Source organism: Bifidobacterium callimiconis, from assembly GCF_003952005.1.
GTDB lineage: Bacteria > Actinomycetota > Actinomycetes > Actinomycetales > Bifidobacteriaceae > Galliscardovia > Galliscardovia callimiconis.
The window spans coordinates 57672-173014 of record NZ_QXGJ01000002.1 but is presented as its reverse complement, the minus strand read 5'-3'; the positions used below and the strand labels follow the sequence as shown (position 1 = coordinate 173014).

Annotated in this window: 90 protein-coding genes, 1 tRNA gene and 1 riboswitch (2 of these 92 cut by a window edge); of the genes, 55 read left to right on the top strand and 36 right to left on the bottom strand. The window is 63.0% G+C overall.

Features of this window, described 5'->3' with window-relative positions:
* The 4 genes from D2E23_RS02850 to D2E23_RS02835 all read left to right on the top strand — a co-directional run.
* Positions 1–841: the final stretch of a primosomal protein N' family DNA-binding protein gene (locus D2E23_RS02850; protein ID WP_126029489.1), read on the top strand. 1436 nt of this gene lie to the left of the window's left edge; the window shows 841 of its 2277 coding nt (coding positions 1437–2277); its start codon lies beyond the left edge, outside the window; it ends in the stop codon at positions 839–841.
* Between the two features lie 156 nt (positions 842–997).
* On the top strand, positions 998–1702 hold the full coding sequence (locus D2E23_RS02845; protein ID WP_126029488.1) for an HAD family hydrolase: 705 nt from the start codon (positions 998–1000) through the stop codon (positions 1700–1702).
* A gap of 79 nt (positions 1703–1781) precedes the next feature.
* Positions 1782–2756 carry a methionyl-tRNA formyltransferase gene (gene fmt / locus D2E23_RS02840; RefSeq protein ID WP_126029486.1) on the top strand — a complete coding sequence of 325 codons (975 nt, stop codon included), beginning with the start codon at positions 1782–1784 and terminating at the stop codon, positions 2754–2756.
* Positions 2749–4260, top strand: a complete 1512-nt coding sequence (locus tag D2E23_RS02835; protein WP_126029485.1) for an RsmB/NOP family class I SAM-dependent RNA methyltransferase — start codon at positions 2749–2751, stop codon at positions 4258–4260. Before fmt ends, D2E23_RS02835 begins: the two co-directional genes overlap by 8 nt.
* Before the next feature lie 297 nt (positions 4261–4557).
* On the opposite strand, the gene D2E23_RS02830 is transcribed toward D2E23_RS02835, so the two are convergent.
* The 3 genes from D2E23_RS02830 to serB form a co-directional block, all read right to left on the bottom strand.
* Positions 4558–5220, bottom strand: coding sequence for a potassium channel family protein (locus tag D2E23_RS02830; protein WP_093960322.1), 663 nt, complete (start codon positions 5218–5220; stop codon positions 4558–4560).
* A 76-nt stretch (positions 5221–5296) separates the two neighbouring features.
* Entirely contained in the window at positions 5297–6601 is a 1305-nt protein-coding gene (locus tag D2E23_RS02825) for a TrkH family potassium uptake protein (RefSeq protein ID WP_240541554.1), read from the bottom strand.
* 184 nt (positions 6602–6785) lie between these two features.
* Entirely contained in the window at positions 6786–7415 is a 630-nt protein-coding gene (serB, locus tag D2E23_RS02820; protein ID WP_240541578.1) for a phosphoserine phosphatase SerB, read from the bottom strand.
* Between the two features lie 351 nt (positions 7416–7766).
* On the opposite strand from serB, the gene arc reads away from it, so the two are divergent.
* The 5 genes from arc (at position 7767) to pafA (ending at position 13704) form a co-directional block, all read left to right on the top strand.
* Positions 7767–9284, top strand: coding sequence for a proteasome ATPase (gene arc / locus D2E23_RS02815; protein WP_240541579.1), 1518 nt, complete (start codon positions 7767–7769; stop codon positions 9282–9284).
* A 94-nt stretch (positions 9285–9378) separates the two neighbouring features.
* Positions 9379–10950, top strand: a complete 1572-nt coding sequence (gene dop, locus D2E23_RS02810) for a depupylase/deamidase Dop (protein WP_126029482.1) — start codon at positions 9379–9381, stop codon at positions 10948–10950.
* 174 nt (positions 10951–11124) lie between these two features.
* On the top strand, positions 11125–11967 hold the full coding sequence (locus D2E23_RS02805; protein WP_126029481.1) for an inositol monophosphatase family protein: 843 nt from the start codon (positions 11125–11127) through the stop codon (positions 11965–11967).
* A gap of 78 nt (positions 11968–12045) precedes the next feature.
* Positions 12046–12243, top strand: coding sequence for a ubiquitin-like protein Pup (locus tag D2E23_RS02800; protein ID WP_126029479.1), 198 nt, complete (start codon positions 12046–12048; stop codon positions 12241–12243).
* The gene (gene pafA, locus D2E23_RS02795; RefSeq protein ID WP_126029478.1) at positions 12244–13704 is read left to right on the top strand and encodes a Pup--protein ligase; all 1461 of its coding nucleotides are present in this window, start codon (positions 12244–12246) and stop codon (positions 13702–13704) included.
* Between the two features lie 167 nt (positions 13705–13871).
* Here pafA and D2E23_RS02790 read toward each other — a convergent pair whose 3' ends face one another.
* From D2E23_RS02790 to D2E23_RS02740, 12 genes are all read right to left on the bottom strand, one after another.
* A complete protein-coding gene (locus tag D2E23_RS02790) occupies positions 13872–14153 on the bottom strand; it encodes an HU family DNA-binding protein (protein ID WP_093959424.1) in 282 nt (93 codons plus the stop codon).
* A gap of 193 nt (positions 14154–14346) precedes the next feature.
* Complete coding sequence (locus tag D2E23_RS02785; RefSeq protein ID WP_126029614.1) at positions 14347–16680, bottom strand: lysylphosphatidylglycerol synthase transmembrane domain-containing protein; 2334 nt, start codon at positions 16678–16680, stop codon at positions 14347–14349.
* Positions 16681–16828: 148 nt separating this feature from the next.
* Positions 16829–18259, bottom strand: a complete 1431-nt coding sequence (gene purB / locus D2E23_RS02780) for an adenylosuccinate lyase (protein ID WP_126029477.1) — start codon at positions 18257–18259, stop codon at positions 16829–16831.
* Between the two features lie 53 nt (positions 18260–18312).
* Positions 18313–19806: an esterase/lipase family protein gene (locus tag D2E23_RS02775; protein ID WP_164520643.1), complete on the bottom strand. Its 1494-nt coding sequence runs from the start codon at positions 19804–19806 to the stop codon at positions 18313–18315.
* Positions 19807–19880: 74 nt separating this feature from the next.
* Positions 19881–20228: a hypothetical protein gene (locus D2E23_RS11555; protein ID WP_164520642.1), complete on the bottom strand. Its 348-nt coding sequence runs from the start codon at positions 20226–20228 to the stop codon at positions 19881–19883.
* A 107-nt stretch (positions 20229–20335) separates the two neighbouring features.
* Positions 20336–20929 (bottom strand): DUF6466 family protein, encoded by a 594-nt coding sequence (locus tag D2E23_RS02770; RefSeq protein WP_126029474.1) that lies wholly within the window; start codon positions 20927–20929, stop codon positions 20336–20338.
* Complete coding sequence (locus D2E23_RS02765) at positions 20926–21972, bottom strand: vWA domain-containing protein (protein WP_164520641.1); 1047 nt, start codon at positions 21970–21972, stop codon at positions 20926–20928. Before D2E23_RS02765 ends, D2E23_RS02770 begins: the two co-directional genes overlap by 4 nt.
* Positions 21969–23060, bottom strand: coding sequence for a vWA domain-containing protein (locus D2E23_RS02760; protein ID WP_126029472.1), 1092 nt, complete (start codon positions 23058–23060; stop codon positions 21969–21971). Before D2E23_RS02760 ends, D2E23_RS02765 begins: the two co-directional genes overlap by 4 nt.
* A complete protein-coding gene (locus tag D2E23_RS02755; RefSeq protein ID WP_126029470.1) occupies positions 23060–23578 on the bottom strand; it encodes a hypothetical protein in 519 nt (172 codons plus the stop codon). Before D2E23_RS02755 ends, D2E23_RS02760 begins: the two co-directional genes overlap by 1 nt.
* Positions 23575–24531 (bottom strand): DUF58 domain-containing protein, encoded by a 957-nt coding sequence (locus D2E23_RS02750; protein WP_126029468.1) that lies wholly within the window; start codon positions 24529–24531, stop codon positions 23575–23577. The genes D2E23_RS02755 and D2E23_RS02750 overlap by 4 nt, the downstream gene beginning before the upstream one ends.
* Positions 24528–25616, bottom strand: coding sequence for an AAA family ATPase (locus tag D2E23_RS02745; protein ID WP_126029467.1), 1089 nt, complete (start codon positions 25614–25616; stop codon positions 24528–24530). The genes D2E23_RS02750 and D2E23_RS02745 overlap by 4 nt, the downstream gene beginning before the upstream one ends.
* Positions 25617–25645: 29 nt before the next feature.
* Positions 25646–26347 (bottom strand): uracil-DNA glycosylase, encoded by a 702-nt coding sequence (locus D2E23_RS02740; RefSeq protein WP_126029466.1) that lies wholly within the window; start codon positions 26345–26347, stop codon positions 25646–25648.
* Positions 26348–26446: 99 nt separating this feature from the next.
* Between D2E23_RS02740 and D2E23_RS02735 the strand changes: the two genes are divergently transcribed.
* From D2E23_RS02735 to groL, 3 genes are all read left to right on the top strand, one after another.
* On the top strand, positions 26447–27109 hold the full coding sequence (locus D2E23_RS02735) for a LytR C-terminal domain-containing protein (RefSeq protein ID WP_126029465.1): 663 nt from the start codon (positions 26447–26449) through the stop codon (positions 27107–27109).
* Between the two features lie 199 nt (positions 27110–27308).
* Positions 27309–27512, top strand: a complete 204-nt coding sequence (locus D2E23_RS02730; protein ID WP_093959414.1) for a cold-shock protein — start codon at positions 27309–27311, stop codon at positions 27510–27512.
* A gap of 344 nt (positions 27513–27856) precedes the next feature.
* Complete coding sequence (gene groL, locus D2E23_RS02725) at positions 27857–29473, top strand: chaperonin GroEL (RefSeq protein WP_093959413.1); 1617 nt, start codon at positions 27857–27859, stop codon at positions 29471–29473.
* Positions 29474–29600: 127 nt separating this feature from the next.
* Here groL and D2E23_RS02720 read toward each other — a convergent pair whose 3' ends face one another.
* On the bottom strand, positions 29601–29891 hold the full coding sequence (locus tag D2E23_RS02720) for a WXG100 family type VII secretion target (protein WP_126029464.1): 291 nt from the start codon (positions 29889–29891) through the stop codon (positions 29601–29603).
* A gap of 151 nt (positions 29892–30042) precedes the next feature.
* Here D2E23_RS02720 and D2E23_RS02715 point away from each other — a divergent pair, with 151 nt between their 5' ends.
* From D2E23_RS02715 to D2E23_RS02695, 5 genes are all read left to right on the top strand, one after another.
* Positions 30043–31002 (top strand): TPM domain-containing protein, encoded by a 960-nt coding sequence (locus D2E23_RS02715; protein ID WP_206431981.1) that lies wholly within the window; start codon positions 30043–30045, stop codon positions 31000–31002.
* A 52-nt stretch (positions 31003–31054) separates the two neighbouring features.
* Positions 31055–31798: a response regulator transcription factor gene (locus tag D2E23_RS02710; RefSeq protein WP_093959411.1), complete on the top strand. Its 744-nt coding sequence runs from the start codon at positions 31055–31057 to the stop codon at positions 31796–31798.
* A 4-nt stretch (positions 31799–31802) separates the two neighbouring features.
* On the top strand, positions 31803–33620 hold the full coding sequence (locus tag D2E23_RS02705) for a sensor histidine kinase (RefSeq protein ID WP_206431980.1): 1818 nt from the start codon (positions 31803–31805) through the stop codon (positions 33618–33620).
* Positions 33621–33712: 92 nt separating this feature from the next.
* Positions 33713–34102 carry a cold-shock protein gene (locus D2E23_RS02700; RefSeq protein ID WP_126029463.1) on the top strand — a complete coding sequence of 130 codons (390 nt, stop codon included), beginning with the start codon at positions 33713–33715 and terminating at the stop codon, positions 34100–34102.
* Between the two features lie 72 nt (positions 34103–34174).
* A complete protein-coding gene (locus D2E23_RS02695) occupies positions 34175–35185 on the top strand; it encodes a DUF3027 domain-containing protein (protein ID WP_126029611.1) in 1011 nt (336 codons plus the stop codon).
* A gap of 207 nt (positions 35186–35392) precedes the next feature.
* Here the strand turns inward: D2E23_RS02695 and D2E23_RS02690 are convergent, their stop codons facing one another.
* On the bottom strand, positions 35393–36376 hold the full coding sequence (locus D2E23_RS02690) for a universal stress protein (protein ID WP_126029462.1): 984 nt from the start codon (positions 36374–36376) through the stop codon (positions 35393–35395).
* 181 nt (positions 36377–36557) lie between these two features.
* Between D2E23_RS02690 and D2E23_RS02685 the strand changes: the two genes are divergently transcribed.
* Positions 36558–39131, top strand: coding sequence for an ATP-dependent Clp protease ATP-binding subunit (locus tag D2E23_RS02685; RefSeq protein WP_126029461.1), 2574 nt, complete (start codon positions 36558–36560; stop codon positions 39129–39131).
* Positions 39132–39256: 125 nt separating this feature from the next.
* Here the strand turns inward: D2E23_RS02685 and D2E23_RS02680 are convergent, their stop codons facing one another.
* Positions 39257–41596 carry an energy-coupling factor transporter ATPase gene (locus D2E23_RS02680; protein WP_126029460.1) on the bottom strand — a complete coding sequence of 780 codons (2340 nt, stop codon included), beginning with the start codon at positions 41594–41596 and terminating at the stop codon, positions 39257–39259.
* 108 nt (positions 41597–41704) lie between these two features.
* Positions 41705–42280 (bottom strand): ECF transporter S component, encoded by a 576-nt coding sequence (locus D2E23_RS02675; protein WP_126029459.1) that lies wholly within the window; start codon positions 42278–42280, stop codon positions 41705–41707.
* A gap of 6 nt (positions 42281–42286) precedes the next feature.
* Positions 42287–42439: riboswitch (FMN riboswitch) on the bottom strand.
* 122 nt (positions 42440–42561) lie between these two features.
* Here D2E23_RS02675 and D2E23_RS02670 point away from each other — a divergent pair.
* The 9 genes from D2E23_RS02670 (at position 42562) to ppgK (ending at position 53686) form a co-directional block, all read left to right on the top strand.
* A complete protein-coding gene (locus tag D2E23_RS02670; protein ID WP_476534127.1) occupies positions 42562–43629 on the top strand; it encodes a glycosyltransferase family 2 protein in 1068 nt (355 codons plus the stop codon).
* A gap of 38 nt (positions 43630–43667) precedes the next feature.
* The gene (locus tag D2E23_RS02665) at positions 43668–44885 is read left to right on the top strand and encodes a pyridoxal phosphate-dependent aminotransferase (RefSeq protein ID WP_126029610.1); all 1218 of its coding nucleotides are present in this window, start codon (positions 43668–43670) and stop codon (positions 44883–44885) included.
* A 217-nt stretch (positions 44886–45102) separates the two neighbouring features.
* Complete coding sequence (locus D2E23_RS02660; RefSeq protein ID WP_126029457.1) at positions 45103–45591, top strand: MarR family winged helix-turn-helix transcriptional regulator; 489 nt, start codon at positions 45103–45105, stop codon at positions 45589–45591.
* A 114-nt stretch (positions 45592–45705) separates the two neighbouring features.
* Positions 45706–47223: an MDR family MFS transporter gene (locus D2E23_RS02655; protein WP_241227182.1), complete on the top strand. Its 1518-nt coding sequence runs from the start codon at positions 45706–45708 to the stop codon at positions 47221–47223.
* Between the two features lie 836 nt (positions 47224–48059).
* Positions 48060–49100 carry a class II fructose-bisphosphate aldolase gene (locus D2E23_RS02650; protein ID WP_164520640.1) on the top strand — a complete coding sequence of 347 codons (1041 nt, stop codon included), beginning with the start codon at positions 48060–48062 and terminating at the stop codon, positions 49098–49100.
* Between the two features lie 188 nt (positions 49101–49288).
* Positions 49289–49945 carry a histidine phosphatase family protein gene (locus D2E23_RS02645; protein WP_126029455.1) on the top strand — a complete coding sequence of 219 codons (657 nt, stop codon included), beginning with the start codon at positions 49289–49291 and terminating at the stop codon, positions 49943–49945.
* A gap of 6 nt (positions 49946–49951) precedes the next feature.
* Positions 49952–51406, top strand: a complete 1455-nt coding sequence (gene tpiA, locus D2E23_RS02640) for a triose-phosphate isomerase (protein WP_126029454.1) — start codon at positions 49952–49954, stop codon at positions 51404–51406.
* Positions 51407–51623: 217 nt separating this feature from the next.
* Positions 51624–52814, top strand: coding sequence for an MFS transporter (locus tag D2E23_RS02635; protein ID WP_126029453.1), 1191 nt, complete (start codon positions 51624–51626; stop codon positions 52812–52814).
* A gap of 113 nt (positions 52815–52927) precedes the next feature.
* On the top strand, positions 52928–53686 hold the full coding sequence (gene ppgK / locus D2E23_RS02630; protein WP_126029452.1) for a polyphosphate--glucose phosphotransferase: 759 nt from the start codon (positions 52928–52930) through the stop codon (positions 53684–53686).
* Between the two features lie 535 nt (positions 53687–54221).
* On the opposite strand, the gene D2E23_RS02625 is transcribed toward ppgK, so the two are convergent.
* Entirely contained in the window at positions 54222–56555 is a 2334-nt protein-coding gene (locus D2E23_RS02625) for a hypothetical protein (protein WP_126029451.1), read from the bottom strand.
* Positions 56556–56823: 268 nt separating this feature from the next.
* Between D2E23_RS02625 and D2E23_RS02620 the strand changes: the two genes are divergently transcribed.
* The 3 genes from D2E23_RS02620 to D2E23_RS02610 all read left to right on the top strand — a co-directional run bounded on the left by D2E23_RS02620 (position 56824) and on the right by D2E23_RS02610 (position 64281).
* Complete coding sequence (locus tag D2E23_RS02620) at positions 56824–60162, top strand: tetratricopeptide repeat protein (RefSeq protein WP_420897287.1); 3339 nt, start codon at positions 56824–56826, stop codon at positions 60160–60162.
* Between the two features lie 115 nt (positions 60163–60277).
* Positions 60278–62986: an NAD-dependent DNA ligase LigA gene (gene ligA, locus D2E23_RS02615; RefSeq protein ID WP_126029449.1), complete on the top strand. Its 2709-nt coding sequence runs from the start codon at positions 60278–60280 to the stop codon at positions 62984–62986.
* Between the two features lie 53 nt (positions 62987–63039).
* Positions 63040–64281, top strand: a complete 1242-nt coding sequence (locus tag D2E23_RS02610) for an ROK family protein (RefSeq protein ID WP_126029448.1) — start codon at positions 63040–63042, stop codon at positions 64279–64281.
* 98 nt (positions 64282–64379) lie between these two features.
* Here the strand turns inward: D2E23_RS02610 and D2E23_RS02605 are convergent, their stop codons facing one another.
* Positions 64380–66668, bottom strand: coding sequence for an alpha-galactosidase (locus D2E23_RS02605; RefSeq protein ID WP_126029608.1), 2289 nt, complete (start codon positions 66666–66668; stop codon positions 64380–64382).
* 354 nt (positions 66669–67022) lie between these two features.
* Between D2E23_RS02605 and D2E23_RS02600 the strand changes: the two genes are divergently transcribed.
* The 5 genes from D2E23_RS02600 (at position 67023) to D2E23_RS02580 (ending at position 73454) form a co-directional block, all read left to right on the top strand.
* Positions 67023–68141 (top strand): Mrp/NBP35 family ATP-binding protein, encoded by a 1119-nt coding sequence (locus D2E23_RS02600; RefSeq protein ID WP_126029607.1) that lies wholly within the window; start codon positions 67023–67025, stop codon positions 68139–68141.
* 281 nt (positions 68142–68422) lie between these two features.
* Positions 68423–69874, top strand: a complete 1452-nt coding sequence (locus tag D2E23_RS02595; protein WP_126029447.1) for a tagaturonate reductase — start codon at positions 68423–68425, stop codon at positions 69872–69874.
* Between the two features lie 90 nt (positions 69875–69964).
* Positions 69965–71536 carry a UxaA family hydrolase gene (locus D2E23_RS02590; protein WP_126029446.1) on the top strand — a complete coding sequence of 524 codons (1572 nt, stop codon included), beginning with the start codon at positions 69965–69967 and terminating at the stop codon, positions 71534–71536.
* A 328-nt stretch (positions 71537–71864) separates the two neighbouring features.
* Positions 71865–72854: a LacI family DNA-binding transcriptional regulator gene (locus D2E23_RS02585; protein WP_126029445.1), complete on the top strand. Its 990-nt coding sequence runs from the start codon at positions 71865–71867 to the stop codon at positions 72852–72854.
* A gap of 219 nt (positions 72855–73073) precedes the next feature.
* Positions 73074–73454, top strand: a complete 381-nt coding sequence (locus D2E23_RS02580; RefSeq protein ID WP_093961077.1) for a hypothetical protein — start codon at positions 73074–73076, stop codon at positions 73452–73454.
* Between the two features lie 244 nt (positions 73455–73698).
* On the opposite strand, the gene D2E23_RS02575 is transcribed toward D2E23_RS02580, so the two are convergent.
* Positions 73699–73770: transfer RNA gene (locus D2E23_RS02575), tRNA-Thr, on the bottom strand.
* Between the two features lie 227 nt (positions 73771–73997).
* Positions 73998–75281, bottom strand: coding sequence for a glycoside hydrolase family protein (locus D2E23_RS02570; RefSeq protein ID WP_126029444.1), 1284 nt, complete (start codon positions 75279–75281; stop codon positions 73998–74000).
* 260 nt (positions 75282–75541) lie between these two features.
* Between D2E23_RS02570 and D2E23_RS02565 the strand changes: the two genes are divergently transcribed.
* Positions 75542–76540: a LacI family DNA-binding transcriptional regulator gene (locus D2E23_RS02565; RefSeq protein ID WP_164520639.1), complete on the top strand. Its 999-nt coding sequence runs from the start codon at positions 75542–75544 to the stop codon at positions 76538–76540.
* A 2-nt stretch (positions 76541–76542) separates the two neighbouring features.
* On the opposite strand, the gene D2E23_RS02560 is transcribed toward D2E23_RS02565, so the two are convergent.
* A complete protein-coding gene (locus tag D2E23_RS02560) occupies positions 76543–77325 on the bottom strand; it encodes a YesL family protein (protein WP_126029442.1) in 783 nt (260 codons plus the stop codon).
* A gap of 511 nt (positions 77326–77836) precedes the next feature.
* Here D2E23_RS02560 and D2E23_RS02555 point away from each other — a divergent pair.
* From D2E23_RS02555 to D2E23_RS02530, 6 genes are all read left to right on the top strand, one after another.
* Positions 77837–79150 (top strand): ABC transporter substrate-binding protein, encoded by a 1314-nt coding sequence (locus D2E23_RS02555; RefSeq protein WP_126029441.1) that lies wholly within the window; start codon positions 77837–77839, stop codon positions 79148–79150.
* A 240-nt stretch (positions 79151–79390) separates the two neighbouring features.
* Positions 79391–80302 (top strand): carbohydrate ABC transporter permease, encoded by a 912-nt coding sequence (locus tag D2E23_RS02550; RefSeq protein ID WP_126029440.1) that lies wholly within the window; start codon positions 79391–79393, stop codon positions 80300–80302.
* Positions 80292–81200, top strand: a complete 909-nt coding sequence (locus D2E23_RS02545; RefSeq protein ID WP_240541560.1) for a carbohydrate ABC transporter permease — start codon at positions 80292–80294, stop codon at positions 81198–81200. The genes D2E23_RS02550 and D2E23_RS02545 overlap by 11 nt, the downstream gene beginning before the upstream one ends.
* A 163-nt stretch (positions 81201–81363) precedes the next feature.
* Positions 81364–83469 (top strand): glycosyl hydrolase 115 family protein, encoded by a 2106-nt coding sequence (locus D2E23_RS02540; RefSeq protein ID WP_164520638.1) that lies wholly within the window; start codon positions 81364–81366, stop codon positions 83467–83469.
* Between the two features lie 138 nt (positions 83470–83607).
* Positions 83608–85176, top strand: a complete 1569-nt coding sequence (locus D2E23_RS02535; protein WP_164520637.1) for a glycoside hydrolase family 28 protein — start codon at positions 83608–83610, stop codon at positions 85174–85176.
* A gap of 351 nt (positions 85177–85527) precedes the next feature.
* A complete protein-coding gene (locus D2E23_RS02530) occupies positions 85528–87153 on the top strand; it encodes an MFS transporter (RefSeq protein WP_126029437.1) in 1626 nt (541 codons plus the stop codon).
* A 16-nt stretch (positions 87154–87169) separates the two neighbouring features.
* On the opposite strand, the gene rhaM is transcribed toward D2E23_RS02530, so the two are convergent.
* Positions 87170–87484, bottom strand: a complete 315-nt coding sequence (gene rhaM, locus D2E23_RS02525; RefSeq protein ID WP_126029436.1) for an L-rhamnose mutarotase — start codon at positions 87482–87484, stop codon at positions 87170–87172.
* Between the two features lie 258 nt (positions 87485–87742).
* On the opposite strand from rhaM, the gene D2E23_RS02520 reads away from it, so the two are divergent.
* The 5 genes from D2E23_RS02520 to D2E23_RS02500 all read left to right on the top strand — a co-directional run bounded on the left by D2E23_RS02520 (position 87743) and on the right by D2E23_RS02500 (position 94001).
* Positions 87743–88762, top strand: coding sequence for a LacI family DNA-binding transcriptional regulator (locus D2E23_RS02520; RefSeq protein WP_126029435.1), 1020 nt, complete (start codon positions 87743–87745; stop codon positions 88760–88762).
* A 42-nt stretch (positions 88763–88804) separates the two neighbouring features.
* The gene (locus D2E23_RS02515; RefSeq protein ID WP_164520636.1) at positions 88805–89713 is read left to right on the top strand and encodes a substrate-binding domain-containing protein; all 909 of its coding nucleotides are present in this window, start codon (positions 88805–88807) and stop codon (positions 89711–89713) included.
* Positions 89714–90101: 388 nt separating this feature from the next.
* A complete protein-coding gene (locus D2E23_RS02510; RefSeq protein WP_126029433.1) occupies positions 90102–91730 on the top strand; it encodes an MFS transporter in 1629 nt (542 codons plus the stop codon).
* A gap of 192 nt (positions 91731–91922) precedes the next feature.
* Complete coding sequence (locus D2E23_RS02505) at positions 91923–93113, top strand: glycoside hydrolase family 88/105 protein (protein ID WP_126029432.1); 1191 nt, start codon at positions 91923–91925, stop codon at positions 93111–93113.
* A 24-nt stretch (positions 93114–93137) separates the two neighbouring features.
* Entirely contained in the window at positions 93138–94001 is an 864-nt protein-coding gene (locus tag D2E23_RS02500) for a sugar phosphate isomerase/epimerase family protein (protein WP_126029431.1), read from the top strand.
* Between the two features lie 47 nt (positions 94002–94048).
* Here D2E23_RS02500 and D2E23_RS02495 read toward each other — a convergent pair whose 3' ends face one another.
* Positions 94049–94939, bottom strand: a complete 891-nt coding sequence (locus D2E23_RS02495; protein ID WP_126029430.1) for a helix-turn-helix domain-containing protein — start codon at positions 94937–94939, stop codon at positions 94049–94051.
* A gap of 199 nt (positions 94940–95138) precedes the next feature.
* On the opposite strand from D2E23_RS02495, the gene D2E23_RS02490 reads away from it, so the two are divergent.
* Together D2E23_RS02490 and D2E23_RS02485 are read left to right on the top strand one after the other, a co-directional pair.
* On the top strand, positions 95139–95981 hold the full coding sequence (locus tag D2E23_RS02490) for a sugar phosphate isomerase/epimerase family protein (RefSeq protein WP_126029429.1): 843 nt from the start codon (positions 95139–95141) through the stop codon (positions 95979–95981).
* Positions 95982–96208: 227 nt separating this feature from the next.
* A complete protein-coding gene (locus tag D2E23_RS02485) occupies positions 96209–97042 on the top strand; it encodes a PDDEXK family nuclease (protein ID WP_126029428.1) in 834 nt (277 codons plus the stop codon).
* Positions 97043–97198: 156 nt separating this feature from the next.
* Here the strand turns inward: D2E23_RS02485 and D2E23_RS02480 are convergent, their stop codons facing one another.
* The 10 genes from D2E23_RS02480 to bglB form a co-directional block, all read right to left on the bottom strand.
* On the bottom strand, positions 97199–97882 hold the full coding sequence (locus D2E23_RS02480; RefSeq protein ID WP_240541561.1) for an SGNH/GDSL hydrolase family protein: 684 nt from the start codon (positions 97880–97882) through the stop codon (positions 97199–97201).
* Between the two features lie 54 nt (positions 97883–97936).
* Complete coding sequence (locus D2E23_RS02475; protein ID WP_206431979.1) at positions 97937–99127, bottom strand: alpha/beta hydrolase family protein; 1191 nt, start codon at positions 99125–99127, stop codon at positions 97937–97939.
* A complete protein-coding gene (locus D2E23_RS02470) occupies positions 99118–100182 on the bottom strand; it encodes a pectinesterase family protein (protein ID WP_206431978.1) in 1065 nt (354 codons plus the stop codon). Before D2E23_RS02470 ends, D2E23_RS02475 begins: the two co-directional genes overlap by 10 nt.
* Positions 100179–101816: an SGNH/GDSL hydrolase family protein gene (locus D2E23_RS02465; RefSeq protein WP_126029427.1), complete on the bottom strand. Its 1638-nt coding sequence runs from the start codon at positions 101814–101816 to the stop codon at positions 100179–100181. Before D2E23_RS02465 ends, D2E23_RS02470 begins: the two co-directional genes overlap by 4 nt.
* Positions 101813–102766: an alpha/beta hydrolase gene (locus D2E23_RS02460; protein ID WP_126029426.1), complete on the bottom strand. Its 954-nt coding sequence runs from the start codon at positions 102764–102766 to the stop codon at positions 101813–101815. Before D2E23_RS02460 ends, D2E23_RS02465 begins: the two co-directional genes overlap by 4 nt.
* A 271-nt stretch (positions 102767–103037) precedes the next feature.
* Positions 103038–104594, bottom strand: coding sequence for an MFS transporter (locus tag D2E23_RS02455; protein WP_126029425.1), 1557 nt, complete (start codon positions 104592–104594; stop codon positions 103038–103040).
* A gap of 246 nt (positions 104595–104840) precedes the next feature.
* Positions 104841–106490 (bottom strand): glycoside hydrolase family 28 protein, encoded by a 1650-nt coding sequence (locus D2E23_RS02450; protein WP_126029424.1) that lies wholly within the window; start codon positions 106488–106490, stop codon positions 104841–104843.
* 498 nt (positions 106491–106988) lie between these two features.
* Complete coding sequence (locus D2E23_RS02445; protein ID WP_126029423.1) at positions 106989–107627, bottom strand: RpiB/LacA/LacB family sugar-phosphate isomerase; 639 nt, start codon at positions 107625–107627, stop codon at positions 106989–106991.
* Positions 107628–107907: 280 nt separating this feature from the next.
* Positions 107908–108717, bottom strand: coding sequence for a gluconate 5-dehydrogenase (locus D2E23_RS02440; RefSeq protein ID WP_126029422.1), 810 nt, complete (start codon positions 108715–108717; stop codon positions 107908–107910).
* A gap of 196 nt (positions 108718–108913) precedes the next feature.
* A complete protein-coding gene (bglB, locus tag D2E23_RS02435) occupies positions 108914–110020 on the bottom strand; it encodes a beta-galactosidase BglB (RefSeq protein WP_126029421.1) in 1107 nt (368 codons plus the stop codon).
* 375 nt (positions 110021–110395) lie between these two features.
* Between bglB and D2E23_RS02430 the strand changes: the two genes are divergently transcribed.
* The 6 genes from D2E23_RS02430 to D2E23_RS02410 all read left to right on the top strand — a co-directional run.
* A complete protein-coding gene (locus D2E23_RS02430; RefSeq protein WP_206431977.1) occupies positions 110396–111826 on the top strand; it encodes an MFS transporter in 1431 nt (476 codons plus the stop codon).
* A 478-nt stretch (positions 111827–112304) separates the two neighbouring features.
* Positions 112305–112436, top strand: a complete 132-nt coding sequence (locus D2E23_RS11905; protein WP_276313577.1) for a hypothetical protein — start codon at positions 112305–112307, stop codon at positions 112434–112436.
* Between the two features lie 334 nt (positions 112437–112770).
* Positions 112771–112959, top strand: coding sequence for a glycosyl hydrolase family 28-related protein (locus D2E23_RS02425; RefSeq protein ID WP_126029420.1), 189 nt, complete (start codon positions 112771–112773; stop codon positions 112957–112959).
* Between the two features lie 6 nt (positions 112960–112965).
* Positions 112966–114114 carry a glycosyl hydrolase family 28 protein gene (locus tag D2E23_RS02420; protein ID WP_126029419.1) on the top strand — a complete coding sequence of 383 codons (1149 nt, stop codon included), beginning with the start codon at positions 112966–112968 and terminating at the stop codon, positions 114112–114114.
* A 342-nt stretch (positions 114115–114456) separates the two neighbouring features.
* A complete protein-coding gene (locus D2E23_RS02415) occupies positions 114457–115179 on the top strand; it encodes a hypothetical protein (RefSeq protein WP_126029418.1) in 723 nt (240 codons plus the stop codon).
* Positions 115176–115343, top strand: partial view of an SGNH/GDSL hydrolase family protein gene (locus tag D2E23_RS02410; RefSeq protein ID WP_126029417.1) — the beginning only. It continues 504 nt past the right edge of the window; 168 of the gene's 672 nt are visible here — the first part of the coding sequence; its start codon is at positions 115176–115178; its stop codon lies off the right edge, out of view. Before D2E23_RS02415 ends, D2E23_RS02410 begins: the two co-directional genes overlap by 4 nt.

Sequence of the window (115343 nt, the reverse complement as noted above, 5' to 3'; positions counted from 1 at the left end):
CGAGCGCCTGTACGGCGTGCGCGTGGACGCGGAAGGCACCATGCAGGAGCTGCAGGGCCTGTTCCGCGGCGTGCCGGTCATGATCTCCACGCCGAATCAGCCGCGCGGCATCATCGAGGACGTGGCCTACAAGCCGCAGATCGTCATCGCAACGCCCGGTGCCGAACCGCGCGTGGTGCCCATCCGTGGCATGGCGTCGGAGACCAACGGCTATCAGGCCGTGGCGATTCTGGATGCGTGGACCAGTCTGTATGCGCCGGGCATCGACGCGCGCGTGGACGCCCTGACGGCGTGGATGCGCGCCGCGGCGTTGTGCGTGCCGCGAACGCTCGGTGGTCAGGTGATGCTGATCGGCGAGTCCGATCCGGCGCTCGCGCAGTCCCTGGTGGTGTGGGATTCGCGGATTCTCGCCACCAGAGAGGTGGCGGAGCGTACCGAAACCGTGCTGCCGCCCAGTGTGACGGCGGCCGTGGTGTGGGGGGACCGTGCCGCCGTGATGACGTTGCTGGATCGTATCGGCGCGTTGTCCGGAGACTTTTCCGTGATCGGCGTGCCCTCGGCCGGTGGGGGAACGGGCGATGACACGGGTTCCGAAAACGCTGTGGACGCGGCCGATGTGGAGGAGTGGCCGGCCGTGCTCGGCCCGGTGGAGATCCCCGTGGAGCCTGGACTGAACCGGCAGCTCGACGGCGTGACCGATCGTGTTCGTGCGCTGATCCGTGTGCCGAGAGGTCGTGGCGGTGAGCTGGCTGAGCGGCTGCGCGTCGCCACGGCCAAGCATGTGGCATCGCGTGCGCCGGGCGAATTGCGGTTCAGGATCAATCCCAAGGACGTGCTCTGACCGGTTCGGGCGAAGGTGGCCGCGTGCGCTGACATGCGTGCCCCGATGGAATGCGAGGATGGTCGTGTCGTCGTCCGTGCGGCGTGTTTCGATGGATGAGGCAATGACATCCGACATGAACTACGCATGAACTACGACATGGGACAAGGAGCCGTCATGAAGGGTTGGCCTGGAGAACCGCAGATGGAATACGACGTGCTGGTGGGGGAGGGCAATGCCGCCGGCGCAATGGGTAAGCCGATTGAAAACGTGATCTTCGACTTCGGCAACGTGCTGATCTACTGGAAGCCCGAAATGGTGCTGCTGCCGCGCTACAGCCAGCAGACCATCGACGCCTTCCTCGACAATGACGTATCCGGCTTCTATGACGCCAACGACATGATGGACGGCGGCACCGATCCGGACGAGGCGATCGCCTGGATGCGTACCACGCACGGCGACAAGTGGGCCGATATTCTGCGCTACTACATCGACAACTTCCGCGATTCGCTCACCGGCATCGTGCCGGGCGCCCGCGTGCTGATCAACGATCTCAAGGCCGCCGGTCTGGGCGTATGGGGATTGTCCAACTGGGAGGCGGAACTGTTCCATGTGGCCGAAGAGCAGTGCGACATCATCCGCGAGCTCGACGGCAAGCTCGTCTCCGGATTCGTGAAGATGCGCAAGCCGCATCGCGACATCTATGAGAAGGCGCTTGAGGAGTTCGGCATCAGCGCCGAAGGCAGCGTGTTCATCGACGACAAGGCCATGAACATCGTGGGCGCCAACGAGGCCGGCATCCGCGGCGTGCGATTCTCCGATCCGCGCAAGCTGCGCGCGCTGCTCATCGCCAACGGCGTGAACATTCCCGCCGTGCAGTAAGTGCGCGTCGACGTGTGAGCCCATGCGTCGACCGCGGTGATCGTGGCGCATACGTATCGATATCGATGATTACGAAAGGATTAGTGTATTGAGGATTCTGTTCTGTGGCACTCCTGATGTTGCCGTGCCGTCGCTGAAGGCGCTGGCCGAGGCCGATGGCATCGAGGTGGCCTGCGTGCTCACCCGTCCCGACGCCCCGCGCGGGCGTGGACGCCGTCTGATGCCCAGCCCCGTCAAGGTGGCGGCGCAGGAGCTCGGCATTCCGGTCATCGACGGCAATCCGCGTGACGAGGGATTCGTCGGAGAGCTCGCCGCATTGAACGTCGAGGCCGCCGCCGTGGTGGCTTACGGCCGTATTCTGCCGCAGAACGTGCTCGATGCGCTGCCCAAGGGCTGGTACAACCTGCATTTCTCGCTGCTGCCGCAGTGGCGTGGCGCCGCGCCCGCCCAGCGCGCCCTCTGGTCCGGCCAGCCGAGCACCGGCGCCACGGTGTTCCGCATCACGCTGGGCATGGATGAAGGGCCGATCCTGTTGCAGAACCATACCGACATCAGCGATCGTGAAACATCCGGTGAGCTGCTGGACCGTATGGCGGTCAGCGGGGCGCCGCTGCTGGTGGACGCCATGCGATCCGTGGCCGATGGCACCGCGCAGCCGGTTGCACAGCCTGCGGACGGCGTGACCGTCGCCGACAAGATCCGCACCGATGACGCCCATGTGATCTTCGACGCCCCGGTGGAGAGCGTCGACCGTCAGATCCGCGCCTGCACGCCCGAACCGGGTGCTTGGTGCGCGTTCACGGCGAATGCCGAAGCCTTCGACGCCCAGCCGCTGACCCTGCACATTCTTTCGGCCGCTCCGGCCTCCGACGCCCCCAACGTGCCCATGGACCTCGCTCCGGGAGAACTGCGGGCCGGCAAGCGCAACGTGTGGGTGGGCACCGCCACCACGCCGCTGGAACTGCTCGAGGTCAAGGCGCAGGGCAAGAAGGCCATGCGTGCTGCCGACTGGGCCCGTGGCGCACGACTCGGTGCGGAGGCGCGCTGTGCCTGAGTTCGACTTCCGATCCGGCAAACGTGACTCCCGCAGGCCCGGCCGGGCGAAAACCACCCGCGGCCGGCGACCGGCGAACAAGCCGGCGGCCGACCCCCGTGCCATTGCCTACGACGTCACCTCGCGCGTCAGCACTTCCGATAGTTTCACGAACCTGCTGCTGCCGAAGGCCCTGGCCTCGGCCGGCATGGACGCACGAGGCAACGCCTTTGCCACCGAGCTGGTCTATGGCACGCAGCGGTGGCGAGGACTGCTTGACGCGGTGATCGTCTCGGCCGCCAAACGTCCGGCCACCGACATCGACGACACGGTGCTCGACGTGCTGCGCATCGGCACGTTCCAGGCATTGTTCATGAACGTGCCCGACCATGCCGTCGTCTCCAAAAGCGTGGACCTGGCCCGATCCAAGGCCGGTGCCCGCAGTGCGGGATTCGTCAACGCCGTGATGCACCGGGTCGTCGCCCGCAGCCGTCAGGAATGGGAGTCGATCGTCGTCTCCCGCATCGGCAAGGGCAGGCCCGCCGAACGTCTGGGTGTGCGGTACTCGCATCCCGCATGGATCGTGGAGGAACTGGAGAAGGCGTGGAATGCCGCCGGCTACGCGGCGGACGCCGGCTCGCAGGACGTCGTCGATGACCCGATCGGCGCCATGCTGGCCGCCGACAACGAAGCTCCCGACGTCACTCTGGTGGCACGTCCGGGACTGGTGACCCGAGACGAACTCATCGCCCAGCTGCCCGATCGTGCCGAACACGAGTCCGGTCGTTGGAGCCCCTATGCCGTCCGTGTGCACGGCGTGAACCCGGAACGTCTGGCCTACGTGCGTGCCGGCCTGGCCGGCGTGGAGGACGAGGGCAGCCAGCTTGCCGCGCTTGCCCTGGCCTATGCGCCGATCGAAGGCGACAAGGACTCCTCATGGCTTGATATGTGCGCCGGTCCCGGCGGCAAGACCGCGCTGTTGGGTTCGCTCGCCGCGCAGCGACACGCCGTGCTCAACGCCAACGAGCCCAGCGCCCATCGCGCCAGACTGGTGCGCGACAACGTCCGGGCTCTGCCGGACGGTACGATCGGCGAAGTCTGGGAGCGCGACGGTCGTGAACTGGGCGCCGAGCACGCCGGCGAATTCGACCGCGTACTCGTGGACGCTCCCTGCTCCGGATTGGGATCGCTACGACGCCGCCCCGAAGCCCGTTGGCGCAAGAAGCCGGAGGACATCACCGAACTGGCGGAGATCCAGCGTGCGCTGCTGAACTCCGCTCTCGACGCCACCCGTTTCGGTGGCACGGTGGCCTACGTGACCTGTTCGCCGGCGCTCGCCGAGACGCGTGCGATCGTGGACGCGGTGCTGGCGTCCCGCAAGGATGCCGAACGATTGGACGCGGCGGCCGTGCTGCGTGCGGTGAATCCCGCGATCCCGCTGCCGGAGAGGCCCGGCGACGTGCAGCTGTTCGAGCATCTGCATGGCACCGACCAGATGTTCATCAGTCTCATCCGCAAGCACTGAACTCCGGCATGGTATAGAACCGCTCGGCTCCCCTCAGTCTGCTGCGCAGACAGCTCCCCTCGGAGAGGGGAGCCACGGGGGCTGAGGGCTGGTCGGGATATTCGTACCGTAATCGATCAGGGCGTTCGTTGCCCCGAATATAAGCGCCACGGTCCCGTCCTGCCCGTCCTGTGGCTCCCCTCTCCGAGGGGAGCTGTCGGCAACGCCGACTGAGGGGAGCACGGCCCCGACACCAACACGCGTGATGCCCCATCCACTACCATGCCCCGCCCCCGTCACAGGTTGGAACCCGAGCGATCAGCTTTCGATGAAGCGGTCGATCTGTTTCTGCGCGCCGAGGATGATCAGCTCGGCGTTGTGACGGATCACGATGTCGGTGGAACCATACTGGAACTCCTCGCCGGGGTTCTTCACGCCGATCACGCTCACGCCGAACCGTTCGCGGATCAGCGAATCGGCGATGCTCTGCCCGCAGACGGAAGAAGGCGTAAGCACCTTCACCACCGAATACGGTCCTTCGATCTCGATGTAGTCGAGGAATCGGCTGGCCAGCAGATGGCCCACACGCTTGCCGCCATCGGTCTCCGGACGGAACACATGACTGGCGCCGATGCGCTGCAGAATACGCGTATGCTGATGCGACACCGATTTGGCCCACACGTCGGGGATGCCGGCGTCGAGCAGATTGCCGGTGGCGAGGATCGACGCCTCCACACTGTCGCCGATCGCCACGAGCGCCGCGTCGAAATTCGAGGCGTTGATCTGTTCCACGGCGAGCGGATCGGTCAGATCGGCCTCCATCACCGGCACATTGCCGGCCCAACGGGCCACGATCATCGGATCCTTGTCCACGGCGAGCACATCCTCGCCCAATTCGCCCAGCGTACGCGCTGCCGCGGTGCCGAATCGTCCCAGACCAACCACCAGGATCGAACGGCTTTCGCTGTGTATGGCGCCCATCTGTTCCTTCCCTCTCGTAGTGCCATGCGTGAACAGTTGCTGCAATGCGGGAATCATCGTCACCACCTATCGAAAACTAACCGACAATGATACTTTCAGCCGGGTACCGTACCGCCTGTGGCGGCTGCGGTTTGGAGATGGCGTACGCCACCGTCATGGGGCCCAGTCGTCCAATGACCATAAGCGCCGCCAGCACGTACAACGTGCCTGGATTGCCCGGATCCGCCACGCCCAGCGTATAGCCGCCCAGACCGAACGCGGAGCAACATTCGAACACGATGTCGGTGAGCGAACGGTCTGTGATGGTCAGTAGGATCAGCGAGGCGACGTAGATCAGAATGCTGCAGGTGGCCGTGATGGCGACCGACATGATCACGGTCTGCGTGTGCAGACGCTTGCCGAATACGGAATCGTCCTTGCGGCGCAGGAACGCCGCCCGACATACCAGAATCAGCACGGCGAACGTGGTGACGCGAATGCCGCCGGCCGTGGACGCCGAACCGCCGCCGATGAACATGATCCACGACATGAACAACTTCGTCTGCTCGCTCACGTGCGGCATCCACGAAATGTCGAATCCCGCCGAACGCGGCATGACCGCCGCCACCAGTGCGTGCCACAGCTTCGACGACAGGTCGGCGTTGTGAAACAGCGTGGTGTTGTTCCACTCCACAGACAGGAACCACAGCAGCGACGTGGTGACGATCGACATCGTGGTCACCACGGTGAGCTTGGTGTGCAGATTCCAACGTTTGGGCCCCTGCCGACGGTGTGCGCACTGGAACACGTTGAGGATCACGGGGAAGCCGAGCGTACCGACGAACGCGCAGAGCAGGATCGGCAGACCGACCGACCAGCTGTTGATGTACAGGCCGGCCGTGTCCGGTGTGAAGCCGGCGTTGTTGTACGATGCGACGGCGAAGAAGATCGCCTCCCACAGGGATTGCGACACCTGCCCCTCGTTCAGACGCAGCAGGGCGGGAAACAGCAGGCTGAATGCGATGATCTCCACGCTGAACGTACAGATCAACACCACGTTGATCACCGATCGCACCTCGCTGAGCTTCGACGCGCCCAGCTCGTCGGCGGCGAGTAGCTGCTGGGTGACGCGGATACGACGACTGATCGTCATGGTGATCAGTGACGCGAACGTCATGACGCCGAGACCGCCGAACTGGATGCACAGCAGGATCACGGCCTGCCCGAACAGATTCCAGTACTCCGCCGTATCCACGATGACAATGCCGCACGTGGACAACGCCGATACGGTGGTGAAGAAGGCGGTATTGAAGTCGGTGACCTGACCATCCCTCGAGGTCGCCGGAAGGATGAGCAGCACCGTGCCCACCACGATCAGTACCAGAAAGTATGCGAGAGACAAGCGTCCAGGGTGCGAGAGCATGCGTTCGGTAAACGCCCTGCGCACGGACGGAGTCTTGGTTTGCGAGGATGATGAGAACCCACGCCACACGGATCGTCTGTCGTTGTCCACCTCAGCACGCTAACTCCGTAGGCAGACAAGTCGATCACAAGTTGATCACATTGATCGTGCGACCGAGAGTCGGTCAGGCGTGATCGATGATCGTGAACGCGCGCATGAGATCGCGCTCGTCGATCGCATGCGGCGCCGCGTCGCGTGTTCTGGGCTTGGCGCAGAACGCGATGCCCACGCCCGCCGCCTGGATCATGGGAATGTCGTTGGCGCCATCGCCGATCGCCACGGTGTGCGCCATATCGATGCCGTATTCGTCGGCCCAATGACGCAACGCGCTGAGCTTCGTCTCCTTGGTCACGATGTCGCCGATCAGACGGCCGGTGATCCTGCCGTCCACCACCTCCAGCGTGTTCGCCAGACAACGGTCGATACCGGCATCGGCGACCAGACGATCGGCCACTTCATGGAATCCTCCGGAGACCACGCCGACCTTCCAGCCGCGCTCGTGCGCGGTACGCACCAGATCAAGGGCGCCCGTGGTGAAGCTGGTGCGATGGTATACGCGATCGAACACCGACGCGTCCATGCCGGACAGCAGTCCCACGCGTTCGGCGAGCGCCTGGCGGAAGTCGAGTTCGCCGCGCATGGCACGCTCGGTGATGGCCGCCACCTTCTCGCCGATGCCGGCCTCGTCACCCAGCAGGTCGATGACCTCCTCGTTGATCAGCGTGGAGTCGATGTCCATGACGATCAGCCGCATGCCGTCGTCAATGCTGCCAGCGGGTACGTCGGAGCCGGTGACGGCGGGGGAGGAGAACATGGTACGGCGGGAGGGGAAGGAACATGTGCGCATTCCACCCATTGTTTCCATGCGCGGGGACAATCGGTGCGGATCGGCGCGAATCGTTTCCGAACGTGGCATGGCGCGCGGCCGATGGTCGCGTAGGCTAGGAGTGGATATGACGAACGGGGCGTGCCCCGGGAAGGGATCATGCGGACGATGGGTGAGACCGAAACGATGAGTGCGGTGGCCGGGCCGAACGGGCCGGACGAGAGGAACGACGACGTGGCCGACGCCTCCGCGTCCGATCTGCAGGAGCGCTATACGCGCATGGCCGAGCATGCCGATGTGCTCCAGGCGAAGAACCATGCGCTCGCCCAGGCGCTCAACCGTGCGGGCAAGGAGCTGAGGCAGGCCAAGTCCCAGCTCAACTCCCTGGCACAGCCGCCGGAGAACTTCGCGCTGTTCGTCCGCGTCGACTCCAGCCATATCGACGAGGACGGGGTACGCCATGCCGCCGCCGAAGTGGTGATGGGCTCGCGTCGCATGGTGGTGCCCATCTCGTCGCTGGTGAACGTCGATCGTTTGTCCTGCGGCCAGACCGTGCTGCTCAACGAGAATATGGTGATCGTGGCCACGCGCGACCTGCCGATCACCGGGCAGATGCGCACGGTCGAGGAGGTGCTGGCGTCCGGTCGGCTGCTGCTCGCCGACCAGTCGGGACAGTTGTCCGTGGCTGTGCGGGCGAGCGCGCTCGCCAACGCCGAGCTGACGCGCGGCGACCGTGTGGTGGTGGACCAGTCGTGCACGATCGCGATCGAGACGTTGGCCCGTCCCGATGAGGATGATCTGGTGTTGGAGGAGACGCCCGACGTCTCGTTCGACGACATCGGTGGTCTGGACGCGCAGATCGGACAGATCCGCGACGCCGTGGAACTGCCGTTCCTGCATCGCGATCTGTTCGAACGCTACGATCTCAATCCGCCGCGCGGCGTGCTGCTGTACGGCCCTCCGGGCAACGGCAAGACGCTGATCGCCAAGGCCGTGGCCCATTCGCTGGCGCAGGGGTCCGGCGGCGGCGCCGGCGTGTTCCTTTCGGTCAAGGGGCCGGAGATCCTGAGTAAGTTCGTGGGCGAGTCCGAACGCATCATCAGGTCGATCTTCGAGCGTGCACGTCGTCGCGCGACGGGCGGCCGCCCGGTCATCGTGTTCATCGACGAGATGGATTCCCTGCTGCGCACCCGTGGTTCGGGCGTCTCCTCCGACGTGGAGACGACGATCGTGCCGCAGTTCCTGGCCGAGCTTGACGGCATCGAGGAGCTCAACAACGTGATGGTGATCGGCGCGTCGAACCGCGTGGACATGATCGACCCCGCGGTGCTGCGTCCGGGACGTCTCGATGTGAAGATTCGCATCGACCGGCCCAAGGGGCCACAGGCCGCGTCCATCCTGCGTCATTATCTGACCGATGATCTGCCGTTGGCCGACGGCATGACCGCCGACGATCTGATCGCCGTGATGGTGGGAGACATCTTCCGCAGGGACGAAAGCCGTCATGTGTGCGACATCGCCGACGAGCAGGGCAGGTGGACGAGCATATACTTCGGCGATCTGATTTCCGGAGCCATGCTCAAGAACATCGTGGACCGTGCCAAGACGGCGGCAGTCAAGGCGTCGATCGCCGGCGGCAGCCAGGCCAGGCTGGATGCGGAGATGCTCGGCCGCGGCATCGAGGAGGAGTACGGCGAATCCGTGGATTCGATTACCGGGGCCAATCCCGAACAGTGGGCGCGGCTCAACGGTCTCGAATCCGGCCGGGTGACCGCCATGAACCCCGTACGCCGATAGCCGATCTCGACGCGATCCCGACGACGATGGCCTCGACGACGATGGCAATGACGACAGTGACAACAACAGCGACCAGATGGGAGCAGAACAGACCATGACCGTACTTCGCGTGATGGGCACGGAAACCGAATACGCCGTGACCGACAGGGCCAATCCCCGAGCGAACCCCGTGCAGCTGTCGTTCGACGTGGTGGACGGCGCCGCCGACGACGATCGCCGACACATCCGTTGGGACTACCGTGGCGAGGACCCGGTCAACGATGCGCGAGGCTACCGTCTGGAACGTGCATCCGCCCGCCGCGACATGCTCACCGATTCGCCGCAGCTGCAGGTGGTCAACACCATCGCCCCCAACGGCGGCCGCATCTACGTGGACCACGCCCATCCCGAATATTCGGCGCCCGAAACCCTCGATCCGTTCCAGGCGCTGCTCTACGACCGTGCCGGCGACCGACTCATGCTCGTCGCCGCACGCGAGGCGTCCGTCCGTACCGGCAAACGCATCGAACTGTTCCGCAACAACGTGGACGGCAAGGGCGCCAGCTGGGGTTCGCACGAAAGCTACCAGATCCTCAGATCGGTGCCTTTCGATCTGCTCATCGCGATCATGACGCCGCATTTCGTCACCCGACAGATCTACTGCGGCACCGGACGCGTGGGACTGGGCGAACGCTGCGAGACCGCGGGATTCCAGCTGTCGCAGCGCGCCGACTACGTGCATGCCAAGGTGGGACTGCAGACCACGTTCGACCGTCCGATCATCAACACGCGCGACGAATCGCACAGCACCGACCGATACCGTCGACTGCACGTGATCGTCGGCGACGCCAATCGTATGGATACGCCCGAGGCGCTGCGACTGGGCACGACCAGCATGATCGCATGGCTCGCCGAGCATGCCGACGAGGTCGGCTACGATCTGACGGCACTCGCATGCCGACTCACGCCGGCCGACCCGGTCGAGGCCATTCATATGGTCTCCCACGATCTGACATTGCAGCAGCCGTACGCCACCGAGGGCGGCGGCACCATCACGGCATGGCAGACCCAGGTGCTGCTGCGGTCGGCCGTCTACGAAGTGGCCGCAGGCGTGTACGGCACCGACATCGACGGCGAACCGCTCTGGCCGGATGAACCCACCAAGCGCATCATGGCCATGTGGGGCACGGCGCTCGAGGACGTGGCACGCGTGGCCCACGCCGACGACGAGGAGCGCATGGGCATGACCGGTGCCGCCGGTCGGCTCGAATGGCTGCTCAAATGGCAGCTCATGGAACGGCTGCGTACCCGACGCGGTCTGGGCTGGAACGATCCGAAGATCCGTGCCATGGACATCGCCTGGGCCGCACTCGAACCCAGGGCGTCGGTCTTCGAAGCCGTGCGCGCCCACGCGATCTCGCTCATCGACGACGCCGCGCTCGACGGCGCCCGCACCACGGCGCCCGCATCCACCCGTGCATGGCTGCGCGCCGAAGTGGTCCGACGCTTCCCGAACGACGTGGTGGCCGCATCCTGGAGGTCGATCACCGTGCGCGGCGGCGACGGTCAGCTGCACGACATCGATATCGCCGATCCCGGCGAGCACACCGAGGCCGCATGCCGTGCCATGCTGGAACCCGTAGGAACCGTGGACGATCTCATCCGGGCATGTTCAGCCGAACGATAAGACGGTACTATAGTGGCCGACGATCAGGGCCTTCCGGTGCGGGTCCGCGGTCGACGGTCGGCGAAGGATCGACGGACCGATGACGATATCGATAGCAACATTGACGACAGCACCAAAGAAACGGTTGACAAGGGACGGACGGTCGGCGCATCAACGCCGCCGAAAGGAGACACGATGACAGACAGGGATCTTCGGGAACTCACCGTGAAGGTGGCCGAAGTGCTCAAGGACGCCGGCGAACTGGCCCTGCAGGACCAGATCAAGCCGCACGATCTCACCAAGGCCGTGCACACCAAGACCCGCCAGGGCAGCATGTTCTCCTCCGAAGTGGACGAGCGTCTGGTGCGCTACTGCCACGAGCGGATCAACGCGATCGAAGCGCATGAATGCTGGGAGGAGATCGGCTCCGACACCAAGCCGGGCGGACTCTACTGGTGCATCGGCCACGTCGACGGATCCATCAACTACGTGCGCAACATGCCCGAATGGACGGTCACCGTCTCCCTGTTCGAGGTGGACGACGACAACAACGGCATCCCGGTCCTCGGCGTGGTGCATGCCCCGGCGCTCGGCCTGACCTACATGGCCGCCCAGGGCAAGGGCGCGATCCGTGTGCGCGAGACCAAGCAGGGTCCCAAGCGCGAGAAGATCATGCCGTCCACCACCGATACGCTCAAGGACTCGGTGGTGAGCTTCGGCATGTCGTACTTCCCCGAGGAGTCCGCCCGCGCCCTGAAGACCGTGGCCGCCATTGCCGGCAAGCCGGCCGACGTCAAGCGCGTGGGCCCGGTTTCGATGGACCTGTGCAAGGTGGCCGATGGTACGTACGACGCCTACTTCGAACCATCGCTGCACTCCTGGGACGTGGCCGGCGTGTCCGCTGGATCCGTGGTGCTGCGCGAGGCCCAGGGGCACATCGAACGCTGGGACGGCACCGACGTGGTATGGGGCGCGAACAACGACATCGTGGCCTCCAACGGTCCGATCATGGACGAACTGCGTCCCTATCTCAACTAGTCGACTAGAACTGGGGACGGACCTTCCCAACCGTCCCGGGAACACCGGAGACCATACCGGAGAACAAAAGGAGCACATATGCCGCAGGAACAGGAACGTCGTTCGCAGCAGTCCCAGCAGTCGTCGCAGACCGACGGTCAGGAGACCGCCCGCGTGGAATCCGACTTCGCCGAGCAGGCGTCCGGACTCGACGCACTGCTCGACGACATCGAATCGACGTTGGAGACCAACGCCGAGGAATACGTCTCCAGCTTCGTGCAGAAGGGCGGCGAGTGAGTGCCACAGCTTCGTGACAGCCGCGACACCGGCACCGCGGCAATCCATGCGGGCGCCGAACATGCGGCGGGATTCGAACGTATCTTCGGCGTCGAAACCGAATACGGCGTGGCCGTGACCGAGACGGACAAGCCCGCCGACCCCGGTCAGGTGGCGATGACCATGTTCCGTCCCGTGGTGTCGCGCTCGCGCTCCACGAACACGTATCTGGCCAATGGCTCACGCCTGTATCTTGACGTGGGCAGCCACCCGGAATACGCCACCGCCGAGGCATTGGATCCGTTGATGGCATTGGCCCAGGATCTGGCGGGGGAGCGGGTCATGCGTCGTCTTGCGTCGGAGGCGCAGGACGAGCTGCGCAGGACCCATGGCGCGCACGCCCGCATCCACCTGTTCAAGAACAACGTGGATTCCGCAGGGCACTCCTTCGGCTGCCATGAGAACTATCTGCTGCGCCGTCAGGTTCCGCTCAGCGCCATCGAACACGAACTCATCCCGTTTCTAGTCACCAGACAGCTGTATACCGGTGCCGGCAGGTTCACCGCAGATCCCACGATCCCCGACGGATTCGAGATCTCACAGCGTGCGGAATTCCTGGACGACGCGGTCTCCAGCGCCACCACGCGTTCCCGGCCCATGGTCAATACACGCGACGAGCCGCACGCCGACTCCGATCTGTTCCGTCGCCTGCACGTGATCGTCGGCGATTCCAACCGTTCGCAGACCGCCACGTGGATGAAGCTGGCGGCCACGCATCTGGTGCTCTGCGTGATCGAACAGGCATGGCGGGAGGAACGTCCCTCAGGATTCGAACGATTCACGCTGATCGACCCCGGCGAGGCGATCCGTGCCGTGAGCCGTGACCGTACCGGTCGCGCCTCGCTGCGTCTGGCGGACGGAAAGACGATCTGCGCACTGACGATGCAACGCGCCTATCTGGCCATCGTCGAGGACTTCCTCGCCGCGCATGACGAGATCGTCGTGCCGGAGGCCGGCGGCCATGACGTGCTGACGCTATGGCGTCAGGCGCTTGACGCCGTGGAGGCCGATCGTTGGCAGGAGCTGACGTCATGGGTGGATTGGGCGGCCAAGCTGCAGCTCATTCAGGCGATGCGTCGACGTGATCCGAATCTGCCGGATGCGCGCATCGGCCAGATCGATCTTGATTATCACGACATCGTCAACGGATCGATCTTCCCCCGTCTGGAACGCGGCGGCATGATGCGGACGGTGCTCGATGAGACGGCCATCGAACATGCCGTGGGCAATCCCCCCGAAAACACGCGCGCCGCATTGCGCGGACGTTTCGTCAAAGCGGCGCTGACACATGATGTGCAGTTCAGCTGCGACTGGACGCACGTGACGCTGACCAGTCCCGAACGCATCGATGCCGAACTGCTCGATCCGTTCAGTGCCACGCCCACCGAAGCCTACGACAGGGTGCTTGCCGCATTGTCGTAGATTGTCGTGACGGCGGCGTTCGGCGAAGACCAGCCGGCAAACCAAAAACGGCAAACGAAAACCCCCGACCGGAGAATTCCGATCGGGGGTTTCACAAGTCTTTACGAGTCGACCTTCGGATAGTGCGGTTCGCCTTCCGAAACGGTCATGCGCCGTATGGCGTCAGATCACTCGGCGACGGCCTTCTTCAGCAGGGAGCCGGCGGACAGCTTCACGCCGTAGCCTGCGGGGATCTTGATGGTCTCGCCGGTGCGCGGGTTGCGACCCGTGCGGGCGGCGCGCTTGACGCGCTCGGCGGAGAACACGCCGGTGAGCTTGAGGCCTTCGCCGGACTTCAGGGACTCGACGAGCACTTCCTGGAAGGCGTTCACGGCGGCTTCGGACTGGGCCTTGGTCAGATTGGACTTCTGAGCGATCTTGGACACCAGGTCAGACTTGTTGTATGCCATAATCCACATTTCCTTCTATGACGTGGGAGCCCCTTCTTAAGACGGGAATCCCTTGGACCACAACCGATTGTAACGTATCGAATCGGTAAAATCCGCATTAATCGGCAAAATAACGCCCTTTTCGCCAAACAATTCCCCCAAACGATCACCGAATACGGACGGAGTGGGTGACGCCGGCGTGGCAAGGGCGAATTCAGAGCAGACTGTGGGCGTTCATCCACTTCATGGCCGCCGCGCCGATCGGAATACGCAGCCAATAGGTGAGCAGACGGAACAGCAGCGTCGCGGAGAACGCCACCGCATAGGGAACGCCCACCGAGGTGAAGCCAAGCGTCAGCGCCGCTTCGATGGCACCGAGGCCACCGGGCGTGGGCACCGCCGACGCCAACGTATTCGTCAGCACGTAGATGAACGTGATCTCCAACGGATTCGCGGAATGTCCGAGCGCCATAAGCGCCGCCCAGAAGCTCAGTCCGAGCAGCAGGTTCTGCAACAGCCATCCGCATATGGCGGCGGCCAGCTTGCGAGGCTGCGAGAGCAGTTCCACCAGCTGACGGGCGTACGACAGCACGATCGGCACCAGACGGTCGATGACCAGACGCCGCGTGAACGGCACGATCATGGCCGCCGACACCACGAACGCCAGCAGGCCGATGGCGATGACCAGCGTATTCGTGGGGATCATGCCCGACAACGTATTGCGTCCGGTGAAGACGCCGATGACGACCAATAGCCCCACGATGGTGATCGCCTGCACGGCCAGTACGGCGCTCATGATCGCCGTTGCCGTGGCGTTGCGATAGCCGAGCCTGCGCAGGTACTGCAGATTCACGAACGCCGGTCCCACGCCGGCGGGCATGGAGACCGTGGTGAAGCTGCCGGCCGCCTGCGATGCCAGAATGCCCACGGTGGAGCGACGATCGCGGTCGATGAACGCGCCAAGCGCCAGCGCCGAACCGGCCCAGCTGGCCACGCCGAACAGGAAGCTCAGCGCCGCCATCCACGGATTGGCCTGCGACACGGCGTCGAGGAAGTCCTGCGGCTTGAGCTGGGTGAACACCACCACGGCCGCCACGATCAACAGCACCAGCGTGACGAACGACTTCACGTTGAAGCGCGACAGTGTCACCGATTCGATGGCGCCGCTTTCCTCGTCCGGCGACAATTCGCCGAGTGAACGGCGTAGCGCCTTGATCGTCTCTCGGCTCCAGAACTCATCCGTCCGCGTATCACGCGCCACGGCCACGTTCTGCACGAACGGCACCAGTCCGACCAGCGCCGGGCGACCCCAACTGCGTTCGGCGCAGCGGATGATACGGCCAAGGCCGACACGGCAGGACAGGGCGGCAAGCAGCTGCACACGATCGATGGCCACGTTCGCGGGGGAGCTGGCGTCGTCGCCGTTGAGCCAACCGGCCAGCACCAGACGTCCGGTGCCGCTCCTGACAAAGGACTCGGGCGTGATGTTGCGGTGCGTGACGCCACGACGGTTCGCCTCGCCCAGATAATCCATCGCCGCCACCAGATCATCGTCCTGCACGGTGTTCCAATCGCAGGGCGTGAAGGTCGGATCGGCATGGAACACCATGATCGACGATTCGCCGCTCTCCGTGCGCGCATACACGTGCGGTGTCTCCAACCCGATGTTGTTCAACGTCAGCAGCAGGTCGACATGATGATGCGTCGCCTCCGACATCGAACGGTCGCGGCGCAGATCCACGCCGGACGCCATCTTCAGCCACAGCCACAACTGTGAGAGATAGCCGACCGTACGGGTCTGCTCGTCACAGACCGAGGCGATATACGCCTCGCCGTCACGGGTACGTACATCGTAGATGCGCGAGAATGGCGACAGATCGTCGGCGAGCGACGGTCGGCCGATCTCCGCAAGACCGGAGTCACGGCGCCTCAGCTCCGCCACGTCAAGACCGACTCCCGTCAGCGCGGTCACCATCTGCCGGCCCCACACGCCCTTGTTCTGCGTGCCGAGCACGAACCGGCTGAGCAGACCGATCAGACGTCCGATGGCGAACGCCACGGCCACGCCGGCGATGGGGTCCACGGAAATGACCATGAACAGGGCGGCGATGGCGATCAGGGTGTTCCACCCCCATTTGACGCTGCCCCGCACCCGGTGAGGCCCGGCCGCGGTAAGGAACGCCGCCAGGCCGGCGAAGACGTCCGGCAGCAGCGGGCCTCCGATCACGGCGCTGGAATCCAACGCCGTCACCAGCACGGTGGAACCGAACCGACCGATCGCCCAACTGGCGGCGCCGGCCACGGCGAACCCGAGAAACATCGACACCGTGGCGGTGATCGACTGCACCCATTCCCGTCCGATGATCAGCTGGCCAAGTACGGCCACCACGATGAGTACCGTCACCAGCTGCTGCAGCAGCGACAGCGGCAGCTCCACCAGCCATCCGAACAGTAGACCGGCATGATGTACATCGGCCTCCACGCCCGTGGAGATGCCACGCAGATACACCGAGGCCAGCATGATGATCACGGCCGCGATCACTGCCATGGCCGCGCTGACCAGATCGGAGAAGTCGTGGACACGCTTCGGGGGAGTGTCGGAAATGGAGACGCCGCCCTCCACAGGCGCATCCTGTCCCGAAGCGGGCGAGGATGCGGATGCCGGAGTGGCGGCGTCGCCGACGGAGCGGCGGGGATCAGTCGAAGTCGACAAGTCGGCTGGCGATTCCCGTGTAGGTGGCCGGGGTCAGCGCGCTCAGACGCTTGGCGGTCTCCTCGTCGAAGTCGAGCGTGGCGATGAAGTTCTCCACGTCCTCCTTGGAGATGGAATGGCCGCGCATGAGCTCCTTGACCTTCTCGTACGGCTTGTCCATGCCCTTGCGGCCCTCGAGCGCGGCGGCGCGCATGGCGGTCTGGATCGGCTCGCCCAGCACCTCCCAGTTCTCGTCAAGCTCGCGGGAGATCACCGCGTCGTTCGGGTGGATGGACTCGAGGCCGCCCATCAGGTTGTTCAGCGCCAGCAGGCTGTAGCCCAGCGCGGAACCGATGTTGCGCTGCGTGGTGGAATCGGTAAGATCGCGCTGCCAGCGGCTTTCCGTCAGCGTGGCGGCAAGCGTGTCGAGCAGCGAGCAGGAGATCTCCAGGTTCGCCTCGGCGTTCTCGAAACGAATCGGGTTCACCTTGTGCGGCATGGTGGAGGAGCCGGTGGCACCCTTCACCGGCACCTGGGCGAACACGCCGCGCGAGATGTACATCCACACGTCCACGGCCAGGTTGTGCAGGATGCGGTTCGTGTGGCTGATCGCGCCGTACAGTTCGGCCTGCCAGTCGTGGCTTTCGATCTGCGTGGTCAGCGGGTTCCAGGTCAGGCCCATGCGGGTCTCCACGAACTCGCGGGAGACGGCCACCCAGTCCACGTCCGGGTAGGCGGCCAGATGCGCGCCGAACGTGCCGGTGGCGCCGTTGATCTTGCCCAGGTACTCCTGGTCGGCGATGCGGTTGAGCTGGCGGCGCAGACGGTACACGTACACCGAAAGCTCCTTGCCCAGCGTGGTGGGGGTGGCGGGCTGGCCGTGCGTCAGGGACAGCAGGGCCTTGTCCTTGTAGGCGTCAGCCTTCTCTGCCAGGTGGTACACGATCTTCTCTGCGGCCGGGAACCACACGTTCTCCACGGCGTTCTTGATGCAACGCGCGTAGGAGAGGTTGTTGATGTCCTCGGACGTGCAGGCGAAGTGCACCAGCGGCTTGAGACGGGACAGCTCGGTGTCCTCGCCCAGCGTTTCGGCGGCCTTGTCTAGATAGTCGTCGATGTAATATTCCACGGCCTTCACGTCGTGGTGGGTGATGGCCTCATGGGCGGCCAGCTGCTTGATGCCCTCGGCGCCGAACTGCTCCGGAATGGCGCGCAGGTACTCGATCTCGGCGTCGGTGAAGGGCTTGACGCCGCCCACGATCGGGCCGTTGCCCATGCCGTTGGCCAGCAGGATCATCCATTCGACCTCGACGCGCATGCGCTCGCGGTTCAGTGCGGGTTCGCTCATGTATTCGGTCAGGGCCGCGGTCTGCTTATGATAACGGCCGTCCAGGGGGCTCAATGCGATTGCGGGGGAGATATCAGTCAGATTCATGCACACCACAATACGTGAAGCCGTACCCTGAACAGCCCGATGATCAATGATGATCATTTATACGACATACGTCCACGCCAGTAGGTCGTTTCCTGCAGTTCGCCGTTGATGACCTGCCGGAAGTGCTGTTCATGGCCGTATAGTGCCGGTCCTCCCTCGGCTTTGGCATCCTGATAGGCGGCTTTCATGTATTCCATGCCGTGAGTGATGGACTTGTCGTTGCCGCTGCCTTCCACTTCGGTGCCGTTGGTTGAGAATCGTGATTGGCTGGTACCTCGGATGGTCAGCCAGTCCGGATTGCTGGGATTGGGAGCTCCGTCGAGGGCCGACACCAACTCATCGTTCATTTCGATGCTGGTCACGGCGATGCCCTCCTTGATCGGATGGTTCGCCACAGGCGAGCCCGCCGTAACGATGTGCTGAATGTTGTACTTATCGGTGAAGTCCGAGGCCATGACGGCGGCCACAATGCCGCCCTGCGAGTGGCCGACCATCGCCACCGGATCGCCAGGCTGTACGCCTGCCTGCCGCATGGCCTCATCTACCATGCGGGCACTATCGGCGGCCATGCGTTCCTGCTCATCCGAGCTCATAAGCTCTATGTTGACGGGCCAACTGAACGGGGAGTAGGTTTTCCCGTCTGTGCCGGGAATCGTCACCATCCATGCGGTGCTGCCGTCATCACGACGATACTTCTGAATCGCAATGGAGCCCACTTCTACATCATTGAGACGCATATCATGCACGTTGACGAGCGTGTCCTCGATCGATGTCGTCTTGCCGATGCCCTTCTTCGGATGAATCTGCGAGACGGTGAGTTTGTCACCGTGCAGAGCATTGGTGAATGGAGCCGACCTGTCGGCTATCCGGCCGGCCGCGTCGTTGATTATGCCGGAAGAAGCACCGCTGGCGGAATTCGGAAGATGAGGCAACGTTCCGTCATCAGGGATCATATGGTCTCTGATTCCCGTTCCGTCATCGGGCACCATGTGATCTCTGACCGTTTTCTTCTTGTCTTTGCCGCCGGCGATCTTCTGTCCCAAGGCGGATAGGATGCCCTCGTGCAGGGGAGAGCTTCCGGTGGCCAGATACCAGAGGTTGGGCTTACCATCAAGAATGGATCCGATCACCGTGCTGCCGGCCATGAGCAGCGCCAGTCCGCCACCCGCCAATCTTGGATGTTCAAGTGCGAAATTCTTGATTTTCTCATTGAACAGGCCTCTGGCGGTTTCGTCGGCCTCGGAGTACAGCGAATACGCATCGGTGAGCTGCTCGGCCATGGTCTGTGCCTTTTTCATAAGCATCTCCGCTTCTTCGGCGCGCTCATTGGCGTGCTGCAATACCAGTTGGTAGTTCAACGACACATGAACGGTCGTGTCGGAGTCGCTGGTGTTGGCCATGCCCATTGACGCGGTGAGGAGCTTGCCAAACAGTTTGGGGCAGAGCGGTGCCTTGGCTCGAATGGTCCCCAGTTCGAGATTGATGGTTTTCCAGTTGGCACCGGTTCGCGCCACGTAGTCGGCGGCGTCGTTGAGCAGCGTGGCCACGGTGCCGAACTGGTCGAGATTGGCATGGGTGGCGGTTCCCTGACCGCCGTAGACATGGGATTCGACTCGCGCGTTCATAGCAGGGCCTCGGGGCTTTCGATGAATCGTGCGGTGGTCGTGGCCCCATTGCCGGCGGTCTGGGCAATGACGATGGCGCCATCCACATCGGTGTGGAAGGCTTCTCCCGCCTTGCCTTCCCAGATGAGTGCCTTCGCCTGGGACAACACGTCCTCCATGTCCTTGATGGCATTGGCATGGGACGTGCACAGGGAGGCTATCAGATTCTGCGATTCGCGGAGCACGGTCGGGCAGGGGCATCCGTTGTAGAAGTCCAGTCCCGAAACCGCGTTGGAGAGAGTGTCACCCGTTCGGCCGATGGCTTCGAACGTGTTGGATACAGTGTATTGATCAAGCGTAGTCATGCCGCGATTCAATCACGTCGCGGCATGCGGGCGGTAGGGTTCCGTTTCGATGTGGTCGAATGGAGCCCCCGCCCGCATACGTCATGACCGGATCGGGCGGTCATGCATTACCACGGCTTGGCCGAGGCGTTGTCGTCGGACCCGGCGGTCTCGGACGACGTGTCGGGCACGTTCTTCAGATCGATCTTCTGCTTGTTCTGTTCCAGCAGTTTGTTGACCTTGTCCGTGTCCGACGAGTCCCCGGAATTGTTCGAGGACTCTCCCTGCTGCCCGTTGGCGGTCTGCGCCGAATCGGATCCGTTTTTCTCGGACTTGAGATCCGACTCGATCTGCTTGGTCAGCCTGGCCGATTCCGCGGCGTTTGCGGCGATCGTGGCGCGCACCTGGGGCAGCTGCAGCACGGTGAGCCGTTGCGCGTCGGAGAACTGGGCATCGGTCTGCAATTGCGCGGTCCGTAGTTTCTCCAGATCCGGCGAATCCTTGTTGTAGGCACTGATCGTGGCGTTCAGTCCGTTGACCGCGGTGTTGTTCGTGGCCAACGCGGACCAGTTCGCCGCCATGATCCCCGCGGCGAACACGGCGACTACGGCCAGCGCCACTATGGCGATGCGTACCGGAACCGAAGCGATCGACTGCCGGTCGTGCCGTGGCGGACGTGGCTGCCGCGACGCCTTGTGCGACCTATGTGTTGCCCTGCTCATAGCAGCCTCCTTGACGTGCGCATCCATGCCACGGCCTCCCAGAGCAGCAGTACGGCGAATACGATTGCGAACGGCCAGATCGCCGGCACGCTATGTTCGCGCTGCTTGTACGTGCTTTGCATGCGCCAATCGGATGACGTCTGCTGCACGTCGCGTTCGTCGATGGTCCGGCCGGCGTCCACATGCACGTAGGATCCGCTCATCTCGTCGGCGATGGCCTTGAGGGTCTTTTCGTCGAGTTTGGAGATGCCGGGCTGTCCGGTGGACGGGTCGGTGACGAACTGGTCGGTCGACATCGTGCCGTCGTCGGCGATCTGCGGGATCTGGCCGCCGTCGGCGGAGCCCACGCCAACGGTCTGCGCGCCGTTCACATAGGCCCTTAGCGAGGAGAACGTGCGCCGCGATTTGTTGCTGGTCTGCTCGCCGTCGGAGATGTAGTACACGATGATCGTGTCGTCGGGATGCTGGTTGCGGGTGTTCTTGGTGGCCAGCAGCAGCGGGTCCACGGCCTTGTCCAGATTGGATCCGGACGATGCCGACGTGGGCTCCAGCGTCAACGTGCTGGCCCAGTTCTCAATGGCCCGCGAATCGGGGGTGAGCGGCACTTCGAGCGTGCCCGAGGCGCCGAACGAGATCGCGGCGAAACTGGCGTCGGGGTACAGCTTGACGATGCCGTCGACCGCCTGCTGGGCGGCATCGATGCGACTCATCGTCTCGTCGGACCCGTACTGCGCATCGGCGACACCCATCGAACCGGTCACGTCGACGGCGATGAACACGTCGGTGGCGTTCACCGCACGGCTTTCCGTCTTCAGCGTCGTGCTCGGGGTCAGCAGCATGACCGCCAGCATCACGGACGCCAGAACGCGGCGGACCCAATCCACCGTGGTGGCATCCGTATAGGGGCGCTGCCGATGCGAGCGTACGGCCATCACCACGGTCAGCACCACGACGGCCACGGCCAGTATGGGGGAGACGATCCACCCGAACATCGGGTCCAATGTCAGACCCTTGAACGCATTTAAACCGTTCTGTACGTTCATCGTCTCAACCTCCCGGCCGTGATCACGAACGCGGCGAACAGGATCAGCGCCACGGGCACCCAATACTGCGGGGCATCCACCAGATTCGACTGGTTGCGGTTTTCGTTGTCGGTTTCACGCTGTCGTTCGATCCTGCGGACCAGCGCGTCCACGGACGAACCGGATCCCTGCGTGAGGAAGATGCCGTTATGGGCCTCGATCTGCGTCTTCATATCGGTGGTCGTCTGATCGTTCTCCGACTGGGTGGGGCCCGAATACAGGCCATCGACCACGATCGACGACTTCTCGGTCAGATCGAGCGCCTGATCGAGCTGATAGACCGGCGTGCCCGACAGCACGTTATCGGTGGCCAGCACGATCGATGCGCTACGGTTTCTGGCCGACGCCTTGACCGCGGCATCGCCCGACGTGGAGAATTCGGGCAGCATGGCCGCACAGCTGATCAGACCGTCGCCGATCAGCGAGGTCACGTCCTTGCGGTTCTGCGTGCCGTCCAGCCAGTCGGACACCTGCTGATACTGCTTATCGCTCATCTTGTCGATGCTGTCCTGATCGACCACGCCCTTGAGAATGGTATTGGCGTACGAGAGCTGGCGCTCGACCAGATCATAGTCGTCGGTGAGCGGGAACACCGTACGCGACGTGGAATTGAAGATGCTCAGGCCGATGCGCTCACCCTGGAAATGCTGAATCAGGTCCAGATACGTGGCGATGACCTGACGATCATAGGGCAGAGTGGAACCCGAAACATCCAGACACAGAATGATGTCACGCGACGAGCCGGCGCTCGACTCGGTATCGACCTTGGACGGTCTTGCCACAAGCACGATGGCCATGAGCAGCGTCAGCGCGAGCAGCGCGGCGGCCAGACGGTTGATCGTCTTCCACAGACGCCATCGGGCCGACGTATGCTCGGTGTCGAGATCGCGATCCAGATTCCACACCGCCGCGGTGTCGGGATGCTCGACGATCGCGCGCACGGCATCCGGTTTCCGGTCGCGGCGCGTGGACCAACGCCAGGCAAGAAACGCCAGCACGGCGATCGACGCCAGCGCCCACGGCCAGCGGAAGGTAAGCAGCGACGACATCAGGAACGCCACCTTTCCACCAGATTCGACACCCATCCGGCGGCCTCGTCCACCGAGGTCTCACCGGCATGCGCCTGCGTGGCCGCATCAGCGAACTCCGGCGGATACAACGCGGATATCGTCTGTTTGAGCAAATCAAGTCCTTTGCCATTGCTGCGCGAACGAGGAACGGCATGCAGCTCGGCCAGCGTGTGGTTGGTCACATCACGGCCCAGACGGTCGGACGCGAATCGACGGGCGATGCCCGCCAGCTCGCTGAACGCATCATCCGCACCGATCTCGCCGGCACGGAAACGAAACTGCACATCCTCGATCTCGGCAAGCCACTCGCCCTTGTCCGACGCGGAACGATGCGCACCGGCCACCGTCGTCGTGCGACGACGAGGTCGAGACACCACCACCGTCAGTATCACCAACGCCACGGCGATGACGAGCAGCACCAGCATCGCCGCCACATACGGCGTGACATCGGTCAACGCCAACGGTGTGAATTTCTTGGCGGCCATGATCACGATCACGCCACACCCCCAGTCGCCTGCGGAGCGCGCACATCGGCGCGCGGGAATCCGCTTTTCGCCAGCGTCGTGGACACCAACGTGATGAATTCGTTGAACATCGCCTCGCTCGATCCGCCGCGAACCATGGTGGAACCGGTACGGGCCAGCTCACGGCTCAACGCCGTCGCCGCGAACTCGCGATGCGTGGCCACATCCTTCGCCATGGTGGGCGTACGCAGAAACGCGGGCACGGCACGACCGTCGCGGGCATCCACGATGCGATCGAACCGTTCCGTAGCCAGGAACGGGTTCAGCGCGGCCACACTGACCACCACCAGCGGATGCGTCTGCGCCACCAGACGCAGCGCATGGGCCTGCTCTTCGGTCCACGCGGTCTCGTCCGTGGCGATCACCACCATCGAATACCGATTGCGGATCTTGCCCGCATAATCGATCAGCGCATCCACGTCACGTGGCCGATCCATACGACGACGCAACAGTCCGTCGAACACATGCTCGAACTTGGCGAATCCGCCATTGAACGGCACGCGACGAATACTCTGCGAATCACCCAGCACGATCGACAGATCGTCACTGCGGCGCAACGACAGCACGGCGAACATGCGCAACGCGTTGGCCGCCACGTCAATGGCCCGTTCGCCGCTCGGCGTACGGCCGCACATCTCACGGCCCACGTCGAGCAACAGCCATACGTTGCCGTTGCTCTCGCGCTCCTTGTCCACGATCATCGGACGGGCCGCGCGGGCGCTCGCCTTCCAATCGATCAGACGAGCCTCCTCGCCGGGCTGATACGGCCGAATATCGAGATAGTCGTATCCCGCCCCGCGGCGCGCCGACGGGTGCTCGCCCTCCAGCACGCCCAGCGCCCGGAACACCGTAGGCAGACTGAGTCGCGTGCCCAGGGACTCGATGCGCCGGCGGACCGGATCGGCGGATCTGTCCGGCACGATCATGGTACGGGAACCGCCTCGATCATCGAATCAATGACCTGATCGGCGTTCACGTTCTCCGCCAGCGCCTCGAACGTCAGCAGAATACGATGACGGAACACCTCGTGCGCAAACGTCTTGATATCCTCCGGAATCACATAGTCGCGGCCGGCCAGCAGCGCGTTCGCCTGACCGATGCGCACCAGCGCGATCGAGGCACGGGGGCTGGCTCCCAGACGCACCAGATTCGACAGACCCTTGATCGGACGGGGACCCGCACCGCGGCTGGTCTGCGCAAGCTCGACGGCATACTTCATGATCGGCTGCGACACATGCACCTTGCGGGCGCTGGCGCGCAGGAACTCCACATCGGCGATGGTGATCGCCGTGGGGCTGACCGACATCGCCTGCTGATCGGTGCCGCGACGGGTAAGCAGTTCGAGCATGGAGACCTCGTCGGCCTCGGTGGGATACGTCATCACCGTCTTCATGAAGAAACGGTCCATCTGCGCTTCGGGCAGATTGTACGTGCCCTCCTCCTCGATGGGGTTCTGCGTGGCGATCACCATGAACGGCTTGGGCAGCGCGATGCGCTCGCCGCCGATGGTGGTGGCGCCTTCGGCCATGGCCTCGAGCATGGCCGACTGGGTCTTGGCCGAGGAACGGTTGATCTCGTCGAGCAGCACGAAGTTCGCATGGATCGGACCGATCTGCGTACTCATCTTCTGCGTGGCGAAATCGAAGATCTGCGTGCCCACCAGATCGGACGGCATGAGATCCGGCGTGCACTGGATGCGCTTGAACGAACCGGAGACCGACGTGGCCAAAATCTGCGCCGCCGTGGTCTTGGCGAGACCGGGGACGGATTCGATAAGGATATGGCCGCCGGCGACGAGCGTGGTGATCAGCGATTCGCGCAGCTTGGTCTGGGCGACCAGGCCCTGGGCGAAATGCTGACGGACGCGATCGGCCAGATCGTGGACACGGGCCAGGTCGTCACGAGTGACGGTTGCGCTGGCGGATGCCGCGACGGGTGCGGGAATGCTCGTGGGAGGCAGCGGCATATCGGCCGCATGCTGATGTGAAGGTCGGGGTGGGAATAAAGCCATATCCTCCACTGTAGCGGGTCAAACGACTTTCACGCCGAGGGCAATGACCAGTCCACGGGTTCCGCGCCCATGGCCTTCAGCGCCGCGTTGGCCTTGGAAAACGGCTTGGATCCAAAGAATCCGTAGCGTGCAGACAGCGGGCTGGGGTGCGGGGACTTGATGATCGTCGCATGCTTGAGCAACGGCTCGAGCGTCTGTGCCTGACGCCCCCACAGGATGGCGACCAGAGGTTTGGGGTTGCCGTTCTCGTCGACGCGTGAATCAAGGGCGGTGATGGCGGCGTCGGTGATGGCCTCCCAGCCCTTGCCCCTATGGCTTGCGGGCTTGCCCACCTGTACGGTCAGACACCTGTTGAGCAGCATCACGCCGCGCTGCGTCCACGGGGTCAGATCGCCGTTCGCGGGGGCCGGAACATGCATGTCGTCCATGAGTTCGGTGTAGATATTGCGCAGACTGCCGGGGATGGGGCTGACCGTCGGCGCCACGGAGAAGCTCAGGCCCACGGGATGTCCGGGCGTGGGGTAGGGGTCCTGACCCACGATCAGCACCTTGATGGAGTCGAAGGGAATGGTGAACGCGCGCAGGATGTTGCGGCTCTCCGGCAGATAGTGACGTCCCTGGGCCAGCTCGCCACGCAGGAAATCGCCCATGACATGCACCTGGGGCTCCACGTCCTTGAGCGCCTTGGCCCAGCCGGCCTCCACCAGTTCGTCGAGATTCTTGATCGTCATGGTTCCCATGATAGGTGGGGGGCGGATGCGGGCCGATACGATTGGTCATATGGGCGTGCGGCTACACTCTTATGTGTTGGAAAAGTATGAGGAGTGACCATGTCTGACAAGCAACACGTCTATCCGGCCGACGAATTCGACAAGCCCGGGCAGGGGCCGGTCGGTCTGCACCGTGGTCCGCGAAGCTTCGGCGCGCGCGCCTTGCCGTATCTGATCGTGATCATCGTTGCGGCCCTGTGCGGTCTGGGCGTGTTCATGTGGCTGTCCGGCACCGATCTGTTGTCCGGAACCAAGTCAGCCAGCTCGGCATCGACCAGCGTCACGAAGTCCGCCGACACGTCGTCGAGCGCCACCGAAAGCGAGTCCGCGTCGCCGAGCGAGACGTCCGGCGAGACCGCGGGCGAGGAGACGCCGAGCGAGTCCGCGTCGCCGAGCGAAAGCGCGACCGCGAGCGAATCCCCCAGCGAGAGCGCGTCCTCCGCGGCCACGGTGGATCATTCCTCCACGGTCATCGTCTACAACGGCACCAGCACCAGCGGTCTGGCATCCAAGCGTGCGGCCACGCTGACCAATGCCGGCTATACGTCGGTCAGTGCCAAGAACCCCAATAATCGCAGCACATTGCCCTCGACGAGCACAGTGTGGTATCGCGACGAATCGGACCTCGCCACCGCACAGGACGTGGCCGCACAGCTGGGCATCTCCCAGATCGTGCAGTCGCAGAGCATCGACACGCAGATCGCCGTCGTGCTCATGCAGTGACAAGGAGGTGGCGTCCCCGACGTTTTGGGCTCCTCTCGTGGCGAAAACATTGACATTGAGAGGTGTGATGGCTAACAAACGTTGTCTCGGTTACTATAGTGTGAATCGTGCAAGAAGAGATGCACGAACCGTCAGACTCAATGATGTTGTTGTGTTTGTCATGCGTGGGACGGTATCACAACTACAAAGGGAAGCTGTTATGGCAACGGGTACGGTCAAGTTCTTCAGCGCAGCCAAAGGGTATGGCTTTATCACTCCCGAAGGGGGCGGTGAAGATGTTTTCGTCCATTGGTCGGCCATCAACGCCCAGGGTTATCGAACCCTGGACGAAGGGGATAAGGTCGAGTTCGAAGCCGAAAGGGGACCAAAGGGCATGCAGGCCACTACGGTGACCAAGCTCTGACGCCCCGTCCTCCGGCTGGCCCCGGCGCGTGTGTGGTTTTGTCGCGCCGGGGCTTTTTCATATCGTTTTCGCTTCTCTGATCACGCTGTCTTGGCTCACTTCCCGGCTCACTGTCCCGAATGCCGTGAGATTCCCCTCTGTTGTCCTCGTAAATTCCCGTGATGATGCCATGTTTTTCACGCCACGCGCATATTCGCCACGGGAATAGTTGGCACTCTTCGCCCGAGAGTGCTAATCTCACTTTTAGCACTCGAGGCGTGAGAGTGATAACGGCAGCTGACGGCCATCTGATCCACGCGCTGAGGGTGAATACGTAATACAAGCCATTTGGAGGGATAGCAACCATGGCAAAGATCATCTCCTACGATGAGGAAGCCCGCTCCGGCATGCTCGCCGGCCTCGACAAGCTGGCCAACACCGTGAAGGTCACGCTGGGACCGAAGGGCCGCAACGTCGTGCTCGACAAGACCTACGGCGCTCCGACCATCACCAACGACGGTGTGTCCATCGCCAAGGAAATCGAACTTGATGACCCGTTCGAGCGCATCGGCGCCGAGCTGGTCAAGGAAGTCGCCAAGAAGACCGACGACGTCGCAGGCGACGGCACCACCACCGCCACCGTGCTGGCCCAGTCCGTGGTCCACGAGGGTCTGAAGAACGTGGTCGCCGGCTCCAACCCGATCGCCCTGCGTCGCGGCATCGAGAAGGCCACCGAGGCCATCGTCAAGGAACTGGTCGCCGCCGCCAAGGACGTGGAGACCAAGGATCAGATCGCTGCCACCGCCACGATCTCCGCCGCCGATCCCGAGGTCGGCGAGAAGATCGCCGAGGCCCTGGACAAGGTCGGCCAGGACGGCGTCGTGACCGTCGAGGACAACAACCGCTTCGGCCTGGACCTCGAGTTCACCGAGGGCATGCGCTTCGACAAGGGCTACATTTCCCCGTACTTCGTGACCAACGCCGACGAGCAGTCCGCGGTTCTCGAGAACCCCTACATCCTGCTCACCTCCGGCAAGGTCTCCAGCCAGCAGGACATCATCCACATCGCCGATCTGGTGATGAAGTCCGGCAAGCCGCTGCTGATCATCGCCGAGGACGTCGACGGTGAGGCCCTGCCCACCCTGATCCTCAACAAGATCCGTGGCACCTTCAACTCCTGCGCCGTCAAGGCTCCGGGCTTCGGCGATCGCCGCAAGGCCATGCTGCAGGATATGGCCATCCTGACCGGCGCCCAGGTCGTCTCCGACGATCTCGGCCTCAAGCTCGACTCCATCGACGCCTCCGTGCTCGGTTCCGCCGCCAAGGTCATCGTTTCCAAGGACGAGACCACCATCGTGTCCGGCGCCGGTGACAAGGCCGACGTCGAGGCTCGCGTTGCCCAGATCCGTTCCGAGATCGAGGCCACCGATTCCGATTACGATCGCGAGAAGCTGCAGGAGCGTCTCGCCAAGCTGGCCGGCGGCGTGGCCGTCATCAAGGTCGGCGCCGCCACCGAGGTGGAGGCCAAGGAGCGCAAGCACCGCATCGAGGATGCCGTGCGCAACGCCAAGGCCGCCATCGAGGAAGGCCTGCTGCCCGGCGGTGGCGTGGCCCTGATCCAGGCTGCCAAGAAGGCCGAGGCCGACGTGAAGCTCGAAGGCGACGAGGCCACTGGTGCCGCCATCGTCTTCCGCGCCGTCGAGGCCCCGATCAAGCAGATCGCCGAGAACGCTGGCCTGTCCGGCGACGTGGTGATCGACAAGGTTCGTTCCCTGCCCGAGGGCGAGGGCCTGAACGCCGCCACCAACACCTACGAGGACCTGCTGGCCGCTGGCGTGACCGACCCGGTCAAGGTGACCCGTTCCGCTCTGCAGAACGCCGCCTCCATCGCCGGCCTGTTCCTCACCACCGAAGCCGTGGTGGCCAACAAGCCGGAACCGCCGGCAGCCGCTCCGGCCGCTGGCGCCGACATGGGCTACTGATCCGGTAATGGAACACTGAGATCAGCGCGATAGTCGCATAGCAAAAAGGCTCCGATCCATATGGGTCGGAGCCTTTTTGCGTGTGATATCGGGAATATGGCGGAAAGTTCGCGTGAGGTCGGGAAAATCAGCCGGCGAAGAGGCGGGATGCCTGGGATTCGGCGTCGGAGTAGACCATCGAGGCCTGGGAGAGCGCGTTCTGAATGGATTCCAGCGAGGCCTCCATCTGCTGCTGCGCCGCACGCCACTGTGATGCGACCGATGCGAACTGGGTGGCGGCACCGCCGCGCCAGACGCTTTGCAGCTGGTTGAGATTGGCGTACATGCCGTTCACGGCTTCTCGGATCTGGGTGACCGAAGCGGAAACCGCTGCGGATGACGACTGGATCTGTTCCGAATCCACTTGATACTGGGGCATGAGTTGTCCTTTCGATACGAGGTGTTGCAATGACACGGTTCGGATGTGACGCCGAGCCGTTACAGTGGAGATTATGAGACGCACGCATTTGGAGACAACGGTTACGAACGATGTGGTCGAATGGAGCCCCCTCGGGGATGGAGCGGAACGGATGGAACGGACGACGCCGCGCGGCGTGATCGGTATGATCATCGCACTGGTCGCCACGGTCGCCATGACCGGTTCGCTCATGATGGCTCCGGCTCCCCTGACCTGGGCCGACGACGCCACCGATCAATCCAGCCAGTCGACGGACCAGTCCGGCAGCGGCTCCGAAGGCACGCAGAGCGCGGTGACCGTCACCGACAACATCACCGATACCGAAAACCTGCTTGGCGACAATCTCGGCAAGGTCACCGACGCCATCGACTCCACCAAGCAGGAGACCGGCGTAACGGTGAAACTGCTGTACCTGCCCAAGTTCGCCGAGGGCAAGGATCCCGAGGAATGGGCCACCGACGTGCTCAACTCCACCAATCCCGAACCCAATACCGTGCTGCTCGCCGTGGCGTCCGAGGACGGCAATCTGGTAGTGGCCATCTCCAAGAATTCCGATAAGTGGCTGCAGGATGCCGCCGGCGAGATGTCGTCGGCCGCGCTCAAGCCGCTGACCGAGGGGGATACTCCGGACTGGTCGGGGTCGGCCATCGCGCTCACCGATCAGATCAAGGCGGCCAAGACCACATCCACGCCGTCGGCCGCCAGCCATGTAGGCGTCGTCATCTTCATCGTGGCGCTGGTGGTATTGGTCGTCGCTGCGGGCGTGTTCTTCGTACTGCATAAGAAGGGGCATTCCCGCGCCCAGTCCCGTGCGGAGAAGCAGCTGGCCCGCAGGCAGCGCCGTCGGTCGAAGCGCGGCGGCGACACGACGGAACCGGATACGTCGACGGATACATCGTCGAATTCGTCGGAGACCGACGATTCGTCGGAAACCGCCGGACGAGTCGAAAAGGACGGCAATACGAGCGATGCCGACGCGGCCGACGGCAACGGTGATGACGGCAACGGTGATGACGATCCTGACGAGGACGCGGACGATGATTCCGCCGATGGCCCCCGTAAATCCAATTAATGATTCAGACGACATTCAGGAAACATCCAGAGGGTGAAGGCATGGTGGAAGCATGAGCAAATCCATTGAGGCATCGATTGTCGTTGTAGATGATGAACCGTCCATCCGCGACCTGCTGGTGGCGTCCCTGCATTTCTCCGGTTTCGAAGTGGCCACGGCGGCTTCCGGTTCCGAAGCCATCGAGGTGATCGAGAAGACCGACCCCGATCTGATCGTGCTCGATGTGATGCTCCCGGACATCGACGGATTCACCGTGACCCGTCGTATCCGTCAGGAAGGCATCGACGCTCCGGTGCTGTTCCTCACCGCACGCGACGACACCCAGGACAAGGTCATGGGTCTCACCGTGGGCGGCGACGATTACGTGACCAAGCCGTTCAGTCTCGAAGAGGTGGTGGCTCGCATCCGCGCCATCCTGCGCCGCACCCGCGAGCAGGTCGAGGATGATCCGATCATCCGCGTGGCCGATCTCGAGATCAACGAGGACTCCCACGACGTGACCCGTCACGGTCAGGTGGTGGAACTCAGCCCCACCGAGTACAAGCTGCTGCGCTACCTCATGGACAACGAGGGCCGCGTGCTCTCCAAGGCGCAGATCCTCGACCACGTGTGGCAGTACGACTGGGGCGGCGATGCGGCGATCGTGGAATCCTACATCTCCTACCTGCGCAAGAAGGTGGACGGTGTGATGTACACCGACGAGGACGGCACCGAACGCAAGGTCGATCCGCTGATCCAGACCAAGCGAGGCATCGGCTATATGATCCGTTCCCCGAAGTCCGCTCCGGGGGCGTGATCCGGTGGCCGTTTCAGGCAAGAGGGGAGCGAAGGCCGGCAAGACCCGCCATGAGAACCCTCTCGTGCGCCACCTTGACGCCGTGTCGTTGTCCACCAAACTGGTGTCGATCATTCTGGTCCTGCTGTTGGTGTCCGGGGGCGTGATCGCGTTCGCGGTACGGCAGCTGGTCAGCGCCTACATCGTCGACAAGACCGACAATCAGCTGACCAATCAGGCCGGTCTGGTGATCAACAACATCGATCAGCTGCAGCACGCCGACAACAACAGCACGATCAGCGGCAATCTGTACTTCGTGCAGTTCCGCGACGCCGACTACAACATCGAGAGCACGCCGCTGGTGCCGAAGCTGCAGGGCAGCGTGGTCTCCATACCGAAGCTTCCGGCGTCGGGCAGCCTTGACGGCATCCAGTTCGGCCAGCCCTTCACCACCGACGCCCAGGTGCAGGTGGGATCGGGATCCGTCAGTCGTTCATCCCTTAAGGTGGCCATGTCGCCATGGCGTGTGGTCGCCCTGCAATATACGGTCAAGGATCCCGACAGCGGGGACGTCGTCCGCGGCGTGGCGCTGATCGGATTGTCGCTGCACGACATGCAGGACACGCTCGGCATCATCACCAAATACTTCCTCGTGGTGGGCATCGCCACCATCGTGTTCGCCACGGTGATGGCCACCATCGCCGTCGATCGTACGCTGCTGCCGCTCAAACGCATCGAGAAGACGGCGGCCAAGATCGCCAACGGCGATCTGTCGCAGCGCGTGCCGTCCGCCCCGGAGAACACCGAGGTCGGATCGTTGTCCGCATCGCTCAACCAGATGCTGGCGCGTATCGAGCAAAGCTTCCGCGAACAGCGGGAAACCACCGATAAGATGAAGCGGTTCGTTTCCGACGCCAGCCATGAGCTGCGTACGCCGCTTGCCGCTATTCACGGATACGCCGAACTGTACAAGATGCAGCGTGACTATCCCGGTGCGCTCGAACGCGCCGACGAATCGATCGATCGCATCGAGAAGTCCAGTACGCGCATGGCGGCGCTGGTCGAGGATCTGCTGTCTCTGGCCCGTATGGACGAAGGGCGTGGCATCGACCTCAATCAGAAGGCCAAGCTCAACGGCATCGTGGCGGATTCCGCCGAGGACCTGCACGCACTGGATCCCGAACGCGCGATTCGTCTTGGCGGCGTAACGGTGGTCGGTACCGATGCTCCGCTGATGAGCGCGGATGGCAAGGCGCCGGAACCCGCACGTCTGGAATTCCAGGAGGGCAAGCTCGAACCGATCACGATTCAGGGCGATCCCGCGCGACTGCGTCAGGTCATCACGAACATCGTGGGCAACATCCATCGGTACACTCCGGAGGATTCTCCGGTGGAAATGGGACTGTCCGTGCTCACCGCGTCACTGCCGCACGTCGATCTGGGCAAGATGCCGTCCACCGACACTTCGCTCGACCAGTTCATTCAGGCCGTGCAGGTGGCGTCGTCCACCGGTTCCGGCCAGCGGTTCGCCGTCATGCAGGTGGTCGACCACGGTCCGGGCATGGCTCCCCAGTCGCGGCAGATGATCTTTGAACGGTTCTATACGGCCGATCCGTCACGCGCCCGCGAAAAGGGCGGCACCGGTCTTGGCATGGCCATCGCCCAGTCGGCGGTCAAGGCCCATCACGGTCTGATCTGCGCGTCCGAAACGACGGGCGGTGGACTGACGTTCACCGTGATCATCCCCATTCAGGAGGAGCCGCAGAAGGCGGACACCGGTGACGCGTCGGCCACGTCGGCGACGGCAAATCCCTCTGAGAGCGTACGGCCGGCGAAGGCTTAGGATAGAATAATAATTTGGCTTTGTGGCGCGACCGTGCCGCAAAGCCGATGTGTGAAGAGATCGACTGTCGTAATCAGTGAGGTGTATTTGGTATGCCCAGCGGAAAAGTTCGTTGGTTTGACGCGAAAAAAGGCTACGGCTTCATCACCGGTGACGATGGCAAGGACGTGTTCATGCCCGCCACGGCGTTGCCCCAGGGCACCACTACGTTGCGCAAGGGTGCCAAGGTGGAGTTCTCGGTGATCGACGGCCGCAAGGGCCCGCAGGCCATGGGCGTGACCGTGATCGGTCCCATGCCGTCCATGGTCAAGGCCAGCCGTCCCAAGCCGGACGATATGGCCGCAATTGTGGAGGACCTGATCAAGCTGCTCGATGCGGCCGGCAATGGTCTGCGCCGTCACCGCTACCCGTCGCAGGCGGATTCCAAGAAACTCGCCACCCTGCTGCGCGCCGTGGCGGACAACTTCGACGTTCAGGACTGATGCCCCGTGACCGATAACACGAATGAGGACGTCGTGAACGACGTCGAGACGACCGCAACCGACCCCCGTCTCATGGCCCATGCCGTGGCCTTCGAGGTGGCGGACGACGACTCTCAGGTCGGCGACTTCCTCGGCGTTCAGGAGCTGGAGGACAGCGTATCCGATTTCCGGTTCGCCGCCCATATTCCCGGCTATGAAGGCTGGCAGTGGTCGGTCATGCTGTATCACGACGAGGAACGGGGACTGTGGACGGTCAGCGAGTCGTCGTTGATTCCCGGCGAGGACTCGCTCATGCCTCCGCAGTGGATTCCGTGGAAGGATCGTCTGCTGCCCTCCGATCTGGCGGTGACCGACGCGCTCGGCACCGAGCCGGACGATCCGCGTCTGGAGGACGGATTCGACGCCGATGCGGAGAAGACCGCGGACGAGGACGGGAAGGCCGACGCGCCGACAGTGAGCGCCGCCGAGCAGGGTGATTCCGCCGAAACGTCGGAACCGGAAAGCTCGGATGATGCCGCCGCGGCGGAGACCAACGATGTCGAGGACGAGACCGTCAGCCATGACGAGCCGATTGCATCGAAGATCCGTGTCGCCAACGAATTCGAACTGTCCCGCAGGAGGGTTCTGACCCCCCTCGGTCGCGCGCAGGCCGCCGAACGTTGGTATTCCGGTCCCCACGGTCCCAAATCGCTGTCCACCAAGACCGCAGACGGACTGGCCTGCCAGACCTGCGGCTTCTTCATTCCGTTGCAGGGCGAACTGAACCTCATGTTCGGCGTCTGCGCCAACAAGTGGAGTCCGGACGATGGTCGTGTGGTGTCCCGCGACCACGGTTGCGGCGAGCATTCCGAGATCGAGCCGCCGGAGCCGAGCAGCCTGTGGATCCAGTCCAAGCCCGCCTACGATGACATGCACATCGACATCGTCGAACAGGCGCCGCGCGAGGAGCGTGGTGACATCGAGGCCATGGAAGCCGCGCAGGGAGCCGACGCAGGCACGTTTGACGACAACGGCCACTATCTCGGCATGCGCAACGGACACACCATCGTGTTCCTGTCGCAGATGCCCAAACGGTCCAAGTAAGCGATTCGGACGGACGTCGGCATCCGACGATTGCGCGGATCAATCGTCCGGATCGATATGATCGATAATCGCGAACCGTGAATGAATAACGCCCGCGGCGAATGCATCGACATTCGTCGCGGGCGTTATTCATCGTATGGCATACCGTCATATTGGTATGCGGTATGCAGCCATACTGTTCTGCATACTGCATACCGGCAATCGTCGTCAGTGCACCACGGTGACGGTGCACTCGGCCTCGTCCACCACCTGACGGGAGACCGAACCCAGGAAATGCGCATCCAAACCGGACAGGCCCCGCGAACCCACTACCACGCGATTCGCATAACGTGATGCGCTGACAAGTCCCTTGCCGGCGGCGATGTGGAACGCGCTGGTCGTCATCGTCACGTTCGACGGCAGCTCGACGCGCTCGACTACCGAGGCCAGAATCTTCTCGGCATGCTCCTGACCGACGGCAATGGACGGCACCGTCGTCTCATAGCCCTCGATGGCCCCCAGATCCTTCATCTGCCAGCAGAACAGCACGTGCAACGGCCGTCCATCGACGGACGCCTCGTAGATAGCGAAATCCAAAGCACGCTGCGAGGTCTTGGAACCGTCGATGCCCACCACGACCGGCCGCAGTCCGCTGCCATCGCCGCCGCGCTGGTCGAAGCTCTCCGGACTGAGCGAACGGGCGATGCTGTCCTGCACGGAAACGGGGGAGTCCTTGTCCTCGTCGCCGCGCACCACCGTCACCGGCACCTTGGCCTCCTCGGCCAACGAGGATGACGACGATCCCAGGAACCAGCGGGCCACGCGGCCCAGATTGCGCCGTCCGACCACGATCTGCTGGGCGTCGGCGCCGATCTGCAACAATGCCGCCGAACCGGACGCCTTCACCGAAGTGAGTTTGAGATTTTCGGGGTTGAAGGCGATGCCGCGCGACGCCTCGTCCACCCATCCGCGCAGGGTTCGCGCAATCTCGTGACGGACCTTGTTCCACGACTCATCGTCATCCGGTTCGGAACCCATGTCCCACGAATGCGTCCAGCCGAACACGGCGTTCACCTGCTGACCGGTCTTGCCCGCCTCGTTCAGAGCCCAGCGCAATGCGGCGAACGACTCCGAGGAGCCGTCCACACCGACGACGATGTCCTGCAGACCGCCGTTCATTCCCTTACCCCCGTTGATGCCATCGTTGGTCATGATGCACCTCCTGATGTACGTCGTTGTAGTCCCCAGCATAGCCGACGGGCGCGGGAACATCGGGGAGCGCGGCCGGCCCCTTCCATCTTTTTGCGTTTACAGCGCAATATGTGAGAGCGGGGGAATGTTCGTCACTGCAAATCGGTAAAGTGATACAGAGTTTTATTAGGGAGGACAAAGCATGTTCGAACGGTTCACCGACCGTGCGCGGCGCGTCATTGTGCTTGCCCAGGAGGAGGCACGTGCGCTCCAGCATAACTACATCGGTACGGAACACCTGCTGCTTGGCCTGATTCGCGAGGGCGAGGGCGTGGCCGCCAAGGCTCTGGCTTCCAAGGGAGTCGAGCTGGACGCCACCCGCAAGCAGGTGGAGGAGATGATCGGCAAGGGCAATGCCGCTCCGAACGGACACATTCCATTCACTCCGCACGCCAAGCAGGTGCTCGAACTGAGCCTGCGTGAGGCGCTGCAGCTGGGCCACAGCTACATCGGCACCGAGCACATCCTGCTTGGTCTGATTCGCGAGGGCGAAGGCGTGGGCACCCAGGTGCTCATCAAGATGGATGTGGATCTGGGCGAGCTGCGCACCGCCACCATCGATCTGATCCGCGGCAGCCATGAGGGCTCCGACAGCGAGAAGGGCGATCTGGCCAACGCCGGCGGCGTGCAGAACAAGGGCAGCCAGACCGGCTCCGCCATCCTCGACCAGTTCGGCCGCAATCTCACCGCGGAGGCCGCCGCAGGCAAGCTTGATCCGGTCATCGGCCGTTCCAAGGAGATCGAGCGCGTGATGGTGGTGCTGTCCCGCCGCACCAAGAACAACCCCGTGCTGATCGGCGAGCCCGGCGTCGGCAAGACCGCCGTCGTGGAGGGCCTCGCCCAGAAGATCAACGCCGGCGACGTGCCCGAGACCCTCAAGGGCAAGCAGGTGTATTCGCTTGACCTCGGCTCCATGGTGGCCGGTTCCCGCTATCGCGGTGATTTCGAGGAACGCCTCAAGAAGGTGCTCAAGGAGATCAAGACCCGCGGCGACATCGTGCTGTTCATCGACGAGATCCACACGATCGTCGGCGCCGGTTCCGCCGACGGCGCGCTGGGCGCATCCGACATGCTCAAGCCCATGCTGGCCCGTGGCGAGCTCCAGACCATCGGCGCCACCACCACCGAGGAGTACCGCAAGTACATCGAGAAGGATGCGGCCCTCGAACGTCGTTTCCAGCCGATCCAGGTGCCCGAACCGACGATCGCCGAGACCATCGAGATCCTCAAGGGTCTGCGCGAGCGTTACGAGAACCATCACCACGTGACCATCACCGACGGTGCCCTGCAGTCCGCGGCCGAGCTGTCCGCCCGGTACATTCAGGACCGCAACCTGCCGGACAAGGCCATCGACCTGATCGACGAGGCCGGTGCCCGACTGCGCATCAAGCGTCTGACCGCCCCGCCGGAGCTCAAGGAGATCGACGCCAAGATCGCCAAGGTGAGCGCGGACAAGGATCAGGCCATCAAGGACCAGGACTTCGAGAAGGCCGCCGAACTGCGCGACCGTCAGGAAAAACTGGAATCCGAGCGCAAGGAGAAGGAACAGTCCTGGCGTGAAGGCGAGTCCGACGTGTCCATGACCGTGGACGAGGACGTCATCGCCCAGGTGATCTCCGCCACCACAGGCATCCCCGTGTTCAAGCTCACCCAGGCCGAGTCCAAGAAGCTGCTCAACATGGAGAAGGAGCTGCACAAGCGCATCATCGGTCAGGACGACGCGGTCACCGCGCTGTCCCGCTCGATCCGCCGCGCCCGTGTGGGCCTCAAGGATCCGAAGCGTCCCGCTGGCTCGTTCATCTTCGCCGGCCCCACCGGCGTGGGCAAGACCGAGCTGGCCAAGGCGCTCGCCGAGTTCCTGTTCGACGACGAGGATGCACTGATCCGCGTGGATATGTCGGAGTTCTCCGAGAAGTACGCCGCCTCGCGTCTGTTCGGTGCGCCTCCGGGATACGTCGGTTACGAGGAGGGCGGCGAGCTCACCGAGAAGGTGCGTCGCAAGCCGTTCTCCGTGGTGCTGTTCGACGAGATCGAGAAGGCTCACCCCGACATCTTCAACACGCTGCTGCAGGTGCTGGATGACGGCCATCTGACCGACGGTCAGGGCCGCAAGGTGGACTTCAAGAACACCATCATCATCCTCACCACCAACCTCGGTACCCGCGATATCGCCAAGGCCGCCAACACCGGCTTCAACGTGGGCGGCAACACCGAGACGAGCTACCAGCGCATGAAGGATCAGGTCAGCTCGGAACTCAAGCAGCAGTTCCGTCCCGAGTTCCTCAACCGTCTGGACGACATCATCGTGTTCCGCCAGCTCACCGAGCCGCAGGTGCGTCAGATCGTGGATCTCGACGTCAAGCGTCTCAACGATCGTCTGTTCGAGCGCCACATGTCGATCGAACTGACCGACAAGGCCAAGGATCTGCTCGCGGAGAAGGGCTTCGACCCGCTGCTGGGCGCCCGCCCGCTGCGCCGCGTGATCCAGCGCGACATCGAGGACGCCATCTCCGAGAAGATTCTGCTCGGCGAACTTGGCGACAACGAGGCCGTGGCCGTTGATGCGCAGGGCGAGGGTCTTCTGGGTGAGTTCACGTTCGTGGGCAAGCCGATTCTGGATGCCGAGCCGGCGAAGGATGCGGACGACAAGCCTGCGGATACTGCCGAACCGGTGGCCGTCACCGAAGGCGAGACCGGAACGGACAAGGCCGAGTAATCGACCAAACGGTCATACCCGTAAAGGGGTTGGAAGTCAGAGCAATATCTGGCTCCCAACCCCTTTTTCGTTATCCTGAGTCGGAATGCGTGTGTGGATTTGATAGTCCAAATGTAGAAATTGGATCAGGCGATGAAGGCCAGCGCAATCAGCGCGGCGAGGTAGACGACGACCATGCCGGCGAACGCGATGTCGCGGCCGCCGACGCGCATCATACGGTAATGGGTGCGATGCGCTCCGCCCTCGTAGGAACGGGCATCGAGCGCGAGTCCCAGATTGTCGGCATGACGCAACGCGCCGGCGAACACCGGAACGATGATTGCCGTCAACGCCTGCAGTCGCTGCATGGGCGTACCGGATTCGATGCTGCCGCCGCGCGCCGACTGTGCATCGATCACATCCCTCGTTTCCTGCGTCAGCGTGGGAATAAACCGTAATGCCAGACTCATCGTCAGCGCGATCTCACCGGTATGCACGCCGATCCGTGACAACGGCGACAAGAGCGAACCGAAGGCGTCGGTCAGTCGTACCGGCGTGGTGGTGCCGAGCATGATCGCGCCAAGAATCACCACCAGGGCCAGGCGTCCCGCATAGACCAATGCCGTCCAAAGGCCGTCGTCGGTGATCGGAATCGGGCCGATATGCGCGAGCGGTGTGCCCGTACGGACAAAGAACACATTGAGCGCGCTCATGACGACGAACAGGGCGAGCAGCATCCGCACCGAGTGCAGCACCGACACCGGTCCGAGTCGGGAGGCGGCAAGAATCAGCGTCACCGTCAGCGCCGCCACGGCCAATTGCATGGGCGTGCCGATGGCGAACGCGGTGAACATCATGATCAGGAACAGCACCATCTTCACCCGTGGGTCAAGCGCGGCGATGAAGGACGGTCGCGGCTGCCGGGATTCGGCAGGCCTGTGGTCGTCGTCGGCGTGATCTCCAAGGGTGATCACACGATCGGCAAGTTCGGCTTCGGCACGATCATGCGTAACGATGATCACGGTGACGCCCTGTGTCCTGAGATCGTCGATCAATGTATGGATGCGCTGCGTGGCTGACGTATCGAGACTGCTGGTCGGCTCGTCCATGACAAGGATCTTCGGCCGCCACGCTAGAATGCCGGCAATGGCGACCATGCGCTGCTGTCCGCCGGAAAGGTCGAACGGAGACCGGCCAGCGAGATGCGAAAGCCCGAGGGGCTTCAGCGTCTGGGAGACGCGCTCGTCGAGTTCGGATCCGTCGAGTCCGAGATTACGGGGACCGAAGGCCACGTCCTCGGCCACGGTTTCCGCAAACAGCTGCCGTTCGGGATGCTGCATGACATAGCCGATGGTGGCGCGGAGACGTTTGCGGTCGCGACGGCGCAGCGGCTTGGCGCCTCGACCGGTATCACGGGCGACCGGAATGCCGTCGACGGTGATGCTGCCGCGGTTGGGGGCCTCCAACGCGCAGAGCAGACGGGTGAGCGTGGATTTTCCGCAGCCGTTGTGCCCCATGATCGCCACGGTCTCGCCGGGCTCGATGGTGAGGTTGACGTCGGTGAGGACGGGGGTGTTTTTGGCGTAGGAGAAGGAGACGTGGGAGAGGGAGATGATGGGGGAGGAGGTTGGTGATTCCGACGTGGATGCGATTGAGCGGGGGCTCCCCTCAGTCTGCTGCGCAGACGGCTCCCCTCTAAGAGGGGAGCCGATGGTATGGAACGTGGATGAGGGTTGTGCTGTGGCTCCCCTCTTTGAGGGGAGCTGGCCGCCGTATGGCGGACTGAGGGGAGCTGCGCCTGAGACGCCGTCGCCGACGATACGTCCGTGGTCCATGCGGATGACGCGGTCGGCCAACGCGGCCTCGTCCTCGGCATGAGTGATGTGCACGATCGTCACACCGTGATCGTGCAGTTCGCCGAGTACGCGCATGATCTCTTCGCGGCCGGATTCATCAAGCATCGCAGTCGGCTCGTCAAGCACCAGCATGCGCGGCCGCATGGCGAGCATGCCGGCGATGGCCACACGCTGCTGCTGTCCGCCCGACATGCGTGTCGGATCGTTTGCCTCGAATCCGTCCATGCCCACACGCCGCAACGCCGTGCCGATGCGCTCGCCGATGCGCTCCCGCGGCACGCCGAGGTTCTCCGGTCCGAACGCCACATCATCCTCGGTCACGGTGGTGACGATCTGATCCTCGGGATTCTGAAACACCGCGCCGATGCCGTGCCATGCCGCACGATACGCGCTCGCATTTGCCCGTCCGTCGCGGAACACCGGCTCGTCAAGCAGATCGATCGTGCCGGAATCCGGTGCGGCCAGTCCGGCGATCAGCCGTCCCAATGTGGATTTGCCGGATCCGTTGGCGCCGACGATGGCCACTCGCTCGCCGGCGCCAATCGTCAGATCCACGTCATCCAACGCCCAGGTGTCGCCATTGTCATAGCTGAAACGTACGTCGTGCAGCACGGCAATAGGGGATGTCACGGGATCTGGACCTTTCCTGGGAGACGGTGAACAGCAAAGAACGGTGTGCGCATCGATACGTCACGATACGCACACCGCGGTTGATAAGGGAAATCGACGGAACGAGCCTCAGCGGGTCTTGTTCAGCAGATCGGAGATCGGCTTGTAGATCAGGAACGTGACGATGCCATGAATGACGAACTTGAGCAGATTGAACGGCAGCAGCACCGGCACGATCATGGCCGCCACCTGTGCGACCGTCATATGCGCGTAGATCGGCGTGATCAGCAGATTGCCGACGATCGCGATGGTCAACGCCACTACGGCGCCCACCAGAATGCCGGCGGTGGCGCCCTTGCGGGTCTTCCAACGCTTGTAGATCAGCGAGGCCGGCACACTCAGCGCCAAGGCCACGGCGATCGCCATGATCGAACCCCACGGATCGCCGAACATATGCGGTACGAAGCCCAGCACGCTGACGATCACGGCCGCGGACGGGCCAAAGGCGAAACCGGCGATCAGGCACACGATGCCCGACGGATCATATTTGAGATACGGCGCCGCCGGGAAGATCGGCAGTTCGATGAAACTGGTGACCATGGCCAGTGCCACGAACAGTGCGTAGACGGCGATGCGTTTGGTGGACCAGCGACCCGAATCGGCCACGCCGGTGGAATGGGTATCGGTATGCGAAGATACGCTCATGCGAGCACCTCGTTTCTCTCATCCGGACTGTACCGTTGGCTCCGGAGTCACACCGGATCGGCCGCCTCTCGCGGTTCGCGGGCTTTGACGCCGATCGTTATGAACGTCGATCGCATCATCACCGCCAGTGGGGAATCTCACCCCGCCCTGAAACTTTTGCGTTCCCGACTGTAGCACAGGCGATAATGGGCGACGGGCCGCATGACCGGTTTTCGGTATCGGATGAATCTGGAACGCGGTATCAGCTCGATTTTTCGTGTGGCAGTGTCACAATGGACACTATGACTGCGCAGAAGACCGAGAAAGCAACGGCTAAGAAAACAGCGAAGAAAACGGCTGAGAAAAAGACGAAGGTGACGGACAAGCTCGCCATCGTCGTGGTGACGTACAAGCGTCAGGAACTGCTCAAGACGCTGTTCGCATCGTTCCTCGCCTCGACCATCGCGCCGTGGCGCATCGTGATCGTCGACAACGAGCACTCCGACAAGACACGTGCCATGGTCGAGGAATTCTCCGACAAGGTCACCGCACAATGGGGCAAGACGATCGCCGACACCGACGGCAACCTCAACCGCGTGGTATACGCGCCGCAGTCCGACAACCTCGGCGGATCCGGCGGCTTCTCGGCCGGCGTGAAGAAGGCATACGAACTGGGCGCCGAATGGTTCTGGGTTATGGACGACGACGTGGCCATCGAACCCGACGGCATGGCCAAGCTCGCCAAGTGGATGCCCACCCACGACGTGATCCAGGGCAGCCGATACGACTACGACGGCGGTCCGTTCTACTGGCAGTACCACTTCATCGTGCCGCTGGGTATCCCCAACCCGATCGCGCCCGCCGCATTCGGGCCGGCCGGCTACCGCGTGATGAACACCATGTGCTTCGAAGGCGGCCTGTTCCGTCGCAACATCGTGGAGCAGATCGGCTTCCCCGATCCCCGATTCTTCATCTACTGGGACGACACGATCTACGGATACCTGGCCAGCAAGGTCACCAACCCGATCATCGTGCCCGACCGCGTGATGCGCCGCACCCGCGAGATCGGTAACTGGGACATCGGCGGCTTGCGCCAGCTCAACTCCACCTCCGACATGAACCGCTACCACATCCTGCGCAACCGCGGCTACATGGCCCGCTACTTCATGGCGCACGGCGACTACCGCGGATTCCTGTTCGGACTGGGCACCATCGCCACCATCGCCAAGGAGATCATCCGCCTGGTGGCCGTGGACCGCGGACACCTCGGCAACGGCCTCAAGCAGATCTTCCGCGGCTGGTGGGATTCGCACAAGCTGCTGCACGATCCCGACTGGCAGCCCATGCCGCCGCTGAAGCCGGCGAAGTGAAGCAAGCGGCAGACGAACGCATACGGACCGAGCACGGCATGCATTTCTCCCATCGCGTCGACGTGTCACGCCCCAACGCCATCAGCCTGGCCGAGCTCCAGGCCCGGCGCGACGGCGTGACCCTGACCAAACTCAACGATTCCAACCCCACCCGGCACGGACTGGCGCCGGCCGGCGTGCCCAGCGTGTACGAGGCGAACCCGCACGGCCAGTCCGCGGCCCGGCGCGCGCTCGCCGAGTTTCTGTCGTCGGGCGGCGTGGATGGCGACGCCGATGCTCCGTCCATGACCGACGCGGATGGCGTGGATCCCGACCATCTGTATCTGCTGAGCTCCACGTCCGAGGCGTATTCGTGGCTGATGAAGCTGCTGTGCGACCCCGGCGACGCGGTGCTCGCCCCCAAGCCCGGCTACCCGCTGATCGAATCGATCGCCCGGCTGGAGAACGTGGAGGCCGTTGAATACTCGCAGATCTACGACGGCTCGTGGATGATCGACATCGCCGAGATCGAGGGGCTGCTCGACGAGTCCGAGGCCGACGCCTCGGCCCCGAACATTCGCGCACTGGTGCTCATCAATCCGAACAACCCCACCGGATCCTATGTGAAGCCGGACGAACGGCGCCGGCTGGTGGAACTGTGCGCACGGCATGACGTGGCGATCATCGCCGACGAGGTGTTCTACGACTATGCGCTCGAGCCGTTCGGCGGCAACGCGCGTCTGGCGGGGGAGCGGGGCGTGCTCACCTTCGCGCTCGACGGGTTCTCGAAGATGCTCGCCGCACCGCACGCCAAGGTCGGCTGGATCCGGGTGTCCGGTCCGGACGCCGACGTGGCCGAGGCCATGGCCCGGCTCGACGTGATCGCCGACGACTTCCTGCCCATGAGCGACATCATCGCCGACCGTGTGCCGGAACTGCTCGCCGACGCCGCGTCGCAGACGAATCGTGTGCGTGAGCGCACCCGTGCGAATCTCACCATGCTGCATGCCATGCTCGATGCGGACGATCTCGGCGTGGTCAGCGTGCTCAGGGCCGAAGGCGGGTGGAACGTGCTGCTGCGATTCCCCTCGTCCGTAGACGAGAGCGAACTGGTGCTGTCGCTGATCCGCGACCATCACGCCACCGCCCAGCCGGGATTCTTCTTCGACATGACGGCCAACGGCTATCTCGCCGTCTCGTTGCTGCCCGAGCCGCAGGTGTTCGAAGAGGGTATCCGTGCCGTTCTCTCCGCCGTGCGGCAGATGCTGTCCGACTGATTCCGAACGTTGTCGTTTCCGGCCTGTCTCACGGCTGGCTCATCGTGTGCCCGGCATTCCCGTACATCGGGAGTGCCGGGCTTTTTTCGTTTCTGACAGTCGTGTCGGCGTGTCGCATGGTCCCATGGTGTCGTAAACTATATATCGCAGATAATTATCATATATAAATAAATATCGATCGTGACACACGTCAACGGTTCGACAACGAGATCCCGGCATGATCCGGGATATGGTGGAGATCATGGATATCAACCTGCTCGACAGGATTCTGCAAGCCATGCGTACCGCCGCCTCGGTGCCGACGCTGGTCCCCGAACTGCCCGACGGCGTTCGCCCGATCCACCTGCGTGTGCTCGATGCCCTCAGTCGCACGCGTGGCGACAACGGATGCTCCAGGGTGTCCGACATCGCCGCCGCGCTCGGCATGCGCATGCCCAACGTCACCCGCATCATTCGCGAGATGACGGATCTTGGCATGCTCGAAAAGACATCCGATCCCACCGACGGTCGTGTGGTGCTCATCCGCACCACCGATCTCGGCGAGGAATACGTCGACCGCTACATCGTCGGCGTACGGCAGCGCATCGAACACGAGCTTATGACGAAAGTCAGCATGGACGACATCGAATCCATGATCGTTACGATCGACGCAATCAGAACCGCGGTCGACAAGGCCTGCGGTCGGGGGGAATCCACAGCGGCATAGCCGCGTTCCGGCGCCATAGTCATGCAATTCACGCATTCATCGTCGGGGCGTGCGCTTTGCCGTGTCCGGATTCGACCTGAACTACTGTACGCACATTGGAAGGTTGAGACGAGAATGGCCGAAACACGGCATCCGGAAACACGGCACGATGAAACAATGAAGGCCCGCGTGGATGTGAAGCACCCCACGCTGGTGATGCTTGGATTGTATCTGGGCGCGTTCCTGGGCATGCTCAGCGAAACGGCGATGAACATCGCGCTGCCCAGTCTGATGGAGACGTTCGGCGTGACCGCCGGCACCGCCCAGTGGTTGGTCGTCGGCTACATGCTGGTGATCGGCGTGGTGCTGCCGTTCGTGGGACTGCTGCTTAAGTGGTTCCGTGCCAAGAACCTGCTGATTGTGGCGCTGGCCGCGTTCCTGATTGGTTCGTTGATCTCCGGTCTGGCGCCCACGTTCCCCGTGCTGCTCGCCGGCCGTATGATCCAGGGCATCTCCACCGGTCTGGTGCTGCCCATGATGTTCTCCGTGCTGCTTGAGGTGTTCCCGAAGAACAAGATCGGCGCCGCCATGGGCACCACCACGCTGATCATCATGTTCGCCCCGGCCGTGGGCCCGACCCTGTCCGGATTCTTCATCGGCATGTTCAGCTGGCGCTGGATCTTCTACTTCTTCGCCGTGGTAGCGGCCGTCGCGCTGGCGTGCGCGCTGGTGTTCATGGTCAATCCGTATGAGCTCACCCGTCCGCGCATCGACGCGTTCAGCTGCCTGACCTCGGTGATCGGCTTCGGTGGTCTGGTGCTCGGCGTGAGTCTGATCAGCGAGTTCGGTATGTCTCCCGCCGTCATCGGCATTCTGATCGTCGGCGTGATCGCCGTGGCGCTGTACAGTCGCCGCCAGCTGCGTATGGACGTGCCGGTCATCGATCTGCGCGCGTTCGCCATTCCGCAGTTCACCACCGGTGCGATCGTGGTGATGATGAACTTCGGCATCACGCTGTGCGCCATGTACCTCATGCCGCAGGAGATCCAGAACGGCATGGGCGTGCCCGCGGCCATGGCCGGACTCGTGATGCTGCCCGGCGGCGTGATCAACGCCGTGGTCTCGTTGCTCTCCGGCCGCCTGTTCGACGCGATCGGCCCGAAGATCCTGGTCCGTTCCGGTCTGGTCGTGTCCGTGATCGGTCTGGCTCTGCTCATGCTCGCCGGCACCACGAGCTCCGTCGGCTACATCATCGCCGCACACGTGGTGCTCATGATCGGCGTGCCGCTGACGATGAGCCCGGCGCAGTCCACCGCCCTGGCGGCCCTGCCTCCGCAGCTCGCCACCGACGGCAGCACCATCATCAACACGCTGCAGCAGGTGTGGGGCGCCATCGCCACGGCCGTGGCCACCGTGCTGCTCGGTGCCGGCCAGTCCCGTGCCCTCGCCGCCGGTGCCGATTCTGCCCAGGCGTTCGTCACCGGTTCCCGGTTCGGCTTCGCATTCGCCGTGGTGCTCGCCTGCGTCGGCCTGATCGCATCCCTGCGCATCAGGTCGCTGAGTGCCATGACCCGCGCCGAGCAGGTGCCCGATGTGGAGGTCAAGGATCTCGAGGTCAAGCCGGCCAAGGTGCGTACCGCCGCCAAGGCGTGATTGCGGTGTGCCCGTCCGATCGCGGATGAGCGGATGCGTCCGTTTCCGAGGAGGTGTCAGGCGCATCTGCAGCGGAGTCTCGGCAACGGGAGCCGGAAAACCGCAAAACATGGGTGGTCGCTTCGGTGATGTGCGGCTATCTCCAAGTTCTGAAGTGGTTATGAGGCTCTGCAGACATCAATCTCCAAGTTCTGAAGTTCCTGGGGTGTCTATCCGAAATACGACCGTTCCAATTACACCGGTCGTATTTCGGTTCTTGCGATCGGAAACTTCAGAACTTGGAGATTGACGTCTGCAATGGGCTCGAATTACTGCAGAACTTGGAGATTGATGCACGCCGATGCGAGCCGATGCCGAGGACCGCCTCCTCGTTGCGTATTGTGCGTTGCATTGACGGCGTGCGGCCAGTTCGGAACGCTGCACCTGACGGATCGGCCGCGAGCGGGGGATCGTGGTCGCTGAGGCGTGCGGTGGAGCCGTGTAGGACGGGCGCATGGTCAAGAAAGCGGAGTCGGGGTGGGTTGAGCGCACGAAATGTTTGATTTTTCTGTGCGATTTTGCCGTATGATGCACAGAAACGCACATGGAATCGCGTTCGTGTTCGCGTGTCGTGCGATTCTGTTCTGTTTTATGTTTATTTGCTTCGTTCAAATCGACCGTCATGAACGTATTTGTGAGCTCTTGAGTGCTGATTATGTGAGCTTTGGACGTTGTCGTCGATTGCCTTCGGATGAGCTTGCAATTTACTCCCGGAAAGTGGGACCATGGGTCATGGCGGGGACGCAAGGGAATCCCCCGTTCGAATGCATTTCCCACGGTTCCAAAAGAGGACGAATATGAGCGAAACGACCGGAAGCACCTTCACGATGACGGCCACCGAAGTCAAGCATCTGCTTGATGAGGCGCACAATGGGGGATATGCCTACCCAGCCATCAACATCAGCAATCTCGATACCGCCATCGCGGCGATGGAAGGCCTGGAGCAGGCGAACAGCGCCGGATTCGTGCAGGTGAGCATCGGCGGCGCCAAGCAGGCCAGCCCGAAGGGTGATCCGGTCGAAGGCTCGATCATCATCGGACGTATGATGCGTGATCTGCGCAAGAGCCACCACGTGCCGATCATTCTGCACACCGATCACTGCCATGCCGACTACGTGGACACCTGGCTCAAGCCGCTGCTCGTGGAGCTCAAGAAGCTCAAGGACGCCGGCGAGGAGAAGATCTTCGACTCGTTCATGTTCGACGGCTCCCACGACGAGATCCACGACAACGCCGCAACCATCAAGGAGCTGCTGCCGATGGTCCAGGCCGTCGACGGCGTGCTCGAGGTCGAGGCCGGCGGCAAGTGGGGCGGTATGGAGGACGGCGTGGCCGATCAGGCCGTCTACTCCACCCCCGAGGACGTGGCCGTGATTCAGAAGACCTTCACCGACGCCGGACTCGACGAGGACGACTACCTGCTGGCCGTGGCCTTCGGCAACGCGCACGGCACCGCCGTTATCCCGCACCTCAAGCCCGAACTCCTCTCCGAGATCGCCGAAAAGACCGGCGTGCGCAACATGTACGTGTTCCACGGCGGCTCCGGCTCGTCCGAAGACGACGTGCGTGCCGCGGTCAAGGACGGCGTGGTCAAGATGAACGTCGACACCGACACCCAGTACGAGTTCACCAACGGCATCGACGCGTTCCTCGTCGCCGCCGACGGCAAGCAGCGTTCCCACCGCGAAGGCAAGAAGTTCTTCGACCCGCGCAAGTGGAACGCGGCCGGCCGCAAGGCCATGACCGCCAAGGTCGTCGAGGTCGCGCAGCTGCTCGGCAGCGCCGGACACGCCACGGCCGTGGACTACAAGTCGGTGCTCGACCCGGTCGTGGCCTGACCGCCGCGGCGGATCGCGAACACCGACCGCAACCCCGACACATCATGCGCCGAGGGCAACGACGTCCATCGGCGCACATCCCCTCCCCATGGGAGAAGGGCGCGGCCATCCCCAATCGTGGCGGTCGCGCCCGATCATAGACGTACGCAGCAGTACCACATCACCATCACAGGAAAGCCAACATCATCATGAAGCCAGGAAAAGCGTATCTTCTTCGACACGGACAGACCTACTGGGCCGTCTCCGGACAGCACACGGGACGCACCGACGTGCCGCTGACCGAAACCGGTCGCCAGCAGGCCATCGAGGCCGGAGAACGCGTACGCGCCGCTCACCCGGAACCCTTCGCCGCCGTCTACTGCTCGCCGCTCAAGCGCGCCAGCGAAACCGCCAAACTCGCCGGATTCGACGCCGAATACCGTGACGAACTCATGGAATGGGACTACGGTCGAGCCGAAGGCCGCACCCGCGGACAGATCAGCGAAGCGCTCGGCCGCGCATGGAACCTCTGGCTCGACGGCCCCCAGGCCGTTCCCGAATCGCTCGGCGCCCAGCGCGTCGAAACCCTTCCCGACGGCCAGCAGGTCACCGTGAACCTGACCGAAGGCGAAACGCTCGACGAGGCATTCGCCCGCGCGAAGAAGGTCGTCGCCGAAGCGAAGGCCATCACCGACGAAGGCAAGGACGTGCTGCTCGTGGCCCACTCGCACATCCTGCGACTGGTGACCATGGCATGGGTGGACCTGCCTCCCGTGGAAGGACGCAAATTCGAACTCGGCACCGCCCGCTACGTGGTGCTCGGCGATCACAAGGGTCAGCCCGTCATCGAAAACTGGGGTGCGTAAGCGACTATGAAGTACAACGACAGCGCGGTGCGCACGCCGATGGTCATCGGCAACTGGAAGATGAACCTCGACCACCGTCAGGCCGGCCAATGGCTGCTGGAATATTCCGGCTCCGGTCAGAACTGGGCCCGACGCATGGAGGAGACCGGCACGGTCGTCAACCGTGTGGAGATCGGCGTACTGCCCTCGTTCACTAGCCTGCTGGCCATCCGCGACATGGCCCGCAAGACCGACTTGAACGGCGAACTGTCCTTCGGCGCCCAGAACGTGAGCGAACTCGACGCCGGCGCCTACACCGGTGACATCAGCGCCCAGATGCTCGCCGCGCTCGACTGCCGCTACGTGCTGCTCGGCCATTCCGAACAGCGCCGCTACCACCCCGAGGACGACGCGAAGATCGACCGCAAGATGCGCGTGGTGCTCGACAGCGGCATGACGCCCATCGTATGCATCGGCGAGACCAAGCTCGGCCGCGACGACGGCATCGGCATCGACTATGCGCTCAACCAGCTCGTCTCCGCGGTGCGACTGCTCTCTCCCGAAGACATGTGCAAGGTGATCGTGGCCTACGAGCCCGTATGGAGCATCGGCACCGGCACTCCGCCCGATCCGACCGTGATCGAATCGGCGCTCGCCGACATCCGTGACTTCATCAACGCCACGTTCGGCGCCGACGTGGCCGCCAAGGTACGCATCCTCTACGGCGGTTCCGTGAACCCGAACAACGCCGCGCAGATCATCCACCGGTACGGTGTGGACGGATTCCTGGTGGGCGGCGCGAGCCTCGACCCCACCAAGTTCGCTAAGATCTGCCACCGCGTGGCTGAATCGAGTGTGGTGCGTCTGCGCCGCACCGCCCATACGATCTACCGTCCGGGCAAGCGCACCGTGGAGGAGTTCACCGACTCCACGCTGCAGGAGCCGTACCAGTTCGTGGCCTCCAAGGTGGCGCAGAACCACGCCGACACCATGGCATGGCGTGCGGCGCTCGCGTTGGCCGCCTACCGTACCGTGGGATTCCAGTGGCTGGAGGAGCAGGCCGCGATCGAACTCGAGGACGCGGCCGACGCGTCGGGCACCACGTTCGTCGGATTCGAGGCTGACGTGCTGCGCGACATGATCTGGTCGAACCGTCTGCGCGTGATCGAGTCGATGATGAAACTGATCGACGAGCGCCGTATTCGCGGTGTGTTCTCGATCCGTCAGTGGCTCATCGAATGCGACGACGCGCTGGACCCCGATCGTCGGCATGAACTGCTGGCCGAGGAATTCGCGAACGTGGCGTGCATGCGCGCCTATGGAGAAATCGGCCATGGCGTGGACTTCGAAGGATTCCGCAAGCCGTTCGTGGCGGGTTATCTGCTCAGCGACGTCGACACGCAGAACCGCATGTGGCGTCTGCGCGGCATCGACCGCAAGCTGCACCGCCCGTGGAAGGACGGTCGGCTGGGCCTGAAGTAGTCGATTCGGCGGTGCGGGCGACAACGACGTCGCCGGCACCGCCGAAATTACCTTCCGTTTGGTAGGCCTAACGGCGTGTCTTATGGATAGAACGTTCTAATCTAGACGTGTACGAACGTACATGCCTGGATTGCATCGCCATACACGGTCAACGTCAGACCATGACGACAAACGATCAACGACAACGGCATGTACCCGCCCCGACAAGGAGAGAACCATGGGCAACCTGCTGCTCGCCGTGATCTACGTGGCGTTCATCAGCCTCGGCCTGCCCGACGCCGTACTCGGCGCGGCATGGCCCGTCATGTACCCGCAATTCGACGTACCGGTCTCATACGCCGGCATGATCTCCATGATCATCAGCGCCGGCACCATCGTCTCCGCCCTCATGAGCGACCGGCTCACCCTCAAACTCGGCGCCGGCAAAGTCACCGCACTCAGCGTCGCCACCACCGCCATCGCGCTCGCCGGATTCTCGTTCGCCCCCTCGTTCTGGGTGCTCTGCCTCTGGGCCATACCCTACGGACTCGGCGCCGGAGCCGTGGACGCCGCCCTCAACAACTACGTGGCCCTCCACTACAGCAGCCGCCATATGAGCTGGCTGCACTGCATGTGGGGCATCGGCGCATCCGCAGGCCCCTACATCATGAACTACGCCCTCACCGGCGGCTACGGATGGCACTCCGGCTACCGCTGGGTCTCCATCCTCCAAGTCGTGCTCACCGCACTCATCCTCATCAGCCTTCCCCTCTGGAAAACCCGAGACGATGCCGCCGCCACGGCGGCCGACGGTGAACAGCGCGAAACCGAACCCCGCAAACCCCTCGGACCCATCGCCGTGCTCGCCATCCCCGGCGCCAAATCCATCCTCATCATGTTCTTCTGCTACTGCGCCGTCGAAACCACTGCCGGACTCTGGGCCGCCAGCTACATGGTGCTCGGCCACGGCATCAACGCCGACCAGGCCGCCGCATGGGCCAGCCTCTTCTACATGGGCATCACCGCCGGACGCGCCGTCAGCGGATTCCTCACCATGCGCTTCCCCGATCACACCATGATCCGCATGGGCCAGGCACTCGTCGGCTGCGGCGTCATCCTCATGATGCTGCCCTTCAGCACCATCATGCCGCTCATCGGCCTCATTGTCGTCGGACTCGGCTGCGCGCCCATCTACCCATGCGTCATCCACTCCACTCCCGCCTACTTCGGTGCCGACAAATCCCAAGCCGTCATCGGCGTGCAAATGGCCTGCGCCTACGCCGGCAGCCTCAGCGCACCACCCATCTTCGGCCTCATCGCCAACCACATCACCGTCACCCTCTACCCCTTCTACCTCGGCGCCATCCTCATCCTCATGATCATCATGCACGAAAACCTCAGACGCGTCTTCGCCGCACGCCACGCGTAACACACCGCAAAAACGCGTCCCGGTTGGCCCGTCACAACCCCCGACGGTGGTACATTCGTTCATATAGGTTCGAATTGCGGGCCAACCGATCAATCTCGGCGAGGAGAAAACACATGATTGAAACCGCACAGGCATTCGGCATCGACATCGGTGGATCCGGCATCAAAGGCGCCCCTGTAGACCTCAAGGAAGGCAAGTTCGCCTGCGAGCGACTCCGCATCCCCACCCCCGAGGAATCCACCCCCATCGCCGTCGCCGGCATCGTCAAGCAGATTCTCGACCACTATGAGGTCGAAGACGGCACCCCCATCGGCATTGCCTTCCCCGCGCCCATCAAGCCCGGCCGCCCCCTCGACTTCATGGCCAACCTCGACCAGTCCTGGGTCGGCGTCGACATCAACGAACTCATGTGCGAACAGACCGGCCGCACCGTCCACGTCGTCAACGACGCCGACGCCGCCGGCCTCGCCGAAGCCCAGTACGGCGCCGCCAAAGGCGTCGACGGCCTCGTCATCGCCACCACCCTCGGCACCGGCATCGGCACCGCCCTCATCATGAACGGCGTCCTCGTCCCCAACACCGAGCTCGGCCACCTCCTGCTCGACGACAAGGGCGACTCCGAAAAGTACACCGCCGACTCCGTCCGCACCGCCAAAGAACTCACCTGGAAGAAGTGGGGCAAGCGACTCACCAAGTACTACCGCATGCTCGAACACTACTTCAGCCCCGACATCTTCGTCGTCGGCGGCGGCGTCAGCAAGAAGCACGAAAAGTTCTTCCCCTACATCGACATCAAGACCCCCATCGTCCCCGCCCAGCTCCTCAACGACGCGGGAATTGTGGGGGCGGGCTACTACGCCTCCACCTTCTAAAAGCAAAAATCCGCGCCACGGAGTGTCCCCGGCGCCGCTGAACGTTCGACGTACCGTTGTATGCCTTCACGTTCCGCGGCACCGAGGCCACACGCGTGGCGCGGATTTTTTACTTTTGAGCATAAGGTCCTCGGCGTTGCGGAAGACTTGACGTACCTTCGTACGCCTGCGTCTTCCGCGCCTTGAGGCCACACGCGTGGCGCGGATTTTTTACTTTGGAGACATAAGATTCGCTGTGTTGCGTGGGGAGCCCTCCCTCAGTCACGCGGGGCGTGACAGCTCCCTCCCTCGGAGGGAGCACGCAGGGGTATGGGCATGTGCTCCCTCCGAGGGAGGGAGCTGGCCGACCGCAGGTCGGACTGAGGGAGGGTCGCCCAGACCCCGCCAATATCGTTCAGACCATCGCGCGAAATGCAGCCCATCACAGTGCGATTTGTCGTCGTCACGCGTGTGTCCCCAAGGCGCGGGACGTGAAGGCGTACAACGGTACGTCGAGTCTTCCGCAACGCCGGGGACACTCCGTGACGACGACAAATCACCAGACGAACCAGGATTGGACGGTGTAGAACACCACCGGATTGCTGGAGATCAGCGGGCTGGCGCGGCCGGTCATGAACGAGCTGGCCACCGTCATGAACAACGTCCACAACACCAGTACGATCACCGCGGCGCGGGCCGTCCGGGCCGTACGCGTAATCCCCACGGACGTGAGCATCATGCGGGTGCGCGCCCACTCCATCATGATCGGGATCATCAGGATTCCCGGCAGTGTGAACAGCCACGAAAAATCACAGGCATACCGCCAGTCCATACCGCCCTTATAGCTGACGAACAGCAGTTCGAACACGCCCAGCATCACCGACGTGCAGGCCAGACCCCACGCGCGATGACGACGCAGCGCATGACGCATGGGCGGCATCAGAAACACCAGCAGACAGACCGGAATCATCCAGAACAGGCCGCCGATGATCCGCTCATGATACTGCCACGGCGTCACCGGCGTATACGGCACCGTCAGCCACGGGAACGTTCCCGTCAGCCGTGGCGGCTGGAACAGGTAGTAGCCCACGATCTGCGGCAACACCACCAACGGTTCCCGGTATCGGGTCAGATCCACCACCGTGAACTGATAGTCATTGCCGAAATCCAGCAGCGATCCGAACCGCCACAGGTTGTACCACAACAGTCCGGCGAACACCGCGACCGCCGGCAGCAGCGCCGCCAGATCGTTGCGCCACGAGGCGAACACGTGCGGAGGCAGTCGATGCCCGCGCGCCTGCGTCTTCCATACACCCATCCGCCACCGGCGCGGCAGCAGCATGCCGATCGGACGCAGCACGAGTCCCGAACGGATCTCGTCGGCGAAGACCGGCAGGAAGAACAGCGCGCAGAAGATGAACGTCATACGGCAGCCCAACGTGAGCGCCATACACAGCGAACCCGCGGCGATGTGCGCCCGCGACAGCCGATACCCGCCGTTCCCGTCATCGGCCCCGCCGCCGCGTCGCGCGCCAAGCCAGAACCATAGACCCATCATCGTGAACATCAGCGCGGACGCCGTGGGAATCTCATAGAACGACGGCCGCATCCACAGCACCCATGCGTTCGAGCCGCAGGCGAACGTGATCATCGCCAACACCGTGGATCCGACACTCACCGTGGGGAAGAACCGGGTGAACAGGCGCACCACCAGCAGCAGCCCGAACACCAGAAAACCGATCAGGAACGCGACCGTCGCCACCGAGGCAGGCAGCCACGCGCCACCGTCGACCCACAGCGACGTGATCGCCTGAAACGGCACGAACAGCAGCAGTGCCGGCACCACGCCGAAATACGAATACCAGTGGCCATTGAAATACGCGTGATCCCAGTACACCTCGTTCGTGCCGGTGGCGAGCAGCCGCTCATGAAACGCCACGTCATAAGGGTCGGCGGCATTCATGATCGCCTGCGGCACTGGCAGGTCCAGCCAGGGACGGCCATGCAGCAACGCATCACCCAGACGGGCATACTGATCCATGTCATAGGTGTACGCGAACGGACGGTGGAAGACCTGCGGCCCCTGATTGATGCCCGACCAGATCGTGAACCCGAACGCGATCAGGAACGGCACTACCGCCGTGACGAGCGACAGACGCTGCCGACGGTCCCGCGTATCCAGTGTCATGGAATACAGCCGCGACCGGGGTCGCAGAGCGATCAGGATCGCCGCCACCGCCGCCATGACCAGCACTCGTACGGGACTGATGCGGAACGTGGGATGCGCATTGACAACGATCCGGTGGAACGCAAACTGCGTGTCGTAGGACTCCTGGATCCACAGACGAAGACGAACCACATCGCCGTCATAGGCGCGGTTGCGTATCACATGAGTGGCCTTGACCCCATGGCTGACGCCGACCACACGGCCGGTATGCCAGTCGACGGCATTAGAAGTGCCCGCATCGGCCGCGTCCGCGTTGCTGCCGGTATCGGCGCCGCTGCCGGCATCCAGACGGATCCTCGGATTCCATGAGAACTTGGCCTCCTTGCCGCGGATGTCCGCCTTCCGGGGGGAGCCGCCGCCGAAGTCGTACCGTATGTATCGCACCGGCTGATCGTTCACGGTCACGTCGATGTATGCCGCCGTCGGATCGACGACGCGCAATACGCCGTCGCCGCTTTCGACCAGTCCGTCGCCAAGCGTGACATGGGCGTTGTTCACGGCGGTGGGCGTGGGAGTGCCGAGTGACGTCCAGAACGGCATATTGCCCAACGTGATCTCGATCAGAATGATGATCGCCGCGGCCAGCAGGCCGATGCGATGGCGTGCCAGACGACGCACGACACTGGCATGCGTCCCGGCAGGGGAGGAGGTACGGCAAGTCACACGCCCATTGTAGGAGACTGTTCTCTGAAGGCATGAAACGCGGTCTATGTCGGTGAGGATTGTGACAATGAACGGTATGTCTACTTCATCCTCCAACCGGCGTAACAATGGTCGCAAACGTTCTCGATACGGGCGGATGCTGCACCGGGCGTTGGGGGAATTGGAAACGCTGACATCACGATTCGGTGCGGGCAAAACCGGCGGCAACAGTGCCGACGACACGTTCGAACCCGGTGCCGACACGAATCAGCATGCGGATACTCTTGGCATGAACGCCGTCCATGGCATCAACGGCGACATGCTGCGCGAGCTCGCCGCACACGCCAGACGAATCAGTCCGCTTGTCAATCGACGCCTGCTGACCGGCATCCCGGGAGTGCCCGACGGCCTCTCCGTCGGCTGGGCACAGTTCCCGCAGTCGCATGGTCGTGGATTCTCCCTGGCCGTGTTCACCGACCGCAACCATTGCACGCCGATCGCCTTCGTCGACAACAAGGGACGCATTTTCGCAGGTCCCGACATCAACCCCGACACGCAGCGGGACAATCCCGTGTTCCTGTTCGCCAAGGAGAACGAAATCCACGTGTCGGCCAGCCGACTCGACGGCGCCGACCGCCCCGGATCGAACGGCACCGTCGACGATGACACCATGACCGTGCTGCAGGGCGGCATCGTCGGCCGCGGCGACGACGGCGACATGATGTGGCTGGCCTCATGGCTCAAATCCGACAACCGGTACACGCTCGAACAGTTGCGCGCCGACCTGCCCGTGGAACTGCGCGCCGACCTCGAATACCGAGACGCCATGGCCATCGCGTTCTTCGCCGTCTACTTCCTGCCACGCGTCAACGGATTCATGATCGGATTCGGTTCGGGCAACATCTTCCGCCGACTGCGCCGCGAAGCGCCCATCGGCGCAATCCGACGCAGCGTCAAGGACACGCTGCAGGCCCGCGCCCACGGCATGCGCGTCTCCGGGCTTGAAGACCTCTTCGCCGACCTGATGAACGAAGCCGGCGCACTCGACCAGATCGAAGGACTCGAGGCCGTACACGGCGCCGAACCATTGCACCTCTACACGTCGCCGTATTCGGGCGGCTACTTCTTCGGCTGGGATTCCGGACTTGAATTCCCCGCGGCGCTCGCCTCGCTGCGCATCGAAGGCAACCTCAACCGGTTCGCCGCCGTAAGCATGTGGCTCGAGCGCAACGCCCGACTCGGCGCATACCCCACCGAGGACACCGTCACCCGCGCCCAGGCGTCACAGCTCGACTGGGCCCTGCTGACCAACCCCGCCATCACCGCGCTCGACATCGAAGACGACCCCAACGAACGATTCGACCCCGTGCACGACGACGGCACCGCCGCGCTCGCCGCCATGGTCGAAGCCGCGCGCGAGGCCGCCGTCGAAACCGCCACCGAATTCCCTGATCCCGTGGCGGCGCCATCCGACCGTCCGACGGCGCACGCCACGGTGCGGGACGCGAACGGATCGGAATGGGTATACCGCCAGACCTTCTCCTCACTGGTACGCCGACTTCGCCTGCCCTACCGGTTCGACGTCGAATTCCGTGCCAGCCTGCAGGACGGCAACGTGGCCATCGGCTTCACCACCGCCGGCACCTCGATGATGCCCACCAACCGCTACGACGAACAGCGGCGCACCTGGGTGGACCTGAGCCAGTCCGACAGGGCCGCACTCTCCGCCGACTACAATCTGCGCGTCGGACTCATGCTCGCCGCGCTCGCCTTCGGCGTGGACGACCACGTGGAACGCGTGTCACTGCACGTGGACTCCATCGGCCTGGAAGAGGCCGTGGCCGAACAGAACTCGGCGATCTCCTCCCTGATGAGCGAAGCTCTGCACATGTTCGAGGACATGCGCTCCGGTGGCACGATCGGCGGCGTGACCAAAGCCGATCCGAAGGACGGCGACGTGCACGGCAGCGCCGCACGCCAACTGGCCCCGCCCGAAGTCGACACGCCCCCGACCGAAACGGCGTCGGCGTCGGCCGACGATACGGGCGTGGGGGAGACCGGGAACGCCGATTCATCTACGTCATCCGCAGCCGCCAACGACGAATCCGTGGACCGCGAGTTCGAAAACCTCATGAAGGGCGTGGACATTGACGCCATGGCCTTCTCCATGCCTGCCGGCTCCGATGACGACGACGCCAGCAACACGCTCGACGACGCCAAGGACACCGACGACCCGTTCGACATGGGCGACACCGATCAGAGCGACGACACCACCGACCCCGACGACCCGATCGCCGCGCTGCGCAAGAACCCCACCGTACGCAACCTCGTGACCGTCACCTTCACCCGCGAGCGCTTCCTCACCATGATCGGCGAGGAGGGCCTCGCCCGTCCACAGCACCTGTACCGCGCGTTCAACGCCACCATGGACGTGGACGGCAACGACGGGCTCAAGCCGATCGACGCCGAATTCGATCTGCGTGACGCCATGTACTCGCCGACCGGCGCACAGGAGGCGCCGGAACTAAGCGAACAGCGGTTCCCCGCGCCCGTGGCCAGAGTGCTTGGTGCGAGGGATACGCTCGACCTGTCCATTCAGCGCGTGGACGTGCTGCAGCGTGCGATCAACCATTTCCACCGGCTGGTGCTCGATGATTCGCTCTCGTCCGTGGAACGCGCACATCGTGCCATGGATGTCATTCACCGTATCGGCGATCCCGAGCTCAACGACGTGGCCGGCGACGTGACCAGTGCGATCATCGATGGGCTCGACACTCCCGAACCTGATTTCGGGCTCGCGGATCGGCTTGACGCCGAACGGCTCAAGGCCCGCGACATGCTCTTCGGCGGCGAAACGCAGAAGGCCGTGGAGATCGCCGAAGCGGCAGTGGACCATCTCGACAAACTGTTCGCCTCCACCGGCGGCGTGCCCAGGTACTTCAACTCGTATGCCGAACGCGTGGTCTACAACCGTCTGTTCGCCACGCCTGACGAGAAGACCGTGCTGATTCCGGACAACCTGTTCTACGCGCATATGGAACTCGCCGACGTGCTCGCCCAGCTTTTCGGACCGGACAAGGCGCTGCCGCACCTCAACGCCATGGTGGCCTATGCGCCCGCCTACCCGTTGTCGCATCTGAGGCTCGCCATCCAGCTGGCCAACACGCAGGACTGGGATTCGGCGCGCGCCGCATGCCTGAACGCGCTGCGCGTGTCGCTCGACCGTGACGACGCCGCATTCGCCTACTACCGTCTGGCCTACGCGGAGTGGATGCGCGACGACTTCGACATCGCTGCCGCCGCGTACCTGATGAGCAACCACATCGCCCCGGGCGCCATGGGACCGATCGATTCCGAACTCAACGAGCTGTTCTCCCGTGCGCGCTCGCAGTGCATCGCCGTGCCTCATACCGTTCAGGAGGCGAAGACCGTGCTGCACGAGCATGAGATGCCCGTATGGCCGGAGAGCGAAGTGGCGACGATCGTGCGCGACGCGGCCCGCGTGAGCGTGGACAACGCGCTGTTCGTGCCGGCTCGCACGCTGTCGATGGCCGCCGCCCGTATGACCGACGACGGTGACGGCATGGACGCCATTCAGCTGCAGTTCCTGCGCTCGCTGAGCGCGTAGGTGCCGGTCCGGCGTAATGTTCCCTGGCGCTTCCTGCCGGGCGGGACTCCCATAGCCGGGACGGGGGCGCAGGTACAGTGTTCGTAGGTATGTTCGACTACATAGAGGACTCTGCATGACGACTTCGGCAACGGGCTCCGCCCACGACGCACAACTGGCTTGGGATTTCGATGGGGACGGCGACGTGGTGGAGGACACTCCCGTGGCCGCCGCCGAACCTGGTTCGTTCGAGTGGATCGCCGCGCTCACGCAGAGCGACGCCGATGCACTGCGATTGGAACGCCTGGACGTGGCGTCCATGAGCTCCGAGGCCGCGGCCCGACTGTGGACCAAAGTGGCGGCATGGGTGGAGACCGACCAGATCGCCTATTATGTCAACGACGCCCCGGTGGCGTCCGACGCCGCGTACGATGCGCGCATGCGCTGCCTGCAGCGGCTTGAGGCCGAGTTCCCGGCGTTGGATTCCCCACAGTCGCCCACGCATCGTGTGGGCGGCACGTTCTCGAACGACTTCGCGTCCGTCCGTCACCCCTCCCGCATGATGAGTCTCGACGACGTGTTCAGCATCGAGGAGCTGCGCGACTGGTACGATTCCGTGATCCGAGACCTCGACTGGCCGGAAGGCAAGCCGCTGCCGATGAGCTGCGAAGTGAAGATCGACGGTCTGGCGCTGAACCTGATCTACCGGGGCGGCGTGCTCGAACAGGGACTGACGCGCGGTGACGGCGTGACCGGCGAGGACATCACCATGAACGCGCGTACGATCTCCAACATTCCGCAGAATCTCGGCGGACCGTCCGACGACATCCCCGACATGGTGGAGGTGCGCGGCGAGGTGTTCATGCGTTTTGACGACTTCAGGGCGCTCAACGAGCGTCAGGAGGAGCAGGGACGGCCCCCGTTCGCCAATCCGCGCAACGCGGCGGCCGGCTCGCTGCGTCAGAAGGATCCGCGCATCACCGCCACCCGCAACCTCACGTTCTACGCGCACGGCATCGGCACGCTCGACTGGGGTGCCGACCATCCGCGCGGCACGCACGACGTGGTGCACAACCAGTCCGAGGCGTACGCGCTGTACGAAAAGTGGGGCGTGCCGGTATCGCCGCACAATCGCACCGTCTCGTCGTTCGCCGAAGTGCTCGACATGATCGACTACTACGGCGAGCATCGCAACGACATCGAGCATGCGCTCGACGGCATCGTGGTGAAGGTCGACGATCTCGGTCTGCAGCGTCGTCTCGGCGCCACGTCGCGCGCGCCGCGCTGGGCGATCGCCTACAAGTATCCGCCCGAGGAAGTGAATACCGAACTGCTCGACATCACCGTGCAGGTGGGGCGCACCGGTCGCGTGACCCCGGTGGCCGTGCTCAAACCGGTGTATGTGGCCGGCTCCACCGTGGCGCGCACTACGCTGCACAACCCGTTCGAGGTCAAGCGCAAGGGCGTGCTCATCGGCGACACCGTGGTGGTGCGCAAGGCCGGTGACGTGATTCCCGAGCTTGTGGGGCCGGTGCTCGAACGCCGCAAGGGGCGCGAAAACGAGCTGCGCGAGTTCGTGATGCCGGAGTACTGCCCGAGCTGCGGAACCAGACTCGCCCCCGCCAAGGAGGGCGACAAGGACATTCGCTGCCCCAACGTGGAAAGCTGCCCGGCGCAGCTGACCGAACGCATCATCAACCTGGCCTCGCGCAAGGCGTTCGACATTGAGCATCTGGGAGACCAGAGCGCTATCGCCCTGACCAATCCGGAGGAGAACCGTCCCGATTCGGTCGACACGTATGCGCCGAACCTGCGCGAGATCCTGGTCGGACCGGGCGAGGAGCCCGAGCCGTACGAGCCGGTGGAGGGGCTACGGCTGCCCGAACCGCAGACTCCCGTGCTTACCAGCGAGGCCGACGTGTTCTCGCTCGATCTGGATCGGCTGCGCGACGTGACCGTATGGCGTGAGGTGCCGATCATCGAGGTGCGGGAGGACATGAGCCCGAAGACCGGGCGTACGACCAAGACCCGTAGGCGCTTGGGCGGTTCCGGACTATGGTACCGGACTCCGGCGTTCTGGACCGCGCCGGCCGACGCCCGCAAGGCCAATGAGAAGACGCCGGAGACGCAGATCCGTCCCGACTATCCCGAGTATGCGGTGCCGGAGGACGCCGTGATCGTTGACCATCACGTGCGGCGGACGCGCGGCGGCACGGTCGAGGTGCCGGTGATCATCCGTCCCGGCGAGAACACGCGCAAGATGCTCGACGAAATCGACAAGGCGAAACAGGCGGACCTGTGGCGCGTGCTCGTGGCCCTGTCCATCCGCCGGCTCGGCCCGCCCACCGCCCGGCTCGTGGCCTCGCAGCTCGGATCGCTCGAGGCGATCGGCAAGGCGAGCGTGGAGGAACTGTCCGAGATCGACGGCATCGGCCCCGAGATCGCCGAATCCATCGTGCGCTGGTTCACCGCCGCACGCGACCCCGAAGACTGGCGTGGTCGCATCCTCGCCGCGTGGACGGCGGCCGGCGTGGGCACGCATGTGGAGGAGAACACCGCGCCACAGACGCTGGCCGGTATGACCGTGGTGGTTACCGGATCGTTGGAGGGCTTCTCCCGCGACTCCGCCAAGGAGGCGATCGTCTCCCGCGGCGGCAAGGCGGCGGGTTCAGTGAGCAAGAAGACCACGTATGTGGTGGTGGGTGCGAACGCCGGATCCAAGGCCGACAAGGCCGAGGCGCTGGGCATCCCCATGCTCGACGAAGACGGTTTCCGCCACCTGCTGGATACCGGCGAGGCTCCTGAGGGTACCGCCGAACAAGAACCTGCGGACACGACCGACTGAGAACATGATCGAGGGTGAGCGACCCGGCGAAAACACCATGAAGGGAGCGACACATGACCGACCATGACGACGAAATGACGCACGGCGACCGTGCCGCACAATGGTTCGACGGTTCGCCGGCCATGCGCAGAATCGCCGCGGACATTCTCGAATACGGGCCGATCGCCCGCACCACGCTTGCGCAGATGCATGATCTGTCGGCCGGCACCGTCTCGCGCATCATCGCCGACCTCATGTATCTCGGCGTGGTGCGGGAGACCGGCGACGACGACACGTCGACCGGACACCTGCCGTACGGGTTCGAGCCGCGAAAGCGCACCGGCGAGCGCGGTCGCCCGCAGTCCGCACTGGTGGCGAATGCCGACGCGCGCACCTTCGTGGGCGTGAAGATTCGCGGCGACAGCGCCACGGCGGTACTGGTCGACGCGCAATGCCGGCTGCCCGACGGTGCCGGATCACATGTGACGGAGTTCGCCGATCGCACGCCGGCCGGTGTGTCTGACGCCGTCGCACGACTGGTCGAGGAGTGCCGTGCCGATGCGCGCGGGCTCGGACTGTCCGAACCATGCATGGTCGGTCTGGGCATCGGTGCGCACATCACCGACGGCGTGGTGGATGAGGCGACGTTCCTTTCATGGATCGAGCCGTGCGACCTGTCCGCCATGGTGCGCGCCGCCACCGGACTCGACACGGTGACGAACAACGATCTGGATGCGCTGCTCATGTATGAGCACTGGTTTGGCGCCGGCGTGGGACTGCCGCGTTTCGCGCTACTCACCATCGGTACCGGTATCGGCTACGGTCTGGTGGAGGATGGCAAAGTGGTGGATCACGCCGACAAGACGTTCGGTCTGGCCGGCCACCTGCTCATCGATCCCGACGGTCCGCGATGCTTCCGCGGGTGCGGGCATCGGGGTTGTGCGCAGTGCCTGACCAACGATTCGCTTGCTGACGAGTATTCGCAGATCATGGGCACGGTCAAATCATTTGACGATTACGTGCGGGACGCGCAAAACGGTGTGCCACAAGCCAAGCAGCTGCTTATGCGCGAATGCTACCGGCTTGGTGTGATGATCGGACTAGTGGCCAACCTGACCATGCCGCTCAAGGTGTTCGTGGCCGGCGAATCCGCGTACGTGGCCGGCATGGAGATTGAATCGGTGCGTCAGGGCATCGCCGAATACCGTCCCAGCCGGGCGGCGACGGTGCCGTTCGAGATCCTTGGCTCCGACTGGGAACGGTGGGCGCAGGGGGCGGCCGCCTGCGCCATTCGGCGGTATGTGCTGGGGGAGTAGGAGGTTCGTGGGGGATGTCGGGGCTGGCTGCTCTGGGATCCCTCCCTCTGTCACATGGTGTGTGACATCCCCCTCCCTAGGAGGGGGAACGCGAGGACTCAGACCTCGATGGCCCAGAAGAGGACGGCGTTGGCCGGGTGCAGACTCGGCATGCGCAGACCATAGGAGGCCAGCTGCGCGCCATTCATCACCGTGCCGTCGGCCGTCCACCAGCCGAGCGCCGACTGACCGTTGCCGATCGTCTCGCGGGCCGGCGACGTGGCGCCCTCGACGTCCAGACTCACCGGAACCGGCTGGATCAGATAGTTCGCATCCGACTTCAGTCCCGGCAGACGCACCGGCGCCGCCGGATACGTGGCCGACGTGGTCAGCTGCGTGAACCGGTAGATCGCCGCCGAACGGTCCGGCTTGACCACGCCGTCCACGCGCACCGCCGGATCCGGCGAGTCCGTGTGCACCATCGTGTCGATCGCGAACCATTCGCGATGCTTCTTGAACTCGGCGATCCACTCGGCCAGCAGATCAAGGTTCTCCTGCGGCTGCTTGAGCAGATTCCACTCCACACCCAGATGGCCGAAGAACGCCATGGCCATGCGCATCTCCTGGCTCGTGGCGCGGCGCGTCGAATGCGCGGGCGAATCACCCACATGCTCGCCGATCATCTCCGGCGGCACCAGCAGCGACGTGTAACGCTGGATGTCGGCACGCTCCACCGGATCCACGCAATCCGACGCCCAGATGCGATCCGCGTACTCGAGAATGCCCAGATCCACACGGCCGCCGCCCGACGAGCAGCTCTCGATCTCCAGCCCCGGATGATTCTCCTTGAGCCTGCGCCAGATGCCATACACGGCCTCGGTCTGCGCGTGCACGGCAGGACGGCCGCTGAACCGGCTGCCCGCCTCGGTGACCAGCTTGTTGTGATCCCACTTGATGTAATCGATGCCCAGCTCGCCCACCAGCGAATCGATGCAGTCGAAGATGTATGCGGCGGCATCCGGGTTGGTCAGATCCAGCACCTGCTGGCTGCGGCCCTGCATCGGCAGACGGCCGGTCGTGGGGGAGAGGATCCACTCCGGGTGGGCGCGCGCCACATCCGAATCCGGGTTCACCATCTCCGGCTCGAACCACAGGCCGAACTCCAGACCCACGCCATGCACGTAATCGGCGAGCGCCTTAAGACTCTTCGGCCCGTCCGGCCATACCTCCTGCGCGATCTGCCAGTCACCCAGACCGGACGTGTCGTCGCGGCGGGAGCCGAACCATCCGTCGTCCACCACGAAGCGCTCCACGCCTACTTCGACGGCCTTGTCGGCGAGCGCCTTCAACGTGTCGAAGTCATGGTTGAAGTACACGGCCTCCCACGTGTTGAGGATCACCGGACGCGGCTTGGCGCTCAGGTTCGGGTGCAGTCGGCGCAGATGATCGTGGAAGCGGGCCGCGATCTCGTTGAGACCGTCGCCGAACGAACCGTACACCCACGGCGTGGTGTATGCGGCCTCGCTGTCGGTGCTGTCGGCGCCGTCCAGTTCGATCTCGCCGCCGAACAGCAGTTCGCCGCCGCCGATCACACCCGTCGTGTACGGCAGTCGTTCGGCGGACAGGCAGGAGTTGCCGCTCCAACCCACGTGCACCGCGTACGCCTCGCCATGTTCGAAACCGAAGCCGGGCACGCCGGCGGTCAGCAGCAGCGATGCGTCGAAGTCGGGACGGCCGGTCAGCGAGTTCTTCTCGAACCGGCCGATCGTCAGCGGCTGACGCTGCGGGGAACGCTCACGCAGATGATGGCCGGTGGTGGTGAGGATCTCCGTGGCGCTCGCCGGCAGCGCAAAGCCGAGCTCCACCTTGCCGATCTCCAGTGGCGCGGCGTCGGCGCCGAACAGGTTGTGCACGGTGACACGCTGGCGGATCAGACCGCCCTGCTCGAGTTCGGCGGTCCACAGCACACGCACACCCTGCTCGGCATCCTCGGCGCTCACCGTCACGGACGGCACGTCGTCGATTACGTCGGCGGTCACATCGGTCACCGTGAACCCACAGAACAGTTCCACGTCACCACGACGCACCACGAACCGCGGTTCGCCGATCCACGATTCCGCCTGCGTGGGCAGCACGCTCGGCCATGCGGTCTCGTCGAGCGCGCCGGACACGCGCTGCGGCTTTAACGCAGCGTAGGCGTGCAGCAGCGCGGCGTCGCGCCCGGCGGCGGGCATCGGGCGGCCCCAGTGCACGATGCGTGGCATGTCGTCGCCGGGGATCACCAGGGCGAACGCCATGTTCGCAGCCGTCTGCTCCATATATACGGTGCGGATGCGCGTGCCGTCGGCCGTGACGCCTTCGCCGTGTTCGACGACCGGGTTGGCGGGGATGGGGGAGAACTTCGGCATCATTACCTCGTTTCCGGGCGGCCGTGACGGTCCGCCCAATGCATGATTGATGGTTGACGGTGATCGAAAATCCACGTTCATCATATGGGCGGGCGTATTTACTTGTCCCGTAGCCGCGTGTTTCATGATCGACGCAACAAAATAGACGACGGCCGAGGGTGACTGAGAGGATGACTGATGACGGGGCATGGGGATCGGACGGTCGAAGATCACGCGGACATGGGTATGGATATCCTGTGCGAATGTCTGGCACAGAACGATGGTTCACGCTAGTGTGGCACATGGATTATTTGCGATGGTTCCCGATGGGCGAGGATCTGCGAGGAGGACGATATGGCCGCGAATCAGGTGGGAATGAACGATGTCATCGAACGCAATGTGCGTACCCGGCTGAGCCGGGTCATCGACCCCGAACTGGGCAAGTCCATCACCGATCTCGGCATGATCACCGGCATCGACGTGGCGCCGCGCGACGTGATCGACTCCGGCCGCAGCATCGTGGACGTGACGGTGAAGGTGGAGCTCACCGTGGAGGGCTGCCCGCTCACGCAGACCATCATCGACAAGATCAACGAGGCCGTGACCTCCTATCCGGCGGCCACGCTCATCCCGCACATCGACGTCGGCTCCATGAGCCAGGAGAAGCTCACCGGACTGGTCAACGATCTCAAGGCGCAGCGCAAGGAGAACCCATTCACCAAGCCGGGATCCAAGACCCGTATCTTCGCCATCGCCTCCGGCAAGGGCGGCGTGGGCAAGTCGTCGGTCACCGCGAACCTGGCGGCCACGTTCGCCGCGCTCGGCTACAGCACCGCGGCCATCGACGCCGACATCTACGGATTCTCGCTGCCCGCGCTGTTCGGCACGCACGACCATCCCACGAACCTCAAGGGCATGCTCATGCCCGTGACCGCGTGGGGTGTGAAACTCATCTCCATCGGCATGTTCGCCGGTGCCGACCGCGCGATCCTGTGGCGCGGCCCGCGACTGCAGCGCTCGCTGGAACAGTTCCTGTCCGACGTATGGTGGGGCGAACCCGACGTGCTGCTGCTCGATCTGGCGCCCGGCACCGGCGACATGGCGATCTCCGTGGCACAGGCACTGCCGAACGCCGAGCTCGTGGTGGTCACCACCCCTCAGCCCAGCGCCTCCGACGTGGCGGTGCGTGCCGGACTCGTGGCCCTGCAGGTGCCGATGACGGTACGCGGCGTGATCGAGAACATGAGCTACTACGAGCACAACGGCGAAAAGCTGCGCATTTTCGGCGAGGGCGGCGGCCGCCGCGTCTCCGAACAACTCACCGCATCGCTCAAGCATGACGTGCCGCTGCTCGGCACGCTGCCGCTCGAACCCGAGGTGCGCATCGACGGCGAGGCCGGCCGGCCCGTGGTATTGAACGAGGACGGCACACTCGCCGACACCCCGCTGGCCTCCGAATTCGTCTCCATCGCCAAACAACTGATGGCGAAGTAGGGGTTGGGGCAAGCGAGGCAGGACGACGATCCCTGCAGCGCATGACGCCGGCATATAGCCGGCGTCTTTTGTTTTGTCAAGACTTGACGTGGACTTTCGGGCAAAACAGGGCAACGATTGGCAACAATTTCATAGTGATGGCAACGTCGGTCATACGCTGGGAATCAGCAAGACGAAGTGCTGGAATACGAAGCTGTAACGGTGTTTCGTGAATCCACAATGCCCCGCAACGCAGCAGAGTTGTCCCCGCATTTCACCAAGCAGAAAGCAGGAGAAACACCATGACTGACAACAATCTTCCTGTCCTCAACGCCGAGGTCGCCATCGAGAAGGGTCTGACCACCGCGGACGCCGCCAAGCGCCCGATCAAGGTCATCCAGTTCGGTGAAGGCAACTTCCTGCGCGCATTCGTCGACTGGACGATCCAGCAGCTCAACAACAACGACCTGTTCGGTGGCAACGTGGCCATCGTGCAGCCGATCGGCTTCGGCCGCGCCAAGGAGATCGCCGCCCAGGACAACCTGTACACCGTGATTCTTGAAGGCCTGAAGAACGGCGAGCAGGTGCAGTCCCGCGAACTGATCGACTCCATCGGCAAGTCCCTGTCCGCCGTCGACGACTGGGAGGAGTACCTGGCCCTGGCCGACGAGCCGGAAGCCAAGATCATCATCTCCAACACCACCGAGGCCGGCATCGCGCTCGACGACTCCGACACCGTCGACACCGTGCCGCCGAAGAGCTACCCGGCCAAGCTGATCCACCTGCTCAAGCGCCGCTACGACAACGGCCTGCCCGGCTTCCTGATCATCCCGTGCGAGCTGATCGCCGACAACGGCGACACCCTGAAGAAGTACCTGCTTGAGCTGTCCGACAAGTTCGGCTACGGCGAAGGCTTCAAGGCCTGGCTGGAGAACGACAACAAGTTCTTCAACACGCTGGTCGACCGCATCGTCCCCGGCTACCCGAAGGACCGCGCCGAGGAGCTGTGGAACGAGCTGGGCTACGTGGACAACAACATGGTCAAGGCCGAGCCCTTCCTGCTGTGGGTCGTCTCCGGCGACGCCGCCGCCATCGACGAGGCACTGCCCGCCAAGAAGCTTGGCATCGACCTGGTCACTCCCGAATCCGTCAAGCCGTACCGTGAGCGCAAGGTGTTCCTGCTGAACTGCCCGCACACCACGCTCGCCTCCGTGGCCCGTCTGGCCGGCGTGGCCACCGTGGGCGAGGCCATGAACGATCCCGACGTGCGTCCGTTCATCGAGAAGGAGATGCACGAGGAGATCATCCCGGTGCTGTCCCTGCCCGAGGACGAGCTGAACAAGTTCGCCGAGGCCGTGCTGGAGCGCTACGCCAACCCGTTCGTCAAGCACGCGCTCGACGCCATCGGCCTGAACTCCGCCGCCAAGTACGTGACCCGCTGCCTGCCGGTGCTGCTCAACAACGTGAAGGCCGGCAACGGTCTGCCCAAGCGCCTGGTGCTGGCCCTGTCCGGTCTGATCTACACCTACGGCGGTCTGGCCGAAGGCAAGGTCAACATCTCCGACGATCCGGCCGTGGTCGCCAAGTTCGAGGCCGCCGCCAAGAACGACAACTACGCCGAGACGATCCTCGCCGACGCCTCCGTGTGGGGCCAGGACCTCACCGAGGTCGAGGGTCTGGCCGAGGCCGTGCAGGCCAACCTCGACGCCATCAAGGCCGAGGGCATGCGTCCGCTGATCAAGGCACTCGCCTGAGCCATACCCACTCATCGCGGTCTCTTCCCTCCGTCACGCCGGGAGAGACCGCGTACCTACGTTTACGTTTTTCAAGGAAGGTTTGAAGCAATGGATACCATCCATCTCGATCCGCATGACAAGGTTGCCGTCGCCGCCCGCGACCTGAAGAAGGGCGAAAGCGTCGTGGTGGAGGGCCTTGCCGAACCGGTCGTTCTGCTCGAGGACGTCGGCCGCGGTCACAAGGTCGCCATCGAGGACATTCCCGAAGGCGAGCAGATCATCAAGTACGGCTATTCGATCGGCCACGCCAAGTGCGACATCGCCAAGGGCTCCTGGGTGCACACGCACAACACCAAGTCGAACCTCGGCCCCGACCTGCAGTACACGTACGACCCCGTTCCCGACGTGGTTAAGCCGGGCAGCAAGCCCAGCGACCTGACGTTCCAGGGATACCGCCGCGCCACCGGCAAGGTCGGCATCCGCAACGACCTGTACATCGTGCCCGCCGTCGGCTGCATCAACTCGCTGTGCGACAACATCGCCAAGCAGTTCGAGGCCCTGCACCCCGACAAGGGCGCCTTCGACTCGATCATCATCGCGCACCACCCGTACGGCTGCTCCCAGCTGGGCGGCGACCACGAGATGACCAAGCGCATCCTGCAGGACATCGCCATGCACCCGAACGCCGGCGGCGTGCTCGTGGTGGGCCTCGGCTGTGAGAACAACCAGATCCCGCAGTTCAAGTCCGAGATGACCCCGCTCATGGGCTGCTGCGGCGTGGACTCCGAGCCGAGCGACGACGTGGTCAAGGACCTGCAGGACGGACTCGTCTACGATCCCGACCGTGTGAAGTTCATGATCTGCCAGCTCGAGGACGACGAGTACGAGACCGCCGCCAGGCTGCTCGAGCAGATCAACGAAGTGGCGCTCAAGGACCATCGCGAGCCCATTCCGATCAACGAGCTGACCGTGGGCGTCAAGTGCGGCGGCTCCGACGGCCTGTCCGGCGTGACCGCCAACCCGCTGGTCGGCAAGTTCGCCGAATGGCTCGCCGAACAGGGCGGCAAGGTCGTGCTCACCGAGGTGCCCGAGATGTTCGGCGCCGAGCAGGTGCTCATGAGCCAGGCCAAGGACGAGAAGACCTTCGAGGACGTCGTCCACCTGATCAAGAACTTCAAGGACTACTTCCGCAAGTACAACCAGCCGATCGGCGAGAACCCGTCCCCGGGCAACAAGGCCGGCGGCATCACCACGCTGGAGGACAAGTCCCTCGGCTGCATCCGCAAGGGCGGCAAGTGTCAGGTCACCGACGTGATCGCCTACGGCCACCAGGCCACCGAGCCGGGCCTGACCCTGCTGCAGGCGCCGGGCAACGATCTGGTCGCCTCGTCCGCGCTCGCCAGCGCCGGCTGCAACATCGTGCTGTTCACCACCGGTCGCGGCAACCCGTACGGCACCTACGTGCCCACGTACAAGGTCGCCACGAACGTGCCGCTTGCCACCAAGCATTCGCGCTGGATCGACTTCAACGCCGGCCGTCTGCTCAGCGAGCACATGGAGGACGTGCTGCCCGACTTCATCAAGGACGTGATGGCCACCGTCAACGGCGAGGAGATCACGCGCAACGAGGAGTACGGCATGCACGAGATCGCCATCTTCAAGGACGGCATCACCGAATAGTCCCGGTGCTGCGTCGTTCCGTCCGTTCCAGTTTCCCGAAAGGAGCCGCCATAACGGATTTGATTGTTTTCCTTTGATCGGTTGATCGCACCCCGGATGTGTACCCCGGGGTGCGATTTCGCATATCCGTCGGGGTTGATATCCGGCGTGATATCAGGTTCGGTTCGAGCCGATAGCAGGATCATCCGTGTGACACGACACGATGAATGCGTCGTGCCAAAACGCGCATATCGTACGTATGCGCCTACACTTGGCACAAGGACGTGCCTCGAAACGAACATTGCGATGTGTTGCGATGTTCGAACACTATGGTTGTTATGGAGTGGAAATGAACAACAAGGTCACGATTCGCGATGTTGCGAAAGCCGCCGGCGTATCCCCGTCTACCGTATCCCGAGCATTCTCGATGCCGGGACGCGTGAGCCCAGCCACCACCAAACGCATCTTCCAGGTCGCCGACGAACTCGGCTATCACGAGATCCCCGTCGAATCGCGACCGTCCAGCGGGCACAAGGGACTCGTCGCCATCATCGTGCCCGACATGACGAACCAGTTCTTCAGCGACATCGTGCGCAGCGTGCAGCAGGAGTGCGCCAGACAGGGCATGGGACTACTGGTGAGCGAGTCGTGCGAGTCGGCGTCCATGGAGCGTGTGGCGTTCGATCGTGCCGTGTACTACGCCGACGGTGTGATCCTGGCGTCCAGCCGTATGCCCGACTCCATGATTCGCAAATGCGCGCAGGTCAAGCCCGTAGTGGTGACCAATCGCGTGATCCGTGGCGTGTCCAGCGTGATCACCGACGTGTCACAGGGCATGAAGCAGACCGCAGCGCATCTCAAGGGACTCGGATTCGATCGACTGACCTATCTTGACGGCCCGGCACACTCATGGTCGGCCGGCATGTGCTGGAACGAGCTGACGCAGGCATGCGCCGAGGAAGGGCTGAAGATCAAACGATTCTGGCCGGGCGTGCCCACGTATGAGGGCGGATTCCAGATGGCACGCGACTATCTGAAGAACCCGACCGGCGCCGTGGTGGCCTACAACGACATGATGGCGCTCGGGTTCATCGCCGCCATGCGCAAGAACGGCTACGAGTGCCCGCGCGACTATTCGATCATCGGCATCGACGACGATATCGTGGGACGTCTCGCCTGGCCCGCATTAACGTCGATCCACCGGTCCACCAGACTGCTCGGCTCGCAGGCCGCGCGCACGCTGCTGGCACGCTTCACGAACGGCGACGTCGGCACTCCGGTGCAGAGCACGCCCACCAGGCTCGTCATTCGTGAAAGCACCGGACCGCGCAGCAGCTGATCAGTGTTCGACCGGCACGCACACCCGTGCACATATCCGTGCGCGCCCGTCACGCATCGTGATACGACGACGAACGCTTGACGGACAGTGGGTGTACAACTATATCTGGAAATTGGACGTCCGAGAGCCTTGTACGACTATGATGCACAGGCGCTGTGGGCGTCCGTAGACGTTATTCACGACGTGATATGCACGAACGATCGATGAGAGGGGACCGCCATGCCGCTGCCCACACCGCCGGAGGATTCCGGCTACGAACGCTCCACCGCCGATGATCTGGCCCGCAAGGCCGGCACCCGCGAGGAGGACTTCCCGCAGGCCGACGAATACTGCGCGCTGCTCGACAAGCACCACGCCTGGGGACTGCCGTTCAACGGCTACGCCAACGCCGCCGGCTACGGCTACGTGCAGGAACCCACGCTGGGCATCGCCCAGGACGGCTGGGACTCCCATGAGGCGTTCAAGGCGCTGAGCTGGGGCGCGCAGACCGCTGTCGTCTACCGCAGCCTCGAACGCGGACACGACATCGATCGCGAATCCGCGCGCAACTTCCTCAAGCACGAGCGCGGCATCATCATCCACGGCAACCAGCCGTACTAAAGCGAGGATCCGGAAACCTGAACGGGGTTTTCCGATTCGTAAGGTTCATAGAGATGCGACCCGGCTGCATGGCGGCCGGGTCTTTTTGTCGTGTTCATGTTGTGTCGTATCCGCATGTCTTCGATGCGGGATTGCGATGCCAGTCTGTGCCAGTCCGATTGTGATTCGCGAGGCATGACAGTAATGGAAAAACGGCCGAATTGGGCGTCATGGGAATTTTGAAAAAGGAAAGCCGTGAAAAGAGAGCCTCGAGTGAGAATCGGACTCACGACCTCTTCCTTACCAAGGAAGTGCTCTACCACTGAGCTATCGAGGCATGGCGGATAACGGTTAAACCGATGGATATCAGCCACAATGTTCATCCTGACCGCGTCAGGCAACCTGAACATCATGGCATACGATTGCATATCGCACAAGTCGGCGTGTCATCAGTGACGACCGATGCGAATTCGGTAGTCCGAACGCGATATGAAACCGCTCGTGTGAGGGCTCACGGCGTCACGTTTCGACTACCAAAATCGAGAATCGGGCGAATATGCGCGGTCAGATCAGCCGGATCGCGGTCGTGCGTACGCGCGTGCCGGTGCTGCCAAGCCGGGTGCCATCCTTCTTGTAGAACACGGACGCCTCGCCGGTTGTGCGCAGCCGCAGTTCGTAGTCGCCGGCCGTTAGCTCGGGGCAGACGAACATCACGCCCGTGTACGGCGTGGGCGAATAGCAGTCGACGAGCGAGGAGAATACCGTCGTGCCGTTCGGCTCTGCAATGGTCAGCATGGCATAGCCGCCATCGATATCCGTCGTGCCGATGACGGCAAGACGCTCACGTTCCCCGCAGGAGAAGGACAGGCGGATCTCCTCGCCTAGGGCGGACGAATCCAGTTCCGCGGCCATCTCCCGCCCGCTCGGCAGGTCTCCAGGCTCGCCGGTACGCGGATCCCACGCCGGCCAGTAGTCCGGCAGGCCGATCGAATCGTCGACGTCGTCATAGTGCAGCGGCAGCCACACCTGACTCGCGCATGACACCTGATGCGGGAACGACCATCGGTCGCCCATGTACATCGGCACGGTCCGGCCGTCCGCCAGCGTCAGGGGAAAGATGAACGAGCACTGCGAGTTCCACGTGCACGATCCCTGCGGCGCGACCAGGCCGCGGTATGTCCACGGCCCAGCGGGCGACGGCGCGGACAAGTAGTAGTTGTCGTTGCGATCCCAGCTCGTCTTGTTTGAGAACATGATGACATACGTGTCGCCGATGCGCGTCATCGCCGGGGACTCGCCGCCGGGCGCGATATCGCTCGCCACCAGCTCCTCGGCGCTCAGATAGTCGTCCGACAGACGGTAGATATCGCCCTCGTGCGTCATCAGATACCCGGTGCCGTCGATGTCCTGGAACGTGCCCATGTCCCAGCGGCGGATGGGTTCGCCGTGATGGCGCAGCGGCCCGACCATCCGATATTCGCCGTTAACGGCATCGGACACGGCGATGACGATCAGCGGATCGCGATAGCCGAGATCATCGGCATGCGCGAACATCACATAGCGGCCGGTGGCCGGACAGCGCATTACCTTCACGCGCTCGCCGATGCGGTTCGGTCCCAGAGGTCCGTCGGGCTGCGGCGGCAATGCCAGCCGTTCGAAACGCCAGTGCACAAGATCGGGGGAGGAGTAGCAGGAGAACCCGGCGAACCGGTTCTCGTCGTCGGTCTTGTATTCGCCGAACAGATGATAACGACCGGCATCCTCGACGATGCAGGCGCCGTGCGCGTTCACGGCGTGGCCGTCGTCGTCGAACCATGGCACGCCGTTGAGAATGAGAGATTGGCTCATGGGTCCAATATAGCAAGATCGATGAAATCGCTGAAATGATTTGCAAAAAATTTTATCGATAACAATGTCGAAGTATTGTTGTCAACATGGGAAATGCCATGAATGCTGTCCGTAAGAAGGATTTTGCAGCTTGCAAAAAATGAAAAAAAATGAAAGAATGGCCATAGTTTACGGTACATGCGATACGTCGGCGACGAATCGTGCGATGCGGCTGCATCTCGCGAGGTCGCATCGCTATCGCCGAGTCGATGGAGATGCACGTGGTAGGTCCAACTTTGCAGGATGTTGCGGCGGAGGCCGGGGTTTCGGTGTCGACCGCTTCGCGAGCGCTGAGCGGCGGCAAGGTAAAGGCCGCCACCAAGCGCGTGGTGCTGGAGGTCGCGCAGCAGATCGGCTACAGGACGGTATCCGACGACGAAATGCCGACTCCGGGCCGTACCGGCAACATCGCACTGCTGGTCACCGACATCCAGAACTTCTATACCGTCGATCTGTTCCGTAGTGTCATTCTCGAGGCCCAGGCCGTCGGATACCGTGTGTTCCTCGCGGACATCAACATCACCTTGGGACGGGACCAGATGATTCGCGGCATCCTTGACTCCTCCGACGGCGTGCTGGTGGCCGCCCCCCGTATCGGTGACGACGACATCCGCCGACTGTTCGATCCGAAGGCCACCGTGCTGGTGAGCCGCCGTGTCGATGGATTCTCCTCCGTGGCGATGGACGATTCCTCCGGCATGTTCCAGGCGGTGCGTCATCTCGCCTCTCTGGGGCACGGTCGTGTGGCCTACCTCGGCGGCGACGACCGCTCGCGCGCCGATGCCCGTCGCCGGCAGGGATTCGAGGACGCCACGGAAAAGCTGGGCATGGAATCCCTGGTGCTCGGCCCGTTCGAGCCATCGTTCGAAGGGGGCGTGAATGCCGCGGACGCGCTGATGATGGAGGATGACGTCACCGCCGTGATCGCATACAACGATCTCATGGCGTCCGGCGTGCTCAACAGGTTGCTGGAGCGCGGCGTGAAGGTGCCGGAGCAGGTGAGTCTCGTCGGCTTCGACAACTCCATGCTCGCCAAGGTCTCCCGTCCGAAGATGACGTCGGTGGCTCTGCGCGAGAACGATTCCCGTACCGCATTGCGGATGCTGATGACCATGCTGGAGCGCAACGGCTCCGACGACTATGAGTTCACGCCGGAGACCGTCGGCGCCGCGGAATCGCTGATCGTGCGCGAATCCACCGGACCAGCGCCCAAGGAGTAGGCTCAGCTTTCCTCGGCGATCATCTGCTCCACCACGTGACGGGTGATGTGCTCCACGCAGTGGTAGAGGAAGAAGAACGTCAGTCCCGTGCCGAACAGCAGCATGAACCAGGGCCAGTAGAGCATGACTCCCGCGTAGGCGGCCAGCACGCCGATCGCCAGCAACGTGAACGGCCACTTGGCTGCGGCCAGTGCGAATCCGTTGCGCAGCATGGCGGGGTAGTGCGCCTTGGGGAATTCGACCACAAGATTCAGCGCGACCATATGCGCCACGATCGTGAAGGCGCACAGTGCGAGCAGCGCGGCCGTGGCGACGGTGCCTCCGGTTGTCGAGACCGCCAGACATGCGGCTTCCACGAGTATGGCGAGTATGGCGCCAAACATCAGGGATGTGGCCAGCGAGCGCGGGAACAGGCGCGTATAGGCGCGCAGGTAGGGGAGGACCGTGCGATGCTCCTCCGCCGCACTCCAATACGGATGCGACACCGTTTCCAGTGACTCCAGGGTCCGGTTGCGGCGGAAGCGTACATTCTCGTCCTCGCCGTAGCGCATGGTGGGCGCGTCGCGGTAGGCGGCGAACGCCGCGGCCAGCGCCGGCGTGGAAACCGTATAGGCCGCCACTGCGACGAGCGCGAGCAGCGGAATGGGCAGTCCCGAGAACGAATCGGTGAACATGATCACCACGTTCCACGGCAGCATAGTGGTGACGAGTATGACGTCGAGTATGAGAAACGCGATGATCGACCGTGATATCGCGTTGAAGCCCTGAGCGATCCTAACGAACATGGCCCCATCGTACCAACGGTGACCATATTTTGCAAAAAATTGCAAAATTCTCAGTTGTTGTCATTTGAGGTCGGTGAGTAAGAGTTGACGGCGGGGGTTGGTCAAGGTCGGAGAGTGGCGCGGCGGTGGGCGTTGAAAGGAATCCCGCCGGTGTACGCGGCGATGATGCGCCCCCATGGGACGGGTGAGAATGGCGCGGCGGGGATGGTGCCCCGGTTGTCGGATATTGCATTGGTGTGGTCATGATGATGAGGGGAGTCCATGCTCTTCCGTTGGGATCCGGTGGATTCTCGCCCGCTCTTCCCTGCAATCGCATATAGCAAATATTGCATGATCGTAGACAAATCGATGAAAGAAAATGACATGATTTGCAAAAAATGAAATATGCGTGTATGGTGATCACCAAGACAAGGAAAGAACGACAAGTCCTTACCTGGTCAGGGATGGAGCGAAACGTGGATGTTTCGTCCGTGCCGAAGAAGGAAAGATATTCAAAGGAGAACGATCAATCATGAGGACGTCAATCAAGAAGCTTCTCGCCGCCGGTGCGGCCGGAGCCATGCTGTTCTCTCTGGCCGCCTGCGGTGGGGACTCCGCCTCGTCCGACGACGAATCCGGCCCGGTCACCATCCGCTTCGCCTGGTGGGGCTCCGACACCCGCGCCAAGGCCCAGGAGAAGGTCATCGACGCCTTCGAAAAGGCCAACCCGAACATCAAGGTGGAGACCGAGACCTCCAATTACGACGACTACATCACCAAGCTGTCCACCTCCGCCGCGGCCGACGATCTTCCCGACGTGATGACCATGATCGACCCGTTCATGGCCGACTACATGGACAACGGCTCCCTGCTCGATCTCAACGAGGTCTCCGACAACCTCGACCTGTCCAAGTTCAGCAAGGACACCTTCTCCGGCGCCACCGGCGAGAACGGCGAGAAGTACGGCGTCTCCATGGGCGTCTCCTCCCACGGCCTCGTCATCAACACCAAGGTGTTCGAGAAGTACGGCGTCGAGGTGCCGAACGACGACACCTGGAGCTGGGACGACTTCGAGAACGCCGCCAAGCAGATCTCCGAAAAGTCCGGCGGCGAGGCCGTGGGCTACAGCATCGACATGACCGAGCAGCTCGGCCGCCTGTGGCTGCGCCAGAACGGCGAGGACTACGGCATCAAGGGCAAGGAGCAGGTCGGCTTCAAGCCCGAGACCCTGGCCAAGTTCTACGAGTTCGAAAAGAAGCTCATCGACGAGGGCGCCACCAACTCCGCCGATCAGGCCCAGGAGATGTTCGCCGCAGGCAACGCCCCCGAGCAGCAGCCCATCAGCCAGGACAAGGCCGGCATCTCGCTGATCTCCATGAACCAGCTTGGCCAGTTCGAGCAGGCCGCCGGCCACGAGCTCAAGCCCGTAATGTGGCCGGGCGAGACCCAGGCCAAGGAGCGCGGCGGCTGGACCAAGCAGGGCACCTTCGTGTCCATCAACGCCAACACCGAGCACAAGGCCGCCGCCGCCAAGCTGGTCAACTTCCTGGTGAACAACGAGGAAGCCGCCAAGATCATGGGCCTCGACCGTGGCGTGCCGGCCAACCCCGACATGGCCAAGGCCATCGAGAGCCAGCTGTCCGACTCCGACAAGCGCTTCTCCGACTGGGTCACCAAGCTGCAGAAGGTGAACACGCAGGAGTACACCAACATGAACGCCGGCGCCGCCACCGTGATCACCGAAGCCTACGGCCGTGCCCACGAATCCGTGATGTTCGGCAAGGCCACCCCGCTGGATGCCGCCAAGTCGTTCAAGTCCGAACTGCAGCAGGCCGTCACCCAGTGACCCATCCCCGGTGATCCGTGGACGGTAGCGTCACGGATCACCGGAACGCCGCACTCACGATGGGTGGAAGGTACGCCGACTCTCAACCGCTCCGCCCATCACCCTCATTGTCTTCCGTTGCCGACTCCCGTCAGCCCGCATTCATTCCGTTCCATACGTGACGGGATCGGCCTTCATATCTTCAGTATGCGGATCCACGACGATCCGTGATCCACAATCCGTGCATTTCAAAGGATTCCCATGTCAGTGTTCAAACGTGCGCCGATCGCGGTGCGACGCGAGGAGCGGGCGGCCCACATCTTCATGCTGCCCTGGTTCCTCGGTGTGATCTTCATCACCCTGGGCCCGATGATCGTCTCCATCGGCCTGTCCATGACCAAGTACCGACTCATCGGCAAGCCCCGCTTCATCGGACTCGACAACTACGTGAAGATGTTCTCCGACGCCCGCCTCATGCAGTCGCTCAAGGTCACCTTCCTCTACGTGATCGTCGGCGTGCCGCTGGCCCTGGCCCTCGCCCTGCTGCTGGCCGTGGTGCTCAACAAGGGCGTGCGCGGACTGTCGTTCTACCGTTCCGTCTACTACCTGCCCTCCCTGTTCGCCGGCTCCGTCGCCATCGGAGTGCTGTGGCGTCAGGTCTTCGGTGCCGAAGGCATCGTCAACACCATCGCCGGCTGGTTCGGCATCGACTCCATGGGCCACTCCTGGGTCGGTGATCCGAAGACCGCCATCTGGACGCTGATCCTGCTGCACGTATGGACCTTCGGATCATCCATGATCATCTTCCTCGCCGGCCTGCGCCAGGTGCCGCAGGAACTCTACGAGGCCTCCGCGCTCGACGGCGCCAACAAGTGGCAGCAGTTCTGCCACGTCACCGTCCCCGTGCTCACCCCGATCATCTTCTTCAACCTCGTGATGGGCATCATCAACAGCTTCCAGAACTTCGCCCAGGCGTTCGTCGTCTCCGGCGGCACCGGCGGCCCCACCGACTCCACGCTCGTCTACGCGCTGTACGTGTACCAGCAGGCCTTCGGCTCCACGCGCAACATGGGCTACGCCGCCGCCCTCGGCTGGCTGCTCGTGCTCATCGTGGGCGTGCTGACCGGACTGAATTTCCTGTTCTCCAAGAAGTGGGTGCATTATGCCGACTAATACCGCAACCGTCTCCCCGAACGAGGACGTGATTCCCGTCGCCGAACGCCATGGCATGGATCCGGTGCTCAAGCGTCGCATCGAGGCCGTCGTCAAGCACGCCATCCTCCTGATCGTCGGCTTCGCGATGATCTTCCCGCTGCTGTGGATGGTCTCCAGCTCCCTCAAGGACGACGCCGACATCTTCCGCAACATCAGCCTCATCCCCACCGACTGGGACTGGGCCAACTACAAGGAGGGCTGGAACGCCCAGTCCTACCCGTTCGGCAAGTACCTGCTCAACTCGCTGATCATCACCATCGGCGCGATCATCGGCAACATGATCAGCTGCTCCATGGCCGCCTACGGCTTCACCCGACTCAAGTGGCGCGGACAGGGCATCGCCTTCGGCTACATGCTCATGACGCTGATGATGCCGATCTACGTGATGATCATCCCGCAATACATCATGTGGTCCAAGCTCGGCTTCCTCAACACCTTCGTGCCGCTGATCCTGCCGAAGTTCCTCGCCACTGAACCGTTCTTCGTGTTCCTCATGGTGCAGTTCTTCCGCGGCATCCCCAGGTCGCTCGACGAGGCGGCCAAGGTGGACGGCGCCGGCCCGTTCCGCATCTACTGGCAGATCCTCATGCCGAACGCGCTGCCCTCGCTGGCCACCTGCGGCATCTTCTCCTTCATCTGGACGTGGAACGACTTCTTCAGCCAGCTGCTGTACCTGACCAAGCCGCAGAACCTCACCGTGGCCGTGGCGCTGCGCAACTTCGCCGACGCCACCTCCGGCACCAGCTGGGGACCGCTGTTCGCCATGTCCACGCTCTCCTTGGTCCCGGTGTTCATCGTCTTCCTGTTCGGTCAGCGTTACCTGATCGAGGGTTCGGTGACCTCCGGCCTCAAGTAGAGTCCAGAGCACGGGCGGGTTTCCCGCCCGGAACCCCGCACTTCGTTTCCTTTTCCTTTCAGCAAGGGTGCCGGTCCGTGCCATACGGCTCTGGCCGACACCCTTTCGCATGCCCGGCGCACATCCGCCGCGCACGAATACCCACGCAAGACAAGGACGTACGATGTCCATTCAACTCAACGGCGATACCCGAATCATCGCCCCAGATCTGCCCGAATCCGTGAGCTACGCCATCGACGACGTGACCCGCGACCTCGGCAAGGCGTTCACTGCCGACGCACACGGCGACCACGGCGACATCCGCCTGCGTTTCGCCGATCTTGCCGACGAACAGTATGCGGTGCGCGTGGACGGGAACGACCTGCTGCTCGAGGCCGGCGACGACCTCGGATTCATCTACGGCCTCTACGCCATCAGCCGCTCCGTGCTCGGCGTGACCGACCTGTGGTTCTGGAACGATCAGCACATCGAACCGGCGGACGGCATCGACCTCGACGACGATTTCCGTCTCGAGTCCACGCGCGACGCCGTCCGGTACAAGGGATTCTTCATCAACGATGAGGTGCTGCTCGAGGACTGGTCCGTGGACAACGATCCTGAACTGCCCTGGCGGCGCGCGTTCGAAACCATCCTGCGACTCGGCGGCAACACGGCGATTCCCGGATCCGGACAGCGCGGCGAACCCCATCTGCCGCTCGCCCGACGCATGGGCCTGTACATCAACCAGCATCACGCCACGCCGCTCGGCGCCAGGCTGTTCTCCGAAGCGTACCCGGGCGTCAGCCCGAAATGGCCCGAGGACCGTGAGCGCTTCGAGTCGCTCTGGCGTGAGGGCATCGAGGCCAACCTCGGCGGCCGGACCATCTGGACGCTCGGATTCCGCGGTCAGGGCGACTCGCCGTTCTGGTCGGCCGACCCCAGATACACCACTGACGAGGCGCGCGGCAAGGTCATGAGCGAGGTCATCCAGCGCCAGTACGACATGGTGCGCGAACTCGACCCGAACGCCCCCTGCAGCGTGTACCTGTACGGCGAGTCCATGGACCTGTACCGCAAGGGAGTGCTGCGATTCCCCGACGACGTGATCAAGATCTGGTCCGACAACGGATTCGGCCGCATGGTCAGCCGTCGCCAGCACAACGACAACCCGCGCATCGACGCCATGCCCAACGCAGCGGACGCCGGACGCAACGGCATCTACTATCACGCCTCCTTCTACGATCTGCAGGCCGCCAACCACATCACCCAGCTGTGCGTGAATCCGCGCAACGTGGCCGCCGAACTCGAACAGGTGCTCGCCAACGGCGGCAGCGACCTCTGGATCATCAACTCGTCGAACATCAAGCCGCACGCGTTCATGCTCGACCTGATCGCCAGACTCTGGCGTGAAGGGCATGCCAACGTGGACGCCGTTGAATACGAATACGCGGCGCGATACTTCGGCGGCGCCATCATCACCGAAGGCCGCAAGGAACCCGAGGAGACCTACCGTGGCGACGCGGATGCGCCGAACATGAACGTGATGCGCGCCGTGGTCGACTGCCTGGAAGGCTACTGGCAGGCCGCCGTGCCATACGGTCCCAACTGGGACGACAAGGCCGGCGAACAGTTCTTCAACCACGTGCCGCGCATGCTCGCCGTTCAGTTCATGCGGGACCGCGCAAGCGCCGACCCGGAACTGAAGTGGATGTGCGACAACGGCGGCATCGTGGCCCGCAGCCTCGCCGACCAGGTGGCCTACTACCGGTCGCTGTGCGAGCCGGGAGCCGCCCGGTACCGGGAACTGGCACGCAGGGACGAGATCGCCGTATTGCAGGTCGAAGGGGAAAACCCTCGCGCCGCACGACTCATGCGCGACTCGCTGCTGCTGCAGGCCCGTCTGTACCGTCACTGCGTACAGGGCGCCCTGATGCTGTGCCGGTCGCTGCAGGACGCATTCGACGGCCACTGGCGTCACGCCTTCTACCATGCGGGACTCGCCCGCGAGGAGTACCTGGCCGCCGACCATGCCATGCGCTCGCGAGAACACGGCAAGTGGCGCGGCTTCTGGCGCAACGACTGCCTCACCGACGTGAAGCAGACCGCCCTGGTGCTCGAATCGCTTATGGGCTACCTGCGCGCGATCGGCGACGGTCCGCACTACTACCAGTGGAAGCGCGACTTCCTTTACCCGGCATGGGAGAAGGACGTCATGGTGATCATGAACATGGAGAACCATGAGACCGATCAGGAGATCTTCGCCGCGATGAAGGCCACCTGGCAGGACTGACATCGGGCGATCATTCGGCGGCCGCACGGCGATCGTGCAGCGGCCGCGCAGGCCACGACCGTTTCCGCGGTTTTCTTCCTTCATGCGGCAACGGACGTGGCCTCTTTTCTTTGGATCATGCGAACGAAAGGAGCGCATATGCTCGACGCATGTGCGAGGACCGACTCGCTCACCGTGTACTGGAGCAAGCCCGCCGCAGCGAAGGCCGGGCAGCGGTACGACGTCATGCTCGACGGGACGGTGATGGCGACGGTCGACCGTACACACTGCCGGCTCGACGGTCTTGAACCCGACCATGCCTATCGGGTGGATGTGGCCATGGTCGGCGCGGACGTTGACTGCGGGACGAACGGCGAATCGTGCGAGGACGGCGAGCGCGTCGAAGACGGCACGGCGGTCGGCTCCCGCGTCTTCCGCACCGCCGAGCACAAACGCATGATCGACGTCACCGCTGCGCCATACCGTGCGATCGGCGACGGCACGACGCTCAACACCACGGCCATCCAGCAGGCGCTCGACGACTGCGGGCCGCGTGACGCCGTGCTCATCCCCGCCGGCACGTTCCTCACCGGAGCCCTGCGCATGCACGCCGACAGCGAGCTCGTGGTGTCGCGCGGTGCGGTGCTGCAGGGAACCGCCGACCCGCGCGACTATCTGCCGATGGCCCCCAGCCGGTTCGAAGGCGTCGAACTCGACTGCTACTCCAGTCTCATCACCATCGGCCACCTCGACCATGACTCCGGACCGAACTGCAGCAACGTCGTCATTCGCGGCGGCGGTGTGATCGCCAGCGGCGGACGTGCGCTCGCCGAAGCGGTGATCGAACGGGAATGGGGACGCGTGAAAGCCGAGCTCGCCGCCACCGGACAGTCGCTCGACGACTACGAGAAGCCGGAGACCATCCCCGGGCGCGTCCGTCCCCGTCTGATCACCATGGCGAACGCCTCGCACGTGGAACTCGCCGACGTGACGTTGAAAAACGGCGCCAGCTGGAACGTACACATGATCTACTCCGACCACATCGTCACCCATGGCTGCACGTTCGAATCGCACGACGTGTGGAACGGCGACGGCTGGGATCCCGACTCGTCCGAGGACTGCGTGATCTTCGACTGCGACTTCAACACCGGCGACGACATCATCGCCATCAAATCCGGCAAGAATCCGGAAGGCAACGTCATCAACCGGCCGACCAGACGCGTGCGGATCTTCGACTGCCGGGCCACACGCGGCGGGCACGGTCTCGCCATCGGCAGCGAGATGAGCGGCGGCGTGGAGGACGTGAAGATCTGGGACTGCGATCTGAGCGGTCTGTGGTACGGCGTGGAGGTGAAGACCACGCCCAAACGCGGCGGATGGGTGCGGGGACTGCATGTGCGCGACACCGTGATGCGTCACGCGATCATCCGCGCGGTGCCCTACAACGACGACGGCGTGGCTGCGGACGAGCCGCCGGTGCTCGAGGGCTTCCGCTTCGAACGCGTGCGGTTGCTCGGTGGAGTGCCGGCCGACGCGGACGAGGGTGCGCCGCGCGAGGCCGTGTATGTTCGGGGGCTGCCCGAGCCGGTGCCGCCGATCCGAAACGTGGTGTTCCGCGAGGTGACGCTTGGTGGTGCTGCCGATGCCGGAGATGCGGAGCCTGGAGTGCGGGACATCGTGGCTGATCGCTGCGAAGGGCTGGAGATTCGTGGCGTGCGGTGCGGGTAGGTCGTGGGGCATTGAGGGGTGGGGTGAGGATCGCCTTCGGCGATGCTGTATTGTCTCCACGTCTGCGCGTGGAGAGTCACCTCATCCGTCCGGCTGCGCCGGACACCTTCCCCTCGAGGGGAAGGCGGCATATGCCTATGTGAGGTATTCGGATAATGCTGGCGAAGTCCGTCAACTCTTGCCGAGAAGCTGCCGAGCGGAGCGAGACCGATGAGGCGATCATGCCCTCCGATCCGGTTTTTGGAAAGAAGTGGCGAATGGGTTGCGTCGTTGATGACGCGGAGTAGCATGGTCGCCCGTAATTCGCGCATGCGCGCAGGGAATCACACGAGAGGCAAGAAGGAGTGACCGGTGAAATCCCAGTCACCACGCAACCAATCCGCATCCGGCGGATCGTCTGATCAGCAATCGAACAATAACCGAGGAGTCGATCGCGGCCGCACCGCGGATTCGCGTCGCAAAGCCCATTCCAAGATCACGTTCGGCGACGCGCTCGGCTTCGCCATCGGCGACACGTACGGCGGCGGCAGCGGCATCCTCACCGGCACGTATCTGTCGGTGTTCTGGACGCGGTTCTGCGGCTTCGACATCGGCACCGCGCAGAGCATCATCGGCGCGGCGGCCATGCTCAGCGCCTGCTCGGCCATCTTCTTCGGTGTGCTGTCGGAACGCTTCTACCTGTTCCGACTCGGTCGCCGCTTCGGTCGACGCCGCTTCTTCGTCATGATCCTCTCGCCGCTCGTGCTGGTCACGTTGCTCATGTGGGTTCCCGGCATGCCCAAGGTGCTGTACTTCCTCGTCTATGTGCTGTACGTCACGCTGCAGCAGATGTTCGGCGTCTGCTATTCGTCGCTGCCCGGCGAGATGACCCGTGACTTCGCCGGCCGGTCGCTGCTGTCCACCGTGCGCATGTTCGTCTCCGGCATGTCCGGCGTGCTCATCCCGATCCTCGCCACCGCCATGCTCACCTGGCTGGGGGAGTGGCACGCCTACTCGTATCAGGCGTTCGTGACCATCATCACCGTGATGTTCGCAATCGTCACCTTCGCGTCGTCGCGACTCACCTGGGAACTCACCCCCGAGGAGGCGGGATTCGGCGACGACGAGCTCACCCGCCGTCGCGCTGCCCGGCATCGCCGCGGCCCACGCGAGATCGTGCAGGCGCTCGGCCGTGTGATCGCGGAATACACGTCCACGTTCCATATCGCCACGTTCCGCGTGCACATCACGCTGTATCTGATCTGCCTGACGCTCATGGACATCTTCACGCAGAGCTTCGTGTACTTCGTGGTGTTCGATCTGGGCAAGACGGCCGCGTTCGCCTCCATGCTGCTGTCGTTCGCCGTGATCGCCGAATTCTTCAAGCCGTTGTGGGGATGGCTGTTCGTGCATATCGGTCCGCGCAACCTGTACGCGCTCGACTACACGGGAGCGTTGATCGGCCTTGGCCTGTTGTTCGTCTCGTGGCGGCTTGAACCGGTGCTGCCGGGCGGCGTGTGGACCGCGTGCGTGATCGCGTCGTCGATCGTCTGGTTCGTGTTCCGTTCGCTCGCCGGCACCGTGCCATGGCTGGTGTTCCCGTTCATTCCGGACGTGGACATGATCGTGACCCGACGCAACCGCGCGTCGATCTTCTCCGGCATCACCACATTCCTGCGATTCATCTTCTCCGGACTCGCATCGATGGGCGTGGGTGCGTTCCTCGCATTCTCCGGGTTCGAGCCGGACAAGTCGGGTGCGCAGACCCCGATGGCGGTGAACGCGGTGGCGTTCGTGTGCCTCGGCTGGCTGGCGATCGGATTCATCGCCGCATTCATCGTGTCGCGCCGGTTCACGCTCGACCAGCGCAGCGACCTCATCGTGCTGAAGGAGATCGAACGACTCAAGGCCGGCGGCTCCAAGGCCGACGTGGAACCGCACGTGCGTGAGACCGTGGAACGGCTCACCGGCGTGCCATATGAGCGGTGCTGGCGGTGAGCCGGCGCCTGTTCGGCTAGTCGAGGTGGAAGACTTCGCGCAGGTCCTCGCAGACGGGGGAGTTGTCCGGGTTCGTCTCCATCACCGGTGCCATGAAGTCCCACCATTTGCGGTTGATCGGCGTATCCGCCGACTGCGCCCAGCGTTCTTCGTCCTCCACTTCGATGTAGCCGAACAGTGTGTTCGTCTCCGCGTCGAACGAGATCGTGTAGTTGTGTCCGCCGTACTCGTGGATCATCGCCTTCATTTCCGGCCACAGTTCGTTGTGACGCTTGGCGTACTCCTCCACCATGCCCGGATACAGGTGCATCTTGAAGGTCTTGCGGATCATCGGTCCTCCTTTGGACGAAACGGTTGCCGTGTATCCGCATCGTAGACAGGAGACGCAGCCGCGCGCCGGGTAATGGAATATCATGAATTGGCCGATGGCTATCGTTTCTTGCGGTATCGGTGTCGGCCGAGGTGTGTGCCGAATCGCCTGCGGTCAGGCGGTAGACTTTTGCGAAGAAAGTTTCATAGGAACGGTTCGCGCGTGTGAGGCGTGGGACGACGCCGTGTCGGCGCACGCAGACATGCAAAAGGATGTGTGATGAAGAAGGTCACGATTCGTGATGTGGCGAAGGCAGCGGGGGTGTCCCCGTCCACCGTCTCCCGTGCGCTGAGCACTACGGACCGCGTGAGTTCGGAAACCACCCGGCGCATTATCGGCGTCGCCGAACGATTGGGATACCGCCTGCCGACGGTCGAGGAGCCCGCCACGGCCGTTGCGCAGGCAGAATCGTCCAGCCACCTGATCGGCATCGTCGTGCCCGACGTGACCGACCAGTATGCCGCCGCCATCGTGCACAGCGTGGAGAACGAGTGCTTCGGCCACGGCTATGGTCTGGTGATCGCCGAATCGCGTGACAGCGTGGCATGGGAGCGCATGGTGCTCGAGAAGACGATGACTCTGGTCGACGGCGTGATCATGGTGGCGCCCCGTATGGCGAATCCCATGCTGCGCGATTACGCCGACCATCATCCGTTGGTGGTCACCAATCGCAACGTGCGCAACGTGACGAGCATTGTGGTCGACATTTCCACCGGCATCGGGCAGGCGGCCGACCTGTTCGCCGTGCGCGGCCGCACGCGTGTGACCTACCTGTCCGGACCGAATTCCGTATGGGCGTCCGGCGCGCGATTGCGCGAACTGCAGACGGCGTGCGAGCGCAAGGGGCTCGATGTGGTGCAGCTGTGGCCCGGCGAGCCCACGTTCGAGGGCGGTGCCGCGTACGTGGACAAGTATCTTGAGGATCCGACCGGTGCCGTGCTCGCCTACAACGATGCGATGGCGTTGGGATTCATGGCCCGCATGCGTGAACGCGGCTTCGAATGCCCGCGTGACTATCTGATCGTCGGATTCAACGACGACGTGACCGCGCAGACGAGCACGCCGCCGTTGTCGTCGATCCGCATGTCGGCGAACGCGCTCGGCGTGAACGCCACACGGCTGCTGCTGCGCCGTATGGCGGGCGGCGTGACCGAGGATTTCGCCTCGTACGCGGCGGTGCCGTCGTCGCTGGCGGTGCGTGACAGCCTCGGTGGATTCCGTGGCAATCCGAAGGAATGACGGCATAGCGATATGGTGCGCGTGAGTGGAAAGGTCGGCGATATGGACAGGCAGACGTCGATGGTCGTCTCCGAGGCGTTTGATCCGTTGTCGGACTGCGAGGGCGTGATCGAACTCGCCATCCCCACTGTGACCCGGCCGTACCGCGCCCGTCTGGCGTCGGCGGTGATCTCATCCGCGCGTGCCAGCGGATACCGGGTCAATGTGGTGGCGTACCAGGACGATTATGGTCTGTCGGCGAACGACTATCTGGAGACCCGTCGTGGTGCGTGCGACGGCATGCTGCTGTATCTGGTCGGCGGCGACGAGGTGAATCCCGGCGCGTTCCGTCAGCCTTTTCCCATCGTATGTCTGGGATTGTGTCCGACGTCGGGCATCGTGGATCAGGTGCTGGCCGACAACGTGTCGGATGCGCGCAACATCACCGATCTGGTGATTCGCAAGGGCAGCCGGAGACTGGTGCTGATCGGTGCACAGAACGAATTCGATGGGCGGACGGTGGACGAGTCCGTGCGATCCCGCGGCTGGGATCGTGTGCGTGGCGTGCTGGAGGCGTGCCGTGAGCATGGCATCGCACTTGATCCGCGACTGATCGGCACGACCGGCTACGAGTGGACGATCGGCGCTGGGTACAGCGCCATGATGCAGGTGGCCGCGTCGGGCGTGGAGTTCGACGGCGTGATCTGCATGGATGATCCGCTGGCCATCGGCGCGGTGTTCGCGCTCAAGGAACTGGGCCGATCCATTCCGGACGATGTGCAGGTGGTCGGATTCGACAACATCTACGACGCCGCACACATGGTGCCGTCGCTCACCACGGTGGACGCGAACCTGGAATGGATCACCAGCACCGCCGTGGATCTGCTCGCCCGCCGCATGCATGATCCCGCCGGGGAGCCACTGTGCTTCCAGCGCGAGTCCCCGATCCTCCTGCGCCAGTCGACGCGGTAGGAGTGTGCGGGCGTTCGAGCCGTGGTGTCGTCGTTGACGACTCCTCAATCCGCTCCTGCCGTTTTTGTTGCCATCATGCTGCTGAAAATCTGCAACAGGGTACGGCAAATAGTCTCTAGAGAACGCCAATAAATATGACAACAAATATTGGCGTCGTGCATGTCGTTCGGTCGTATATCGTGAAATATCGCTGATATTGCAACGATTATATGTGCAACATGACTCCAATATTCTGCAACAAAAGCAATGAAAACATTGGCAACAAATCATATGGATTCGTAATGTGCCTCATAGGATTGCAAGCAACAACGGCGCGGTTGCTGTTCGACGATGATCGTCATGCAATGACCGGCATGACCGCACCGTGCAGGACTTCAAAGGAGAACACATGGCAGAGAACACTGGCAAAAAACGCAGGATCACGCTGGTCACGCGTCTCGGCTACGGCGCCGGCAATCTCGTGGGTTCCGGCGCGCTGGCGATCAGCGCCTCGTGGCTGACGATCTTCTACACCACCTACTGCGGTCTGACCATGGCCCAGGCCACCTTTATCTACTCGTTCGCGCTGATCGCCGACGTGGTCATGAACCCCATCGCCGGTTTCCTCTCCGACGCGTTCAACAACACCTGGCTCGGCCGCAGGTTCGGCCGCCGCCGCTTCTTCATCCTGCTCGCCGTGCCGGTGCTCGGCGTGCTCAACCCGCTCATGTGGATCGTCATCCCCGGCGCATTCTGGTACTACTTCGTGATCTACTTGTGCTATAACCTCATCTACACGATGGTCATGATCCCGTACGACGCCATCCCCGCCGAAATGACCGCCGACTTCAAGGAACGCACCTACATGTCCGGCCTGCGTTCCATCTTCGGCAAGGGCGCCAACTTCCTCACCGCATCCCTGCCCGGCATCTTCTTCGTCACCTTCGGCGAGAAGAACCCCATGGCCTTCTTCTACATGGGCTTGGCGTTCGGCGTCATCATGGCGCTCGCCATGCTCTCCGTGTACCTGACCACCTGGGAGCGTCCGGTCGACGCCACCACCATGGAGAAGGTGGAGAATCCGGTCGAAGCCATCAAGAAGCTGTTCGTCGACATCTTCTCCACGCTGCGCATCCGCACTTTCCGTCACCTGCTCGGCATGTACCTGTTCGGTTTCGGCGCCGAATGGCTGTTCAACTCCACGTTCTCCTACTACGTGGTCTACGTGCTCATGCTGCAGAAGTCCAACGCTTCCTGGTGGCAGTCGCTCAGCCCGATCCTGCAGGTCGTGTCCACCGTGGCCGCCATGGCGCTCGTCGCCAAGATCGGCTTCCGCAAGCCCTACATCATGGCCGAATGCGTGATCATCACCTGCGCCATCGCCTACGCCTGCTGCGGCATCTTCCACCTCGACGCCGCATCCGCCGCCGGCATGGTGGCCGTCACCTCCATCGTGGTGGTGTTCGGCCTCGGCACCGGCGCCGTCTACTACATTCCGTGGCAGACCTACCTGTTCGTGGCCGACGCCGACGAGATCGTGACCGGCCGTCGCCGCGAAGGCACCTTCTCCGCCGCCATGCACCTGTGCGGCAAGCTCATGAACTCCGCCGTCGTGGCCATCCTCGGCATCTCGCTGTCCGCTGCAGGATTCATCGAATCCACCGCCGACAAGCAGGTGGCCGCCGTCGACCAGCCGGCCGCCGTGCACACCACCATCATCCTCGTGCTCATCTTCGGCGTGGGTGGCCTGAGCCTGCTCGGCATGCTTTCCGCCAAGCTCATGCGCATGGACAAGAAGAACGACGAGATCGCCATCGCCGAATGCGCCCGCATCGCCAACGGCGGTCGCATGGAAGACGTCGACCCCGAAGTCAAGCGCATCTGCGAGGAACTCACCGGCGTGCAGTACGAGATCTGCTTCGGACACAACACCATCGGCTACCACACGCCCGAGGAACTCGAGCGTATCAAGGCCGAACTGCCCGAACGCCGCAAGATGAACTTCGGCAAGCAGCCCGTTGAAGTCAAGGCGGCCTGAACGGTCAGCCCCGCGGCGTCAATGATCGTGGCGGGCCGGAGTCTCCTGCCCGGCCCGCCACCCCAACCAGACCTACACTCATAACCGAATACCATAACCAAAGACCAAACGACCGGCGGCCACCTTCCTTTTTCACCTTCCGCCGGTCGTTTTTTCCATGACTTCGCACCTGCTTCACGGAAAGGAACCGGCATGGGCGGCTCACGCATCCTCAACACATATATTCGGCAGCTGATCGAAACCAGCACCCCGCAGGCGCCGGCATGGAACATCGAAAAGATCCGAGCCGGCAAACCCAACACGTGGAACTACATCGACGGCTGCATGATCAAAGCACTGATCGAACTGTACGAAATCACCGGGAAAACCGTCTACCTCGACTTCGCCGACCGATTCATCGACTACTTCGTACAGGACGACGGCACCATCAAATACTACGATCCCAAGGACTACAACCTCGACAACGTCAACGCCGGCAAGACCCTCTACCGACTGTACGAACTCACCGGCAAAGCCAAGTACCGCAAGGCCATGGACACCATCTACGGTCAGCTCGGACACCAGCCGCGCACCAAGGAGGGCAGCTTCTGGCACAAGCTGATCTACCCGAACCAGATCTGGCTCGACGGCCTGTACATGGCCCAGCCATTCTACATGCAGTACGAGCTGAGCTATCGCGACGGACGCGCGTGCTCCGACAGCTTCCACCAGTTCCAAGTGGTGCACGAACTCATGCGCAACGACCGCAACGGCCTGTACTACCATGCCTACGACTCCTCGCGCAAGGAATTCTGGTGCGACCCGGTGACCGGACTCTCCGCCAACTTCTGGCTGCGCGCCGAAGGCTGGTTCGCCATGGCGCTCATCGACACCTGGGAGCTCATGCCCGCCAACATGAGCGCCGAAAAGGACGCGCTGCGCCGCATGTTCGTCGACCTGATCGACGCCATGCTGCCATACCAGGATCCCGCCACCGGCATGTGGTATCAGGTGATCAACATGGGCCGCATCGCACCGAACTATCTCGAAACATCCGGTTCCGCCATCTTCGCCAACGCCATCATGAAAGGCGCCAGGCTCGGCGTGCTCGACGAACGCTACTTCGACTACGGCTACAAGGCGTTCCAGGGCATCTGCGACACCTGCCTCAACGAGAAGGACGGCAGGCTTACGCTCGACAACATCTGCTTGGTGGCCGGATTGGGCAACAAGAACCACCGTGAAGGCACCTTCGACTACTACATGCGCGAACCCAAGGTGCGCAACGACGCCAAGGGCGTGGCGCCACTCGTGCTCGCCTACATCGAGGTGCTGCGCCACGAGAAGGCCGCGGCCGAACGGGGCGATGCCGAACGGGGTGCGGCCGGTCGGGGCGCGATGTGAGATGAAGGTGGGGGAGACGGGACGATGACCAGACTCAACTTCGGATTCCGCGGACATGACATCACCGGGGCGCGAACCCCCGAGGCGCTCGCCGACGGACTGGCGCAGCAGGGCGCGCGCAACGTGCAGCTCGCGCTCGCGAAATCATTCCCCGACATGAACAGCGAGGCCGGGGCCATCAACCCCGGCATGGGCGCGGTGATCCGCCGGACATTGGCCTCGCGAGGCGTGGAAATCGCCGTACTGGGCTGCTACATCAACATGATCCACCCCGACCTGGAGGTCCGGGAGACGCTGCTGCGGCGATTCGAGGCGCATGTGGCCAACGCCCGATATTTCGGCGCCCCCATCGTGGCCAGCGAAACCGGTTCCGTGATCCCCAACCTTGGTCAATACACCGAACGCAACTTCACCGAGGAAACCTACCGGGACACACTCGACGTAATCCGCCGACTGGTGGCCGCAGGGGAGCGGTATGGCACGATCGTGGGCATCGAGCCGGGCGTCAACCATCCCATCCACGATCTCGACACCGTGGAACGCCTGATCGCCGACGTGGACTCGCCGTATCTGGGCATCGTGTTCGACGCGACCGCGCTCACCCCGGCGTGGCAGGCGAGTCCGGAATGGCAGCTTGAGCTGACGCGGCAGGCATTCCGGCGATTCGGCGAGCGCATCTGCGCCATGCACATCGCCGACTGGCGGCTCGACGGCGATGGAGGCGATGCCGGTGCGGCGCCATCGATCAGACGCGTGGCCGCCGGAACCGGTCGCATGCCGGTGCGGGAGATCTTGGCCATCGCCGAGGCGTCCAAGCCCTGCCTCACCACCATCTTCGAACACACGGAAAACGATGCGATGAGTCAGGCCCTGGCTTGGTTCGCGTGAGCAGTCGGCAACTGTCGGAGGCCACAACCGCCGATGTCGAGTCCGCTCTACTCGTGCGCGGCGAAATGCACCACGTCGATGCTGTCGTTGCGGCTGAGGAACTCCTTCGTGGTCATGTGGAACTCCTGCTTGAAGCAGCGCAGGAAATGCGTGTATGACGCGAATCCGCACTGCTTGTACACGTTCTGCGCACTGCCGGATTCGCGTAGCAGCTCCTTGCTGCGTAGGAGGCGCTTTTTCAGAATGAACTCGTGCAGGTTCAGGCCCGTGCTTTTCTTGAACTGACGCGACAGATAGTACTTGTTGATGAAGAACCGGTCGGCGATCGCGTCGAGCGAACAGTCACCGGCAAGGTTCTCGTTCACATACTCCATCACGTTGGTGATGAGCGGCGACGCGGGTTTGCTGCTCGGTGTCACGTCGTTGGCGGAGTTGGCCACCGCCTTGTTAAGCACCACCATGAATTCGAGGAACCGCTGCTCGTAGGACAGGTCCGAACCATAGGATTCGTCGGGCTGCTGGTCGAGCTTGGCGATCTGACGGCGCAGTTCCTCCGGGTCCATGCGGATCACACGGCTGGTCGGCTTGCCGTTGTCGGTGAAGCACGCGGTCAGGTCGGTGTTCTTGGTGGAGCGGGAGGCGAGGAATTCGTCGCGCACGTAGATGTACGCGCGCTCGTAGTAGTCGCTTGACTGGCGCACGATGTTGTGCAGGTCATTGCTGTGCGCGAAGGTGACGGTGCCGGGTTCGGTGGTGTATTCGCTGCCGCCCAGATGGAACACGCCGGTGCCCTGCAGCACGCAGTTGATCTCGTGAAAGTCGTGGTAGTGCAGCTGCGCATGCTCCACCACCTGCGAGTCCACGTGGTAGATCTCAAAGCGGTCCGAGATCATTGAATTGACGATCACCACACGTTGCTGTCGTTCCTGTTGCGTCATCGCAGTTCCATCCCAACTGGTTAGAAGTGGCATAAAAGCTATCGTAAATTATACAAGAGAATGCAAGAATAGATAATAATTCGGCAATATCTGCACATCATTACATAGCTGGAAGATGATGGGCCGGCCTACGATCGGAGCATCGGGGCAGACGTTCTGCATGATGTCGGCCGGCACAATCAAGAACATGGAGGTTCCAATGATCAATTTCGGCGCGCGCGGGCATGACGTGACCGATGCCGATACCGTGGAGAAACTTGCCGTTGGGCTCGAACGCTACGGCGTGCACAACGTGCAGCTCGCCCTGCCCAGGCAGTTCCCCGATCTTGCCGATGCGTCCAAGATCAATCCGGGCATGGGACTGCGCTTCCGCCGCGTATTGGGCGATCACGGCGTGGACATCGCCGTGCTGGGCTGCTACATCAACATGACCCATCCGGATTTGGATGTCCGTGAGACGCTGCTGCGCAAATTCGAAGCATACCTCGCCAACGCCCGGTTCTTCGGCGCGCCCGTGGTCGCCAGCGAGACCGGCTCCGTGGACCCCGATCCCGGGCGCTTCACCGAGGAGAACTTCACCGAGGAGATGTACCAGGAGGCTTTAAGGGTGATCCGTCGGCTGGTGCGCGTGGGCGAACGATTCGGCACGATCGTGGGCGTGGAGCCCGGCGCCAACCATCCGATCCACGACCTCGCATCCACCGAACGCCTGTTGGCCGACGTAGACTCGCCGTATCTGGGCATCGTGTTCGACCCCACCGCCTACACCACGCCGAACGGTCGCACCGTGGAGGGACTGGACCAGGTGGACCTCACCAGGCAGGCTCTCGAACGCTTCGGCGATCGCATCGTGGCCGTGCACATCGACGACTTCACCGTCGACGAGGCCGGCATCCACCGCTGCAATGTGGACGAGGGCGGCATGGATGTGCAGGGTATTCTGGAGCTCATCGCCCAGGCCCGCCCCTGGATCCCCGTGATCCTCGAGGAAACCAAGGATGAAGCCATCGCCCGCACCGTGGCCCGCTACGGGAACCTATAAGCGAGAGCCAGTTCACGATTTTCGGGGCACTACAAATCGTGAACTGACTATTGGGGCTTGTCACATGTCCTAGGGCTTTACTTTCAACGGGGAATGGCCTATCTAATCTCTGGATCTAGTTCACGATTTCCAAGGTCCCGCAAATCGTGAACTGTGTAGGGGACCACATTCGACCACATTGCCCAGTGGACTGGCTTTTGCTGAATTTGTCGGAATATGGTGCCGATATGGCATCATTCATGGCTGAAGAAGCGTATCGACGTAGTAGGGAACAGGCTTTGTTGTGTGAGCAGGCAGCGGCCGCAATGGATATAGTCCCGACATTTTCTCACATAACCGCTTTGCGGTATCAGGGGATAGAGGTTCCGGAGAGTTGTACCCTGCGAACGGACAGGCTACACATATCGTTTGATAGCCGAGGCGCCAGGCGCAGATTCAAAGGAGTAAGCGAACACTATTGGAGCGGAAGCTTTGAAGTGACGATAGATGGAGGCGGGGGATTCTACGTCACCAATCCCGCTATGACGTGGTCTCAGTTATCCGCCTATGTCAGTGTGGAGAGCCTTGCCGTCATCGCGGGGTCTTTAGCTTGTCGGGATCCGAAGAGGAAGCTGACCACATTAGACGATCTGGAACGCTACGTAGAGGAAAATCGAGGTTTTGCCGGTCGGCGCCGGTGTCTTGACATCATGCCGTATCTCATGGAGAACTCTGATTCGCCTCCGGAGTCGGTGCTTGTCGTCTTGGTGATGAGGGGCGGGCTGGGGCGTCCGGAGGCGAATTTCAGAATCGATCTGCCATCCGGAGGCTTTCGCTTTGCGGATATCGCATATCCGGAGTTGAAGCTTGCGATCGAGTATCAAGGGGCATACCATGCGTCGCCAGCGCAAATGAGGGAGGATGCTCGGCGTTGGAACCAGCTACGTGTTCTCGGATGGGAGATTGTGTTCGTGACCGCTGATGATCTACGCACGGATGCTTCCCGCCGGGCCATTGTGAAGGTGATCAGGACCATGATGGAGAGGCAATTGGCGTTTCGGAGGCTTGCCGGTGTGCTTTGAGTGGAAGTCTGGTTCACAATTTTAAGGGGGGCGTAAATCGTGAACCAGACTTCCTGGAGTTGTATTTGTGGCATCCCTTATTTCACAGTGATCTGCATAAGGATGAGAGCGATCGTCTAGTTCACGATTTGTAGGTCCCCAAAAATCGTGAACTGGCTAGAAGGCCGTGAGGGCCAGAAGCTGGGCGGCGATGCGGCGGGCGAGCCTCTCATAGCCGGCAGGGGAGTAGTGCAGGCCGTCGGGCATGTAATAGGGCTTGTGCTCGGGCAGCAGGGGACTGATGCCGCTGCCGTTGAACAGGTCGATCACGGGGATGCCGTACCTATTGCACTCGGCGCGCAAGGCCTCGACATAGTCGGCTTCAACCAGGCCCAAACCATTCAGCGTATCAAAGGCCGGCAGATCCTTGGCCGGCACGCCACCGGTCTTGCATGGGGTCATGACCACGATCTCGCCATGGGGGTACATGCGCACCAGGCCTTGCAGCAGCGTGTTCACAGCACCGTGGAAGGTATGCACATCGGTGTCGTCGAAGGCGCCCAATGGAACCTCGCGGTTGAAGTCGTTCACGCCGCCGAGCACCAGCACGATGTCGGCATTCCGGTCCATCTGCTCATAGCGTTCGATGAAGCTGTCGTCACGGTCGGCCTTGACGCCGATGCGCGACCCCTTGATGCCGTAGTTGCGCACGGTGCCCGCGCCGAGCAGCCGCTGCAGGTGCGCCGGCCATGAGATCGCGGGACCGCCGTCGCCGGTGCCCACGTCACCCCAGGTGGTGGAATCCCCCAGACAGTTGATGGTGGTATGCGCCCAATCGCGCATGATCGGTGCTTCCGACATGATTTGGCCTCCTTGCCCCTTCTTCGCTGGCCTGTAATGGCTGACCCACGGACATCATAGGCCCTGATCCGACGCGGCGATGGCATCCCATACGCCGGTCTCGTCGAAGTGATGCTCGCCGGGCGCGTGCAGGTGTGTCAGATGATTCTCCGCTCCCAGCATCCGGTACGCCGACCGGATGATCGCCACCTGCTCGTCGGCGTTGACCACGCCCCGTGGCCCATTGAGATGATCTCCGATACAGGACTGCACGACCAATGGCCGCGGTGCGATCAACGACCCGACATCGCCCATATCCACAAGATTCCAAAGGCCCGGCACATAGTTGCAACTGCAGTTGCCGTTCATCGTCAGCAGGGAGTCGCGCACGCCGTACATGTATCCGCTGATGAACGCCCGCCGGATGCGATCGTCCAACGCGGCCAGCCACAGAGTCTGCATACCGCCCCCGGAGAAGCCGAAACAGCCGAGTGCTCCCATGTTCCACTCGTCGCGCTCCCGGACATACTCCACCAGTCGCATCAGATCCCAGACAAGCATGCCCGCCACCGTCAGACCCAACGGTTCGGCCATGTGCGCCAGCTGCGCGCAGGTGCCCCTCAGGAAGGACCGTTCGTCATCCTTCTGCAATCGGGCATCGCGACGCTCGCCGAACCCGCGCGCGTCCGGGCAGAGCGTCACATATCCGCGGCAGGCCAGCTGCAGCCCGTAGTCATAGTGGAACCGGCGTATGGCGTCGTCGACCGCCGGGACGCCGCGAACGCCGGCAACACTGTACTTGCCGCCGCCCTGATGTCCGTGCGGGCACAGCCAACACAGCGGCCTGCCGTCGGCGCCCAATCGGGGATGCTCGGGAATCAGCACATAGCATGGCATCCACACATCAGGCTCCACCTGAATCAGAATCCGCTCGCGGACAATGCCGCGCGGGTCATCAGCGTCGTCCGCCTCAACCCGCACGCGTTCCGTCACCCGCGGATTCAGCGGGCACTGTCCGGCGGATTCCATGAGATCAAGCCCCAGCAACGTCCGCAATTGTTCGCGCAGACGTGCCTGCCAAGCCTGCCAGTCCCGTGCGTCTCCACCGGGGAATGCTTCCCGGCGGGCCTGCCGATCATACCGGCGAAGCATTCCGGGAAGCGTGTCGTAATACCGGTCGATGTGCAATGTTCGCCCATTGCCCGCAAGCGCAACGTTGGCGCTGGTGTCATCCGCGCTCGTGACGCCGCCGTCATTCAGGACCATGATGATTCGCCGCCATCCTCATCCGGATTCTCCTCCGCAGTATCCAGCACATGCCGCGGGGCGTACCATGCCGGTCCGGCCGGATCGTCCGGCAACGTCCAGTCTGGCCAGCATTCGGGAGCAAAACCCGGTCCGAACAAGCCCACGCCCGAGAACCGCGAACCGTCGCGCGCCTGCGGCTTGCCCCAGTCCCACCAGCCCTCGGATCGAATATGTTCACCCAATTCACAATCTACCAGCGCCACGCGCGCAAAATCACGCCACGGCCGCCCCAGATACACCGAGCCGGGCGCACAGCTATCCGACGTGAACCGACAGTCACGGAACACGTAGCCATATGGCCGTCCCTCAGGCGTCGACGCGGCCGTGACATAGCCGTTCACCTCTTCGCCGCGATCCAGCGACCGAATCTCACAATCCTCGAACAGCGCGGTGGCCCCACCGAAGATGAAATCCACATCGCCGGCGATCAGACAACGCCGATACCATTGCCGCCCGACCTTACGCGGCGCAAACTGCTTGGGGCCGATGAACCCGCCAGGCTGCAACTCCTTCGGCGGCAGCGGACCGGTGAACAGCGTGTCCTGATGCCCCAGCAGTCGACAATCCTCCACCAGAAGCCCGTCCCCGTCCGCGTACAGGGCGATCGCTTGACCGACTTCACGTCCATCGCCGGCATCGTTGACGATGCTCAGTCCGCGCAGCGTCACATGATCGGCGTCCACCAGCATCGTATACGTGCGGAACGTGCCCAACGGCGTGCCATCATCCGCCGGCATGCGCGCACCCAACCCGAGCGCGATCACCGTGCTCGCCGCATCCACGCCCTCGAGCGTGACATACGGCAGGGTGACCGTCACCCGCTCGCGATAGGTGCCGGGATGTATGAAAATCGTGATCGGCAGATGGGCGTCGCGCCGCTGAAGGCGTGTTTCCGCCGCCAATGTCAGCGCATCGCCAACGGTCCGGCAATCACCCTGCCCATCCTGCGAGACGGTGATCGTGGTTGTCCTCATGGGATGGGCCGCCTGCCCGAACATAGTCGAGACCATCATTGCCCCTTCTGCGTCGTCGTGTTCCTCGGCTCGTCCGCCGACCGTCCGCGTGCCACGATCCGTAGTCGAACATCCCCGAACGTCACCGTGGCGTTTCGCGTCACGAAGAACCCCACATACACATGTTCGGGGTCCACCGTCGTCAGCCGATAATCGAATCCCTGCGTCGCCGCCGGATTGTCTCCGAACCGGAGCGTATAGCCGTCCTCCGTACCGTGGATCTCCAGTCGCACGCGCTCGCCGACGGTGCCGTATCGCCGCGTCGCCGCCGGTCCGGAGATCAGCGTGCCGCCGCGCCGACCGAATCCGGTGACTGGCCTGAACCGGTATCCCGTGGCCACATAGTCGCCCATCATGGCCGGGGTGTCGCAGTCGATGAGCATGTCGTCACGCACCATCAGCCCATAGGAGACCTGCTCGTTGGCGGCGTCGATGGCCTCGAGCGTGGCGGTGGCGGTCAATGTGAATTCGGCGTCGGACGGCAGCTGGGTGAAATACATGAGGAAGCCGTCGTCGTTGCCGGCGATCTTGCCGCGATTGCCGGCAACCTTCAATGTCAGTTCGGGGGAGTCCTCCGTGCCGCAGGCCGTGGCGTCGAAGTCCGTGCTTGTCTCCGGATCCACGCCGAGGTTGCCGAACGCCGACCCCTGCCAGATCCGGCCATCGGCGTCGCGGAACAGCGGCCATCGCGTACTGGACGTCTGCGGTGGCGTGTATTCGGGGATGACGTATGTGGGGTTGATCGACTCGGGGAAGTCGTGTTCGTAGGTGGGACGTTCGACGTCCTGCCGAACGAGTCCGGCCATCGCCGAGTGCTGTTCCACCGCCAGTCGCGCCACGAGCCACGCGTGCATGCTGGCGCCGAACAGGTTGGTGTGCGTGGGGTCGAGTCCGATGGGCCGCATGCCGTCCAGCTCGCCGGAATGCGTGCCGGCCGTGTCGGGCGTGCCCGTTGCCGCCGGGCGTGCACTGCCAAACGCGTGCAGCCATTGGGCGTCCGCCCCCATGCCGATGTTGAGGTCGATGGTCGCCCGGGTCATGTCGAGCAGATCGACGGGGATGTTATCCTCGTTCAGCGCCGCGGCGAGGTCACGGACGGCCTGCGCGTAGTCGCCGTCATCGGTGATATGGCCACAGGTGCCGAGATATCCGTTCGCCGTGTTGTCGTTCGCGTTGAGTCGGGCGATCGGCGTGCACAGCACCGGGCGGACGCCGCGCTCCAATGCGGGGAGGATGTAGTGTTCGGTCAGACTCCATGCGAACGATCCCGGCGTGTGTCGATCGCCGTTCGGATCGGTGTGTCGTTCGGGGTCGGCTTTTTCGTCGTTGTGTCCGAACGCGATGAGCAGGAATTGGGGATGGCCGGGGCGTGTTCCCAACGCAGGGATTGACGCGGCCGGGTCGCCGTTGAGCAGCGTATGGTAGGCGTCCAACGCGGTGAAGCTCGTGCTCGACGAACCGGACCGGGCGAGGTTGATCACCTCCGCGTCGAAATAGCGGCTGAGCGCCTCCCCGTAGCCGACACGGGGAATGTAGAAGACGTCGTTGAAGGCGGAGACGGTGGAGTCGCCGACCGCCCAGATCGTCGCCCTGGACGTTGTCGTGCTGTGTGATGTCGTATCGGTGCTGTTCATAGTGCTCGTATCCAGTTGGCGGCGAGTTCCGGCCAGTACTGCACCTGCGGTTCCACGTAGTCGTGGTCGGGCTTGGCCGTTTCCTCGGTGCCGAGTGCGATGCCGTGATCGCCTTTCGGGAAGATGTGCATCTCCATGGGAATGCCGTTGCGATGCAATGCGGCGGCGAACAGCAGGCTGTTCTCCATGGGGACGGTTCTGTCGGTGGCGGTGTGCCACAGGAACGTCGGGGGAGTGGCGAGGCTGACGCGGTTCTCCAACGACAGTTCGGGTTCGAGTGCGGCGTTGCCGCCAGTGAGATGGGTGAACGACCCGCGATGGGCGAACCGTCCGGACGAGATGACCGGATAGGACAGGATCTGCGCATCGGGGCGGATGTCGTCGGCGATGAACGCAGGTGTTCGTTCGTCGGATTCTTCGTCGACGGACCGTGCACCGTCCGGTGACGGCAGGCGGTTTTCCGATTCGTTCAATCGTTGAACGATCCACGGTTCGTTCCACATCGTGCCCAGACATCCGGCCAGATGGGCGCCTGCGGAGAAGCCGCACAGCACGATGCGATGGGCGTCGATGCCATGGCGTGCGGCATTGGCTCGACACCAGGCGACGGTTGCGGCCAGTTCCAGCAGTGGCTGCGGCCAGACTGCGGGCGCCACGCTGTAGCGCAGCACGCACGCGTGGAATCCCTCACGGTTCATGCGCCGGGCGATGGGTTCGGCCTCACGCGTGGACAGATGATCGTAGCCGCCGCCGGGCGTGATGACGACCAGCGGACGGGCGGCGGGGGATATGGCGCCCGCGTCAATGGCCGTGGCGTCGCCGGCTGTGCCATTGGCAACGGGCAGGAAATATGTGGTCAGCGTCGCGCCGGCGTCGAGTACCGGGTGGGTGAGCATGTTCGTTGCATGTGGGTGACTGACATGTTCGATATGCTGCTGATTCAGATTCATATGATGCCTCCAACGACGATGGTACGGCTCGGTCCGTGTGAGGCCGATGATAGTGGACCGGAGTTTCCGACGCTTGGCGTAGCGACGATTCTGCAACGATTGCAATCCCAGGCAAGTCGTCGTCCCACTGGCTCCCCTCGGGGAGGGGAGCTGTCGCCGCAGGCGACTGAGGGGAGTTGGGTGGTGAGAGGTGTCCGGGCTGGAACTCCCCTCAGTCCGCTGACGCGGACAGCTCCCCTCAAAGAGGGGAGCCACCAGGTATGGGCCGGCATCAGGCGGCGGGCTTGATCTCCTCCTCCTGGTAGCCGATGGTGTTGTGTGCGAAGCACCGCTCGTACGGCAGGCCGGAGAGCTCCTCGCACACCTTCTTGACCTCGGGGTCCACGTCCGCCATCAGACCGCCGGCCTTCACGCGCTCCACCTCGCCGGTGACGATGTCGCAGGTGTCCTTGTCGATCTTGAGGTTGCGGGCGAGGAACGCGGACAGCACGAACATGCAGCAGCAGCCGATGAGCAGGGTCAGCGACACGGTGATCGGCACGCTGATCGGCTGCTCCACGGTCTGGCCGTCCTTGGTGCTGATGAAGCCGGAGGCCAGCAGCAGGAAGCCGAACACGGTGGTGATCAGGCCCTGGATCAGCTGGTTCACCAGACGCTGGGCGGAGGAGTAGATGCCCTCGCGGCGACGCAGGGTGATGAGCTCGTCGATGTCGGGCACGTAGTTCAGCGGCACGTCGGGCAGGTACTGGAAGCCGGCGTAGAAGAACTTCCACACGCCGAACACGATCGGGTAGGCGACCATCACCGTGGCCACGGGGATCATGTCGGTGAACTGGCCGACGCCAAGGCCGATGAACACGGCCATGCAGGTGGCGGCGCCGAGCACGGCGGCGTACCACGGCTGGTGGAAGCCCTTCTTCGCCAGCCAGGCGATCCACACGGCGATGCACACGATGGCCACCACCTTGCCCGGGGTTTCGGAAGCCGAGGCGAAGGACTTCGGAATACCCAGCGTGAACACGATGAAGTAGCTGTAGCAGGCGCTCCACACGTTGGCGGCGAACTTGGCACTCATCTGCACATACAGAATGCGGCGGAACGAACGGTTGCGGAACGTGGAGAAGATGTCGATGAACAGCTTCTTGATGGCCTCGCCCACGTTGGCGATCTTCTCCTGCGCCACCTCTTCGGGCGTGCGCTCCCACGTGCTTAGGTAGACGCCGAGCAGGGCGATGACCATGATGGACGCGTTGATGCAGGCGATGATGAAGTAGGAGTGCGGGTTGTTCTCGCCGAAGATACCGAAGCCGAACGCCACAAGGAAGGCCATGAGGAAGCCGGTGACGTTGCCGAACAGGTGCTTGGTGCCGGTCAGGTAGCTGCGTTCCTCGAAGTTGTCGGTCATCTCGATGGTCAGCGGGCCAAGCGAGGTGGACGCGAAGGAGTAGCCGATGTTGTACACGATGTAGCACAGCAGGTAGTAGCCGAAGCCGAACGGCGTGACCAGGAAGATCAGCGGCTCGGCGACCATCATCGGAATGGCGGCCAGAATCCAGAAGCGGCGGCGTCCGAACCGGCGTCCGATCCTCGTGTTGTAGAAGTTGTCGGAAATGAAGCCCATCAGCGGCGCCAGCACGGCGTCGAGATAGATCGCGGCCGACGCGATGATGGCGGCCTCGCCTGCGGACAGGCCGGCCTCGGTGGAGATGAACAGCACCATATATGTGTGGGTGAAGGTCAGGGCGCCGGAGCTGAGCATGCCTCCCATGCCGAATCCGATGCGTGTCCACAGCGTGATCTTCCGCTTCTTGCCGATTTTGCTGAACATATCGTTGTTCCTCTATGAATGTGTTCCGAGCGATGTGCTCTGATATTGGGTAATCGATTGATCGATGTGTGTGCCGGCGTAATGTCTGCCGCAATGCGGGCCGAACGCCGAGGGGCGATCGTTCATGATCGCATGGCACCGGATTCGTCTTTGGGCCCGGTGCCGCGTGCCGGACGGTGTGCGGCCGTCCAGTCACGCGATGCTATGGCTGGTATGATGTGATGCTTTTCGTGCCCTCCCTTTGTCCTACCGCTCCACGCGGTCCACGTTGGTCAGTTGAAGCTCGTCGCCGTCCTGCCCGTCGATCGTCACATCGTCGAGCACCAGACGCTCCACGTTCTGCGCGATGATGCCCTGACGGGCCATCGGCTCCACGCCGCACGCCATCGCGGGCTTGGTCGGCTTGGCGTCGTCGGCATACGAGACGTGCACGTTGTGGAACTCCGCGCGCCCCACCTTGCTTTCCGGCAGACCGGTGATGTACGTGGCGGCCGCATGGCAGTTCGTCGCCTGGATGTCGTTGAAGATCAGCGACGCCACCTTCGGCGTGCGCTCGTCCGCCGGCAGCGCCTCACGGTTCTGCACGTAGTCCGTCTTGCCGTCCTTGTCGCAGAAGTAGAACGAGTTGACCACGAACGGCGTGAGCACGCCGTCCATGCGAATATGGTCGAACGTGATCGCCTCGTAGACGCTGTCCCTGCCACGGCCGCGACGCGTCTTGATGCGCAGACCGCGATCGGTACGTTCGAACAGGCAGTTGCGCGCGATCAGACCGCGGATGCCGCCGGCCGCCTCGCTGCCGAGCACCACCGAACCATGGCCGTCGTGCATGTAGCACTGGTCGATCAGCAGATTGCGGCAGGCCGGACGCAGCTCGCGCGGCATGTCGATCTTGCCGCTCTTGACGGCGATGCAGTCGTCGCCCACCGAGAAATGGCAGCCCTTGATCGTCACGTTCGTGCAGGACTCCGGATCCAGGCCGTCGGTGTTGGGAGAGACCTTGGGGCCTTCGATGCTCAGGCACCAGAAGCCGAGATCGCGCGACAACACCGGATGGATGTTCCAGCTGGGGGAGTTGCGCACGGTGATGCCGGCGAAGTCCATGCGCTCGCAGTCGCTCAGATAGATCATGCGCGGGCGGGCGGCGATGCGGATGCGCTTGGGATCATGCCACCAGTTGTCCTCGTCCGCGTTCGCGCCGCCGTCGATCGCGCCGCGGCCGTACACGGTGACGCCGTTCACGGCCATGCCGGAGAGGATGCCGCAGAACATCGGCATGCTCTCGCCCTCCCAGCGACCCATGGGCAGCAGGTTCGTGCCCGCATAGCCGGCGCCTGCCTTGCCCTCGATGTTGCTGGGCAGGTAGGCAAGGTTCTCGCGGTCGTGGCGTGCGCGGAGCGTGGCGCCCTCGGCCAGTTCGAGCGCGATGTCGCTCTTGAGGAACAGGTTCGTGATGCGGTAGTCGCCGGCCGGCACGAGCACGCGGCCCTGCGGCGGGCAGCTCATGATGGCCGCCTGGATGCTGATCGTGTCATCGCGCTCGCCGTCGCCGGCCGCGCCGAAGTCGCGCACGTTGAGTGTGAACGTCTCGTCGTCGGTGACGAGAATGCCGCTGACGGTTTCGGTGGCGTTGGTCTTAGAGTTGCATTCGTTGGAGTTTTTGTTGCCTGATTTGGCGACAATGTTGTCATTGTTTTCGTTACGGTGGCGTTCGTATCGAATGGAGTACGTCGTCAGCGGTTCAAGTCCGTCGATATAGGTCTCCACGGTGTCGGTAGTGCCGTAGAACTCGTCGTTAAGATAGATGTTCCAAGGCTTTTCGGTGTGATAGATACTGTTTTCCGTGATTTCCACGACCGCTGCGCGCGCGCATTTCCAGACGACATTGAGTTGCATTGTCGTGTCCCTTTCCCTGTGTTCAGCATCGTCGCATTGAACTCGTAAAAAGTGTTGCATGGTGATGCATCACCATTGATGGCATCAGAATATTCCTATGTTGCATAAATTAAAATCTTTGTTGCCAATGTTTGCCGAGTGAACAAAAAAGACCACCGCGCACTGCGCCATCTGTCCGATGGCGGTGCGCGGCGGTCCAAAACCGATCTTTGGAGAGTTCAGAAGAAAGAGATGAGTCCTATGGCCGCCTCCTTTGGCGTGCGGAAGATATGAAGTATCGCGGTATGTGAGGTGATTGGGCCGCGCATACGATCACTGGGATCGGGTTGCGGTCACTCGGATCGCCCGAGCCGAGTGACCGCAACCTAGGATCGTTGATATTTCAAGGGCAATAATGAGTGATCACGTGGGCCGCCCGAGCCGAGTGATCACAACCCGATCCCAGTGATCGCATGCTCTAGGAGTGATCGCCCGGCTCGGGGACTGGCCGGGTCTTGCCTAGTCGAGCAGGCCGAGGACGTAGTCCTTGACCTCGCCGTCCTTGGCGTTGGCTTCGAAGAGCTCCTTGAAGTGCTCGCCGGCGAAGGCGCCCTTCACGAGTTCGGGGTCGAGGGCCTTGTAGATCTCGACGAGCGGCTTGTAGGCCGCGGCGCGCACGCCGTCGAGGATCTTCTTGTTGGCCTGCTCCGGGACGACGCGTTCCTTGGGGTAGCCGCTGCCGGGCTCCTCGAGCCACATCTGCTCGAAGATGTACTTGAGCTGGAGCTCCTGGCCCCAGCCGTTCTTCAATGCGAACGGGATGGCCATGGCGTTGCCGTCGTTGATCTGGGCGAAGGTGTAGGCGTCGAGCGGGTCCTCGACGTGGCCGCAGATGACGCCGGGGAAGCTGTTGAGGGCGAGCATGGCGCCCTCGCCGGTGCCGCATCCGGTGACGACGAAGTCGGCGGCGCCGGAGTTGAGGATGGCGGCGGCGAGGATGCCGTTCTGCACGTAGGTGAGCTGGGCGTCGTCGTCGGCGGCGTACATGCCGTAGTTGTCGACCTCGAAGCCCTTCTCGTCGGCGACCTTCTTCAGAGCGCCGTAGATCAGACCGTTCTTGGCGGCCTGCGAGTTCTCATTGATGAGTGCGATACGCATGATGTGTGGTTTCCTTTTTTGTTTAAGTTCGGTGGGTGAACTACCGGCTCTTGGTTCTGAGACCCTCCCTCAGTCCGTCCTGACGGCCGGACAGCTCCCTCCCAAGGAGGGAGCACGATGGGGCTGGGGCTTTCTTCAGCCCAACCCCGAGTCGCCGGAAAGGTTCAATGGTGATTGTTGGATGATGCGTGCGACTTCAAGGCGCGCAGACGAAGGCGTACAAAAGTACGTCGAAGTCTGCAGCAACGCAGAAGGCGCTCCATCATCCAACAATCACGGATCACGGCTGCTTGCCGATGTAGGCGAGGATGCCGCCGTCAACGTAGAGAATATGGCCGTTGACGAAGTTGGAGGCGTCGGAGGCGAGGAAAACGGCCGGTCCCTTGAGGTCGTCGGGGGTGCCCCAGCGGGCGGCCGGGGTCTTGGCGATGATGAACTGGTCGAAGGGGTGGCGGGAGCCGTCGGCCTGACGCTCGCGCAGCGGGGCGGTCTGCGGGGTGGCGATGTAGCCGGGGCCGATGCCGTTGCACTGGATGTTGGCTTCGCCGTACTCGGAGCAGATGTTGCGGGTGAGCATCTTGAGTCCGCCCTTGGCGGCGGCGTACGCGGAGACGGTCTCGCGGCCGAGTTCGCTCATCATGGAGCAGATGTTGATGATCTTGCCGTGGCCCTTGTCGATCATGCCGGGGATGACGGCCTTGGAGACGATGAACGGGCCGTTGAGGTCGATGTCGACGACCTGGCGGAAGTCGGCGGCGCTCATTTCGGTCATCGGGATGCGCTTGATGATGCCGGCGTTGTTGACGAGGATGTCGATGACGCCGTACTTTTCGTTGATGTCCTTGACCATGGCGTTGACGGCGTCTTCGTCGGTGACGTCGCACTTGTAGCCGTGGGCGGTGATGCCGAGGGCGGCGTAGTCCTTTTCGGCCTGTTCGATCTTGGATTCGTCGCGATCGTTGAACACGATTTCGGCGCCGGCCTGGCCGTAGGCGGATGCGATGGCGAAGCCGATGCCGTAGGTGGCGCCGGTCACCAGGGCGAGCTTGCCTTTGAGGGAGAAGCTGTCCATGGAGAATCCTTCTGCCATGTTTCCTTCTTTCTGTAGTGGTGGTTGGTGGTTCTGTTGTTGTTTTTGGATGATGTCTGTTGGTTCGTCGTTGATACTCGCCTTACAGAATAAACAATACTACCGATTGTCAAATATCTTGTTGCCGAGTTTTGTTGCGAAATATTACGCAACAAAACTCGGTGATGCAACTTCGGGCAAGTAGTGCGGAGGCTAGCTAGCAGAACGAGACGAGGTATTCGGTGAAGGCGAGCACGGTGAGCGACTGGCCGTACGGCATTGCCGTTTTATCGATATTACGGTAGTAGTCGAGGCTGTCTTCCAGGCCGGTGCCCACGGAGACGTTCTGCACCTCGCCGTGTTCGTCGATCTGACCGAGCAGCGCCTTGATCGCCTTCTCGGCGACGGCCGCGTACTTCGGGTCGATGTAGCGGCGGTGCACGGCCTTGAGGATGCCGTACGCGATGCCGGCGGTTGCCGAGGATTCCACGTAAGAGTTCGGGTCGTCGAGCAGGGTGTGCCACATGCCGGATTCGTCCTGCAGCTCAGCGAGCGCCTCGACCTGTCGGTTGAGGATGGTGATGAGCCATTCGCGCATCAGATCGCCTTTCTTGAGGCCTGCGATCTCAATGAACTCGGGGATGCCGATGGTGATCCAGCAGTTGCCGCGCGCCCACAGGGCGCCGGCGTAGTTGTCGTGACGGTTGAAGTTCCAGCCGTGGAACCACAGGCCGGTCTTCTTGTCCATCAGGTATTCGGCGTGGATGAGGAACTGGTACTTGGCCTCCTCCACGTAGTCGGGGTGGTCGAGCAGGAGGCCGATCTTGGCGAGCGGCATCACTGTCATCATCAGGGTGTCGTCCCACAGCTGCTCGTAGTGGGGGTCCTCGTAGGTGATGTGCGCCATGCCGCGGCCGGTGGTGCGGGGCATGTCCTCCATGGCCCACTTGGCCCACTGGTCGAGGTAGGGGTAGAAGCGGGTGTCGCCGGTGTCCTCGTAGAGGCATCCCATGGCGAGCAGCGGGGCCATGGTGTTCACGTTCTTGGAGGGGGATCCCTCAGCCAGGGCGTTGTCGAACCAGTCGGTGACGACCTTGAGGGCCTTGGGGTTGCCGGTGAGCTTGTAGTTCTTGTAGATGCCGTAGAGGCCAACGCCCTGCGGCCAGTTCCAGACCTTCCAGCTCTTGTCGTCGACCACCACGTCGCCGAAGTGCAGCAGGAACTTGCCGTCGGTGTCGTTGATGGTGGTGAGGTTGTCGATCATCAGGTCGATCTTGCTCTGGATGAGCTCCCGTGTGGGCTTGTCGGTGGTGGTGTCGGTCATCGTGTGTTCCTCTTTCCGGTATCTACGTTGATGCCTGTCTGTCGTTCCCATCGTATGATGCAAACGCAACATCGATGATCGTAAAAATTGCAGTTTTTGACATTAAACTATCGAAAATTGTAGTCTCCGTGCTTTCTATGCATAGCAATGCAGAGGAGACTGTCTAAAAATGATCGCGATATATCGTTCTCTGACAGGTAGCAAGAATAGTCAGTTTCTTATCATATTTTGATAATTTTTGTTGAGCGTGTGAATTTCGTCACTGTTAGATTGTTGCGTACCGGCTCACGGAAGAACCGAAACTTACAACAAACCATCCGATTGTGCGATGTGCACGGAAGCACATGCGTATACAAGGATGTATCGGGAGGAATCATGTCCGCAAAGGATAAGGTACAGTCATTGCCGCCATTCGGTCTCAAGGACAAGATCGGCTACATGTTCGGCGATGTTGGCAACTGCTTCATTCTTGGCCTCGTTAACGGCTTCGTGCTCAAGTTCTACACGGACGGTCTGGGAGTGCCGGCCGCCATCGTGGGCATCACCATGATGCTGACGAAGATCTTCGACGCGTTCGTCGACGTGTACGTGGGTAACAAGGCCGACGAAAGTGTTGCGAAGCCGGGCGAAGGCCGCTTCCGCCCGTGGATCCGCCGCTTCCGCTATCCGTTCATCATCGTGGCGATCATGCTGTTCCTGCCCGTGGTGGCCGGATGGGCGCTGCCGGCCAAGATCGCGTACATCGCCGTGACCTACGTGCTGTTCAACGTGTTCCTGTCGACCGTGAACATTCCGTACGGCGCACTCGCCTCCGCGCTGAGCGCCAAGTCCGACGAGCGCGCGTCGCTCTCCACGTTCCGTTCCACGGGCTCCGCCATCGCAGGCGCTTTGACCGGTTACACGATCCCGCTGTTCATGTATGAGACGAATGCCGCGGGCGAACAGGTGATCTCCGGCACCCGGTTCTTCATCATCGCCATCGTGTGCGGCATCCTGGCGTGGATCTCCTACGAGATCACCGTCCGCTGCACCACCGAGCGCACCAACGTGCAGGCCGGCCGCAAGCTCGACGCCAAGAAGATGGTCACCTCCATGTTCAAGGATCGCGCCCTGCTTGCCCTGATCGTGACCGACTTCTTCGTGGTGATCAACCAGCAGCTCGCCTCGATCAACCAGACCTACCTGTTCGACACCTACTTCCACAACAAGACCGGCATGGCCATCGCCGTGATGTTCAACTACATCACCGTGCTCGTGCTCGCGCCGTTCGCCACCGGCATCGCCAAGAAGTTCGGCAAGCGCGAATCCGCGGTCGTCACGCTCGTGTTCGCCGTCGTGATCTACGGCATCATGTACTTCGTGCACCTGACCGACTGGCGCGTGTACCTGGTGCTCATGTTCTTCGGCGCGATCGGCGCCGGCTACTTCAACCTCATGGTGTGGGCGTTCATCACCGACGTCATCGACCATCACCAGGCCATCACCAAGATCCGTGAGGACGGCACCATCTACGGCCTCAACTCCTGGGCGCGCAAGATGGGACAGGCGGCATCGAACGGCATCAGCGGCATCCTGCTGGGACTCATCGGCTACCAGTCCAGCACCGCCGGCCACGCGGTCGTGCAGTCCGCCGGCACCGTGCAGGGCGTGTACGCGCTCGCCACACTGCTGCCGGTGGTGTGCCTCGGTATCGCGGCACTGATTCTGGCCTTCTGGTACCCGCTGGGCAAGAAGGAGATCAGGGAGACCGAGCGCATCCTTGCCGAGGATCGCGCCAAGCTCGAGGCCGAGAAGACCGAGGCCTGACGGTTCGGGATTTCCTCCTCCTCTCCCGGTGATCGGCGCGGACGTTCTACGCTCGCGCCGCGGAGGCAAAGCGGCGGCCTGACGACGATTGTCAACGGGTCGCCGCTTCGCATTGATGAGGCCTTTTGTCGGATAGATGTGAGGGTTTGTGCGCATTGGGGCATGGGCTACTTGGGCCGGCACACAGAACTCGAGGATTGCCAAATCCGGGCCTTGAAATTCCGCGGCTTCGTTTTTGCAATCCTCGAGTTCTGTGTGTTTCCCCAAATAGACCTTCTCCAAAAGGTCACATTTTCTACCATTTCTTGCACACAGAAGCGCGGACGCCTGCCGATTATTGCCGACTTAGGCAAATGATGGATACTTTTTACGCAGTTACCACTGAATAGCTCTATATTGTTGAGTGTCATCACGAGATGACGATCAACCATGACATTGGCGGCAACGCCGGTGCCAAGCAAAGAAAGAGGTAATTACGATGTCCTTCAAGAAGAACATGATGCGCGGTCTCGCCATGGCTGGTTTCGCTGACATGGCCTACATGAACGACTCCATGGCCAAGACCATGACCGAGCTCGGCCACCAGATCCTTGCCGATCAGGACAAGTGATCCGCTGATCGCATCAGCAAACAACCAAGGTAATACGGCCAAAGGCGTCCGTACCCCACCTTCCCGCGGTGATAAACCGCAAACGCCTTATCGAGGTCTCGCCACAGTGGCGGGATTTTTTTATGCCTTTTTACCGGTTCATGCCATCTGAGCCATTGCTCCATCCCATTCCCGAGCATGCGTACGAGGAAGAGTCACCTGACCCATGCGCAGGAGACGCCGGTATTGCAAAATTGCAAAAACAGTCGTTCACGCTGCTCGTAGGGTTCTTGGCCGGTTATGATCGCAATCACCGATTGTCAACGACGTCATCACTTCAAAGGAGAACGCCGACATGACCTATCTGATCACCGATTACGGCGCCGTCGCCGACGGCGTGACCAACAACCGCGAATCCATCCAAAGTGCCATCGATGCCGCGCACGAGGCCGGTGGCGGCCGTGTGATCGTTCCGGCCGGACGATTCCTCACCGGTGCGTTGGTGCTCAAAAGCAACGTCACCCTGCATCTGGCGACCGGCTAATGGCTCATCGGCAGCCTGGACCTTGCCGACGGCATCGACTTCGCCGCCGAATTCGACGACGACACCGAGAACGCCGGCTGGACGGGCGGCTGCTTCCTGTTCGCCCGGCATGCGGAAAACATCACCATCGAAGGTCACGGCACCATCTACGGTCAGGGCGACAAGGTGTTCTACGACGACGACGCGGACGGCGGCCTGCACGAATGCCCCAAGAACGTGCGCACCCCCGCGTGGGAGCGCCCGCGCACCACGTTCTTCGAAGATGTGGAGAACCTCACCGTGCGTGACGTCACCTTCCGGGACGCCGCATTCTGGACCCTGCACATGGCCGGCTGCCGGCACGTGATCGTCGATGGCGTGCGCATCCTCAACGACGTGCGTGGCGCCAACAACGACGGCATCGACCCCGACACCTGCCAGGATGTGACGATCACCAACTGCATCGTCAAGGGCGGCGACGACGCGATCGTCGTGAAGAACACCCCGCCCATGGCCGCCAAGTACGGCGCGTGCGAAAACATCGTGATCTCCAACTGCGTGCTGTACTCGCACGATTCCGCGCTGAAGGTGGGCACCGAGACCGCGAACGAGATCCGCCACGTGGTGCTCTCCGACTGCGTGTTCCGAGACTGCTCACGCGGCGTGGGCATCTGGGTGCGCGACGGCGCGACCATCGAGGACATCCACGTGCATCACGTCTCCGGCAACACCCGGCATTACGCCGACTGCCCGCAGCGCGAGTTCGCGCCGCGATGGTGGGGCAAGGGCGAGCCGATCTTCATCTCCGCAACGCCGCGCGTCACCCCGTCATCGCCATTGCCCGGCGTGATCCGCGACGTCACCTTCGACCACATCTTCATGACCTGCGAATCGGGCGTGTTCATCGCCGGCGAGGAGAACGCCGTGATCGAGAACGTCGACATCTCCGACCTGCATCTCACCCAGCGCGTGCAGGGCACGCAGAAGCCGAATCTCTTTGACGAGCAGCCGAGCGTGCACGGGGTCTACGAGCACGACATTCCCGCCGTATACGTGCGGCACGGACGTGACGTCACCGTGTCCGGCGTGGTGCGGCGCGAGGGGGAGTTCCTCGGATTCCCGCTCGTGGAAACCGAATCGAGCGAGCGCGTGAACGTGGAGCTGCGCGAGCGGTGATGGACATGGTGCCCAGATTGCAGCGGAGTGCGGATTTGGGCGTGTGGGGGCTTGCGGTGGTGCTTCCCTCAGTCGCGACATGCGCGACAGCTCCCCTCAGGGAGGGGAGCCAAGGTCCGAATCCTAATGGCTCCCCTCGCTGAGGGGAGCTGGCCGCCGAAGGCGGACTGAGGGGAGTCGTACCTTAGCACCCTTAGCCCCTGAGAATTCTCATCTTTACATCACGGTCCCCAAGACAACGGAGCCGTGATGAATAACAACTTGGCCTGGATGCCTCCGCATGGCAGTGCGGTTTTCCTTTCTTAGGCATCCGGGCCGCCTGACGAATGAAGGAGAAGACATATGGCAAATGTAGAACGAGCCTCATATCGGGCGGTGCTGAAATCCGACGCCGACGGCATCGAATCCCTGGACGAAGCGGTTCGTACCGCTTCCGCACAGGCGAAGCGACTGGTCGACGATGGCGTGCTGCTCACGGTCGGCATGTACCGGCACGGGGAACAGCTGTTCCTCTACGCCGAGCATATCTATGAGGGCGATCGCCCCGATCTTGAGACAATTCGTAGTGCGCCCGACGACTGGGGATGGCTGCACGGCCTGCTCCGCCCGTTCCCCGCCATGCGTGGCCGCGACGTGGAGGACGTCGAATGGGCGTACATGCATCCGGTGTTCTGGTTCGACGAACCGAAAAGTGTGGACTACTACACGCGCCGACCGGCTTCCGACGCCCGGTGCGGTCGCATCGCCGTGCTCTACCCGGACAAGCTTATGGACTACGTGTGCCATCATCAGGCCATCGTGCGCGAGGGCACGTTCGTGGGCGACCGCTACCAGTTCATTTCGATCCACGACAATATGCTGTTCAGCTACTTCGAAACGCCGCGCGACCGTGGCCAGCAGAGCATCAGCGGCGCCGATGGCCCGTCGCGGGAAATCGAGGAGTGGATCGCCGTCGACCCGGCATCGCATTTCGATCATTTCCCCGAGGCGAACGGCTCCGACTTCCTCGTCATCGACACGCTGTTCGATTTCGGACGATCGTCGATCCTGGGAGAGGAATCATGATGACGCGCGATTTCTCGCAGGTCTCCGTCAACTGTCTCGGCGATTCCACCACATGGGGCGACGACGGCACCCGTGGCGGCGGCCCGACGATCTCCTGGCCGGCCCATGTGCAGAGGCTGCTTGGAGCCGGAACGGTGCGCAACTACGGCATCAAGGGGTGCAGC

Coding starts and splice junctions, on each gene's coding strand:
- arc (WP_240541579.1), top strand. CDS start 7,767: ATGGCCGAGCATGCCGATGTGCTCCAGGCGAAGAACCATGCGCTCGCC.
- D2E23_RS02690 (WP_126029462.1), bottom strand. CDS start 36,376: ATGACCAACGATGGCATCAACGGGGGTAAGGGAATGAACGGCGGTCTG.
- D2E23_RS02445 (WP_126029423.1), bottom strand. CDS start 107,627: ATGCGTATCGCACTCATCAATGAGAACTCGCAGGCCGCCAAGAACGGT.
- D2E23_RS02465 (WP_126029427.1), bottom strand. CDS start 101,816: ATGAACAGCACCGATACGACATCACACAGCACGACAACGTCCAGGGCG.
- D2E23_RS02495 (WP_126029430.1), bottom strand. CDS start 94,939: ATGACGCAACAGGAACGACAGCAACGTGTGGTGATCGTCAATTCAATG.
- D2E23_RS02440 (WP_126029422.1), bottom strand. CDS start 108,717: ATGGCAGAAGGATTCTCCATGGACAGCTTCTCCCTCAAAGGCAAGCTC.
- D2E23_RS02515 (WP_164520636.1), top strand. CDS start 88,805: ATGGACAGGCAGACGTCGATGGTCGTCTCCGAGGCGTTTGATCCGTTG.
- D2E23_RS02720 (WP_126029464.1), bottom strand. CDS start 29,891: ATGCCCCAGTATCAAGTGGATTCGGAACAGATCCAGTCGTCATCCGCA.
- D2E23_RS02580 (WP_093961077.1), top strand. CDS start 73,074: ATGCCGCTGCCCACACCGCCGGAGGATTCCGGCTACGAACGCTCCACC.
- D2E23_RS02760 (WP_126029472.1), bottom strand. CDS start 23,060: ATGTCGTCGCTGCTTACCTTCCGCTGGCCGTGGGCGCTGGCGTCGATC.
- D2E23_RS02665 (WP_126029610.1), top strand. CDS start 43,668: ATGCATTTCTCCCATCGCGTCGACGTGTCACGCCCCAACGCCATCAGC.
- D2E23_RS02485 (WP_126029428.1), top strand. CDS start 96,209: ATGGCATCATTCATGGCTGAAGAAGCGTATCGACGTAGTAGGGAACAG.
- D2E23_RS02610 (WP_126029448.1), top strand. CDS start 63,040: ATGACCGACCATGACGACGAAATGACGCACGGCGACCGTGCCGCACAA.
- D2E23_RS02675 (WP_126029459.1), bottom strand. CDS start 42,280: ATGAGCGTATCTTCGCATACCGATACCCATTCCACCGGCGTGGCCGAT.
- D2E23_RS02620 (WP_420897287.1), top strand. CDS start 56,824: ATGAACGCCGTCCATGGCATCAACGGCGACATGCTGCGCGAGCTCGCC.
- D2E23_RS02475 (WP_206431979.1), bottom strand. CDS start 99,127: ATGGTCCTGAATGACGGCGGCGTCACGAGCGCGGATGACACCAGCGCC.
- D2E23_RS02510 (WP_126029433.1), top strand. CDS start 90,102: ATGGCAGAGAACACTGGCAAAAAACGCAGGATCACGCTGGTCACGCGT.
- D2E23_RS02585 (WP_126029445.1), top strand. CDS start 71,865: ATGAACAACAAGGTCACGATTCGCGATGTTGCGAAAGCCGCCGGCGTA.
- D2E23_RS02425 (WP_126029420.1), top strand. CDS start 112,771: ATGACCTATCTGATCACCGATTACGGCGCCGTCGCCGACGGCGTGACC.
- D2E23_RS02520 (WP_126029435.1), top strand. CDS start 87,743: ATGAAGAAGGTCACGATTCGTGATGTGGCGAAGGCAGCGGGGGTGTCC.
- purB (WP_126029477.1), bottom strand. CDS start 18,259: ATGAATCTGACTGATATCTCCCCCGCAATCGCATTGAGCCCCCTGGAC.
- D2E23_RS02770 (WP_126029474.1), bottom strand. CDS start 20,929: ATGAGCAGGGCAACACATAGGTCGCACAAGGCGTCGCGGCAGCCACGT.
- D2E23_RS02715 (WP_206431981.1), top strand. CDS start 30,043: ATGGAACGGACGACGCCGCGCGGCGTGATCGGTATGATCATCGCACTG.
- D2E23_RS02570 (WP_126029444.1), bottom strand. CDS start 75,281: ATGAGCCAATCTCTCATTCTCAACGGCGTGCCATGGTTCGACGACGAC.
- D2E23_RS02745 (WP_126029467.1), bottom strand. CDS start 25,616: ATGGCTTTATTCCCACCCCGACCTTCACATCAGCATGCGGCCGATATG.
- tpiA (WP_126029454.1), top strand. CDS start 49,952: ATGAAGTACAACGACAGCGCGGTGCGCACGCCGATGGTCATCGGCAAC.
- D2E23_RS02450 (WP_126029424.1), bottom strand. CDS start 106,490: ATGCAACTCAATGTCGTCTGGAAATGCGCGCGCGCAGCGGTCGTGGAA.
- D2E23_RS02635 (WP_126029453.1), top strand. CDS start 51,624: ATGGGCAACCTGCTGCTCGCCGTGATCTACGTGGCGTTCATCAGCCTC.
- D2E23_RS11555 (WP_164520642.1), bottom strand. CDS start 20,228: ATGACTACGCTTGATCAATACACTGTATCCAACACGTTCGAAGCCATC.
- D2E23_RS02730 (WP_093959414.1), top strand. CDS start 27,309: ATGGCAACGGGTACGGTCAAGTTCTTCAGCGCAGCCAAAGGGTATGGC.
- D2E23_RS02600 (WP_126029607.1), top strand. CDS start 67,023: ATGAACGATGTCATCGAACGCAATGTGCGTACCCGGCTGAGCCGGGTC.
- bglB (WP_126029421.1), bottom strand. CDS start 110,020: ATGACCGACACCACCACCGACAAGCCCACACGGGAGCTCATCCAGAGC.
- D2E23_RS02540 (WP_164520638.1), top strand. CDS start 81,364: ATGTCCATTCAACTCAACGGCGATACCCGAATCATCGCCCCAGATCTG.
- ligA (WP_126029449.1), top strand. CDS start 60,278: ATGACGACTTCGGCAACGGGCTCCGCCCACGACGCACAACTGGCTTGG.
- D2E23_RS02785 (WP_126029614.1), bottom strand. CDS start 16,680: ATGGCAGTGATCGCGGCCGTGATCATCATGCTGGCCTCGGTGTATCTG.
- D2E23_RS02560 (WP_126029442.1), bottom strand. CDS start 77,325: ATGTTCGTTAGGATCGCTCAGGGCTTCAACGCGATATCACGGTCGATC.
- groL (WP_093959413.1), top strand. CDS start 27,857: ATGGCAAAGATCATCTCCTACGATGAGGAAGCCCGCTCCGGCATGCTC.
- D2E23_RS02790 (WP_093959424.1), bottom strand. CDS start 14,153: ATGGCATACAACAAGTCTGACCTGGTGTCCAAGATCGCTCAGAAGTCC.
- D2E23_RS02595 (WP_126029447.1), top strand. CDS start 68,423: ATGACTGACAACAATCTTCCTGTCCTCAACGCCGAGGTCGCCATCGAG.
- D2E23_RS02535 (WP_164520637.1), top strand. CDS start 83,608: ATGCTCGACGCATGTGCGAGGACCGACTCGCTCACCGTGTACTGGAGC.
- dop (WP_126029482.1), top strand. CDS start 9,379: ATGACCGTACTTCGCGTGATGGGCACGGAAACCGAATACGCCGTGACC.
- D2E23_RS02830 (WP_093960322.1), bottom strand. CDS start 5,220: ATGGGCGCCATACACAGCGAAAGCCGTTCGATCCTGGTGGTTGGTCTG.
- D2E23_RS02765 (WP_164520641.1), bottom strand. CDS start 21,972: ATGAACGTACAGAACGGTTTAAATGCGTTCAAGGGTCTGACATTGGAC.
- D2E23_RS02470 (WP_206431978.1), bottom strand. CDS start 100,182: ATGATGGTCTCGACTATGTTCGGGCAGGCGGCCCATCCCATGAGGACA.
- D2E23_RS02750 (WP_126029468.1), bottom strand. CDS start 24,531: ATGATCGTGCCGGACAGATCCGCCGATCCGGTCCGCCGGCGCATCGAG.
- D2E23_RS02550 (WP_126029440.1), top strand. CDS start 79,391: ATGTCAGTGTTCAAACGTGCGCCGATCGCGGTGCGACGCGAGGAGCGG.
- D2E23_RS02700 (WP_126029463.1), top strand. CDS start 33,713: ATGCCCAGCGGAAAAGTTCGTTGGTTTGACGCGAAAAAAGGCTACGGC.
- rhaM (WP_126029436.1), bottom strand. CDS start 87,484: ATGATCCGCAAGACCTTCAAGATGCACCTGTATCCGGGCATGGTGGAG.
- D2E23_RS02500 (WP_126029431.1), top strand. CDS start 93,138: ATGACCAGACTCAACTTCGGATTCCGCGGACATGACATCACCGGGGCG.
- D2E23_RS02845 (WP_126029488.1), top strand. CDS start 998: ATGAAGGGTTGGCCTGGAGAACCGCAGATGGAATACGACGTGCTGGTG.
- D2E23_RS02415 (WP_126029418.1), top strand. CDS start 114,457: ATGGCAAATGTAGAACGAGCCTCATATCGGGCGGTGCTGAAATCCGAC.
- ppgK (WP_126029452.1), top strand. CDS start 52,928: ATGATTGAAACCGCACAGGCATTCGGCATCGACATCGGTGGATCCGGC.
- D2E23_RS02645 (WP_126029455.1), top strand. CDS start 49,289: ATGAAGCCAGGAAAAGCGTATCTTCTTCGACACGGACAGACCTACTGG.
- D2E23_RS02490 (WP_126029429.1), top strand. CDS start 95,139: ATGATCAATTTCGGCGCGCGCGGGCATGACGTGACCGATGCCGATACC.
- D2E23_RS02740 (WP_126029466.1), bottom strand. CDS start 26,347: ATGACGATCAAGAATCTCGACGAACTGGTGGAGGCCGGCTGGGCCAAG.
- serB (WP_240541578.1), bottom strand. CDS start 7,415: ATGCGGCTGATCGTCATGGACATCGACTCCACGCTGATCAACGAGGAG.
- D2E23_RS02670 (WP_476534127.1), top strand. CDS start 42,562: ATGACTGCGCAGAAGACCGAGAAAGCAACGGCTAAGAAAACAGCGAAG.
- D2E23_RS02660 (WP_126029457.1), top strand. CDS start 45,103: ATGATCCGGGATATGGTGGAGATCATGGATATCAACCTGCTCGACAGG.
- D2E23_RS02480 (WP_240541561.1), bottom strand. CDS start 97,882: ATGTCGGAAGCACCGATCATGCGCGATTGGGCGCATACCACCATCAAC.
- D2E23_RS02455 (WP_126029425.1), bottom strand. CDS start 104,594: ATGTTCAGCAAAATCGGCAAGAAGCGGAAGATCACGCTGTGGACACGC.
- D2E23_RS11905 (WP_276313577.1), top strand. CDS start 112,305: ATGTCCTTCAAGAAGAACATGATGCGCGGTCTCGCCATGGCTGGTTTC.
- D2E23_RS02590 (WP_126029446.1), top strand. CDS start 69,965: ATGGATACCATCCATCTCGATCCGCATGACAAGGTTGCCGTCGCCGCC.
- D2E23_RS02430 (WP_206431977.1), top strand. CDS start 110,396: ATGTCCGCAAAGGATAAGGTACAGTCATTGCCGCCATTCGGTCTCAAG.
- D2E23_RS02605 (WP_126029608.1), bottom strand. CDS start 66,668: ATGCCGAAGTTCTCCCCCATCCCCGCCAACCCGGTCGTCGAACACGGC.
- D2E23_RS02735 (WP_126029465.1), top strand. CDS start 26,447: ATGTCTGACAAGCAACACGTCTATCCGGCCGACGAATTCGACAAGCCC.
- D2E23_RS02685 (WP_126029461.1), top strand. CDS start 36,558: ATGTTCGAACGGTTCACCGACCGTGCGCGGCGCGTCATTGTGCTTGCC.
- D2E23_RS02545 (WP_240541560.1), top strand. CDS start 80,292: ATGCCGACTAATACCGCAACCGTCTCCCCGAACGAGGACGTGATTCCC.
- D2E23_RS02460 (WP_126029426.1), bottom strand. CDS start 102,766: ATGAATCTGAATCAGCAGCATATCGAACATGTCAGTCACCCACATGCA.
- D2E23_RS02695 (WP_126029611.1), top strand. CDS start 34,175: ATGGCCCATGCCGTGGCCTTCGAGGTGGCGGACGACGACTCTCAGGTC.
- D2E23_RS02505 (WP_126029432.1), top strand. CDS start 91,923: ATGGGCGGCTCACGCATCCTCAACACATATATTCGGCAGCTGATCGAA.
- D2E23_RS02555 (WP_126029441.1), top strand. CDS start 77,837: ATGAGGACGTCAATCAAGAAGCTTCTCGCCGCCGGTGCGGCCGGAGCC.
- D2E23_RS02655 (WP_241227182.1), top strand. CDS start 45,706: ATGGCCGAAACACGGCATCCGGAAACACGGCACGATGAAACAATGAAG.
- D2E23_RS02805 (WP_126029481.1), top strand. CDS start 11,125: ATGACAGACAGGGATCTTCGGGAACTCACCGTGAAGGTGGCCGAAGTG.
- D2E23_RS02650 (WP_164520640.1), top strand. CDS start 48,060: ATGAGCGAAACGACCGGAAGCACCTTCACGATGACGGCCACCGAAGTC.
- D2E23_RS02800 (WP_126029479.1), top strand. CDS start 12,046: ATGCCGCAGGAACAGGAACGTCGTTCGCAGCAGTCCCAGCAGTCGTCG.
- D2E23_RS02710 (WP_093959411.1), top strand. CDS start 31,055: ATGAGCAAATCCATTGAGGCATCGATTGTCGTTGTAGATGATGAACCG.